Below are 115,343 nucleotides of genomic sequence, written 5' to 3'. Positions count from 1 at the left end.
GATTGTTCAGCAGCGCTTCGACTGGCTATCACCGGATGAAACTCGTCCTTTGCCAGTACATATCCCGTCAATGCCATTGGATTTACGTCTGATTCTGGTTGGCGATCGTCTGGGATTGGGTGATTTCCATGATATGGAACCCGAGCTGGGCGAATTGGCTATTTATGGTGAGTTCGAAGTAGAGCTGCCGCTGGTCGATATTGATGGCATGACCTTGTGGTGCGGCTATATCAATACACTGTTGCAGCAAAAACAGCTCCCTGCGCTGTCTGCCGATGCCTGGCCGGTACTGTTCCGCCAAGCAGTGCGTTATAGCGGCGACCAAGGCAGTCTGCCACTGTGCCCACAATGGCTGACCCGCGTGCTTGCGGAAGCTGCGCTTTATGCCGAAGAAGACACCATCACAGCTAACGCGCTGGAAGTGGCGCTCAATGCCCGAGATTGGCGCAATAGCTACCTGGCTGAACGGATGCAGGATGAGATAGAACTGGGGCAAATTCTGGTTGAGACCGAAGGGCAAGTTGTCGGTCAGATTAATGGTCTGTCAGTCTTGGAATATCCCGGCCACCCTTATGCCTTTGGTGAACCCGCTCGTATCAGTTGCGTCGTCCACTTAGGTGATGGCGAATTTGTTGACGTTGAACGTAAAGCAGAGCTGGGCGGTAATATTCATGCTAAAGGCATGATGATTATGCAAGCTTTCTTGATTTCAGAATTGGAGCTTGATCAGCCGCTGCCTTTCTCCGCCTCCATTGTTTTTGAGCAATCCTATGGTGAGGTTGATGGCGACAGCGCATCACTGGCAGAACTTTGTGCATTGATCAGTGCCCTGTCACAGCAGCCAATCAATCAGCAAATTGCCGTGACAGGTTCAGTTGACCAATTTGGTAATGTTCAGCCTATTGGTGGCGTCAATGAAAAGATCGAAGGCTTCTTCGAAGCTTGCCAACGTCGTGGGTTGACGGGCCATCAAGGGGTGATTTTACCCGCCACCAATGTCCGCCATTTGTGCTTGAATCAAGCAGTCATTGAAGCGGTGCAAAATGGTCAATTCCATTTATGGGCGGTGGATAGTGCTGCTGAAGCATTGCCATTATTAACCGGTGTGGTTTATGCCGATGAGCAGCAACCAAGCTTGTTAGGTATAATTCAAGAACGAATCTCACAAGTAAATCCGCAGGACAGGCATCGTTGGCCATGGCCACTACGCTGGCTGAACTGGTTCAACCAGGGCTGATCGGACTTGCTCAGCGTACAGCTGTACGCTATTCTGCGCACTTCATTAAAATAAGGCTTACTGAGAACATGGTAGATAAACGCGAATCCTATACAAAAGAAGACCTTGAAGCATCTGGCCGTGGCGAACTGTTTGGCGCGGGTGGGCCACCATTGCCAGCAGGCAATATGTTAATGATGGACCGTGTCGTCAAAATGACGGAAGACGGCGGCCTCTATAACAAGGGTTATGTGGAAGCGGAACTGGATATTAATCCGGATCTATGGTTCTTCGGTTGCCACTTCATTGGTGACCCAGTAATGCCTGGCTGTCTGGGCCTTGATGCCATGTGGCAGTTGGTTGGTTTCTATCTTGGCTGGTTAGGTGGCGAAGGCAAAGGCCGCGCGCTGGGTGTCGGTGAAGTTAAATTCACTGGCCAAGTACTGCCTGACGCCAAGAAAGTGACATACCGTATTAATTTTAAACGCGTTATCATGCGTAAATTGATCATGGGTGTTGCGGATGGCGAAGTGTTAGTGGATGGCAAAGTGATTTATACCGCCACCGACCTGAAAGTTGGCCTGTTTAAAGACACTGCTGCTTTCTAATATCTTTATCCGTGACCTGATGCAGGGGCCGTTAAATCCCCTGCATTGTTATCAGTATGCCAATGGCATTTTTTTTAACTTTAGTGACTACAATAAATGTAGCCACCAATTAATATCAGCCAGTAATCAGCTATATTCACAGGAACACACGAGGAGCAGTATGCAAAGAACTCGCCTGCAAGATATGCCCTGCCCGGTAGCTCGCTCCCTTGAGCGAGTGGGTGAGTGGTGGAGCATACTGATCCTGCGTGATGCTTTTCAGGGGTTAACGAGATTCGATGAATTTCAGCAAAGTTTGCAGCTTTCCCCCACTATCCTGACCCGACGTTTAAAGTATCTGGTAGAAAGCGGCATCCTTGAAAAGCGGCTTTATCACTCCCGTCCTGCTCGCTATGAGTATCTATTGACCGAGCGTGGCACTGATTTCTTTCCGGTTATTGCCGCCCTATTTCAATGGGGTAATCAACATTTTGCACCCGATGGCCCCGCAGTGATACTCACCGATCGCCGTACTGGCACACCGCTGGAACCCATCTTACTGGACAATGCCACTCGACAGCCTATCCGTGCACAAGATGTCACCCTCACGGCAGGCTCTGTCAGGAGCGATATAATTAATAAACGGCTGGCACTGATGCATGACAAACAATCAGTCGATGCCAGACACCCACAACATTCAATTGAGTCTAGAAAGGAAAAATGATGAATACGCGCCGTGTCGTAATTACCGGGATGGGGGTGGTTTCCCCATTAGGCTGTGGTATCGAAACTGTCTGGCAACGTCTGTTGGCGGGACAATCGGGTATCCGTGTTCTGCCAGAGGAGATTGTCGGCGATCTAGCGGCAAAAATTGGTGGGCAAGTTCCAACTCTTGCAGCAGACCCTGAGGCAGGCTTTGATCCGGACAAAGCCGTTGCGCCTAAAGATCAAAAGAAAATGGACCGCTTTATTGAATTTGCGATGGCCGCAGCAGATGAGGCTATTGCCCATGCGGGCTGGCAAGCCGATGATTTAGATAAACAAGAGCGAACCGCCACGGTTATCGGCTCCGGCATTGGCGGCTTCCCGTCCATTGCACATGCGGTGCGCACCACAGATAGCCGTGGACCAAAGCGCCTGTCTCCTTTCACCGTCCCTTCATTCTTGGTAAATCTGGCCGCGGGCCACGTCTCTATCAAGCATCATTTTAAAGGGCCAATTGGTGCCCCGGTCACTGCCTGTGCGGCTGGTGTTCAAGCTATCGGTGATGCGGTACGCATGATCCGCAACGATGAAGCAGATATTGCCCTATGTGGGGGAGCTGAAGCGGCAATTGATAAAGTCAGCCTGGCCGGTTTTGCGGCCGCTCGCGCATTATCGACCGGTTCTAATGATGCGCCAGAGAAAGCCTCTCGCCCATTCGATAGCGCCCGTGATGGTTTTGTGATGGGTGAAGGTGCTGGCTTGCTGATTGTCGAAGAGTTAGAGCATGCTCTGGCCCGTGGCGCGCAACCATTGGCTGAAATTGTCGGTTATGGCACCAGCGCCGATGCTTATCATATGACCTCAGGCGCGGAAGATGGCGACGGCGCATATCGTGCAATGAAAATTGCATTACGTCAGGCGGGAATTAAACCCGAGCAAGTTCAGCATCTGAATGCACATGCAACCTCAACACCGGTGGGTGATCTGGGTGAGATCAATGCAATTAAGCACTTGTTTGGCGAGGGTGATACGTTAGCCATTACATCAACAAAATCAGCAACAGGCCATTTACTCGGCGCTGCTGGCGGACTGGAAACCATTTTCACTGTGCTGGCATTACGGGATCAAATTGTTCCCGCAACATTGAACTTGGAAAATCTGGATCCTGCGGCCACCGGGCTTAATGTGATTGCTGGCAAAGCTCAAGCTCATGAAATGACATATGCCCTGTCAAATGGCTTTGGTTTCGGTGGAGTCAACGCGAGTATCTTACTGAAACGCTGGTAGGCGGGGCCGCAGCTAGGCGGTAAACGATTAAATCCCGATGAGTTGACTCCTGTCAATGATTCGGGTTTATGAGAGCACCCAACAACGCTGCGGCAGTCAGTACGAAGAGATAACTCAAAGTAATTGGTGTTGCAGCTAGGCGGTAAACGATTAAATCCCGATGAGTTGACTTCTGTCAATGATTCGGGTTTATGAGAGCAGCCAACAACGCTGCGGCAACAAGTACGAAGAGTTTTTCAAAAACCTCCGCGATATGCGCATAAAGCGGAGGTGTTCCTTTAGTCTGACAGAGAGCCGCTTAGGCGGTCACAGCCCTGTCCTCCATGGCTTGTCGCCAACCTCCTAACCAATGTGATCTGGCGTCTAAAGCTTGGTAAGGGCAAATTTCCCTTGAACGCCCTGAAATACCTGCTTGGTACCCACGTGACAACGCCCTTTCCAGGCGATCTCTTTTCTGTCTCTTCATGCCTCGTTTCCCTCATCTTTCGGTCTGGTGGAAAGAAAACAGTGACTACTTTATGTGCGGTCACAGTTAAGTGATAGACCTTAGGAAACAGAAAAGCAATGCGCAAAATTCACGCCAATGTCACATTTGTGAGCTATGCACGCTGATTAGCCTAAGTGATTGATTTGGAGTATTGCAGGGTAACTTATTGATATTTATTGATAACCCTCTTTCACGATAAATTCATTATTACCAATGAAAGAGGGTTAGACTGATTTAGAACAAAATATTATTTAACTCGCTGCAACTGCGCTGCAATCGTCTTAGCTTCTTGCTGCCAACCCTCTGCCAAGGTACGAATAAGAGCATCATAGCCATCTTCACTCTGTTTAAGCTCGAGATCGAATGGTTGCTTAATAAGCTGGTCCTGATGTTTCAGTATCCAAACACCACGGATGATGGCACGACCATCATAGCGGCCATGGAACCCGGTTACAGTCACATTGAGAACGTCCTGATCGCTATCGAGTGGCTGTGAGGAAACCAGCCAACCCGGCAGCGCATTACTCAGATTCGTCACCAAAGTTTGCTGCAATTGCTGGTCCAGTGGGCTGGCCCAAAGGTTGTTACTGGCAATCACATACTGCACATCATTGGTCTGATACACCACGCCAGCCGCAGCCAGATAATCAGCGACACCAACATGCTCAATCCACAGCTGCCGCGATGTCACGTTGCTACTGGCCGTTGCAGGCGCGCTGAGTGCTGGTAGCTGATAATACGTCTTGTTGGGTTCGCTACTGCAAGCGCTGAGTAACAGCGCGGCGATTACTGCCATCCATTTTATCATTTTTTGGCCTTCTTAGGCTGAGGGTCCTGACTTCCTGCCGCTTCAAATACCAGCGCGTTACTCTTCTCATTCAGCGTACGCAATACCGGTTGTAATTCACGCAACACTTGATCTAACCGCTGCATATCACCCACCATTTTATTGTATGCCGGAGATCCTGGCTGGAAGCCTTTCATGCTGCGATTAAGCTCATTCAAGGTTTTTTGCAGATCTTTTGGCAGGTTCTGCATGGCCGGGCTAGAGGTAATCGCGGTCAGTGACTCCAGCGTTTTCTGAGTTTCATGCATAGTTTTCTGGCTTTCAGCCAGTGTCTTGGTGGCTTCATTAATCATTGGCTCTAGCGGCAAATTATTAATCTTATCCAGCGTTTGCGTCAGTTTCTGCTGAATTTGCGCTAAACCACCGCTGACTGTTGGCAGTAGCGGATAACCCACCACTTCCAGCGGCCCTTTCCACGGTTTTGCATCTGGATAGAAATCCAAATCGACAAACAGTGCACCGGTCAACAGGTTTCCTGATTTCAGTGATGCTCGCAAACCGCGCTCTTTGGCTTGTTTCAGTGTTTGTTCAAAGTTCGCATCCGGGCCTAAATCATTACGGAAACGACCTGGCTCAATACGAATAAGCACTGGGATACGGAAGTCATTATCAACACGCTGTCTCATCCCCTTGGCGAAGAACGGTACTTCACCAACAGTCCCCACACGGATCCCACGAAACTCTACCGGTGCACCCTTCTGCAAGCCGCGAACAGAATCAGAGAAGAACAGCAAGAAATCTTGATGTTCCGTGTACAGGGAATTTTGAATGCTACTGCGGTCATCAAACAGTTTGAATTCGGGCTTCTGTTGCGTGATTGGCTGACCCAGATCCAAACCATCGGGTACATCGAAACTCACGCCACCACTGAACAACGTCGCCAGCGAGGCCATTTCCACCCGCATCCCTTGTGAGGAGAGATCAACCGCCACACCACTGTCTTTCCAGAAGCGGACATTGGTCGTCACCAGACTGTCATAAGGCGCGCCAATAAAGAGTTGATAACGCATCAGGCGTAATTTGGCGTCGAAAGTACTGGTCTCCACTGAACCCACGCGGTAACCACGGAACAGGACCGGATCTCCGGCATTCAACTGCCCTGCCTGTTCGCTGTCGAGTATAATGCGCAAGCCTTTGGCATCCGGTGCCGCCAGCGGCGGGGAGTCGAGCAGGGTGAATTTATCTAATGCCTTACCTTTGCCGCCGGGTTGCAGTTCAATATAAGCACCAGAAAGCAGTGTCCCTAAACCGGAAACACCTTCGCGACCTATCTGGGGTTTAACCACCCAGAAAACCGTGTCGCTATGCAGTAAATTCTTCATGCCGGAACTCAAGCGCGCTTGCACAATAACGTGGTTGAGATCTTCACTCAGAGTGACCTGCTCAACGATGCCAACATCCACGCTACGGCTTTTTATTTTTGTTTTACCGGCTTCAATGCCTTCAGCATTCAAAGTGGTCATAACCACTTCCGGCCCCTGATGGCTAAAATGATAAAACAGTATCCATGCGCCAATCAGCACGGTGACAATAGGGATGATCCACACCGGGGACCACCGCTTGATTTTTTCAATTTCCGCCACACCCTGGCTGGGATTATTGTCCGTCACCTTGCGGCTCCTTCTTGGGTTGTTTCACTTATCCGATCCCAGGTTAACCGGGGATCAAAGGTTAATGCAGCAAACATTGTCAGGATCACCACCATCGCAAACAGCAGCGCACCAATTGCTGGATAGATGCTCATAAGTTGCCCAATGCGGACTAATGATGAAAGCACTGCAATAACAAAGACATCAATCATTGACCAGCGGCCAACGAATTCCACTATTTCGTAAATAAAATGCATCCGTTCGGTATCCGTATTACCCTTGCCTTTTGCATCCCAACATAACCAACCGATCGCCAACATCTTCAGTGATGGCACCATAATACTGGCAATAAAAATCACTAATGCCACTGGGTAGGAACCTTCACTCCACAAGAAAATCACCCCAGACATAATGGTCGAACCCATCTGGCTACCCAAGCTTTCGGTAATCATAATCGGCATCAGATTGGCTGGGATATATAACAGTATTGAGGTGATGAGTAATGCCATGGTCCACTGCAAACTATTGCGACGACGAACATAGCCATGAGTATGGCAACGTGGGCATTGCTCTTGAGATTGCGGCAAAATTGCCGTGCAGCACGAACAGGAGCGCAGACCTTGACGCAACCCCGTGCGGCCCGCAACGAGTGGGTAAGGTAGCGCTGGGGCGGGAGCAATATCTTGCCACATCCAGTGGCGGTCAACACACTGGAAAGCGCGCACCTGCAACAAGCAGAATAAACAGTAAGGAATAAAACTGCTGCCAATGCCAATCTCGCCATAGGCCATCAGTTTGACAAAACTGACCAGCACACCGGCGAGAAAGATCTCAACCATGCACCAGGTTTTAAATTGGAATAATATTTTGGCGATGAATGCTTTCCAGCGCGTTGGCATACGCACCCGCAGGCAAAGCAGAATGATGGCCACCATACAGAAGGCCGGAATCAACTGCACCAGCACCATAAATAAGGTTGCCATGCTGACATAGTCATCAGCCACCATCACTTGTGGTATTTGGATCAGTGTTATTTCGCTGGTGATCCCCGCCACTCGCATGTTAACGAAGGGGAACATATTCGCCAGCAATAACATAAACAGTGCGCTGAGCGCATAACCGACTGGGCGCTTACGTGGTTCATCCCACCGCGCGGTCAGGGTTGTTTTACAACGCGGACATACCGCTTTGGTGCCATAAGGCAGAGAGGGTAAGACCACTGACATATCACACTGCCGGCACAGGATCACATTCCCTGTCTGCCCGGCGTGCTCAGGCTGAATTACAGAACACAATATCTCATTCCTCAATACCCTTTATCTTTCCAAGCACAGGTGTGTTGGCCGCATTCGCTAGCCCAAATCACTGGCATCAGTCAGTGAGTCGATATTCTTTCGCTTGCCGCCATCCTGTACTTGGAAATCTATTGGGTATTACTAATGTCGCTGAGTGCCGTTTTGTCAGGAGGCTTAATATAACAATAGACATAATATCGTATACCACCTCATCTGACAGAACGGCTATTGCATATTTTTAGCCGTTTTTCTGAGCTTCCAGCTCTTCCCAACGACTAAATGCCACTTCTAATGCCTGTTCAGCATCGGCCAAAGCTTTCAATACCTGCTGCGTCTCTTCATGTGGACGGGAGAAGAAATCAGCATGACCGACCTGAGCCTGTAACTCACTGATTTCATTTTCCAGCTTTTCCAACTGCTGCGGCAATTGGTCCAGCTCACGTTGCAGGTTATAGCTCAGCTTACCAGGGCGTTTCGCCGCGGGTGCCGCGCTTTTTACTGGCGCTGCAACTTTGGTTTCTTCCACTTTAGCCGCAACCTGACGAATAGGTTTTGCCTCAGCACGTTGTTGGTGAGCATCATAATACCCGCCAACAAAGCTGCTGATTTGCCCATTGCCTTCAAAGATCCAGCATTCTGTCACTGAGTTATCAACGAATTGGCGGTCATGGCTCACCAGTAACACGGTGCCCTGATAGCTATCTACCATTTCTTCCAACAGTTCCAGCGTTTCAACATCCAGATCGTTGGTCGGTTCATCGAGAATCAGTAAGTTACTTGGCTTAAGGAATAATTTAGCCAATAACAGGCGGTTACGTTCACCACCAGACAAGGCTTTTACTGGCGTCATTGCGCGTTTCGGGTGGAACAAGAAATCTTGCAGATAGCCCAGAACATGGCGTGAACGGCCATTGACCATCACTTCCTGCTTACCTTCCGCCAGGTTATCCATAACCGTGCGTTCTGGATCAAGTTCTGCACGATGCTGGTCAAAATAAGCCACTTCCAGCTTAGTACCGCAATGCACTTTGCCGCTGTCCGCTTTAAGCTGACCGAGCATCAGTTTCAGCAAGGTGGTTTTACCGCAACCGTTCGGGCCCACCAGCGCAATTTTATCGCCACGCTGGACTTGGGCGGTGAAATCTTTCACCAGCACTTTGCCATCAACCTGATAATTCACATTTTCCAGATCAAAGACAATTTTGCCCGAGCGTACAGTCTCTTCCACTTGCATCTTGGCGGTGCCCATCACTTCACGGCGCTGTGAGCGCTCCATCCGCAAGGCTTTTAGGGCGCGAACACGGCCCTCATTACGCGTGCGTCGTGCTTTGATGCCTTGGCGAATCCACACTTCTTCTTGCGCTAACTTGCGGTCAAACTCAGCATTTTGTAACTCTTCAACCCGCAATGCTTCTTCTTTGCTGGCAAGATACAGTTCGTAGTTACCCGGCCATGACACCAACTTACCGCGGTCCAGATCGACAATGCGAGTGGCCATTGCGCGGATAAAGGAGCGGTCATGGGAGATAAAGACAATGCTGCCCTGGAACTCTTTCAGGAAGCCTTCCAGCCAATTAATGGTTTCAATATCCAAATGGTTGGTCGGTTCATCCAGCAACAGCACTTTTGGTGAGCTTACCAGTGCGCGACCTAATGCCGCTTTCCGCAACCAACCACCAGACAGCGACGAAAGTTCGGCATCTGCCGATAAGCCCAATTGGACCAACACTTCCTGGATACGACTGTCTAATTGCCATAAGCCCTGATGGTCTAAAATTTCCTGCAATGCTGCCAGACGATTAAGGTTTTTCTCGCTCGGATCAAGTTCAACCTGATGCAACGTCGCGTGGTAAGCCTTCAGATGCTCTGCCTGTTCTTGTACGCCTTCAGCAACAAAATCAAACACCGTCCCGGCCACATTGCGTGGTGGATCTTGTTGCAGACGCGCGACAATCAAATCCTGTTCATAAGTGATGCGGCCATCATCCAAAGGAACTTCTTTGCTTAAGATTTTCAGCAGGGTGGATTTACCCGCACCATTACGGCCCACCAGACAAACACGCTCGTTTGCCTCAATATGTAATTCCGTATTATCTAATAAAGGTGCATCGCTGAACGACAGCCAAGCACCGGACATGCTAATTAACGACATAGTTTTTACTTTTCCTCGCTGGCGTGGGTGACCAGCCAACAGTTGTGGATCTGACGATTACGGGCAAAGTCTTCAGATTGCGTCTGCGCTGTGATTTCTTTCGCTTCCAGCCCCAACGCTGCTATACCGGCCAAATCCATCTGGAAACCACGCTTATTGTTAGAGAACATGATTGTCCCCTTACGGCGCAGTAACCGTTTAAGTTCTTTCATCAGCACTAAGTGGTCGCGCTGAACATCAAAGGTGGTCTCCATACGCTTGGAGTTGGAGAAGGTCGGTGGATCAATGAAGATCACATCGAATTGCTCATCGGTGTTACTGAGCCAAGAGAGGCAATCAGCTTGAATCAAGCGGTGCTGCTGACCTGTAAGGCCATTTGCTCGCAGGTTCTTCTCAGCCCATTCTAAATAAGTACGCGACATATCGACCGTGGTCGTACTACGCGCGCCACCCAGCCCTGCATGAACACTGGCAGTACCGGTATAGGCGAACAGGTTAAGGAAATCTTTACCCTGACTCATTTTACCCAGCATCTGACGGGCGATGCGGTGGTCAAGGAATAAGCCAGTATCGAGGTAATCAGTCAGGTTAACCCACAGCTTGGCGTTATATTCGCTCACCAGCAGGAACTCGCCCTTCTGTGCCAATTTTTCGTATTGATTTTTACCTTTCTGCCGTTCGCGTGTTTTCAACACCAGCTGATTTGACGGCAAATCCAGCACCGCCAAAGTGGCATTAATCACATCAAACAGGCGCTGACGCGCTTTTTGTGCATCAATGGTTTTCGGCGGCGCATATTCCTGCACCACAACTTTGCTACCGTAACGATCGACCGCCACGTTGTAATCTGGCAAGTCGGCATCATACAAGCGATAGCATTCAATACCCTGCTGCTTAGCCCACTTATCCAGTTTTTTCACATTCTTACGCAGACGGTTGGCATAATCCTCTGCCACTTGCACGCCGGCAGCACCCTGTGGATTCGCCGCCAACTGGTAGTTTTTCTGCACACAATCCAACGGGCCATTTTTGGCTTTGAATTCGCGCTCTGCACGTAACTGCAAGCAGCTCAGCAATTCAGGTGACGCGCTGAACAGTGACAAACGCCAGCCGCCGAAGGCACTTTTCATGATGCGGCCCAGCATATTGTGCAGGGCAATCAGCGCCGGTTCACTTTCCAGCCGCTCACCATAAGGCGGGTTACTGATAACCGTACCTACCGGCCCTTCGGGCAGTGGATTCACCAGCTTGCTGACATCATTGGCATTAAAGGTAATCAATTCTGATACCCCGGCACGGCGGGCGTTGGCCCGAGCCATCTCAATGACACGCCGGTCAATATCTGAGCCAAAGAAACGAGACGTTGTTTCTTGCAAGCCACGGCGAGCACGCACTTGTGCTTCGCTGGTTAACTCGCGCCACAGCTCTTCGTTGAATGCGCTCCAGGCAGTAAAGCCCCAATGTGCCCGATGCAAACCCGGTGCGCGATCAGAGGCCATCATGGCGGCTTCAATCAACAACGTACCGGAGCCGCACATTGGATCGACCATTGGCGTACCCAACTGCCAGCCTGAGCGCTGAATAATAGCCGCCGCCAAGTTTTCTTTTAATGGCGCCTGTCCGGTCAAGTCGCGATAACCGCGCTGATGCAGGCCTTCACCGCTAAGATCTAACGCCACACTGGCCATATCTCGTTGCAGGAACACATTGACCCGAATATCCGGTTGCTGCTTGGCCACCGTCGGGCGCTGATCCAGCTTGCGAGTAAAGCTATCGACAATGGCGTCTTTTACTTTTAATGCACCATACTGACTATTGCGGATCTCCTCATTCACGCCGCTAAAATGCACGGCAAATGTCTTGTCCACACCAAAGATTGACGGCCAGTCAATTGCCTGTACCCCAAGGTACAAGTCTAAGTCACTGTAAACTTTGAATTCGTTGAGCGGTAGCAAAATGCGCGAAGCCAAGCGGCTCCACAACAGGCTTTGGTACATGAGTCGATCGTCGCCCTGAAAATGTACCCCACCCTGCACTATTTTACAGTCGTGAGCGCCCAGCGCTTCGAGTTCGCTTTTTAACAGTTCTTCCAGTCCACGCGCCGTGCTGGCAAACAGAGAGTTCATATCGCACTATCACCAAAAAGAAAATTGTTGCGCATTATAGCTAATCCCAGCAGCTTGTCATAAAGTTGCTCCCTCTAATTTAATACTCGCACGGAGGCAATGGTGATTACCCTCTCCCGACTTTACGTTCATCCGGTGAAATCCATGCGCGGCTTGCAGCTTTCTCATGCTCAAGTTAGCAGCAGCGGACTGGCCTTTGACCGCGTATTTATGATTACCGAACCGGATGGCACTTTTATTACTGCGCGCCAATATCCGAAGATGGTCATGTTTACCCCGGCATTAATGCCAGACGGTCTGTACCTTACTGCCCCCGATGGCGAGAGCGCCAGTATCCGCTTTAATGATTTTTTAGCCAATGGGGAACCCACTGAAGTTTGGGGCAACCATTTTACCGCGTTAATTGCCCCACCCGCTATCAACAACTGGCTCAGTGACTATTTTCAGCGTGAAGTGCAATTGCGCTGGCTCGGAGCAGAATTAACCCGCCGGGTAAAACCGATGCCGGAAATTCCACTCTCCTTTGCTGATGGCTTCCCTTATTTACTCATTAATGAAGCATCATTTAAAGAATTACAGCAGCGCTGCCCCGGCAGTATTAAGCTGGAACAGTTCCGCCCCAATTTAGTGGTGACGGGGGCCAATGCCTTTGCTGAAGACAGTTGGCAGGTTATCCGAGTGGGGGATATTACCTTTGATTTGGTCAAACCATGCAGCCGCTGTGTATTAACCACAGTCAGCGTTGAACGTGGACGTAAACATCCTACAGGTGAACCTTTACAGACACTACAGACATTCCGAACCGCTGAAAATGGTGATATCGACTTTGGCCAAAATATGGTGGCCAGAAATAGCGGGATTATTCGGGTTGGGGATGAAGTCGAAATTCTGTCAACCAAACCGCCACGCCCCTATAGCGCTGGTGCCGTGGTTGAAAGCTTAGCCGCGCCGCAAGATCAATCCAAAACGCTGTCTATTGAATATAATGGCATCCGCTTTAATGGTAATAATCAGCAGGTATTATTAGAGCAATTGGAGCAACAAAATATTCGTATACCTTACTCTTGTCGGGCAGGGATATGTGGCAGTTGTCGAATTACATTAATCAATGGCGATGTCGCACCTTTAAAACAGAGTGCTATCGGTAATGACGGGACGATTCTTTGTTGCAGTTGTATCCCTAAAGGGGATATTACTCTCAGCGGTAAATAAGAGAATCCCGACTAACTTACGTCAGTAAGGTAGCCACCACAGCTGTAGCTTGAAAGATAATGGATATTACATCGCCCGGTCGTAGGCTGGCGCGGTGTACGTCTGTTCAATCACCAGCGGTAACAAACGATCATTCATTATCTTTATTGCGTCACCCAATACTAACTGACGCCCTGCTAATACCACCTGAGATTGTGCCAATAAACATAAGCTGGCAGAGTCGCCTGATTCAACCACCAATAAACTAATATCTTCACCGCTATCCAATACTTTTACTGTCGCCAGTTCAGCATTCTGTGGCAACCAAGCTTTTGGCTGTTGCGCAAAATACCAGCTTTTAGGCATTAAAGGTTTTAGAAAACGAAATGCAACCAAAGCATTTAATATCAATTCTGAACGTTGCTCATGGCCCATTTTAATTTGGCGGCACTGATCTTCAAATTCAAAATAAAGCGCGGCATCATCAACACAAAATGCGGAATCAGCAAAAGCATCAGGGGTTAACATTTTTGACGGGAAACGCGAGCGAAATATCATACCATTAGCTAAATCCAACATGAGTCGATCATGTTCGGTATCAAAATACCAACGCCATTTATCGTCTGGTTTAATCCGCATATTTTATCCTTCCCACTATTGCCGCCAACATCATTGACTCAATGAGCAAGATTTTCACCCGCCAAATGAGACTAAATTCAAATAAGGTTTTTGATGTATATTTAATCTATAGGAACAAAATATAGACGAGCTGGGGGAATAAATAAACCCCCAGGCAAGTAAAGAAGATAAATAATTAGATATGAGTAACGATATTCTTAATCAAACCTGGTCCACGGAAGATAAATCCGGAATAAATTTGAATCAATGAAGCACCCGCGGCCATTTTTTCACGAGCAGCGGTTACTGAGTCAATTCCACCCACACCGATAATAGGCAGACGCCCTTGTAGCTCTTGCGATAAACGACGAATCACTTCAGTACTGCGTAATTGTAATGGTCGGCCACTTAAACCACCGGCTTGTTCGCAATAATTTAATCCCTGAATGAGGGAACGATCTAAAGTTGTATTAGTGGCAATAACACCATCTATATTATGGCGAACCAAACTGTCAGCTATTTGGATCAATTCCTCTTCAGTAAGATCTGGCGCGATCTTTACTGCCACAGGAACATACTTATGGTGGCGCTGGTGTAATTCAGTTTGTTTATTTTTAATTGCAGCTAACAGATCGTCTAATGCTTCGCCATACTGTAAAGTTCGTAATCCCGGTGTATTTGGTGAAGAGATATTAATCGCAATATATCCAGCGTAAGGATAAATTTTATCCATACAAATCAAGTAATCGTCTTTACCTTGTTCTACGGGAGTATCTTTATTCTTGCCGATATTAATACCGAGAATACCGCCAAAATGTGATTTCTTAACGTTTTCAATTAAGTTATCAACGCCGTGATTATTAAATCCCATGCGGTTGATCAAACCTTCGGCTTCAACGATCCTAAAGAGTCTGGGTTTATCATTACCTGACTGCGGCCGTGGTGTCACAGTCCCTACTTCGATAAAACCAAACCCCATTGCCCCCAGAGCATCAATACACTCACCGTCTTTATCCAGACCCGCAGCCAAGCCGAGTGGATTTTTGAATGACAATCCCATACAACTTACCGGTTTAGTTGGCACCGACTGACGTACCAAAAACTCAAGCGGTGTGCCGGTAATTCGTTTTAGCTGGCGGAAAGTAAACTCATGGGCACGTTCTGGATCAAGCTGAAAGAGTGCTTTTTTGACGAGAGGATAGTACATGTAATCTCCTGAGCGAGCGATGACAAGCCGTTGATGCGGGAATGGTAAATTCATCTTTCAGGAAAGTAAACGTTTGCGAAGTAAAGCCATGGAAAGAATAGTGGTATTGCAGAGTGGGTCAGTCATGAATAGAGGGCACAACTGCCCTCTATTCATTATGCAAAAACAGCTTATGCCGCTAATGCCTTGGTGATTTTCTCGTACAGGTCACCTGATAAGTTTTCCAGCATTTTCAACTGTTCCAATGCCTGACGCATCAGAGCTTGACGCCCTGAATCATAGCGTTTCAAACGAATCAGTGGCTCAATCAAACGAGCAGCAACCTGTGGGTTACGGGTATTCAAGTCACTGAGGATTTCCACCAGGAATTGATAACCGCTGCCATCAGTGGCATGGAAGGCCGCTGGGTTGCCGGAAGCAAAACTACCAATCAATGAGCGAGTACGGTTTGGATTACTCAAACTAAACGCCGGATGCTTAAGCAACCCGCGAACTTGCGCCAAAACATCCACCGCCGGGCTGGTTGCTTGCAGAGCAAACCATTTATCCATCACCAGACCGTCATGGTTCCAGCGCACATCAAAGGCGGCCAGTAACTCGTCCCGGCATGGCAGTTGTGCCGCCACTGATGCGGCTAATGCGGCCAGCGAGTCAGTCATATTATCGGCTTGATGATATTGCGAAGAGACCAGTTTATTAGCAAACTCGGCATCACCAAACGCCAGATAATTCAAGCAGGTATTACGCAAGGCACGCTTGGCTATATCACTGTGCTCAATACGATAGACTGGAGTGATATTCGCCACATAGACAGCCAACAGTTCATCGGACAACTCTTGGGCCAGGCAACGGGTAATCGCCTCATGCACCGCACTGATCGCCTGCGGATCAATAGTGGTAAACAGCTCAGCAATTTCATTTTCTGATGGCAATGTCAGAATCTGTGCAGCTAAAGCAGGATCAAGATTTTCATCAAGCAATATTGCACGGAAAGCATCGGCCACGTGATTAGGTAAACTCAACGGCTGTTTCTGCTGGTATTTAGCAACATTAAGCTTGATATACGTTGCCAACAAGCTCTGTGCTGCATCCCAACGAGAGAATTCATTGCGCGCATGCTGCATCAGGAAAGTCAGTTGCTGGTCACTGTAGGTGTAATCCAGTTTAACCGGTGCGGAGAACTCACGCAGCAGAGAGGGGATCGGCGTATGTTCAACATTATCAAAGGTAAAAGTCTGTTCCGCTTCTGTCACATTCAGGACGTGATGAACTGGCAAGCCATTTCTCTGTAACGGAATAACATTGCCTTTGCTGTCATATAACTCAATATCCAATGGGATATGTAATGGCAGTTTTTCCGGCTGGTCGGGGGTTGGTAATGTTTTCTGACTCACATGCAGATGATATTGCTGTTTTTCCGCATCATAATCATCACGTACCGTCAGGATTGGCGTACCCGATTGGCTATACCAGCGGCGGAATAAAGATAAATCGACATTTGATGCATCTTCCATGGCCTGGACAAAATCATCACAGGTTGCGGCGCTGCCATCGTGGCGCTCAAAATAGAGTTGCATACCCGCCTGGAATTGCTGTTCACCCAGTAATGTATGCATCATGCGGATAACTTCTGAACCTTTCTCGTACACCGTCAAGGTATAGAAGTTGTTCATCTCGATAACTTTATCGGGCCGAATAGCATGAGCCATTGGGCTGGCATCTTCTGCAAACTGTGCCGCGCGCATGACACGCACATTTTCAATGCGATTAACCGAACGCGACCCTAAATCAGAGCTGAATTCCTGATCACGGAATACTGTTAGCCCCTCTTTCAAACTTAACTGGAACCAATCGCGACACGTCACGCGGTTACCAGTCCAGTTATGGAAATATTCATGGCCAATAACCGCTTCAATATTCAGATAGTCTTTATCTGTCGCTGTTTCTGCTTTTGCCAGAACATATTTTGAGTTAAATACATTCAACCCTTTATTTTCCATGGCGCCCATATTGAAGAAATCAACCGCAACAATCATATAAATGTCTAGGTCATATTCCAGACCAAAACGGGTCTCATCCCATTTCATGGAATTCTTCAACGAGGTCATCGCCCAATCAGCACGATCCAAATTGCCACGGTCAACAAACAACTCCAGCGCAACTTCTCGACCAGAACGAGTAATGAATTTATCGCGTAAAACATCAAAATCACCGGCGACCAAAGCAAATAGGTAGCAAGGTTTTGGGAATGGGTCTTCCCATTTAACCCAATGGCGACCATCGTCTAAAGTGCCTTTCCCCACCGGATTACCGTTGGAGAGTAAATAAGGATAAAGCGTTTTATCGGCAACAATCCGCGTAGTAAAACGCGCCAGCACATCAGGGCGGTCTAAATAATAGGTAATATGACGAAAACCTTCGGCTTCACACTGGGTACACAATGCTTCGCCGGAAAGATATAACCCTTCAAGCGCACTGTTGGTTGCAGGATGAATATCATTAACAATTGTCAGTGTGAAATTCGCCGGCAGTTGTTCGATGACCAGCACGTTATCCTGTAGCTGATAATGTGGCCAGGCTTGCCCATCAACACTGAGACTCATTAATGTGAGATCTTCACCATTTAAAATCAGCGGTGCGCCATCTGTTCCCTGACGTTTTACTTTACTGACCGCCGTTACCGTCGTTTTTTGTGCATCTAGCGCGAAGTCCAGACTGATATCGGTGATAGTGTAATCCGGCGATTTATAATCGTGACGGTATTTAGCTTGCGGCTGTTGTGTCATAGAAACCCTTTTGACGTCATCAGTGAATATGATTACCAGGTCTGCAATTATGGTTGTTGGGGCTCAAAAACATTAGATTAAAAACAATAATGTTTGAGTGAAAACCAATAATTTTGGGTTAAAAACAAGGCTGCCAGTGGCTTTGACCCCAGACTCAGATAGCTTTTCAATGTATCACAATTGCAAAAAAATCCCAGTTGAGAACCTATGCTATTGCGGCAAATTCTGTATCGAACAAAAAGCAGCCTGCACATTAATAAAATTAAACCCAGATAAGCAGATACTCACTTAATCACCACCACAACCCCACGTCTTTGTCTGGCCTAAAAATAGCCAGCAAATCTATAAAAGAACACCAAGCCAGCTAGCCCTCCTTTAGTTACCTCTTATTAAAATTTTGCCTCGTTTTGACTAAAATTAAATAATTGTTAAGAAATGCAAATATGATGACCGGGAAATGTGCAAGATGCATTTCCCCATCGTAGACATAAAAACTTACGCTTTGTCGATATTCTACTCAAGTTAATAACCCTATATTTTTTAAGATAATATTCCTCTCTGAACATCTAAATACCTAAAAAGTTAGCTTTTATCTCATGACACATTTAAGAAAAGAGCGACTTCGCTGATAATGGCACGTTTAATCCTAGACCTCTGATTAGCATTTATGGTGTGATGAGGCTTCAATAACAGGATAATACCGGTATACTCCTGCAACTTTTAGATTATGCCGACTGTGGAAAATGCTCCTACGAGGATGCTGTATAGCGCCATGACCCAAGACGCCTCACCGATTTTGACTTCATTGCTTGATACGGATGCTTATAAGCTCCATATGCAACAAGCAGTGTTCCATCGTTATCGCCATATTACCGTTGCTGCGGAGTTTCGCTGCCGTGGTGATGAGCTGTTGGGCGAATATGCTGACGAAATCCGCCATCAAATAACATTGATGAGCCAATTGGCATTGACCGATGATGAGTTTATCTATCTTTCAAGTTTACCCTTCTTTCAGGATGACTATCTGAATTGGCTGCGGGATTTTCGTTTTAATCCCGAGCAAGTCAGCGTATTAAATAAGGAAGGGAAATTAGATATTCGCATTACCGGGCTGTGGTGTGAAACGATTCTATGGGAAGTGCCATTACTGGCAGTAATCAGTGAAATCGTACATCACCGTCGTTCTGTACATGTCACCGCCGCTCAAGCCGTCAAGCAATTGCGTAGTAAACTTCAGCAATTTAAAGCGCTGAGTGCTGATATCGATATTACTCACTTCAAATTAATGGACTTTGGTACACGCCGTCGTTTCTCACGCGAGATACAACATGCCATTGTTAGCAGCTTAAAAGACGAGTTCCCCTATCTGGTCGGCACCAGTAATTATGATTTAGCGCGCGAGTTATCTTTAACGCCGGTTGGCACTCAGGCCCATGAATGGTTCCAGGCTCACCAGCAGATAAGCCCGGTTCTGGCCAACAGCCAACGCGTGGCGCTGCAAGTTTGGCTAGATGAATATCCCGATCAACTTGGGGTCGCATTAACCGACTGCATTACCATGGATGCTTTCCTGCGCGATTTTGACGAGACATTCGCTAAGCGCTATCAGGGATTGCGCCATGACTCGGGTGATCCGGTCGAATGGGGTGAAAAAGCTATCGCTCATTATGAAAAACTGGGTATTGACCCTATGAGCAAGACGCTGGTGTTCTCTGATAATTTAGACTTGGAAAAAGCGCTGTCGCTATATCGCCATTTCTATCAGCGGATTAAATTGGTGTTTGGTATTGGTACCCGCCTAACCTGCGATATTCCCGGTGTCAAACCACTTAATATTGTTATTAAGCTGGTCGAATGTAACGATAAACCCGTCGCTAAGCTTTCTGATAGCCCTGGTAAAACTATTTGCCACGACCCGGCTTTTGTTGATGAATTACGTGAAGCATTCGCTCTGCCGCTGGTTAAGAAAGCCAGTTAGCATATTGCTCATGGGTTTATAAATAGCTGGGCTCATTCTGCCCGGCTATTCATATCACCGACACCTTTTGTCTCCTCATCATTGCCTCTATTAAACTCTATCCCGATTTATGCCGTCTTTATTTAAGCTAACCCTAGAAATGTTGCACCGATTTGGTGATTTCTACTTGTGTCCTGCACTGCCACAAGTAACATAGCAATATCCCCATTTTGTTGGGTTATTAACTATTTCTATAAAACTATTTATTAAAGAGAGAAATCTATGAGCGTAGTGCCTGTAGTCGACGTACTGCAAGGCCGTGCTGCGGTTGACAGTGAAGTCACCGTACGCGGTTGGGTGCGTACCCGGAGAGATTCTAAAGCGGGTATCTCCTTCGTTGCCGTTTATGACGGTTCCTGCTTTGACCCGTTACAGGCCGTCGCGAATAATACTTTGCCGAATTATCAGGATGAAGTGCTGCATCTGACTACCGGCTGTTCTGTAGAAGTCACCGGAACGGTAGTTGCATCACCGGGTGAAGGCCAAAGTTTTGAAATTCAGGCCACGGCTATTAAAGTCGTCGGTTGGGTCGATGATCCCGATACCTACCCAATGGCAGCAAAACGTCACAGCATCGAGTATCTCCGTGAGGTCGCGCACTTGCGTCCACGGACTAACTTAATCGGCGCGGTTGCTCGCGTTCGCCATACCTTGGCGCAAGCTATTCACCGTTTCTTCGATGAGAATGGCTATTTCTGGGTTTCTACCCCACTAATCACCGCCTCAGATACCGAAGGTGCTGGCGAAATGTTCCGTGTATCCACATTGGATCTGGAAAATTTGCCACGCACAGATACCGGTGCTGTCGATTTCAGCGAAGACTTTTTCGGTAAAGAAGCTTTCCTGACAGTATCCGGTCAGTTGAATGGTGAAACCTACGCTTGTGCGTTATCCAAAGTTTACACTTTCGGCCCAACTTTCCGGGCAGAGAACTCCAATACCAGCCGTCATTTGGCTGAATTCTGGATGGTAGAGCCTGAAGTGGCTTTTGCTTCCTTAGATGATGTCGCCGGTTTGGCTGAGAAAATGTTGAAATACGTTTTCCAGGCAGTACTGAACGAACGTGCTGATGACATGAAATTCTTTGCCGAGCGCGTAGATAAAGATGCTGTAGATCGCTTACAGCGTTTTGTGACTTCTGACTTTGCTCAGGTTGACTATACCGACGCCATTGAAATCTTGCTGGCATCGGGCCAGAAATTTGAAAATGATGTGTCTTGGGGTATTGATTTGTCTTCTGAGCATGAGCGCTATTTAGCTGAGAAACACTTTAAAGCGCCGCTAGTGGTTAAAAACTACCCGAAAGATATCAAAGCTTTCTATATGCGGATGAATGAAGATGGTAAAACCGTAGCCGCGATGGATGTCCTTGCCCCGGGTATCGGCGAAATCATCGGTGGCTCACAGCGTGAAGAACGTTTAGATGTGCTGGATGCACGTCTGGCAGAAATGGGCCTCAATAAAGAAGATTATTGGTGGTATCGTGACCTTCGTCGCTATGGCACAGTGCCACATTCAGGTTTTGGCCTTGGATTTGAGCGTTTAATCTCCTATGTAACAGGAGTTCAAAACGTTCGCGATGTTATTCCATTCCCTCGCACACCGAGAAATGCCAGCTTCTAAGTTTATCATTTAGAAAAAATTTGTATTTTTGTATAAAAAAAAGCCAGCTCAGCTGGCTTTTGTCATTTTTTAAAGTTCGATCTAAGTCACAAAGTTCCCTGATATTTACATTTAGTAACACATAGTTTCCCAATGAAACATATTCAGGTAATTGGTAGCATTTTCGGTGTGGATTATAGGGCCGGTGAATGGAACACTGCGTTCAGACACAGACGACACCAAACTCTCAACAATAGTTCCAAAAAAATTATTGGCGGCAGTGGCAGGTGTCCGAATAAAACCAATGAGGGTAATAATAATGATGAAGCGCAATATTCTTGCAGTAGTAATCCCAGCATTGTTAGTAGCTGGCGCAGCTAATGCAGCAGAAATCTACAACAAAGACGGCAACAAACTTGACCTGTACGGTAAAGTTGACGCGCGTCACCAGTTCTCTGACAACGCTGGCCAAGACGGCGACGAATCTTATGTTCGTTTTGGCTTCAAAGGTGAAACCCAAATTACCGACCAACTGACCGGTTACGGCCAGTGGGAATACAACGTTCAGGCTAACCACGCTGAATCTCAAGGCGACAAAGGCAACAAAACCCGTCTGGGCTTTGCTGGTCTGAAATTTGCTGAGTTCGGTTCATTCGACTACGGCCGTAACTACGGCGTAATCTATGACGTCAACGCATGGACTGACATGCTGCCAGTGTTCGGTGGTGATTCAATCTCCAACTCTGACAACTACATGACTGGTCGTTCTACTGGCCTGGCTACTTACCGTAACACCAACTTCTTCGGTCTGGTTGACGGTCTGAACTTTGCTCTGCAATACCAAGGCAAAAACCAGAATGACCGCGCTGGTTCTATTGACCCAGTAACTGGTGTTTACACTGGTGCTAACCTGAAAGACCAGAATGGCGACGGCTTCGGTATCTCTTCAACTTATGATATCGGTTACGGCGTGAACTTCGGTGCTGGTTTCTCTACTGCAAACCGTACTAACGAACAGAAAGCATTCAGCACCGCTGAAGGCGAAAAAGCTCAGGCATGGAACGTTGGTGCTAAATACGACGCAAACAACGTATACCTGGCTGTAATGTACGCAGAAACTCAAAACCTGACTCCATACGGCGACTCTAGCAACACCATCGCTAACAAGACTCGTGATATTGAAATCACTGCACAGTACCAATTCGACTTCGGTCTGCGTCCATCTTTAGGCTACGTTCAGTCTAAAGGGAAAGATCTTAACACGAATGGCGATAACCAAGACCTGTTGAAATATGTTTCTGTTGGTTCTTACTACTACTTCAACAAAAACATGTCTACCTATGTTGATTACAAAATCAACTTGCTGGACGAAAACGACTTTACCCGTGCTAACGGTCTGAACACAGACGACGTTGTTGGTGTTGGCTTGGTTTACCAGTTCTAAGTTAAACTTAATCACGCAATTTATCTGCTGACGTAAGTTGAAAAAAAGACAGGGCCTCGGCTCTGTCTTTTTGTTTTCCCCTTAGTCAATCTAGGGATATTACGCTGCTGATTGACCTATTCTGCCGATTTTTCACCCTGAATCCCCCCGCCTCACAACATTCATTTCTTTTTCTCGCAAACGGTTGGCAAAGACCGCAACTGGCGCTACCCTGATGGTTCTGTTTGCTTAACGCTAAGCCATGGAAGCCTCTGACATGTTTGAAAAAATCACTGCTGCACCTGCGGACCCAATTCTGGGCCTGACCGATATTTTCCGCGCGGATGACCGCCCTAATAAAATCAACCTGGGGATCGGTGTCTACAAAGACGAAACCGGGAAGACGCCGGTGCTGACCAGCGTAAAAAAAGCTGAGCAGTATTTGCTGGAAAATGAAGTTACCAAAAACTATCTGGGCATTGATGGCCTGCCCGTTTTCGCCAGTTGTACTCAGGAACTGCTGTTCGGTACCAATAGCGCGATCATTACTGATAAGCGCGCGCGTACTGCTCAAACGCCTGGTGGTACTGGTGGATTACGTATCGCCGCTGACTTTATTGCCCACCAAACCAGCGCCAAACGTGTCTGGGTCAGCAATCCAAGCTGGCCAAACCATAAAAACATCTTCGCTGCTGCTGGATTAGAAGTTGTTGAATATGCCTATTATGACGCTGCAAACCATGCGCTGGACTTCGATGGCCTATTAAGTAGCCTGTCAGAAGCCCAAGCGGGCGATGTCGTGCTATTCCATGGCTGCTGCCATAACCCAACAGGTATCGATCCAACAGAAGCCCAGTGGAGCCAATTAGCTGAGCTGTCTGTAGCCAAAGGTTGGCTGCCGCTGTTTGACTTCGCTTATCAAGGTTTTGCCAAAGGTTTGGAAGAAGATGCCCAAGGTTTGCGTATTTTTGCCGCGAAGCATCAAGAACTGATTGTTTGTAGTTCTTACTCCAAAAACTTCGGCCTGTATAATGAGCGCGTTGGTGCTTGTACTGTTGTTGCCGCAAGCAGTGAAATAGCCGATATTGCTTTCAGTCAGGTTAAAGCTGTTATCCGTGCCAACTACTCTAACCCTCCTGCTCATGGTGCTTCTGTGGTTGCGACCATACTCAGCACCCCTGCGCTACGCGCAATTTGGGAACAAGAACTGACTGACATGCGCCAACGCATTCATCGTATGCGTCAGTTGTTTGTGAATACCTTGCAGGAAAAAGGCGCTCAGCAAGATTTTAGCTTTATCATTAACCAGAACGGCATGTTCTCGTTCAGCGGTCTGACTAAAGAACAAGTTCTGCGTCTGCGCAATGAGTTTGCTGTTTACGCCGTAAACTCTGGCCGTGTTAACGTTGCCGGCATGACACCAGACAATATGGCACCACTGTGTGAAGCCATCGTTGCCGTGCTCTGATTAAGTGGTAATGACTCACGGTAAAAGGGTGCCTTGGCACCCTTTTGTTTTATACATAAAGCTAAAAGAGTCTTAATGGAACATATATTTGGCAAACTCGTTCATTGGCATTGGTCGCCCGTACATATAGCCCTGTAGATAATCAACCTTGTGTGCTTGTAAATAACGCATTTGGGTATCATTCTCGACGCCTTCGGCTATAGTTTGCAGCCCCAGTCGTGTCGCCAGATCGATAACATTCCCCACAATGTGGCTCGACAATGCATCTGAACCAATCATGCCGACAAAACTTTGGTCAATTTTAATAAAGTCGACTTTAAACTTCTGCAAATAAGTCAAACTTGAATGCCCCGTACCAAAGTCATCGATAGCAATAAATACCCCCAGAGCATGAAGCTCTGCAAATAACCTATCTGTAGTCTCATCGGCGACAATCAACTTTCGCTCGGTTAGCTCTAGCGTAATATTGATCTTATTGCCGCCAAAGGCCTCAATAAAACTACGGCAGTCATCTACCAGACTCAAATCACGGCAATGATTGGCGCTAATATTAAAACCAAAGTGGAAACCTTCAGGCAATTGATTGACATAAGGTGCAAATTTTTCACTCACTTGTCTCATAATAGAGCGCGTCATCGGCACGATAAGTTCACTGTCTTCAGCCAACGGAATAAATTGATTAGGTTGAATTAGACCATGCCCAGGATGCTGCCAGCGCATTAATACTTCGCAGCCAACCCAGCATTGATCCTTACCGGATACAATGGGCTGCATATAAGGAATAAATTCATTATTTTCTAATGCATGTTTTAATACTAAGGTTGGTGATGCCGCCCTACCCGATAACCAAAAAACCAGTGTGGCAGACCCGACACTCATTAGGATGAAGAAAATTAAGCTGCCTCGCGAATATTGCCAGGCATAATCTAAATATTGCTGATGGGAAAGAGTGGTACTTAATGAATACGCATATTTCTCAGATGCCAAATATAAAGGCTCGTCTCCATTTGGCGGGCGACCTGAATGGACTATTCCTGCCGCATCCATCCATGTATTCCCCACTCTCAGTTGCAGCTCAACATTGCTGCTCAAGAGATTCAGAATACTGCGTAAGTAGTAGCCATCGACGGCAACCAAAATACTGTAATCACCGCGTTCCAGCCGGTAAACCATCAGAGCGCGATCCGGTGTTACATCATTGCCCGGCATTAATTCTAATTGCCCATTAACAAACACGTCTAAATCAAAAGGGGTCGCGAGTGGGCCATATATTGATGAACAATAGATCGTGGAGTCTTTTGCTAAACTGACTGAGCGAACATCCGGGATCATTACCACTTGATCCCGCAGATTCTGTACAACTTGCACACAAGGTTTCCCTAATCCGGTTTCTACCTGAATAGCAGCATGCTGCAAGTTATTAAATATTTGATCAAAGCGAGCTCTGGCTTGCAATAACTTAGCCTCAGCATCCTGATGCATATTGGCCTTGGTTTGTGCATAAATCACTACTGCACCTAACAACAGAAATAGTAATAAAACCATGCAAGCAAAGCCGAGCCGGGACAGTAACTTATTCAGTCTGAAACGACGAAATGGCATAGTAGATTCCATTGAAAGGTGTTCGTCATTTTACGAACTCAAAATGGCAACAAAGAACGATGCCGGATTAATACCAGTGAGATCTTTTTTGTTTTGCTGCGCCTTATCAATATCGTAAAAAACATGCTGACTTAATAGCCATCACCATTATGTCTATAATACCAATAAATAGCTGATTATTTGTTCACAAAAGACTTTAATCACTCATATTAAATATAACGTAAAAAAGGCACCGTCAGGTGCCTTCATTGTGATCAATACTTGAATTATGCATAGAGTTTATGACAGTAAACTTGATGCATCACCAGATTGCAGGTTCTTCTCGTATAAATGGATTAGTCTGCCGCTCATGACCTAGCGTCGACATAGGGCCATGGCCTGGAATAAACGTCATATCGTCACCCAAGGGTAATAATTTGGTTCGGATAGAATTAATTAATTGCTGATGATCGCCGCGTGGAAAATCGCTACGCCCAACACCACCATTAAAAATAACGTCACCCACGAGCGCCAAACGATCCTGTTGCTCAATAAAAACAATGTGCCCCGGAGTATGACCTGGGCAATGTAAGACGGATAACTCCACTTCGCCAACAGTGACTTTGTCACCCTCTTCTAACCAGCGAGTCGGTGTAAAAGCCTCACATTCGCTGAGCCCAAACATTTTACTCTGGGCCGGCAATCCTTCTAACCAAAAAGCGTCTTCTTTTTCTGGGCCATAAATAGGCACCTGAAAATGTGCAGCTAATTCTGCGGCAGCACCTACATGGTCAAGGTGACCGTGAGTCAGTAAAATCTGGCTCACTTTAACGCCTTGACGTGCCACTTCAGCCATAATTTTGGCGGCTTCACCACCTGGGTCCACTAGTGCGGCCTGCCCTGTCGCTTCACACCAGATTAGTGTGCAGTTTTGGCTAAAAGCCGTCACCGGAATAATTTGATATTTCATAAAGCTCCAACCCCAATGCCAACTCAGTAGCTGCGAAGCATTGGCAAAAAATGCGTGTTACCAGGTTCGTGCTGGCCCAGTATCAATATGCACAAAATTACTGCGAGGGTAATATCCTACACCACCTGCGCGCATTTTTAATGCCGCTTTGCGGATATTACTCAATTGAATGCCTTCTATATGGAAATCCATCGCCCGCCCTTGGGTATGGAAGCTATGTTTAGCCACACCCCGGCTACGTTCACGCAGTTCATTATTGGTATCAAGTGAGCGATAACCTGAAATAAGCTGTACCGGTTTAGTGGTACCGAGAAGGCCTTGCAGACGGTAAAGTTGGTCAAAGAGGCGTGGATCGATAGTTTTAACTTTATTGGCCCGATAATCGCGAAATAGATGATTTAAGCGGGAAAGTTCGTCTTTGTTATAGCTTCGACCATCAAAGAATTCGGCTTTTATCGACTCACCTGTATTCAAATTATTCAGGGTCAAGATACGTGGGCGAGGAGTAGAAAGGGTAGCGAATGCTTGCCCCGGAAGCAGCGATATACCCAACGCTGCCCCGCCTAACGTTAGCCATTTACGGCGATAATTATCAATTTTATCCATGATCTCTGTTAATACCCGGCAAGAATGTCAAAAGTAAGCACTATAAAATGTGCCGTCCCGAACCATAACCGCCTACGGAAAACCAGTCAACCCGCATTCGGTACGCATTCACTGTGCGTTTAGATTTAGGGGCTGGGCACCCATAAATGAGTGCCCACAAGACAACCCGATATTGAGACCATTAGTTATTGAGTTTTACTGCATTTATTGCAGCAAAAGTTCAGCCTGTTGGGAGATTTGTGAACCTGATCTCACCGTCATATCATAATTGTAAATATCTGTTCTAAACTGTGGTTTGCCATCGTCGGCAACCCATGCCGTCAGGTAATACAGTTGTACCGGGATACGTTGGCGAATGTTGACGTAAGTGGTATTTCCCTGCTTTAAGGTCGAGGACACTCGCGCATCATTCCAACCCGCATCCTGCAACAGCATATTGGCTAAATCAGAGGCTTTATTCACTCGAACACAACCTGAACTGAGTGCCCGGATATCTTTCTGGAACAAGCCATGGTTCGGCGTATCATGCAAATAAATAGCATCCGAGCTTGGCATATTAAACTTGAAGCGCCCCAAGGAATTACTGGCGCCAGGTTCCTGACGTAGGCGATAGGGGAAATTATTCGGCGAAATCATGTTCCAGTTGATCATCGAAGGATCGACGACTTCAGCATCGTTACTCCAGCCGGACAATACGGTATAGCCGTGGCGCTGGAAATAGCTGGAATCATAACGCGCTTTCGGCACGATATCCTGACGTATCAGGGATGTCGGCACGTTCCATGGCGGGTTCACCACCACATTATTCAACGCGCTGCTCATGAGTGGTGTTTTGCGGCTTGGACGGCCAACAATCACTCTCGATGAGAGCACCTCGGTACCATTCTTATAATAATTCAGCGAATAGTTCGGTATATTAACCATAATGCCGTTATCTACCCGGCCCGGCAAAATACGTAATCGCTGAATATTCAATGCTAATAATGTTGCCCGCATCTGTGGCGAAACATTCAGCCATTCGCGAGTCCGAACCCCGATAACCCCATCATCACTCAGCCCGTGCCACTGTTGAAAACGTTTGACGGCCTCCATCAGCTCTGGAGTGTAAACATTATCAGTCACTGCGGCAGTCGCCGTCAGTGGTGCTGATGATGGCGCAACCCCCCCTTCAGTAACCGGGACATCCGCGACCGGTGCCGCCGATGGGCTTACCACCAAGCTGTGGGCCTGGGCACGGCTTTTCTCTTCATCAACCGAGAGGTCATCATTAACAACCGCGGCTGCCGGGTTATCCACGGGGATAACTTCGGTATCTTTCGCGGGAACCGCAGCCACCGGATGCAGCATGCCGGTTCTGTCGAGAATCTCCCGCAGGGCGGGAATATCGTCACTGAGTTGGCCTGGGCGTAAACTCGGGCCATTGGCCATTTGCGGCCATGGACGGCGGTCAGCCAACAGTTGTTTCAGCGCCTGATGCATTTTTTCATATTGCGGATGCTGAGGAGCCAGTGAGGCCAGATAAGGCGCAGTGGTCCCTTCGTGTACGGCCTGCTGCCAGCGATTTAAAATCGTGGCCGGCGGCATGGCCATCTTGTACGGCACATTACTATAGAGCCAGACACTGCCATTCGCGCCAACACCTGAGATAAAGTGCAAATACCCCAACATGGCATCAGACAAAATAACATCGCGGGCCATGCCAGTAATTTCAGGATCACTCAGCCATTTCACCCACTGCATAAATTGTGGTTGAATACCGGAGAGTGCCACTTCAGCCAATTGCTGCTGAAAATGCTGAACAGCCGTTCTATCCTGCCACATGGGCTGCATTTGATTAGCGGCATAAAGCAGCGCTAACTCCGAAGCATAGAATGGCGTGACGTTTTTCGGTAACGTCGCCAATAACTGAGAGCGGCTTTGTGCGACCGTCATACTTTTTGACGACGTGGAAAGTGCTGAAGATGAATCTACAGGCATGACTGGCGCGGTGGCTGATGCTGTAAATACCGGCATCAGGCTACAAATTAAAGCGCAGTATAACGCGAATACGCGTTGCGGATTTTTTCTCTCTACCGACATTCTATGCCCCCGGTATGCTTGTCTAAATACGTCATAGTCTGTCGTTACCTTTCTTCCCTGAAGTCGCAGCATGCTAGCGGCTTTCTCACCCGAATGACTGACGGGAACCCGCTCAGCATTGTTTGTTCATCAACTGCAATACCACTATCTTTGGGTATTAACATTATTATACAAACAGAAATCCTACTGGGCGGCCAATATTAAAAATTTAGCCATTTACGTTACGCTAACAGATTTTCTCTGGTTATAAAATATAACCCTCAGCTGTAGCAAAAAATAAAAATGGCCGCTAGGCGGCCATTAAATGGAATTAATTATTATTCACCTTTTTGCTGAACGATAATTAACCGGGTTGCTGCTGTTCAACAGGTTTTGAGGGCAGTGTTGGAATTTCATTCGCAAAACCGCGCAAACCAACCACATGTACATGTTCATGATTTTGGAAGACTTTTCGTACCAGTTTATAGGTTGTCCCTTTTTCTGGACTAATATTTTCTGGTGCAGCAATAATTAACTGCATTTCTAGTCGCTCGCACAGTTCGAATAATGTCGCGATGGATTTTGCATCCAGACGCGCGGCCTCATCCAAGAACAGTAAACGGCATGGCGAAATATCTTTGCCACGTAAACGACGAGATTCTTCTTCCCAACTCTGAACAACCATCACCAGAATAGACATCCCGGTACCGATAGCCTCACCGGTTGATAATGCCCCACTCTCTGCCCGTAACCAACCATCCGCACCGCGGTAAACCTCAACTTCCAGTTCCAGATAGTTACGATAATCCAGTAACTCTTCACCAATGGTTTGCGGCAAACGCTGCCCCATATCCATTTGTGGGTTCAGGCGCTGATAGAGTTTTGCCAGTGCTTCAGAGAAGGTCAGGCGATTACTGTTGAACAGGTCCTGATGCTGCTCTTGCTGCTCAGATAGCACATCAAGCAAGGTTGCATGGGCTTCACGCACATTCACATTCAGCCGCACACTCTTCACCTGACCGAATGACACCGCTTGCAGACCCTGATTCAGCATCCGAATACGATTCTGTTCGCGCTGAATGGTTTTGCGGATGATATTCGACACGCTTTTTGAACTGATCGCCAGTTTCTGTTCACGGGCCGTCAGTTCTTCGGTCAGACGGCCCAGCTCAATCTCCATTTGTTCAATGGCTTCCACTGGGTCATCAGTACGGATAATATCCTGACGAATACGTTCACGCAGATGCTGGTACACCGCAATATAGAACTGAATTTTGCGTTCAGGTCGCTTTGGATCTTCTGATAACCGCAGCACATCACGCAGATGTTCATTATCGGCTACCGCCAAACGCAGCGCCCCGAGCGCCTTATCCGACATTGAACGCAGTTCGTCGCCATCCATATAGGCCAGTTCCCGACGATGTAAGCGGCGCTCAACACCATTATCCTTCACCATGCGCATCACTGCACACCAGCCCGCTTTAGCATTAACCACTTGCTCGCGAATCTGATGATAATCCCGCTCCAGCTTGCGCAGTTTCTTCTGCAAGCTGTCCATTTCGGCTTCGCAGAAAGTCAGCTGCTTTTCTAACTGATTACGGCGTGAGCGATTGGCACTCAATGCGGCATGCAGTTCATCACGGCGAGTACGGGCGCGGGCTTCAGCATCAGGATCTGCCTGAACACCAATATCCACCAGCTCCTGACTCAACTCTTTGAGCATGTCACGTTTGGCATCATAAGAACTTTTTAATGATGCCAGCACCTGATTGTATTGCGTAAATTGGGCCTGATACTGACGCAGCTGTTCGCGGGCGCGGGTACGCTCGGCTTCGGCCTGCTCTAAGCGCTGGCGCAACTTATCGTTGAGGTCTGAATTTTCAGTCAGCATGCCTGCTGAGTCGGTATAGCTAAAGTGTGCACGGCGCTGCACCACTTCAGTCAATGCGAAAGCTTGCTGCTTCGCCTGACGCTGGCTGTTTTGTGCCAGTAGGTAGTTTTCTTGCAGCTGTTCGTGCTGTTGTGGATCACTTTGCAGCACCGCTAACAGCGGCTCGAGTTTGGTCAGTGAAGCGCCGTGTTTTTGTATATGACGTGCGGCTTCCTGTGCTTCTGCCAGCTCCTCAGTTATCTCTTCTACCCGGTCAGTCAACGTATCATCAAGTAACAATGAAACCAGCGGAATCAGGCGATTAAGGGCTGAAATACCCTCTTTGGCCTGTTCAAATTGCTGACGCTGTTGCTGATTTTGATCTTCATGTGCACTCAGGGCGCGCTCAATTTCACCACGGCGAGTATTCAGCAGGCGAATTTCAGCTTCGGGATCAGAATCAAATGCCACAGCCAGATGAGAGCCGATAAAGCGGCTGAATGCTTGATGCAGGCGCTGCGTTTTTTGCACATCAAAAGACAACGTCGCATAGCGTTCTGCCAAGCTATCGCGCTCTTGATACAGTGATTCCAGCCGGTTTTCACGGGCGGCACGGCCAAACAGTGGCACTTCCGGGTAGCGAGAATAACGCCATTGGCGATCGGCAATTTTCACCACTACCGCTTTTTCATGCTCTTCGACGGCAAATACGCTGTCATCAAATGACTGCGGGTCCCCCTCGATGAGATAGAGATCTTCCGGACAATCTTCCAGCCCCTGCAATTGGTCACGCACCAATGACAAGTCTGGCACCACGATACCGTGGCGCGATGGGCCATATAATGCAGAGAAATATGGCGCATCGTCGATGGTTACATCGTCATAAATCTCGGATAACAGCACGCCGCCAAAACGTTCAGCCAGCGCAATCATCCGCGCATCTTCAGCACCACTAGGCTGGCTCAGCCGCTCGATTTGGGCATCAATGGCGCGTTTAGTCGCTGCCACTTCATCGCGCTCGACCGTGGTTTCGCGCTCACGCTCCAGCAACTGCTGCATGTGCTCAGTAACCTGACGGCTATCTTCCAGTGCTTCGCCACTTTGCTCACTGAGTTGGCTCAGTGCATCTTGTGCCGCCAGCCAAACCGGAGCTCGCGCAGTCAGTTGCTGAATTTTCTGCTTCAGTTGCTCCAGTTCCTGACGCATTTCCATGCGCCGCTCCCCGGCATCACTGACACTGAGAGACAGCTCTTCAACCTGCGATTCCAGCTCGCGCTGCAACTCTTCCAGCTCTTCCGGCTGATACTCCTGCCCCTGACGTTTGCAGAACTCCTGTAATAAACGCTCGGCATCTTGCTGGGCACGCAAGCGCTGTTCCAATTCGGACAAACGCATGCGCAAGGGCTGAACGCGCTCAGCCAAATGTTGCTGAGACGGCCAGTCACGTAATAATTCACGCGCGGTCTGCCAAGCTTCACTGCGGCTGACTTGACCGGCAATCGCCACCACCAGCTGATAAGCTTGCTCAAATTGGCTGTGCGCCGCATCGGCAACACTCAGTTTTTGTTCAAGCTGCAATAAAGACTCGGTGGCTTCTTGCTCTTTGGCCTGGAAAGTTTCCAGCCACTCGTCAGCATTATCAGCTGTTAATTCTGGTAACTGGCACAAGGCACGCGCACGTTCCAGAGCCTGTAATGCTTGTTGATATTGAATAGCTCGCGTCTGCTGCACATCCAGCGCTTGCTGATAATCGGCCAACTGACTTTTCAGTTCGTCCACTTCCAGCTCTGCGGCTTCAGCTCGCGCTTCATTATCAGCTTGCTGCTCGCTTGACTCGGCAACAACTTCGTTTTGCTCTTCCAGCCGGTAAGTCAGCTCTTCCAGATCACTCTGATAGCGCTCGATTTTTTCCTGCTGACGCATGGCTGTCTGCACCAAACTCAGATGGTCGCTGGCCGCTTGGTAGTCAGTCTCGAGATCAGATTCTGCCCCACTTTGCTCTGCCAATTCGCGCGACATTTCAACATGCCGATACTGCTCGGTCACCAGTTGCTTGCGGCTCGCCAGCAAATCGCGGCGCAATACTAACGCGCCATCAAGGTGAATACGCCGCTCATTGGCATGGCGCATATAGTCAGCAGCAACATATGAAGTCGCTTCTGAGATCAGATGCTTAAATAGGTCGCGGTCAGACTGAGTAACGCGAATCGCCTCCAAAGTCATGCGGTTTTCACGCAACGCCGACTCCATATCCTGGAAGGCTTTTCGTACCCCGCTGTTTTCTGGCAATAAATAGTCGCGCAGGGAACGGGTAATGGCGCTGGAGATACCACCGTACAGAGAGGCTTCAATCAAACGATAGAATTTGCTGCGGTCGGCCGAAGAGCGCAAACGCTTCGGAATCACTCCCAAATCGAACATCAAGGCGTGGTAATCAGTGATGGAGTTAAATTGTTTAAACTGCACCCCCTCCATTGCTTCGACGCGCTCTTTCAACTCTTGCAATGACAACACCCGCGCCTGACGTTCACCGACCACTTCAGTGAGAATTTCGGTCGGTTGAATGGCGGTTGGCAATCCTTGGATAGTAAAAGGCTTGATATCCACTTTGCGGTCACGCCCGGCAACTTGTTGCAGACGGACCCCAACCACCACTCGCTGATGGCGAGAGTTGACCACATCTAAGGTGGAATAACACACCCCGGCGCGCAATTTACCGTGCAAACCTTTATCACGGGAACCACTGGTCGCCCCAGCTTCGGTGGTGTTACGAAAATGCAGCAGCGTCAGGTCGGGGATCAGTGCGGTAACGAAAGCCGCCATGGTGGTGGATTTCCCTGAACCATTGCCACCGGATAATGTGGTGACCAGCTCATCAAGATCGAATGTCCGGGCAAAGAAACCATTCCAGTTAACCAAGGTCAGTGAGCGAAACTTACCGCGTTCAATCATTCCTGTTCATCCTCTGCACTGTCCGTTGCATTACCCATGGTGATATCGGTTTCTTCGCTTTCATCATGGAGTGACAGACTATTCTCTACCGCCATGGCTTCACCATCACGGATCATGCGTAACTGGGCTTCGCGTGGATCATCGCCACTACGCACATCGGCACCAAAGCGGAACACCGCCTCAGTGATACGGAATTTGCTACTGTCATTGCCCATAAAGTAGATCATTCCCAAGCGACGTAGCCGGTTGAGTGACGTTCGTACTTTTTCCTGCAATTTCTGTTTATCTAAATCTGAACCGGTCGAGCGCTGATTAACGAATTTCAGCAATTTGCTCTCATCGGCCAGACTCAGCAGCTCTTCATACAGCTCATGCTGCGCAAAAATGCCTTCATGGGCCAAGCGCTCTGGGCTGAGATAGAGATAACAGAGAATTTTGCCAACCATCATATCCAGCTCAGATAACACTGAACGCGGGATAAGGGTGGTAGAACGCGGGCGTAAATAGAAGAAACCTTCCGGTGCACGGATTAATTCCACGTTATAACGGGTATAAAACTCTTCTAAATATTCCTGAAAATCCATCAGGAAGGCATGATTATCCAGCTCATCAATACCGATATGACGGCCAGCGCGCAGCTGGCTATCGAGTGCCGGAAACAGTGAGTTGGCCAATGCCTGAGCCAGTTTAACCGGCATTACTACTTCAATATTTGTTGATGACATGTGCCTGCACCTTGGCTCCGTAATCATTGATTGCCAACCATTCAGCTGGTAACCCTGAGAAATCGGCTTCGGCCACACCAAGGCGAACTGCCTGGTCGACCAGGATACGAGCCACGTCGAAATGACGAGCACGCGGATATTGCGCGAGGTAATCGCGCATCACTTCCCCCAGATTAAGTGGCAGTTTCTGCTGCTGATAAACCAGCAATGCCTGCTCAATCATGGCAGCTAGCTGCTCACGGATCTCATTAAACTCTTCAAATTCCAGATCCGGTGGCAGCTCCCCGGTAACCTCTTCACTACGCAATGCCAACTCTTCATCGCGCATATCCAGCAAGCGATCGGCGTTGGCGTAGGTAAGAGCCCAAGGGCTATCAAAATAATTTTGCACTGATTGGCGCAAACGCTGGGCGAATACCCGGTTTTTATCCATATCAATCGCAGTACGGATAAACTTGTGTACATGGCGGTCATAACCAATCCACAGGTCAATGGCCTGCTGACCCCAACTGATAATGCGGTCAAGTTTGCTTTGCAGATCAAAGACCAGCTTATCAACCAGCTCCAGACCAGCATTGCCGATGGTGGCTTCCTGAATTCGCAATAAATTCGCCTGAAGCTTATCACCCGCCGCTTCCAGCGTATCTTGTAATTCTCGCAGTGTACCGGAGGTTTCTGACAGCAACATTTCGCAGCTGGCAATGGCGGCACGCCAGTCTTGATTCAGCAATGCGGCGATGTCTTCCTTCACGCTATGCTGCTGTTCATCCATCAAGCGCTGCGTCATATCAATACTGTCAAAGATTTCAGCTACTGAATATTTGAGCGGGGCAAACACATTTCGGTGCCAGTGGAATTCATCACCGTCCTCTTCTGCCGCTTCGGCTGCACGTTGCAGCTCTTGCGCCACAATCGACAACTGCATCGACAAGCGCAGAGTCGAGAACTCGCGCTGGCGGATATAATAATCTGTAATACCAATACCCAATGGAGTCAGGCGGTAAATAGCATTACCGTCGGCCATTTCACTGGTAAAGCGGTTCAGTAAACGCTGGCGCACCATGTCATTGATGGCATTATTAGCGCGCACTGCCACGGTTTCGGTGGTCTGTTCAAAACCTTTACTGACGTGACGAAATGCATCAACCAACTCCCCTTCGCTCATTTCGCCGTCCAGCCGCTCACCGTTTAAGGTAGCAATAGCCATAAGAAAGGCCAGACGCTCCGTTGGCAGAGTAATCGAAAAATCATTTTTTCGCGCCCAGGCGACCAGTTCGGGTACTGTCTGGGAAAATTCACTCATAATGGGTCCTTCAGATTCGGCTTAAACGCCATGACATGCACGTAGCGCCCCAAGCTGATAAAGGGCTCCTGCCGGCAATAGCGCTGTTCCAACGCCAATAATTCAGCAAACTCATCGACTTGTTGCTGTTTATTTTTCATGTAATCGTGAAACACCCGCACTCCCGTCTTACCGCTAATGGTTAATCCCATTTGCTCAAGCCAACCATATACCGTCGGTGGGTCTAAAGGATATTGCGGTGACAGCGAGCGCTGTCGGCGCCTTTTGACACCCGGTATTGCCAACTGAAAGTTACCCAATACCGCATTACGCATCACCAACCCATTGGCATTGAAAAACATCAATGAAAGCGCGCCACCGGGTTTTAGCGCATTAAAAAGTATTTGCAGAACTTGTTGAGGCTCTGCAATCCATTCTAAAACCGCATGGAACAATATCAGATCAACTGGCTGTTCTAAATGTTGGGTGATGTCCTGCGCCGCACTTTGTACAAATTGCATGTTGTGGCTCACACCTTTTTCTTCAGCCGCAACTTTAGCACGCTGGATCATCTCAGCAGACAGGTCACATAATAGAACCTGATGACCTAATGCTGCCAGTTGGCAAGCCATGTGCCCTTCACCACCACCAGCATCTAAAATCCGTAGCGGGCGTTGCGGTAGCTGCGCTAATAGCCCGGTGATATCTTGCCAAACCACCGCCTGACGAATCATGCCTTTCGTCGTGCCGTAGATATTGCGGGAAAACTTCTCGGCAATATCATCGAAATTGCGATCCTGCATAGATAACTGTTCCACCATCATCAATATAACTATTGATTTACCCGCCTTGGTAGAGACGTACAAATCAATGGCTACAGCAAAAAGAATGACTACCAACCTGCTATTTTGGCACAGCCTGACTTAGAATAAATCTTCTTGACCCATAATCATCACCAAATGCCGATTTTTCAGCCAAAAGGTGCCTGTTTTTATGCTTTTCACCCTAAAAAAGTTTGTCGGTGGCTTATTAATGCCACTGCCTTTGGTGCTAATCCTTATGGGACTGGCACTCATCTTATTGTGGTTTACTCGCTGGCAGAAAAGTGGCAAAACGCTTTTTGCATTAAGTTGGCTGATATTATTGCTTATTAGCCTGCAACCTGTCGCGGATCGCCTGCTATTACCGCTGGAAAAACAGTACGCGACTTATCAGGGAAACGACCCGGTAGATTACATTGTTGTCCTTGGCGGCGGCTACACGTTTAATCCGAATTGGGCGCCAAGTGCGAATTTATTCGCAAATAGTTTGCCGCGCGTTACCGAAGGTATCCGGCTATATCGTGCTCATCCCAATGCAAAAATGGTGTTTACTGGCGGCGCTGGCCCCAACAGTCAAAGCAGCGCAAGAACCGCTGCACAGGTTGCTGAAAGTTTAGGTGTCCCCGCCGAGAATATTATTGCGTTAGAGCAGCCCAAAGATACGGTGGAAGAAGCCGCCGCAGTGGCGGGTTTGGTCGGTGATAAGCCGTTTTTGTTGGTGACTTCCGCCAGCCATTTGCCACGGGCGATGAAATTCTTTGCCGCCAAAGGGTTGCATCCCATCCCGGCGCCGGCCAATCAGTTAGCTATTACCACCCCACTGCATAGCTGGGAGCGCAGCATTCCGGCCGCCGTATATCTTGGCCATTCCGAGCGGGCCTGGTATGAAACATTGGGGCTAATCTGGCAGAAATTAACTGAAAATAACCCGCCAGAAAATTGAAAGAGATAATGGGATATTTAATCTAACCAAGGTAAAAGTTGCCGGGCTGCATTATCAAATAAGGCACGGTCTAAATTGCCGGTATGAATAAAGCGAGATACCAATTCCCACAGGGTATAGAGCCAACGACGGGCAACAAAGGATTCAGAAACCGGTGCTTTATTGAGATAACGATAAAATAGTTGGCTCGGCATTCCCTCTTCACTGAGTCGGAATAAATCATACTCGCGTGGCGCCCATAATATCGGGCCGGGATTCAGCATCGCTAATAACTGATCGCTGCGCGCATCTTTCAGCATACTGCGTAAGGTGAGATTGCCGTGCACCAGCACTGAACTGTCGTCAAAACCGGCGAAAAGTGCACTTAAGGAGGCCCGAGCACGATAAAGTACCGCGCGGTCTTCCAAGGTCATGACCGGTGAATTCATATTAGATAGTGTGGCCCACAATACTTCGACGCGTTGCTGATACCAACTGAACCAATTATTTTCCTGTGTGCTATCAACGTTACCCACACAACCATGGCTATCAATGCGGTGCCAGGCTAATACACCTTCAACTATCTGATCCATCAGAGCATCCCAGCGTTCGCCGGTGCGGGTTGGTGCTTCCACTGAAACCCCACGTAAACGCTCCATCAGCAGAATTTCTTTATACGGGGATTGGTGGGTCATGACTAAGCCATACACTGTCGGCAGGCGGATATCGCCCTCACGCGACAACATTGACAGTTTATATGCCTCTTGCTGCGCAATCCCCTGACAAACATAACTTTTCGCCAACAATGGGATGGCCTGCCCCTGCTGATTATACATTGCATACAGATGGGCATAGGGCTGCTCGCTGATACGTTCAAGGCGGGTAATAGACTCCCCAAGCACGACACTCAACTCAGCTTTCAGCTGTTCCATAAGGCTCTTCCGATTATCTGACTATAGGGATTCTTCATAATGAGATGGTGGGCTGGATATTTCCAGAACCCAGATCAAATAACATCCATAATAAAAATCAAACCATCGGCTATAAAATAGCAACGGCAGGATCTAATGAGCCTGCCGTTGGAGTTCTAACGATGATTATTGCATTACTGATTGAGCATAATCGCCCGAACTCGGTCCAAATCTTCTTGAGTATCCACCCCAACCGCCGGCACAGCTTTTGCCACGGCAACATGGATTTTCTCGCCGTACCACAGCACGCGAAGTTGCTCTAATAATTCGATTTGTTCCAGTTTGCTGGGTGCCCAATTAACATAGCGGCGAATAAAACCGGCGCGATAAGCATAGATACCAATATGACGTAAGAAACAGTCACCAATGGTGTCTTTGGATTGAGCAAAACGCTCTCTCTCCCATGGGATTGCCGCACGGGAAAAATAGAGCGCATAACCCTGAGCATCCATAACAACTTTCACCGCGTTTGGATTAAACGCTTCTTCGCTGCTTGCAATCGGTACAGCTAGTGTTGCCATACCCGCGCTAGAGGCGGCCAAATTATCAGCAACCTGGCGAATAATCACCGGCGGTATCAGTGGCTCATCGCCCTGTACATTGACGATAATGTCATCATCAGCAAAATTATAACGCTCGATAACTTCAGCTAAGCGCTCGGTACCAGACTGATGATCAGCTCGAGTCAGGCACACCTCGCCCCCTGCTGCTTCAACAGCTTTCACCACTTCTGGATGGTCTGTTGCCACAATCACCCGAGAGGCACCTGACGCCAGCGCTTGCTCCATCACATGAACAACCATAGGTTTGCCAGCAATATCAGCCAGTGGCTTACCGGGTAGACGGGTTGATGCATAGCGGGCGGGAATTATAGCAATGAAACTCATGCGTGCTTCTCATCAATTGACAGTGGGCGGGCTTCGTTCTCCAACAATACCGGAATGCCGTCACGCACCGGGTAAGCCAGATTGTCAGCTTTACATACCAGCTCAAGGTTTTCTTTATTGAAGTACAACTTGCCGTTGCAGACCGGGCAGGCAACGATTTCGAGTAAACGGTGGTCCATACATCCTCCAGAATGGAGTTTAGCCAGCAGGAAAGTGGTCGAGGATATCATATCCACAGTTGCAGGTTAACTGCGCCGATGCCGTCATTGATATCCACGGTTAATAACAAGCAGTTATGTTAAGCAGCATTAATATAAGTAAATACTCTCGGCAATTGAGGGGGTAAATGTTGGTTTTGTTATTGATATGTTGAATATCGAGGAGTATTATTTTGTGACTGACATCACACAATTATGTGCATCGAGTAAGAAATGAAAGTATTCCATAAAATTATTGCGCTGTTTGCTAACTTCAGCAACTAAGCCGCAAAAATACAAATAGCAGCACCTGCAAAATAGCCCGGCGATGAAGTTAATATCGAACAGAGGTAACAACGACTCAAAATAATTGGCGCTACGGCGTCCAGTCAGAAGAGTAAAAAAAACGGCTACCCTTGGGTAGCCGTTTTCTTAGAAAGCGATCACATCAGCGGCTGACGGCCCGTGAATACTACGATATGTAGAGAATTCAACGTCCTGCCCTTCACTCAGTGATTTATTTTTGGTGTTGGCAATGGCTGTCTTGCTGACATACACATCCAAACTACCATCATGTGGAGAAATGAAACCGTAACCTTCGGACTGGTTGAACCATTTCACGCGACCCATTTTTAACGTCATAATAAATTTCCTTTTACTGGGCATCCTAACAACTCATTTTTATTTATTGTTTAGATGCAGTTGCCCATCCTAAAGTTTTCTGATTAAACCTCTATGAGCTTGATTGTATGAAAAAACCCGCATAAATGCGGGTTTTAGAATTTTGCTATCCGGATAGATGATTAGCACATTGGCATCATCAATTTCCAAGATAATTCAAACATTATAATTCTGAATTACAGAGCAATAACGTTTGCGGCAGCCGGCCCGCGCGGGCTGTCTTGGATGGTGTACTCAACACGTTGGCCTTCAGCCAAAGTTTTGAACCCATCAGTTGCGATTGCGGAGAAGTGAACAAACACATCGTTACCGCCATCATGCTGTTCAATAAAACCAAAACCTTTAGCTTCGTTGAACCACTTAACCTGACCAGTTTTCTTAGACATAACTTTTACCTTTACTATCAAATACAAATACTAATAAATCTGCCATAAGGCACTCTACGCTATTGGCAATAGCGGGTCTGCATCAGAAACATTACATATGGGAGTTACTTATCGGAGATACTAGGAGGTTCGTCTTTGAAGCGGCATCAAAAAGATAACGTCTTGGGAGGAACTGCTTTGCTTTACTCTCGTACACTCTTACACATAAATAGGTCTGTATCACAGGCCGGCGGCTATTTACTCACAAAAAATATAATCATGCAATCATTTTATCTGGGAAAATACATCAAGCAGCAGCATCAATGAGATGTCACGCATAAAAAACCAATATTCTCCGCTGGTTACCCCCTAACTTAACGATATCAAACTAAAATAAAAATTGAGCATACAGTAACCACCCGGCAATTTGCGCTGCAATAGGCCAATAGGAGCCACCTGATGACGACCCAGCCATCCTTTGTTCAGCCCGATGAAATACGTGCCAGATTCTCCCGCGCTATGTCGGATATGTATCAGGCCGAAGTCCCGCTATACGGGGCCTTATTGCAATTGGTTGCCGAAATAAACACCCAGACCATGGAACAGCAACCAGAACTGACTCGTCATTTGCGCCAAACAGGGGAGATTGAGCGGTTAAATAGGGAGCGTCATGGCGCTATCCGGGTGGGAACGGCCGCCGAACTTGCTACCTTGCGCCGTTTATTTGCCGTCATGGGTATGGTTCCTGTTGGTTATTATGACCTGGCTCCAGCCGGAGTACCGGTTCACTCCACGGCATTTCGCGCCGTGCATGAAGCCTCATTGCAGGTCAGTCCTTTCCGGGTTTTCACTTCACTATTACGTCTAGAGCTGATTGAACAACCTGAGCTGAGACAGCAAGCTGCTGATATTCTTGCGAAAAGAGATATTTTCACCCCACGTGCCATTGAGTTAATTGCAAAGTATGAAACTGCGGGTGGGCTAACGGATAATGAAGCGACTGATTTTATTACTCAGGCCTTGGAAACATTCCGCTGGCATAGCCAAGCCACTGTCAGTGCCGAGGTTTACCAGCAACTTCATGATCAGCATCGCTTAATTGCTGATGTAGTTGCTTTCAAAGGGCCCCATATTAATCACCTGACCCCACGAACGTTAAATATAGATGCCGTGCAAACAGCGATGCCAGAGCACCATATTACCCCTAAGGCGGTGATCGAAGGGCCGCCGCCACGCCACTGCCCGATACTGTTGCGACAAACCAGCTTTAAGGCATTGGAAGAAAAAGTCGCCTTTATATCCACTGATGGCCAGAGAGTTCAAGGGCATCACACTGCCCGCTTCGGCGAGATAGAACAGCGCGGTGCTGCACTGACCGCCAAAGGCCGCTCCCTTTATGACCGCTTGTTACAGGCAGCTCAAGATCAATTACAGGTGCCTGCGAATGAGAAAAATGCTGAGCAATACAAAACTCTTCTTTGTGAGCAATTCAGCCAATTCCCTGATGATTACCCGACAATGCGCGCAGAGAAACTCGCCTTTTTCCGTTATTTCCCTACCGAGAAAGGCCTCCATATTTCTGCTGCATCAATCCAAGATCTGACTTTAGAACAACTAATTAGCGCCGCTATCATCCAATATGAACCTTTGGTTTATGAGGATTTTTTACCTGTCAGTGCCGCAGGGATTTTCCAATCAAATTTAGGGGATAAAGGCCAGAGTCATTTTACCGGACACTCCAGTAAACAGGATTTTCAGCGCGATTTAGGGGTTGAGGTCATTGATGAACTGCAATTGTATGAAGAAACACAGCAGCGTTCGTTGGCTGCATGTGCCGCAGCCTTACAATTGGTGACACTGAGTTTATAAATTGGATGATACCGAATGGCGAGGGAGTGCCTGAATTTTCAGCAGTAATTGTTCAGCCTGATCAGGCGGTAACTGTGCATCGACTGGCAGATACCACCAGTTAGGCTGAGCAAAAGCCCGGCATTTGACGGCATCTTTTTCGGTCATGAGTAATATCTGTGGCCCCGAAGTCAGTGGGCTAAGTTGAGCCAATGAATAATCCTGATGGTCTGCAAAAGCATATTCATTTTTAGGCTCAATACCTAATGAACTCAGTGTGGCAAAAAAACGGGGCGGATGACCGATTCCCGCCATAGCGACGACATGGTGCAATTGCTGTGCGGGTAGGCGTTCACCTGTTACCAAATTAATCGCGTCGCATGCCACCAACTGCATGGGGATTTCACCCACAGCTGCCAGACCGCCATTAGTTATCACTGCATCGACAGAGCGAAGTCGCCCTGCCCGCTCCCGCATTGGACCAGCAGGAAGCCACCAGCCATTACCGAAACGCCGCACACCATCAATCACCACCAGCTCAAAATCGCGCTGCAATGCATAATGTTGTAAACCGTCATCTGTGATGATGAAATCCAGCTCGTGATATTTCAGTAAGGCTTTTACAGCCTCAGAACGTTTAGGAGAAACGGCCACTGGCGCACCAGTGCGCTGAAAAATCAGCACCGGCTCATCACCTGCCTGAGCCGTTGTGATCTCATTGGAGAGTAGCAACGGATAGGCATCCGACTTACCGCCATAACCACGGGACACCACACCAACACGGTAACCCCGCAGTTGTAGGTGTTCCACCAGCCAGATAACCACTGGCGTCTTACCATTACCGCCAGCGGTAAGATTACCAACAATAATAACCGGCACTGGGGAGCGCCAAGCTGAACGCAGCCCCAGAGTATAGCTGGTACGAATAAGCCAGGTGATTGCACCATAGAGCCAAGATAGCGGTAGCAGTAATAAATACAGCCACGACTTCCCAGACCAAATACGCTCAATCATTGGCCAAACTGCATACGGTTAAGTTGGGCATAAGCACCCTTTTTCGCCAGCAATTCTGCATGTACACCGCGTTCGACAATGCGCCCATCTTCAATCACCAAGATCTCATCCGCTTTTTCAATGGTGGACAAGCGATGCGCAATAACCAGTGAAGTGCGGTTTTTCTGTAACTCATCCAATGCAGATTGGATCGCCCGCTCAGATTCGGTATCCAATGCCGAGGTCGCTTCATCCAGAATCAATATTGGGCAATCTCGCAATAGCGCTCGCGCAATGGCAATACGTTGACGTTGACCACCAGAAAGCATCACGCCGTTTTCACCAATCACGGTGTCCAGGCCATTTTCCATTTTATTGATAAAGTCCATGGCATAAGCCATGCGGGCAGCTTCTTCAATTTCAGCGCGGCTGTATTGCTCATCACGGGCATAAGCGATGTTATTAGCAACAGTATCATTGAACAGATGTACGTTTTGCGATACCAGCGCAACCTGATTACGTAGGGAGCCCAACCGATAGTCACGTAAGTCATGACCATCCATCAGGATGCTGCCTTCACTCACATCGTAGAAACGGGTAAGTAAATTAGCGATAGTTGACTTACCTGAACCTGAACGCCCTACCAATGCCACGGTTTTACCCGCTTCAATGTGCATATTAATGTCATTCAGTGCTGGGGTGTCTTTGCCCGGGTAGTAGAAAGTCACATGGCGGAATTCTATTTCACCTTTCGCGCGTTCAACTTCCAGTTTGCCATCGTCCTTTTCCTGTTCCATATCCAGAATAGTGAATAGCGTCTGGCAAGCCGCCATACCGCGCTGGAATTGGGCATTCACATTGGTGAGTGACTTCAATGGGCGCATCAGTGCAATCATGGCGGAGAACACCACCGTAATCGTACCGGCGGTCAGGGTTTCCATCACACTTGGGAAGCTTGCTGCATAGAGCACAAACGCCAAGGCAAAAGAGGCAATCAACTGAATAATTGGGTCGGAAATAGAAGAGGCAGAAACCAGCTTCATCCCCTGCTGACGCATGCGGTTACTGACCGTCTCAAAACGCTCGGTTTCAACTTTCTGGCCGCCAAAGATCAACACCTCTTTGTGCCCTTTAAGCATTTGTTCTGCACTGGTGGTCACTTCCCCCATAGTGCTTTGCATATTTTTACTAATATTACGAAAACGCTTTGAGACCAAACGGATAGAAACCGAAACAATCGGTGCGATGACGATTAAAATCAGCGACAACTGCCAGCTGTAGTAAAACATCATAATGAACAAGCCGATAATCGAAGCCCCTTCCCGCACTACAGTAACCAATGCGCCAGAAGAAGATGCCGCGACTTGCTCGGAGTCATAGGTTATACGGGATAACAGAGTACCCGTTGATTGCTGATCAAAAAATGAAACCGGCATTCCCATCATATGGCTGAATAAGCGGCGACGGATATGCATCACCACTTTGCCTGAGACCCAGGAGATGCAATAGCTTGAAACAAAGCCAGTGACACCACGGACAACCATCAAACCGATTACCGCCAGAGGCATCCATTTTAAAATTGAGCTGTTCGCTTTACCAAAACCATCGTCTAACAATGGCTTTAGCAATGACAACATAAAGGTGTCACTGGCAGCATTAAGGATCAATGCTATCGCCGCCACCACAAGACCGGTCTTAAAAGGAGAGATCATTGGCCAGAGGCGACGGAACGTCTGCCAAGTGGATAGATCTTTATCATTCATCATGCAAATACCAGCACCAGAAGAAATAGCGGCCCATTCTACTCATTATGACCCCTAACGCCAAATTGCTGGTGGTACCAACGTGGCATTAATTGTTCCCGATAGCCATTAATTTGCCAACTATCGCTGTAAAAATACACACTTAGTTGTCCAGATACCGAGGTATCACGCCAAATAATGCTATTTTTTTGATAGCGCTGAATCACTTTTTTGGCAGGAAGATGCCATTGGTTATAGCGTGCAACAGAAGTCAGTGCCAACTCCGGCTTCACCGCCCGTAAGAAAGGCGCAGTTGAAGAGGTATTGCTCCCATGATGAGGAACCTGTATCAGTGTTGAGGCTAGCTTTGGACGAGAATATTTGACCAACTGCCGCTCCCCCTTCATTTCAAGGTCACCGGTCAGCAATAAGCGGTATTTGCCATCATCGATACGAATAACACACGAATCATCATTTTGAGCATTAACCACCTGTGCCTCAGGCCATAAAACCTCGAAATTCAAACCTTGCCACTGCCATTGCTCCCCTTGCTTACAGGGCAACACACTGACATCGCCCTCTAGAGGGAATGGCGCGCGAACCGTCGCCAGTGGAAAAGCAGCACGAAGTTCAGCTAATCCTCCAGTATGATCCAGATGATCATGACTAAGGATAATCTGCTCCACGGTAATGCCACGCCAGCGTAAATAAGGCAGGATAACCATTGAGGCCATGCTACCCGTTGCCCAGCGGTTACCTGTATCGAAGATAATGGCTTTTCGGTCGCGTTCAATTACCATCGCCAAACCATGACCGATATCCAACATATCAACACGCCAGCGGTATTCATCACGTCGTTGTGTGAGCAATATCAAATTAACGCAAAGAACTATGATTCCAATAGGGTAATTACGCCACCACTGGAAGCGCCAGACCAGCATGAGCAGCCAACCTCCGTATCCCAAAGCAATGGATGTCGTACCGACATATAGCCAACCAGTGCTCAAATAGTGAAGGGGCGAAAGCACTGCCGCTAGCGACATATCAGCCAATGACCAAAACACTGCGGCAATAGTAGGAAGTAGCGTAAAAATCAGCGCCAATAGAACACTTGGAACAGTCATGAAGGAAACAACAGGGACCGCCCATAAATTGGCTGGTATCGAAAATAAACTGATGCCATGGAATAGACCTATTTGCAATGGCATCAACAGCAGCATCATACCCAATTGCAAATGAAACCAACGGATTGGCCCTCCATACCTACTCGTTTTAAAACGCGATGAAAGTGGCATCCAGTAGAACCAACATATTAGGCTGAAGACTGCCAGACAAGAGAGCCAGAAACTGTCTGAAAGTACTGCGAGTGGGTCGCTGAGTAAAATTAGCGCCAATGCCCATAACCACACTTGCCAGGCACTACATGACACGCCAGCTAGTCGAAGCAATGACCATAGCGTTAATGCTATGGCAGCCCTGACCGCAGGTGGATTGGCCCCAGCCAACCAAACATAAATCATTGCCACCAGCCAGCCTATCAACAACGGAAACAGTGGCCGAATCCCGCTAACAGGAAGGAAAAGCTGCACACACCGGGCCAGAGCGCCGCCAAACAGTGCCGCCATTGCAATGTGCAAACCTGAAATTGCCATCAGATGTGCCGTGCCGGTGTCACGTAGAAGAGCCCAGAGCTGAGAGTCTAGTTGACGTCTTTCACCAAAAGCCAGCGCCAGCAATATTCCTCGTTGACTGTAGGGTTCAAGTTGCTGCTCAACAGCCCGGATAACCTGCTGGCGAGTATTACAGCGGGCATCAAGTACTTGAGCGTGAATGACTCGCCCTTGCAGCGGACGGTGATTGGCTATTGCCCAACGTTGGCTATCAAAACCCCCTTCATTGAGTAAACTGTGGACACCTCGCATCTTTAGGCGAAGTTTCCACTGCTGCCCCGCACAGTAGCTAAGATCCTTTTGCCACTTTAGCGCAACGCTAATCGGCGGGAAAACTCTCTGACCATTAACCTGTTGAATACCAAGCAGGACTTTGTTGTCATCCTTCCAGGCCAAATGTGAGCTATTGATTGTACCAACGACTTGCTGCTCCCCTTGAGTCAAAAGCTCAATCTGCATCAATGCTTTATCTCCATGCCAAACACCCCATGCAAAGCTAATCAGGGCCAATGTAAGACATTGGCAATAAGCATTACCACTCATCCATAACAAACCACCCAACACCAGAAATGCGCTTATGGCTGCCGCTCCAGGAAGCTGCGGCAGAAAAACCAGGGGCAGAAGGCCGGCAACAATAGCTATTGCGGCATGATCAATTGATAAAGTGATATTAATCCATCCATTCTATGACGCTCAGATAAGCTTATTGCCATCCGAACCTCTCTGGGTAAGACACGGATTCTCTATGGGAGTGGGCAATACAACCAGCATGAATAGTGAGTGTTCAGAGCAGGTTCGCGAACAGTTTTGCCTTGTTGCAAAAACAATCTTAGAAATGCGGGATGTATCTTAAATAAATGGGGTTTTACTCATGAAGGGAGAGCGTTTTGATGTAGCTAGATTTGATCTGGGTAGGTAGTCGAGGCGAAGAACAAAATAAAAACGGTGCCATTATAGGCACCGTTTCGTATTAGCGTTACACCTGAGTAATCTGAAGCATGCGCCTCAAGTACTTTAGGTATATATAATAACGCGGAAAGTTGTAAACAACTTAACCGTAGATATTAGCGCGATCGCGCAATTCTTTACCTGGCTTAAAGTGTGGAACGTACTTACCGTCCAACTCAACTTTAGTGCCAGTCTTCGGATTGCGGCCAACACGCGGAGCACGGTAGTGAAGCGAAAAACTGCCAAATCCGCGGATCTCAATGCGCTCACCTTCAGCTAGTGTTCCAGCCATATGTTCAAGCATTTCTTTCACTGCATCCTCAACGACCTTCGCCGGTACGTGAGATTGCTGGCCAGCAAGTCTTTCAATAAGTTCAGACTTGGTCATATTACCTCCAAGCTTTGCAGCTAAACTACCGTATAGGGGCAGAAAGACCGCCCCCCGTTATTACTCGCCTTTTGCAGCTTTGAACGCTTCTGCCATTGCGCTAGAGAAGTTGCCTTCTTCTGGCTTGTTGTTAACTGTAGCAATAGCATCTTTCTCATCAGCTTCGTCTTTAGCACGAACAGACAGGCTGATTACGCGGTTTTTGCGGTCAACGCCAGTATATTTGGCTTCAACTTCATCACCGACGTTCAGAACCAGCGTCGCATCTTCAACGCGGTCGCGAGTTGCTTCGGAAGCACGCAGATAACCTTCTACGCCGCCTGCCAATTCAACTGTAGCACCTTTAGCGTCAACTGCAGTTACTTTACCAGTAACAATAGCACCTTTCTTGTTAACAGACAGGTAGTTATTGAACGGGTCTTCTGCCAGTTGTTTCACGCCCAAGGAGATACGCTCACGTTCTGCGTCAACTTGCAGAACCACAGCTGCGATTTCGTCGCCTTTCTTGTATTCACGAACTGCTTCTTCGCCTGCAACGTTCCAGGAGATGTCAGACAGGTGAACCAGGCCGTCGATGCCGCCGTCCAAGCCGATGAAGATACCGAAGTCAGTGATAGACTTGATTTTACCTTCAACGCGGTCGTTTTTGTTGTGGGTTTCTGCAAACAGCTGCCATGGGTTAGATTTGCACTGTTTCAGGCCCAGAGAAATACGACGACGTTCTTCATCGATGTCCAGAACCATAACTTCCACTACGTCGCCAACGTTAACAACTTTAGACGGGTGAATGTTTTTGTTGGTCCAATCCATTTCTGAAACGTGTACCAGACCTTCAACACCTTCTTCGATTTCTACGAAGCAGCCGTAATCAGTCAGGTTGGTTACACGACCAGTCAGCTTAGTGCTTTCTGGGTAACGTTTAGCGATAGCAACCCATGGATCTTCGCCCAGCTGTTTCAAGCCAAGGGATACACGAGTACGTTCGCGGTCGAATTTCAGAACTTTAACAGTGATTTCGTCGCCCACATTGACGATTTCGCTTGGGTGTTTAACACGTTTCCAAGCCATGTCAGTAATGTGCAGCAAGCCATCAACGCCACCCAGATCAACGAATGCACCGTAGTCAGTCAGGTTCTTAACGATACCCTTAACTTCCATGCCTTCTTGCAGGTTTTCCAGCAATTGATCACGCTCAGCGCTGTTCTCGGATTCGATAACTGCACGACGAGAAACAACGACGTTGTTGCGTTTCTGATCCAGCTTGATGACTTTGAACTCAAGCTCTTTGCCTTCCAGATGCAGAGTATCGCGAACTGGACGCACATCAACCAGTGAACCAGGTAAGAACGCACGGATGCCGTTCAGTTCGACTGTAAAGCCGCCCTTCACTTTGCCGTTGATCACACCAGTAACGGTTGCAGCTTCTTCGTAAGCCTTTTCCAGCATCAGCCATGCTTCGTGACGCTTAGCTTTCTCACGGGACAGCAGAGTTTCACCGAAGCCGTCTTCAACAGCGTCCAGAGCAACGTCAACTTCGTCACCAACTTGAATTTCCAGTTCGCCTTGCGCGTTCTTGAACTGTTCTGCTGGAATTGCTGACTCAGATTTCAGACCGGCGTCAACCAGTACGATATCTTTATCGATAGAAACAACAACACCACGGACGATAGAGCCCGGACGTGTTTCAATTGTTTTCAGGGATTCTTCAAAGAGTTGAGCAAAAGATTCTGTCATGTTAATAATCTTCAGGATTCTTAAGTTTAACGTCCATCTAGCATCCCGCCGGATGGGGTTGTTTCACATGCCTCGCCACACATCCTTGCAGCAAGGTTAAAGTGCTCATCAAAAATAATTTTAATTAAAAAATAAATCGTTGAGAGCTCAGAACTGACCGCATTGTCGTTATTTTTTTAACGGCAACGCTAGAATTCGTTGGGCATAAGCCAGCGCCTGTTCGATCACCTGCTCGATGGACATACTGGTTGAATCCAGTACCAACGCATCTGCGGCAGGGACTAAAGGTGCAATAGCCCGATTACGATCGCGGTCATCCCGCTCCTGTATCTCGGACAAAAGACGTTCAAAGTTAACATTAAACCCCTTTTCCTGCAACTGTAGCATGCGCCTGTGTGCACGTTCTTGCGAACTTGCATCCAGAAATATTTTCACTGGCGCATCAGGGAAGACTACAGTGCCCATATCGCGACCATCAGCAATCAGGCCTGGTGCTTCACGAAATGCCCTTTGTCGGCGTAACAATGCTTCACGCACTCGGGGGAAAGCCGCAGCCTGAGATGCCGTGTTGCCCACAGTTTCAGTGCGAATCTCATTGCTGACATCCTCACCTTCTAAAATCACTTTTAACTGCCCATTCTGTGAGACAAAACGAACATCGAGATGCGCGGCAAGTGGAACTAATGCCTCTTCGGTGCTGATATCAACCTGATGATGCAGTGCTGCCAAAGCTAAAACACGGTAAATCGCACCAGAATCCAGCAAATTCCAGCCCAGCGATTCAGCCAGTGCTTTACAAAGCGTACCTTTACCTGCACCACTCGGTCCATCAACGGTTATCACCGGGGCTGACGCCGTCATTTATCTCTCCTTTCGGTAGGCAAAACCTCTTGTCTACCCGATAGGGCAAACACAGGAGCAGTATTATACGCTGCATCGGTATGAACTGTTACCCTGCCGTGGTTTAGTTGCTGAAAATAAAACCATAGGCTGTGGCTGAAGTGTAGAAGATATGGGCAAGATAAGCCGATAATTATTTATTTCTAATCTATCTATCACCAAGATTTCACCGACGATAGCCAATCATAACTCGCTCAGAAATCGCCTTTATGTCATAAAAAATGGGTACCCATTGGCACCCATTTACGCAGTTAAATTATGTCAATCTACCCTTGAAATTATTGGCTCAAGCGGGCCAGTTGTTCAAAGTAATCAGGGAAAGTCTTGGCGGTGCATTTAGGGTCCAGAATAGTGACCGGCGTATCGGACAGTGCCACCAGAGAGAAGCACATTGCCATGCGGTGGTCATTGTAAGTCCCTATTTCTGCGGCGATTAACTGTGCCGGAGGTACCACCCGAATATAATCCTGCCCCTCTTCCACTTCGGCTCCGACTTTTCTCAGTTCCGTCGCCATTGCAGATAAACGGTCAGTTTCTTTAACTCGCCAGTTATAAATATTACGAATCACCGTCGGGCCATCGGCAAATAATGCCGTCGTGGCAATGGTCATTGCCGCATCTGGGATGTGGTTCATATCCATATCGATACCATGCAATTCACCACGGCTGCATTCGATATAGTCATCACCCCAACTCACTTTCGCGCCCATTTTTTCCAACACATCGGCAAACTTAGTATCACCTTGCACGCTTTTCTTGCCGATACCCGTCACACGCACGGTGCCGCCTTTAATCGCCGCAGCCGCCAGGAAATAGGATGCCGATGACGCGTCGCCTTCAACCAGATACGTTCCCGGTGTGCGATAAGTCTGCCCACCTTTGATATGGAATATTTGGTAGTTTTCATGCACCACATCAACGCCGAAAGCCTTCATCAGATGCAAGGTAATATCGATATAAGGCTTGGAAACCAGCTCACCTTGAATCTGAATATCAGTATCTTGTTCAGCTAAAGGGGCCGTCATCAGTAATGCCGTCAGGAATTGGCTGGAAACACTGCCATCAACCGTTAGCTTACCGCCGCGGAAACCGCCACGTAAGCGCAATGGCGGGTAGTTTTCTTGCTCCAGATAATCAATCTGTGCACCGCCCTGGCGTAATGCATCCACTAAATGACCAATTGGCCGCTCTTTCATACGCGGTTCACCGGTCAGTACGATATCGCTATTCCCCAGACACAGTGCCGCCGCCAATGGGCGCATTGCTGTGCCGGCATTGCCTAAAAACAGCTCCAACGGCTGCTCGGCAACCAATTTGCCGCCAAGGCCATCAACGTCACAGCGGGTACGATCAGCAGAAAGACGGAACTTTACCCCCAATGCCTGAAGCGCATTGAGCATATGACGGATGTCATCACTGTCTAACAAATTGTTGAGCTGGGTAGTCCCCTCAGCCAGCGCTGCCAGAAGAAGTGCACGGTTAGAAACACTTTTAGAACCAGGTAAATTAACGGTGCCATTAATCAGGGCAATGGGTTGTAAAGTCAGGGATTCCAGCATGGGAAAAGCACTCTCCAGTCTTAATGAACCACAGCCCCGCACGGGGCTGTGGCTATCAATTAATAAATCACTAATGAATAAGTTACTAATGAATAATTACGATGCAAATAATGGCGATAAATGAATCTGTGCAGGTTTATACCCGCACAGCGAAATCAACCATGGCGGCGTTCAAAATCAGCCATAAAATCGGTTAATGCTTTAACGCCTTCAATTGGCATAGCGTTATAGATTGAAGCCCGCATTCCCCCAGCGACCCGATGGCCTTTCAAGGCTTGCAACCCTTGAGCTTCAGCTTCACTCAAGAACAGCTTGTCCAGCGAAGGATCTTTCATTTGGAACGGCACATTCATCCGAGAACGATTCGCGGTAGCAATCTGATTGCGGTAAAAACCAGTGCGGTCAATAGCGCTATACAGTAACTCAGCTTTGGCCTGATTACGTTTTGCCATTTCGCCCAAACCGCCCTGCTCTTTCAGCCATTTAAATACCAAGCCAGAGAGATACCAAGCGAAAGTTGGCGGAGTATTGAACATCGAATCGTTCTCTGCCAGAACTTTATAATCAAGGATCGACGGCAGTTCTTGGCGGGCTTTGCCGAGCAAATCGTCACGCACGATAACCACTGTCAGACCCGCTGGGCCGATATTCTTTTGGGCACCGGCATAAATGACACCATAGCGGCTGACATCAATCGGGCGAGAAAGGATAGATGAGGAGTAGTCCGCGACAACCACTTTGTTACCAAAATCAGGCTCTTCATCGATAGCAAGCCCATCAATGGTTTCGTTCGGGCAGTAATGCACATAGGCGGCATTATCACTCAATTTCCATTGTTTCATGGGCTGAATGCCAGTGACGCCATTCTCGTGAGTCGTCACATCAATGACATTCGGAGTGCAATATTTCTGTGCTTCTTTGACCGCACTGTGCGCCCAATAGCCGCCATCAATATAATCCGCACTGTTACTGTCACCGAGTAAATTCAGTGGAACCGCAGCAAACTGTGCGCGTGCACCGCCGTGACAAAATAACACTTTATAATTGGCTGGGATCTGCATCAGATCGCGCAGATCTTTTTCAGCCTCTTCAGCTACCTGCATAAATTCTTTACTGCGGTGGCTGATTTCCATGACCGACGTACCCAGACCATGCCAGTTACGTAATTCCTGTTCCGCACGACGTAAAACTTCAACCGGTAGCATTGCTGGACCAGCACTAAAATTATAAACCTGTGTCATTTCCCCTCACCACACTCTACTGAGATTGCCATCGTTATAACCCATCACTCGGTTTTATCATCCGAGTCCGCCTGCTGCAACGGTTATTCACTGGCAAGGAGCAAACTCTCAACCTCGGCTACAGCAGGCTGTGCGTTAACTGGCTATTAATTTGAAATTATTCACCAAAAGTGGCCCCATACTATCGCTACGGCACGATAGATAACTCATTTTGCTCGTTGATGGTGCAAGGCCTCAACCCAGTGGTGATGACCGCAGCGTTGGCAGGTAGCCCGTGAATCTGCTGATAGCCTAATAATGAGGCTACATTGGCTACAGGCATATTCACCCTTTTTCTCGATGAGACTCAATGGCTTGATGCAACATTTTGGCAGGACAGGCAGCCCAGGCTTAACCTGTTCATTAGTGAAGAAAAAGACGCTAATAGCCCCATTGACCTCTAAAATTGCCAGCCTTACCTGACCAAGGTGCTCCACACCTTGCTGACGCAACTCCATAAAGAACTCGTCATGGGTAATATTTTCCTGCTGCATAGTTTTCCAAACAAAGACACCGTCGCTGATAATAATCAGCGGCTTACCTTCCATCCATTGCTGTATTTTTTCGCTGCGCGACATCAGAAAAGTAGACAGACGGTACAAAATCATAATGCTGATAAATACCGTGACGACAGGCAGCATAGGGACATCTTCATAAAAGGTGACGTCACCCGCGGCAGAACCGAGTGTCAGAATGATCACCACTTCAAATAGCGACATCTGCCGCACACCTCGGCGACCACTCAGTTTGAGAAATAAAAAGACTAAAACAAAGGTAAATAAGCAGCGAATACCCACCTCTGCTAAAAATTCAATAGGAAACTTATCCAGAGCCATCCGGTTGAAATCAAAGGTTTTCATTTATTATTTTCCCGCAGTCTAAAAAAAAACACAAATCCTTGCCTGATACCCATTAAAGGTAGCTGGCAGAAGGTATTAGCGTTTTTATTTCAGATTACAGGTAATAAAAAGACGGAGGCCGCAACCTCCGTTAAAGATTGGCTAAATCAATAGGTGTGGAAAAGTTTTTGAATTTCTTGCGGTTTTTGCGTTTGTGTCAGTGCCAATTGCAACAATACCCGCGCTTTTTGTGGATTAAGTGCGCCGGAAGCAACAAAGCCATACTTGGTATCGTCAACTTCAGCATCTTCCGTAGTAGAGCCTGTGGGCACGCGAGATGAACGCACCACGGCAACACCGTTATGTGCCGCAGTTGCCAAGGTATCGAACACCGTATGATAAAGATTGCCATTGCCAACACCGGCACTAACAATTCCCTGATAACCGTCGCTAATCAAAGCCTTGGCGGGTAAATCAGAGGCATTGGCATAGTTATAGATAATGCCAACTTTCGGTAAGGTATTCAGCTTGCTGATATCGAAAGCAGGCTGTCTTGGTGCGGGCTGATGCAGATAATTAACTTTACCATCATAGATATAGCCCAATGGGCCAGTGTTCGGTGACTGGAAGGTTTGCACCGAGGTGGTATTGGTTTTCATAACATCACGGCCAGTCATTACCTGGTCATTCATGGCAACCAACACACCGCGTTTAGCTGAATTGGCATCACTGGCAACCACTACCGCATTATAGAGATTCAGTGGGCCATCAGCACCCAAGGCGGTTGCCGGGCGCATCGCCCCAACCATCACCACGGGCTTATCACAATTGACAGTTAAATCGAGGAAATACGCCGTCTCTTCCAAGGTATCGGTACCGTGGGTAATCACGAAGCCGTCGGTTTTAGCGCAATCGGCATTAATTTTCTTCGCCAATTTCAGCCAAACCTCGTCATTCATATCTTGAGAGCCGATATTTACCACTTGCTCACCTTGAATATTGGCGAGTTTTTTCATTTCTGGCACCGCATTAACCAGGGCATCGACCCCAATTTTGCCCGCGGTATAGTTAGATTTGGTGGCTGAATCACCGCCACCAGCGATAGTTCCCCCGGTTGCCAACAAGGTTATATTGGGTAGAGCAAAGGCCGAACCGCTGATCCCTGCTAAGATTCCGGCTAAGACAGTTAGCTTTATAGACTTCATATTATGACTCCATTATTTATAAGCTAGTGAATTATCCGGAATATCCATACCAAAACTGTGACATTTGCTGTGCTTTAGGAATACGTGGAGCTATTAGCTAAAACCCCGTATGATTGCGCGTTTTTAGTACCGCCAAAAAGTGAAGACAATGACTCAAACCTTTATTCCCGGCAAAGACGCCGCGCTGGAAGACTCCATCTCCCGCTTTCAGCAAAAACTGAGCGACCTCGGTTTTAATATTGAAGAAGCCTCCTGGCTGAACCCAGTTCCTCACGTTTGGTCGGTACATATCCGCGATCGTGACTGCCCGCTGTGCTTTACCAATGGCAAAGGTGCCAGCAAGAAAGCAGCACTGGCTTCGGCCTTGGGTGAATATTTCGAGCGCTTATCCACCAACTATTTCTTTGCCGATTTCTATCTGGGTAAAGGTATTGCCGAGGGCGATTTCGTTCATTATCCGAACGAGAAATGGTTCCCAATTCCTGAGGATGACCTGTTGCCAGAGGGGATTTTGGATCAGCGTCTGTTGGCGTTTTACGATCCAGAGCAAGAGTTACTGGCCAGTGATCTGGTGGATTTACAGTCAGGTAATGCCAAGCGGGGTATCTGCTCATTGCCTTTCACCCGCCAGTCAGATTTAGAAACTGTCTATATCCCAATGAATATTATTGGCAATTTGTATGTTTCTAATGGCATGTCTGCGGGGAACACCGCTAACGAAGCCCGCGTGCAAGCATTGTCAGAAGTGTTTGAACGTTCGGTGAAAAATCGCATTATTGCCGAGTCCATCAGCTTGCCAGAAATCCCGGTTGAAGTGCTCAATCGCTACCCGGGGGTGGTGGAGGCTATTGCCAAGCTGGAAGAAGAAGGTTTCCCAATTCTCTCTTACGATGCTTCTTTAGGCGGCGCTTATCCGGTTATTTGTGTGGTGCTGTTTAACCCATCAAATGGCACCTGTTTTGCTTCGTTCGGTGCGCATCCAGACTTTGGTGTGGCCCTTGAACGTACGGTGACTGAGTTATTGCAGGGCCGCAGCCTGAAAGATCTGGATGTGTTTACTGCACCGACTTTTGATGACGAAGAAGTGGCTGAGCATACCAATCTGGAAACGCACTTTATCGATTCAAGCGGTCTGATCAGTTGGGACATGTTTAAAGAAGATGCCGACTATCCGTTTGTCGACTGGAGCTTTAAAGGCACCACAGAAGAAGAGTTCGCAACCTTGATGGCTATCTTCAAGCAAGAAGATGCTGAAGTGTATATCGCTGATTATGAACACTTAGGGGTTTATGCTTGCCGTATTCTGGTGCCAGGAATGTCAGATATCTATCCTGCCGAAGACCTGCTGATGGCCAACAACACCATGGGTGTGCATCTCCGTGACACCATTCTGGCGCTACCAGACACTGAGTGGCAACCAGAACAGTATCTGGAACTCATTCAGAAGTTGGATGACGACGGTCTGGATGATTTTGCCCGTGTGCGCGAGCTGCTCGGTATCGCCTCCGGTAAAGATAACGGCTGGTATACCCTGCGTGTCGGTGAACTGAAATCCATGCTGGCATTAGCCGGTGGTGATCTGGAGCAAGCGCTGATCTGGGTGGAATGGACACAAGATTTCAACTCTTCGGTCTTCACCGCAAAACAGGCAAATTATTACCGTTGCCTGCAAACCTTGCTGCTGCTGACCCAAGAGCCAGATCGCGAACCAATGCAATATCACAGTGCCTTTGTGAAAATGTATGGTCAGGAAGCGGTAGATGCGGCATCTGCAGCATTAGCCGGTGAAGAGCGCTTTAATGGCCTGTTCAGTGTGGATGAAGATTTGAAAGCTCTGCCAGCGCATCAGGCGCTGCTCGGTGCCTACGCCAAGTTACAAGCGGCTAAACGCCGTTATTGGACTAAAGGCGCATAAGCTCCATCAGGTAAAGCGGCAAATGTCGCTTTACCTCTTTTTATGTTTTAGTTTTTACGCCTTGATTCTGCCCTTCTATTTATTACTGCAATTATTCCTGACGAAAATAAATACAAATCACCAGAGACAATAATTGTTTTTGTCATAAAAAAACGTTATTTTCTGACGCCACTTCGGGTAAAAAACAGCACCTTTAAACAAACATTATTTGTTCACCAGATAAAATAGACAAAGAGGTGAATAAATAGTTAATTTTTAATGACGGTAAATAATAAAAATAGCTACAAACACTCTTTTTACTTAACGTTCTCAACGGCTTTAAAACAGGTCGCTCAAAATTTTTTGTAAATCTTAAAATATTTTTTCATATTAAAAATCAAATAGTTAACCTCATTAAGCACACATTTTGTGGTGTTTTAGAGCCAACTAAACTCGCGCAATATGATCCACATCAATTTTCACGCTATACTGCTTTGCTAGTATCTCGTTGTGCTTTATTAACCCTTAAGAGAGAGTTAGTGTGAAAGCTGACAACCCCTTCGATGCATTATTACCTGCGGCAATGGCTAAAGTAGCCGAAGATGCCGGTGTCTATAAAGCCACCAAGCATCCGCTAAAAACCTTTTATTTAGCGATTACTGCTGGTGTGTTTATTTCAATTGCGTTTGTTTTTTATATTACAGCGACTACCGGAACTGCAGGCGTGCCTTTCGGCTTTGCCAAGTTAGTAGGTGGTATTTGTTTCTCCCTGGGGCTAATGTTAGTGGTGGTATGTGGCGGTGACCTTTTCACTTCTACCGTGCTCACAACTGTCGCCAAAGCCAGTGGCCGTATTACTTGGCGTCAACTGGGTTGTAACTGGGTTAATGTCTATGTTGGGAACCTGGTCGGTGCGCTATTCTTTGTGTGCCTTATTTGGTTCGCAGGCCAATATACTGTGGCAAATGGTCAATGGGGTTTGAATGTTTTACAAACCGCTGACCACAAATTGCACCATACTTTTATTGAAGCAGTATGTTTGGGTATTTTGGCTAACTTAATGGTCTGCCTGGCGGTTTGGATGAGTTACTCCGGCCGTACCATAATGGACAAGATGTTCGCGATGATTTTACCGGTGGGAATGTTTGTTGCCAGCGGCTTTGAGCATAGCATCGCAAATATGTTTATGATCCCTATGGGTATTGTGATTAAAAACTTCGCTTCGCCTGAGTTTTGGCAATCCATAGGAGCAGCACCTGAGCAATTTGCTCACTTAACCGTAAGTAACTTTATTATTGATAACCTGATCCCAGTCACTATCGGTAACATCATTGGTGGCGGATTATTGGTAGGTTTGACTTACTGGGTAATTTATCTGCGCGGTGACCAGCAGCACTAAGTGTGGCCGCACACGGTTTTCGAAGAAATTCACATTAAAAGGTAGATGCATTATGACCGAACTTAATGAAAAATTGGCCAAAGCATGGCAAGGTTTTACCAAAGGTGATTGGCAGAACGAAGTAAACGTTCGTGACTTCATCCAGAAAAACTACACTCCTTATGAAGGCGATGAGTCCTTCCTTGCCGGCTCTACCGAAGCGACCGACAAGCTGTGGGCGCAAGTTATGGAAGGTATCAAACTGGAAAACCGCACCCATGCGCCAGTTGATTTCGATACCGACGTAGCAGCGACCATCACCTCCCATGATGCTGGCTACATCAACAAAGATCTGGAAACCATCGTTGGTTTGCAGACTGAAAAACCATTGAAACGTGCCCTGATCCCATTCGGCGGCATCAAAATGGTAGAAGGCTCTTGCAAAGTTTACGGCCGTGAACTTGACCCGCAACTGAAAAAAGTCTTCACCGACTACCGTAAAACACACAACCAAGGTGTGTTCGACGTTTATACCAAAGATATCCTGAACTGCCGTAAATCTGGGGTACTGACTGGTTTGCCAGATGCTTATGGCCGTGGCCGTATCATCGGTGACTATCGTCGCGTAGCCGTTTACGGTATCGACTACCTGATGAAAGACAAACTGGCTCAGTTCAACTCTCTGCAGGATGATCTGGAAAACGGTAAAGACCTGGAAATGACTATCCAGCTGCGCGAAGAAATTGCTGAACAGCATCGTGCTCTGGGTCAGATCAAAGAAATGGCAGCCAAATATGGTTGTGATATCTCCGGTCCTGCGACTAATGCGCGTGAAGCTGTACAGTGGACTTACTTCGGCTATCTGGCTGCGGTTAAATCCCAGAACGGCGCTGCAATGTCCTTCGGTCGTGTTTCTACCTTCCTTGACGTTTACATCGAACGTGACATGAAAGAAGGTAAACTGACTGAAATCGAAGCTCAGGAACTGATTGACCATTTGGTTATGAAACTGCGTATGGTTCGCTTCCTGCGTACTCCTGAATACGATGAGCTGTTCTCTGGTGACCCAATCTGGGCAACTGAGTCCCTGGCCGGTATGGGCGTTGATGGTCGTACTCTGGTCACTAAAACCAGCTTCCGCTTCCTGAACACCCTGTACACCATGGGGCCGTCTCCAGAGCCGAACATGACTATTCTGTGGTCAGAAAAACTGCCACTGAACTTCAAAAAATATGCAGCTAAAGTGTCTATCGATACTTCATCTGTACAGTATGAAAACGATGATCTGATGCGCCCTGACTTCAACAACGATGACTATGCCATCGCTTGTTGTGTTAGCCCGATGATTGTTGGTAAACAAATGCAGTTCTTCGGTGCCCGTGCCAACTTGGCGAAAACCATGTTGTATGCAATCAACGGCGGCGTTGACGAAAAACTGAAAATTCAGGTTGGCCCGAAAGAAGCGCCAATGATGGATGACGTGCTGGACTATGACAAAGTCATGGAACGCATGGACCACTTTATGGATTGGCTGGCTAAACAATACGTTACTGCGCTGAACATCATTCACTACATGCATGACAAGTACAGCTATGAAGCTGCGCTGATGGCACTGCATGACCGTGATGTTTATCGCACTATGGCGTGTGGTATCGCTGGTCTGTCTGTGGCAGCTGACTCACTGTCTGCTATCAAATATGCCAAAGTAAGCACCATCCGTGATGCTGATGGCCTGGCTGTTGACTTCAACATCGAAGGCGAATACCCACAATTTGGTAACAACGACTCACGCGTCGATGATATCGCTTGTGACCTGGTTGAGCGCTTCATGAAGAAAATTCAGAAGCTGCGTACTTACCGTGGTGCAGTAGCAACTCAGTCTGTACTGACCATTACCTCTAACGTGGTTTATGGTAAGAAAACCGGTAACACTCCAGATGGTCGCCGTGCTGGTGCTCCATTCGGTCCAGGTGCTAACCCAATGCACGGCCGTGACCAGAAAGGTGCTGTTGCCTCTCTGACCTCCGTTGCTAAACTGCCGTTTGCTTATGCGAAAGATGGTATTTCTTATACCTTCTCTATCGTGCCAAACGCGCTGGGTAAAGACGATGAAGTTCGTAAAGCTAACCTGGCAGGTCTGATGGATGGTTACTTCCATCACGAGTCGTCCATCGAAGGTGGTCAGCACCTGAACGTGAACGTAATGAACCGTGAAATGCTGTTAGACGCGATGGAAAACCCGGAAAAATATCCGCAGTTGACTATCCGTGTGTCAGGTTACGCTGTTCGTTTCAACTCACTGACTAAAGAACAACAGCAGGATGTGATTACTCGTACCTTTACACAGTCGATATAATTCCCTGCCGCAGTAAAATGGCATAAACTTAAAGGCTCCACTTTAGTGGGGCCTTTATTCATCCAGCATTGGAGAAATCCTGCTATGTCAGTACTTGGTGACTTTTAAATAAGGTTAACAAGTTGAAATTAAAGGATTAATTTCTGGTCTCGTCCACATATTGACCACATCGACAAAACTAGCTCCGCCTGCGGGGCTTTTTATTACCCGCAGAATCATCACAGAATCGATACACTCCTTTTTTCTCTAGCGCGCTGGCTAGCTGTTTCCCCTCCCCCTTTAACGATCCATGCGAGATCTTTTCACGCATGTTATTGCAAAAACCTTTTTGGCTCAAACTCACCCGCAAGCCTTGCGGCGCATGGCTTCACCGCATTTTAAACTCTGATGAAAATACCCTCGCAGTTTTTATTTGATCGTCGCGGAATCCAAAAGAGATCCTTTTAAAACATGAGGTTAACCAAAAGGTTAGCAAGCTGATAGCCGCGACATTTTGCAAACTGTTGCAAATGTTGGCGACCAGTGCAAAACCATTCGAACAGCAACAGCCCAGCGGCGGCGCGCTCTGGCAGCTTTGTTTGCCCCTCAAAACTTTTGCAAAATTTTTAAGATCCAAATCGTGCAGGCGGGTGCGGTGTAGCGCCGATTTCGTCCCGCGAGTGCTTCCGTATGTAGACTGTAGATTCACCCACGTGCGCAGGTGGCGAGATCGAATTGTTGGTGTTGTGGTGGCTTGTTTTATGGCTTAAATCGTTTGTAAGGCATTACAGGGGGTTTGATGATTGCTGAAGCACAGACGTTTCTGTCTGTGCTCGATGTCAGCTAGGCAATAAAGGGGCTGTACTTAGTGGTAAGGGCTTGTGTGCGGTTGGCTGTGGCGGTGAAATCGCCGGCATTCAGTGGGCCACCGGTGTTGGTATGGGTATGACTGGCGGTCTGGTTTGCCAGGGTTTGGATCACATCCAGCGTATCGGTTAACAATGTCAGTACATTGATATCATCGGTACCTAGGCGCACCGATGGCGCGATAAGTTCCTGGGCTGCGGCCACACTGCGCCGAATGCCGGCGATTTTCTCAGTCAGCGCGCCGCCGATATCTGTTGTTTGGTTCTGGCCAACGGTGATATTTTGATTCTGGCCAACATCGTCATTTTTGTCTTTGCCGACCTTGGTCACCATATTGGCTGATGTACCTATTGAATAGTCACCCTCGGCAAGCTGTACCACTTGCCCAGCCATCAGGGTTTTAGTTCCCAGTACCGTGGTGCTGTCATTGGCTTTTACCGTGGTGTTGCGGGTCGTGGTGGTACGGCTTTCCTCGTCACTGGTCACACTGCGCCGGCTGCTGGTTTCCTCAATCGCCTGGTCAGTATCGCGCTGCCAACTGCCGTCAACCGTCACGCGCTGACTGACGCCGGCGCGCTGCTGTTGTAACTGTTCGCCCGGTTTCACTGCGGGCAGTGATAATCCCTCAGACAGTATTTGCCTAATCATCGGCTTATCTGGCCGGCCATCAGCAAAACCAATTTCTACCAATGTCCCCTCTGGCGGGAACTGGAACATGCCGCCCTCACTGCCGGCCATCGGTATGGGAAGCGGTACCGCGTTATATTCCTGCGCGCCAGCGGCGGCGTTGCCGTTCTCGTCCAGCAATTGAACATTGACGGCATAACGTGGCCGGAATGGGTCGGACGGGTCGCCCAGCTCGGCGGCATCGGTCGGACTCATCACCCGCGCACGACGAGGCAAATGTAACCCTGCCCCCAATTCTGGATAAAGTTTTTCAATCTGGCGCTGTTCCGGGGATTTCTGCGCCGGCTGGCCCTGACTGTTTAACGGCGTCCAGCTCAATGTCATGGTGTCGTCGCTCACATCTACCTTGGTGATACGCCGGTCATTCACAATCACACCCGGACGGATCGCCGGAATAAGTGGCAAGGTAAGACTGTTGCCACCGCCGCCGCCCTGGGCGAATTCCTGCGGAATATCAACCGGCGTTTGTGCAAAACGAGAATCGGCATAACTGCCGACATAGACGGTGCCGTCAGACAGTTGGTACCAGACATAATCCGGGATGCTGAACGCGCGCCCCAAATTGAGCATCAATTGGTTACCGCTACCATTGTGCTGGAAATGGGGGATCGGGGTATCGGTATAAGCGGCATTTTCCGGTAATACAAAACGCATGTTGGTTGCTTTGCCGACCGCGTCGGTAACATCGCGTAATGTGGGGTGTTGCAGTGAGCACGGCCACGAACGCTCGAACACGCCAACCAGCTCCCGCACAAGTAGTCGTTGCGCGCCATTTTCAGCCGGCGCGCTACGTTCAACAAATCCGGTTAGCCAACGGTAAATCGAGGTGTTATAGCCCAAATCCAACCGCACTAATTTACCGGTACACTCCTGGTCAGTTAATGCAGTGATGAAACCCAGACCGCACCCATTGAGTGAGAGCGAAAGGTTTAAGTTATTGGCGGGGATTTCATCATCGCCAATGCGTAATGTCACAACGGATTTCATGCGCTCCCCCCGGCTGGGCCGATAGCGTTATCGACCTTTTGCAGCACACTTTCAAACCATGATCGGCTTTCTGCTGTCTCGCCGTCTGACGCGCTCGCAGTACCGCCCGCCGTTTGAATGGTGGCATTTTTACCACCCTTGCTGGCTTGTTGGGCTTTACGTTCGGCCACGCTGGAATATTCAGCCAGAGTAAAATTAACCAGCCAGGCCATTTTATCGGTTTGCTCTGCGGCATCCACACCGCTGGTAAAGGTGGCTTCCCGAAATTTGACCGCCTGAGCTAATGAGTGGGCGACACGATAGCGCTTTTTACTGCCGTCACTGTTCTTGGCTTCGGCCAGGCTATAAATTCGCGTCAACATGGCGGGATTGGTGTAATTAATTAACCCAGATACGCGTAACTCTTTACCCTTGGTGCCTTGTTCTGATTTGCTGGTACTGCTGGCCTGTCCGCTCTGGTCTTTGTCTTGTATCTGCATGGTGAGCGTCACCAGAATGTTTTTTAATAAGATAGCTTCTCCATCAAGGGCCAGCGTGACGACATCACTCATGATTGACCACCATTGCGCGCAGTGGGGCTAAATCGTCGCCCACAAACATTATTGCCAGGCTGAATATGGCCTGGTTGTCGGGAATGTCTTTTTTCATCTCAGCGATTGCCGTTTGCGTGTTGCTCTCCACTGACAATGACCAAACCGGCACACTGGACGCCTGCAATTGTGCCAGGCTGTTTTTTGCCTCGGCCAGTAGCGCGGCGCGCTGTTGGCTAAATGCGGTCAAGGCTGAACCGATAGCCGCGCTACTGCTGCCGGCTGCGGTATCACTGATCGCTTTTTGCAGGGCTTGCGCCCCGGATGCCTGGCGCGCGGTAGTAACAGATAGCGGCGCGGCGGCGGGTAGGCCACCAGGGCGCGCGGGGATTTGCATTTTACTGGCCTCCAGACTTAACGCGGCTTTGGCTCGTCGCTGAACCTGGGTTAATGCCGGGATGGGGAACACGTCGCTGGCGGCAGTCAGCAACGTAATAAATTCACCCAGGGTATTGGCCGTGATAAGCAATATCAGCACATCCTGATTATTGTCAGTGCCGGCCAACCGGCTGGCGAGTGCATTAATGGCATTGGCCGGACTCAAAAACGAGCCTGACTTCTCCGTCTGGCCCACACCAAACGCCCAGGGGTGAGCGGCTACGGTGGAACACGTGACCGGGGCCAGATTGGGCGGGATGCGCAGTAATGATTTACGCCATGTCATGCGGGTAATTCCGGCCAGGCCTGATTAACATCAAGGCGCAGTAAGGCAATGCGGTACTGTTTCAGCGCCGCCAATCGGGTAAGCTCTGACTCGGTAGCACTGCCGCTTTCAGCGATATCCTTCAAAGTCGCCAGCTCAACAGAGATTTCACTCATCAGCTCTTTGCGGCGCTCGTCTGCAGCGGCGGTAATTTCCGCTGTTGAGGGAATGCGCATCACCACTTCACCATTGAGATACTCATAAGCAGCCCATTCTAGCGAAAAATTATCTGGCAGTGATTCAACCTCAACAACAGACAACCCGGTAGGAGCGATAGCGTAAACATGCTCAGACACACTACAAACAAACCCCTGCGAGTTATAGGCAACTTTTATCGTATCTTCACGAAAGGTCTTTTGCAGTTCATACCAGTCACGGCCCTCTTCATCAATGTGATAAATCACTATGCCACGTAACTCCGGGTCGTATTCCTGCGTTGCAATGGTGAAGTTTTTATAATGCTGTAATGTTTTCATTAGCCGATATCCCCGCCCATTTGCACCCATGCCCCGCTAACGCGTTGCATAAATATTGGTCGCTCTACAGCGCTACCTGTCCCGAATGAATAAACCAGAAATGTTCCCGCCGATGATTCTGTCTGACCGATAACCCGGCGTGCACCACGAGCCAAAGCAACAACGCCATAACTGTTTGCCTGATTGCTAATCCCCCCAAGGTAATTGGATAGATAGCCGCCCCATATTGGGCCATAAACATTGCCATCTGCGGGTAACCATGCGGAGCCGTTGCCGGCGGCAATATTTCCAGATGCCGTAATAGTGGAGCCGTTTATTGTTCCGACTGTTTTTAACGTACCGGGCAGGCTAATGGCGGTATTGGTAGACTGGATAGCATTGACAATGCGGGTGTCGTTACCTGCGGCTACGGTTCCAGCCGTTGTTCCTACATTCAATTTAGCCGCATTACCTAAGCCAAGATTAGTAAACAGTTGGGCAACCGCTGTCGGCCCTAACGCGACAATCTCAGACAATAAATTATGAATCTGCAAATATTGGTCATGAGGATTTTCATTCTGAACATGGTCACCCATAGCAATGACTGCCGCGTTCACCGCTTTTTTTACCGCTTTAGGCGTCGCCGCGAGTGTTTCGCTGTCGTTATCAATATCACTGTTTAGCTGAACAAAACCTTTAGCTGTTAACGTGCCATCGGGGTGATTGCGCGATTTTTCGTGTAGAGCCAATGCGTCACCAACTTCCTGTTCGATCAATGTGCCTTTGGGACGCAAATCGGTAATATTGCCGGCGGCGTCGATACTGGCGACCGCAAACACATAGTGCATAAAGCCGGATTGGCTGTAATTATCAAGCGTTGGCGCGACGGTGATTTTTATCACAGCCTCCCACTGGCTGGTAATGTTGCCCTGCAAGCTGACATCAGCCCAAACTTTGGTCGCCGCTGCGGGTACTGCAATATTGCGATTAGCGGGCAATTCGGCGCGAATACCACCGATGTAACCCGTGCCTTTGGTCACAAAGAATTGTGAACCGGCTTTAGCCACCAGGTAGCCCGTACCAAAAAATGCGCCGGGGCCGTAATTATCCACATTGATTAACCGCTGCATTTCATCAATGCCGGTCAGTCGGGCAGTAAAATCTATTTGCCAAGTCTCTGCCGGGGTGGTGATGCCGGTTTCAGTGGCTGCGCCGTTGTACTCCATCAAAAAAGAACGGGTCAGGACGTTACCTTGTTGGCCGGTCACGTTGGCGACTTTACGCTGGGTTGGCGCATGGACAATCATCGCTACCGTGCCGCTGGCCTTATTAACCAGCCCGATCCAGTTAAAATCAAAATCACCGATTTCTGTCCCTAATGTGACGGAATACACCACCGCATTTTCATTGACTACACCAATTTTATTGACGCTCTGACGGTGAACAATTTGCGCTACTGGCGGCAATGTTTCGGCACGGTCAATAGGTACCGAATGATCGAGGTCTGGCACATAGGCCAGAACAAACTCATCCAACACCACCAGATTACCGGTGGCGGCCTCCTGGGCTTTCCATTGCTCAAAAGCAAAAGTAATCGCAGTTTGTGACATTAGTTTTTCTCCATCAGCGATGCACCAAAGGCGGTGGCTGTCACTACATTTGATACGGTGCTGGCGCTGTAACAGATATATTCACATCCCACATGGCCGGCGCGGATAACCGGCGATCGCCAGGTGTTTTTCTCTGCGTCGCGCGCGCAGTCTGAAATCTTCAAATTTTATATTGTCGAAATTGCTCAACAGGCTTTTGGTATTACGCTGACCGGTAACCCGATCAAACTGAGCAACGGGGCAGTATTGCGTTTTCTGTCTACCAATGCCAACACGTCCCAGGGCTTCAACGGCCATTTGTACGGTGACGAAATATTCTGGATACCTAAGTTCGGGCGTTTCCATGAAACCGCGTCAGCGATGGCGACACAAAACAAATGGCGCACCACTTACTTTTCAACGCCGAGCGCGAAAACACATCAGGCTTACCCCATCTGGACGGGTGACGCCTGGCGAGAAGATGACGCCAGCCGGAAAAAGGCCAAGTTCCCGAAAGAAAGTGAAATGCGCAAAGCTGGCATCCTTTGCCCTGATGGTCAATGGCGCTACATCATCACGATGGAAGATGCGATCAAAGGTGGATTAAGCGCCCTGGTCAATATTGAGCGGCTGCGTAACAAGTACAACGCGACTGCGTTTGCGATGCTGTATATGTGCCAGTTTGTGGACAGTAAAGACGCCGTTTTTAAATTTTCCGAGTTGGAAAAGTGCGCCGTGGATGCCGGCATGTGGCAAGACCACGACATTAAAGCCGCCCGCCCCTTTGGCAACCGTGAAGTGTGGTGCGGTTTTGACCCGTCTCGTTCCGGTGATAACTCCACCTTTGTGATTGTCGCACCGCCCATGTATGACGGCGAGCGCTTCCGCGTCCTGGCGGTGTTCTACTGGCAAGGGCTGAATTTCACCTGGCAAGCTGAACAGATAAAGCAACTGATGCGCCGCTATAACGTCACCTATATCGGTATTGACGTGACTGGCATTGGTCGCGGCGTTTATGACCTGGTCACCAAATTCGCGCCCAGGGAGGCCACCCCGATTTTATACAGTGTGGAAAGTAAAACCCGCCTGGTGCTGAAAATGGTTGATACGGTCGAGCGCCACCGCATCGAATGGAGCAAGGACGCCACCGACGAGAACAGCCAGGAACGGGCCGAGATTGCCGCCAGCTTTATGGCGATTAGACGCACGACAACCGGCAGCGGTAACGCGCTTACTTTTGTGGCTGAACGGTCAGACGCGACCGGCCACGCCGACGTATTTTTTGCCATTTCTCACGCTGTGATTAATGAACCCCTCGACTATGAATATGATCGCCCGTCTACCTGGGCCTTTGGAAAAGCAGCATGACAACTAAAAAGAAACGCGGACGCCAGTACAGCAGCAAGCCCCAAAAAGCCAAGAAAACCGAGGATTTCACCCCTGGGCGTAGCAGCGTGATTTCATTTGGGGAGCCTGAACCGATATTAACCACCGGTACTGATTACAGTGAAATATGGTACGACAACGATTTCGACCATTGGCGACTGCCGATAGACCGTCTCGCCCTCGCACAATTACCCAATCTTAACGGCCAACATGGCGGCGTTCTCTATGCCAGGCGTAACATGCTCGTTAGTGATTATCTGGGCGGTGGGCTAACGACCGACAATATTGAGGCGGCGGGTTTTAATTATTACCTGTTTGGTGATGTAGCTATTTTAAAAGTGCGTAATTTTTGGGGGGAAGTTATCGACCTGGTGCCATTGCCCTCACTCTATACGCGCCGGCGCAAGTCAGGTGAATTTGTTGTTTTACAAAAGGATGAACCGCTCGTTTATTCCCCGGACGATATTATATTTTTGTCGCAGTACGATCCCCAGCAACAAATTTATGGCTTGCCGGATTATATCGGCGGCATTCATTCGGTTTTGCTTAATTCCGAGGCTACAATATTTCGCCGCCGCTATTACCATAATGGCGCACATATGGGTTTTATTCTGTATGCCAATGACCCCAGCATCAGCACAGAAGTCGAGCAGGAAATAAAGGAAAAGATAGAACAGAGTAAAGGGGTGGGTAACTTCCGAAATATGTTTATCAGTATTCCCAAAGGTGACCCGGAGGGGATTAAATTAATATCTATTGGTGAAGTGAGCGCCAAAGATGAATTTTCTAATGTTAAAAGCATCACCGCCCAGGACATTCTTACCGCGCACCGCTTCCCGGCTGGCCTCGCGGGGATTATCCCGCCCAATGGGGCCGTAATGGGTGACCCGGACAAGGCCCGATCCACTTACCGAAAAGATGAAGTGTTACCGGTACAAAATAAATTTATGCGCGCCGTGAATACCGACCTCGAAATACCCGCCCATTTACACCTGCGATTTAAAGAAGATAAAGACACGGATAACACTGAAAGGGGCGAAAAGTGAGCAGAATTAAGCTAAAATCACGGAAGTTAACAGAATTAGCTTTCGGAGTGGTTAATATGCGAATGTTCAAGATTAAATGCACGGAATGCCGCGCACCCGCAATTATCCGCAAAACAGAATGGAAAGATGTCAAAATAGCCGACCTGTATTGTGCTTGTTCCAATGTAGAGTGCGGCCATACCTTTGTATTTAACGCGGTGTTCTCGCACTCACTCAGCCCCAGCGGGTTAACGGGGAGTAAATTGGTTATGGCTTTGCTTGACATGTTGAAGCCGGATGAAAGGCAAATAGCGCTAGATTTGTTGCAAGGTCAGCCAGGATAAGAGAAACCCGCCGAACGGCGGGTTTTGTTTAATTGTATGATTCAGCGCGGAACACCCCCTCCTCGCTCAAAATTCGTACTCATCCATATGGGCTTTTTTCTGTATTTCATTGTCGAGGTTATCGTACAATTTTTTCCCAAGAGACATTGCATGATCCAGCAATTGTTCTAAATCTTGCTCAGTAATCACTACTGGGTTGCCGTCTTTATCCTTACCGCCACGATGTACTAAATGGTTGCGCTTTAGCGTTGCATTTTGAATCGCCTCTATCGGCCAGTCTCTTTGGACTTTAATGTCAAACGTAGCCTTGTAACGCTTCACAACTAGGTCTGTGTTATGCCAGCTTGCACTAATCAAATGCTCCTTAATAGCTTTGATTAGCTCCTCCCTTATTTTTTCAATAGGCTCACCTTTGAACGGTAAAGCTATAATCTCTTTGCTTACTTTGAACTCCGTCTTACCGTTTTCTATAAAATCGGCGATATAGGACTCATCTTTCTCTATAGAGTTAATGAATAACTCAACATAAATCGTTTCCAAGGCTGTAATGACGTTGGTGTACAAGAGACTAAGCAGATGATCTTTTCGCTCATCTTTAGATTCGCTTTTTGCCAGTGACTTTATTCCTTCAATATTCTTAACGAACTTAACAAAAGGTTCTTCGGAAGAAGTTACTGCATCGTACAAGTCTTCATCGTACCAATCATCAATGTTATTGGAATTGCCTGACCAGTCGTAACAGTGCTCTTGCAACTCGCCTACTAACTCATTGATATAATCGGACTTTACGTAGTTATCAAACATCGCTTGCAACTCTTCGCTTGCGTCATATGGGCCGCCATAAATGTAAGCATACCCGCCTTCTCGGGATTCATAAGGGCAAGCATTCGCGGGGTCTTCGAAGTTCTCAAAAAACCAATTACGCATTACTTCGAGCTGGTTTTCTTTGCTTATGTACTGCAAAGATTGGAGCGGGACTTTTTTCCCATTGATATTAAAAACCACTTTCACGTTGCAACTTCTCCTTGAAAAATATGGGATACTTTGACCTGATTTCCATAAATTATCATAGCACTATGTTAGCGTATCCGCTTCTGGTACAAAGCCATCAGCAACAACCACATCAGACTGCCAAGAGCGAAAAGCAAGCATTTTACTGTTTACTTAATACGATAACGAAAGGGTATTATTGATGCATAAAAATGTCATAAACTCAAAAGTATGTGACCTTAAAAAGTAGTAGACTTACAGGAGTTGCAGGGAGTATTAAAAAATAAAATTTAATTTAAAATTTTAGGGGTAGTAATAAGTTATGGAACAGATTAATTATCACACTGAAATTTTTAACGAAATTATTAAAGGTTATGTAATAATTGAAAATGAAAGCTATTTTTCGGAGCTAACTTTAAATGATAAAGGGATTCACATCCGCTTGGTTGATTTTAAAGGTAAAATCAATATTAATGCTTTGGATAACACCTCTTTTAATTCATTAGTTTTCAAAGGAGGCCTAAGCCACTACCTCCTGTTCGGCCTAAATTTAAATAATATTTCATGCATGCATACAGAGTCAGATGAAAGTTTTAGTGATTATTCATTTACTGCTCAAGGATTTTTATATTCAGAACAAATATTATGCGAAAATAATTTATTTACTAACCTTAGCATCCATGGGGAAGGTATTAAAAAATGGTCGGGCTGCACTCGTAAACTAAATAATATAATAGCACATGGGCTTAGCAATAGATTACCCAGCCAAGATGAATGTGTCGAATTTGAAAAAACTATCGCTGGACTTGGAAGTCTTGGTCTCTATTATTCATACAGATACGGCGGTTTAAATGGCCTACACACTGTAGGAATGGAGGTAGACCCGCACATAAAAATTACTTTCGAGAAGCCTGTTAGTTTTGATGTTTTAATTGAAAGATATATTGATTTATATATGTTACTAAGGTTTTTAATTGGTGATGAAATTAATATTTCAAACATTAAAACACAAAGTCCCAATGATTATTGGAATGATTATACACAATTATATCTTGCTGAAAAAAAAGGATCTAATAAACTCATTCTAAATGGTATGACTTTACCCTACTCTAGCCCTTATCGCGATGATTCAGAGGAAAGCTTCCCTGAGTTAATTTGGGAGGACTACTTCAACCATAATAATTATGAAATTAAAGAGTTAATTAAAAAATACGTGACATATTCCATGATTCACAATGATGAAGAAAAGTTCTTAGGGTATTATAGAATACTTGAAAAAATTACATTAATAAACTCTAGTTATGCTAATGAAGATAAATTATCAGTTTTACTTATAAGGTCAAAGAGGTTGTTATCGAATCAATTCCCAGGAGTTTCTCTTCAGAGGTTTTTAAGAGCAATAAAAAGTGCAAACAGAAAAAAGCACAATACCGAAAGCTGCATCCAGCATTTCATACGCAGCCTACCAGAATCAATGATAGAAAAATTCAAACTTAAAGATATAAATATTAGAGAAATATGCGAATCTAGAAATAAGATTATACATCAGCCTTTGTTCATAGAAACCTCCGAGAAAATTTCCATATATTTACAGAGTACTGAAATCCTTCTGAAAGTCGCATTACTGATAAAGCTAAATGTTCCTTCATCTAAAATCGAGCAATATATCAATTATTATCGATAAATAGAGAATCAAATGATTTTTCTATGTTATTTTTTTTGCACCAAGACAACTGTCAGGTTGGGATTATGTCTGTGCTCGATAAGCCTCAAATAATTTAATCAGCTTCACTTCCCCTTGTTCCCAGCGTTCCTGGTCAAGTCGGACGGTCATTGTGTTTGGTAATGACAGATTGCTCCCCCTGGCTAAGACGTTGATTTGCCATTTTTCCAATACCCAGCCGCTACGCTGCATGGCCTGGTCGATTTTTTGGCACATTTCAGGCGAAATTATTCGCTCACTGACTGGCGGTGATCGGGGTTCTTTGGGTTTATCGTCACCGCCATACCTCGGCGGCGGCAATTTCCGCAATCGCTCACGCATTTCTCGCCGTTGGGTGAACGTTATTTTGGAAAAATCACTTAAATCAGGCGGTGGTGTTGTGCGTTTTTTACGCTGCTTTGGGGCTTCGTCGTCGGGGTGGGGACAGTTATTGCCACGAGTCCGAGGGGCGATAACGCCGCCCCCAACTGCAAAATCAAAATCAAGGTCAACGTCTACGGCCACAGGAGTGGCCTTGGTTTGGCTGTCATCGCTGGCAGTCTTGCGTACCATCTTCCAGTTATCGCTATGAATACAAACGCGTGAGCGGTCGCCCAGGCTTGGTGACCAGATGCCATAAATTTTGGTGCCGTGTTCGCCGTAATCGTTAGGCGTTTCAGACTCAATATAAGCGGTGCGGATAAGGTGATTTTTGCGAGGTTCCAGCACGCCGCCTTGTTTTAGGATGTACGTCGCCATACAGCCGGCATCCGCTGCGGCCAGCACATCATCCATGTCTTTATTAGCCAGCACTTTTTTCCATAACCAGACCTTACCTAAACCGGTTTCGTCCTTGGTTGCGGCGGCGGCTTCCATCTTTAGGGCTTTGGCTTCTGCCTTGCGCCGGAGCTGGCCGGCTAACATCCGTAATTCGCGGTATACCTGGCGGGAGGGAATGCCAAAAAAACGGAATTGCTGGACACCGTGAAGAGAGGCCCAGGCAACGGCCCTTTCGGTATCGTCGCCCAACGGTTGCCCGGTTTCTTTACTGACTATCGGCTTACCGGTTTCTTTATCCAACTTTCCTTTAATGTTGCTGCCGCGCACGTTCTTACCCAGGTATTTGGTTAAATAACTGGTGATGGTGCCTTTGCTTTTGAGTACCGGCTTAACATCAAAACGAGGTTTAATATTTCGCCCTAACTCTTGTCTATCTTCACGGACAGCAAAATCCCGCATCACCTGAGTGATCGCGGCGCGGTCTTGTTTTTCCATGATGCACATCAAATGCCAGTGAACGGTGCCATCATGATGGGGTTCGGCAATGCGGACGCCATACCAGCGCAAACCTAACCGGTTGAGTTTTTTTCTGATGCCTGCAAAAAGGTTAACCAGATAATTGCTGCTTTCCCTGACAGTTTTTGTGCTCCATTTTAGGTTAGGTCTGCCGTCTTTAAGCGTGGCGTGATACCTGGATGGACAGGTTATTGTGTAAAACATCGCCTTATCGCCGCGCATTTCTGCCAGATTTTCTAACCCCTTACAGGTCGTCATCATTTCGATATAGCGTAAATGTGGGTTGCTGGCGCTGGCGTTTACGACTTCCTCCATATCCATAACAAAGCCACTATCATTGACCAGGTCGTGAGCACGGATAAACTCGGCAGAACGTCGCCACTGTTCACGCTGATAAACCAGCGCTTCATGGCTGATGTAAGGGGATGTTTTCTTATGTACCAGCATGACAGCGCGCAATTGTTCCTCTCGCCACTGACAACGTAGCCGCCATAACCGGCCTTTCCACCAAGTAGCACAGCGCAAACGGGCTAGCGCACCGGGGATCAGGTCGTAAGGTATTTCCCCCCTGCGGCGTAACTTATCGTTAAGAGCGTCCCAATTCGGGGGGGTAATTGACAGTTTTCTGGCTTCGTTAGCGACGGCGTGATAAATCCGCAATATCTGGCGTGGTGTGGCATTTTCAGCCGGGAGTTTCACCATTTGGCTATCGAGTAACATATCCATATGCGCGGCGGTCATGGTGGCAAGGGTGGTGACTTCCCTTTTATTGAGTTCAGCCAAATGCAATAGACCGTCCAGACCTTCGCGACTCGCAATATGTCGCATTGCGGCAGTTTGTTGCTTCTCTCTCATCGCGTCCAGGCGTGACAATATTTTCTCAACAATTTTGTTTAAGAAATCATTAGCCCGCTCGTCGCTACGCTCCCGGCGTAGGTAATCAATGCGTCGCTGTATAGGTTGGCGAATAAATTTTGGCTGGCCGTTGAGATTAGCCTGGGTTCTTAAGCTGTGATTATGGTGTTCGGCTTCTCTGGCTAAGGCCAGCCAGGCAAGGGTTATTTCACGCTTAGCTTCTTCATCTTCGAAATTATCAAGTCGCCACTGATGCCGAGCCCTGGCCTTACGCTCCTCGTCAGTCAGCTCGGCTTTCTTGTTCTCAATATCCGCATGATAGGCCGCTATCATTTGCGCTAACGGGGTGAGTTGTACCGGCGCAATATTTTGACGCGGATTTATGCCGGTGTTGGGTTTATTCCAAGAGTAAACCCCGGCAAACGTTTCATCGTTTCCGGGGTAAGGTTGTGGCGGGGTGGGCTGAATTCTGCCGCGTGTGTTGGTCATTGTTGGAATAAACCGCCAGGCGTAGGCGATTGCCGTATCCGGTAATAAACAATCGCGTATACCGTGCCTTTCGGTATTTCCATTTTTTCGGCGATAACCCTAGGCGTTAATCCCTCGGCATAAAGCGCGCGACATAGCTCAACATCATGATCGCTGTGCTTCGAATTGCGGTTACGTTCGCCGATAGTTGAGGGGTTAACCTCTTCGGAAAATGCTTTTACCCGGACGGCGGTCAAGGTGCGGCCCAGGTGATCGGCAATATCTTGATATCGGGTTGTTGTTACCGCTTCACGCAGATAAGCCACCTCATCCGGTGACCAGGGTTGGCCGTGTCGATGTGGGGTAGTCATAATTTTTTCGACTCTCGGTGGGTGATTGCCCCAATAACCATGAGAAGCACTGCGATAATAACGAGCCATAATGCTAAGCCGCCCCAAAATGGCGCAGTTACCCACCACCATGACCAGGTGATATATCCCATTAACTTTAAGGTGATGAAAATAAGCCCAAGGGCTATTAAGGGTGTTATTGTCCAAGACTTGTTTTCTTTGCTCATTTTTAATTCCATTATTTAGATGTGAAAAAATCCCCGCCACAAAGTGGCAGGGTGAGAGGTGTTTATTTTTCGTCTGACGGTCGTTTGTATCTGTCGATATTCAGCAGTACACGCAAAGCCATTGCGCCCGTTTGTATGGCTTCTTCGCGAACGGCTTCTATATCGCCGTTGTTATAATGGTATTCAATAGCCGCTTTCATTAATTCCCCTGACTCCTCAGTGAGAATAGATACGGCGTGGAGTGCATCAGTCGGCCATTGGGGATGTATTACCGATGCGCGGACTGCTTCATCAATGATTTCAGTTAAAATAAATCGATACCGTCCACGAATGAGCAGTCCAGCACGTTGGTTAGTAAGCGCATTTAATACATCGGGAGCGGGGAAATAATTGTTGAAAATTCCCCGTCTTACGGCGGCAAAAATATCTTCTGTCGGTTCCGTTTTGGGTTGTGCCTTTTGGAATGCTTCCGCAGTGCGTAAGGCTTCCTTGCGGTCGGCTTCGGTTTTCTTGATTGCTGTGATTGCTCTATCTGTCTCCATATCGGGATCAATAATTCCAACAGAAGATACGCGATCCCCTGCGGTTGTGGCGCTCACTGCGTCAATTACGCTTTCCCAGCGGCGAACAAATCGCGATGGTTGCTCAGCTTTTAACTTCGCTATCTCACTCCGCAATTTAATGGCTTCATTATTAAGACGCTCAATTTCAATACCGGCATCAGTTAAATGCTGGATGGAATGCCGAGCGATGGCAGGAGCAATAAAAAGTACCTCAAGGGCTTTTAAATGCTCAGTGACACAAGTCAGCCCCTTAATTGCGTTAGTAGTATTGATATGAGTAGCCATTATTTAGCCTCTTTATTTTGGATGAGTGAATTAACAACGGGTTTCATTTCTGATATCCATACGGATAACTCTTTAAATACTTCCACCTTTGAAAGTCTGGGAATATTTAAATTAGTCAGTTTATTTTCTAGCCGCTCAAGCAGTAACAATCGTTCAGAACGGCGGGCATTATTAAAATGCTCGACCAGTTCTATGTCATTTATCTCTTTCGTTAATTTTATCGGTGCAACACTCATTGTTATTATCCCGCCTTTAGATAATGGGAAGCCCGACGCAACAAAGCGCCTGTTAATTTCAGGTGTTTAATTAATTACTTTTATTATCCGGCAATGGTTCACAATCTATATATGTGATTCTTTCCGGTAATAAGCTGGCTGATGCCCGCCATCTATTCAATGCATCAACAATTTGTCTCTGCTCGTCCGGTAGCAGCTCCTTAAACTCTAATTCATGCCTTGCCTTGATAATGCCAGCAAGGTAATAAATGGCACCTTTCATTTTTGGGTCTGTCTCGCCCATTTCATTAATCAGTGCCGGAATAACTCCCTGGTGTTTTTTGTTTGGGAGTAAATACCAAATCTCAGCGACATGCTGTAAACCGTGTTGTCGCTCTTTTAATGTCAGCGGTACCGCGCGGGCCTCTTCGGTGTTTGCCATACATCCTCCTACGCAAATATTCCCATAAGGCGCGCCCACCAACGGGGTTTACCCTTGGGCTTTGCCATAAAGGGAGTGCGACAACCTTTGATAAATTGCACTTCACTGGCTTTCGGCTGAAAGTCGCGACCGTCTGGTGTTTCAATCCAGCCGCACTGGTGGCGACGGTGGGTAACTTGTTGGCCGTTCCGTAGCATTGCAGCCAGTGACGGGCATTGATTAGCGGTCATAAAGTGATCTCCATCAAATGAATAGTTGCCGGGATACTGCATCGCGCCCGGCGCACGTTTTTTGTGGTACTGTTTTTTGCGCCGGTTACTACTGTGAGAAGGAACCCCGGCGCAAATACCAACCAACCACAAAAGGAGTTATATACATGGAAATTGAAGCAATTTTTCCAAGGGAGCTTGAATGCAAAGAAATGTCTGATGCTTCAGGAAATAAATATATTGGCGTAATCATGGGTAATCTCCATACACGTATCGGAACTTTAATGGGGCACGATACACCGCCATATGCTTTAACTCCGGAAATGGCTACTGACCTGATTCAGGATTTGATTGACGGCCTGAATAATATCGACGGTGGGAAACGCTCCCTTCTACTGTAAGAAATCCCATTTCAAAACCGAGTAGATTTTTAAAAAAAAAAGATGTTGTGAATTCAGCCTCAGGAATGAGGCTATTTTTTTTCAATTTAATTTGCGGCTGTAATTTCTGCATTTTCAACACCTCATTCCTTTAATAAAGAAAAAACCCTTTCGCAAATTGCTTTATTTGAGAGAGGGCTCTATCCCCTCATTTCATATAACCGATCAATGTATTCAGTTGCCTGCGCCTGGGCGTCGAACTTGCCGTAAGAATCATCACCTTGTCTAACGTGGTAACGGGTGATCGGATTTCTTTTATTACGTTTTAATTTGGTAATTGAAAAACTACGGTATGCGCTGGTGTGGTCACTGATAACAGTAAGTGCATAACGTGCGGCGATTGCTGGGGATGGGGAAATCATGCCGCCGCCTTAGCTTTATCTTTGCGCCCTCTTCCCGGCTTACTGGCACTAATACGATCTTTCCAGCCATGCCACGCTGACGGTGCATCTTCAACCAGTTGTTCTGCGTATTTATCCCACTCTGACCGACTAATCCACAGTTCGGCATGGCCGCCGGGCTTTGATGGGTCGGCCATGTAAAACGCGGGTAACTTGCCAGCTTTTGCCATAGCGACAACGGCAGCAACCGTCTTACCTACGTACAAAGCGAAACCCTCTTTTGAAAGAAGATTTGCGGGTTTCTCCGACAATCTGACGGATTTCTTGGTGGAACTATCTTCACTCTCTAACAAAGTTTCAGATCCAAGAGTTTTAGCGACATCTGACATTTGCTATTCTCCAATTTACTTATAGATCGCCAACTGGAACCATTTAGGCCTAGTTAGCGTTAAACACCACATAACATATACAACAAAATAGGAGATCTGCAAACAGATGTCAATTAGTCAATCTGAGAAACTAAAGCTCATTCGTGACTCTGAGCGTTTAAATACGAAGCAAGTAGCTGAATTAATAGGATTAAATTATTACTCCTATCATGGCTATGAATCAGGAAAAACAAAGATGCCAATGGAGGCAGGAATAAAATTGTTTAAGCACCCAAGATTTAGAAAATATCGAGATTGGTTTATGTTTGATGAAATCAATCCCGCTGCCGGACAAATAGCTCCGGCCCTCTCCCCTGATGGGCAAAACGGAATAATCTCTACCCACTCAGGGAAAGAGATTGGCTAAATATCTACTTAATTTATATTTTTGAAACATTGTTCCAAAATGATGATTTCATCGGAGGGCTATCTTATGTCGATTAAGAAGCTCGATGATGGTCGCTATGAAGTGGACGTAAGGCCGCAGGGTTCCGAGGGAAAGCGAATCCGGCGTAAATTTAATACCAAAGGTGAAGCGCAAATTTATGAGCGCCATATCCTGGTGAACTATCACGACAAAGAGTGGCTAGAGAAACCCGCAGACCGTAGAAAATTAACTGAGTTACTTGATCTGTGGTGGATATATCACGGTAAGAGCCATACACGCGGGGACGTTGAGAAAGGCCGGCTAATTGCCACGATGAAAAAATTAGCCGAAATGGGGGTTATCAGGGCCGACCAACTGACAAAAAAAACCATCACAGACTATCGGGTTCACTTGCTAAATACAGGGCTTAAGACATCGAGCATTAACCGTGAGTGTTCTGTCTTGATGGGGCTATTCACCAAGCTAATTAACGCGGGTGAATATCACTGTCAAAACCCATTTAGCGGGATTAAGAAGCTGAAAGAACCTGAATCAGAAATGGCGTTTCTATCATCCGATGAATTACCCAAACTGCTGGGGCTATTAGAGGATGATGATCGGAAAGTGGCTTTAGTTTGCCTGGCTACTGGCGCGCGGTGGGGTGAGGTTTCAGCTCTGAAAGGTGAACATGTATTTAATAACATGGTTACTTTTATGAAGACCAAGAACGGTAAGCGGCGGTCAGTCCCAATTTCTGAGGAACTATTCAAGCTGATAAAACTACGGAGTACGGGCTTACTATTTAAGTCAAACTATACTAAAACCCGTAGAATACTAAGGGAAATGAAACCTGACATCCCTGACGGTCAGGCATTGCACATATTGAGGCACACTTTCGCAACGCATTTTATGATGAATGGAGGTAATATTATTACACTACAACGAATTTTAGGACACTCCACAATACAACAAACGATGACGTATGCGCACTTTGCACCTGACTTCTTGCAAGATGCGGTAGCACTGAATCCCATAAAAGGAATGTCCATATAATGTCCACCATTCAGAACCAAATGGCACTAACTGGAACTTTATGAACAAGATAACAGATTGTATTACAACGGAAACCCCCGCCACAGAGGGGGCTACCAAACCAGTACTTGGTCGTATTCACTCATTCGAATCCTGTGGCACCGTTGACGGCCCAGGCATCCGATTTATCGTATTCTTCCAGGGCTGCTTGATGCGTTGCCTGTATTGCCATAACCGTGATACCTGGGATACCCACGGCGGTAAAGAAGTTACCGTTGAAGAATTAGTCAAAGAAGCCATCACCTATCGCCACTTTATGAATGCATCTGGCGGCGGCGTGACTGCCTCTGGTGGCGAAGCTATCTTGCAGGCCGAGTTTGTACGCGATTGGTTCCGCGCCTGTCATGAAGAAGGGATTCATACTTGCCTGGATACCAATGGCTTTGTGCGTCGTTATGATCCAGTGATTGATGAATTATTGGATGCCACAGATTTAGTAATGCTGGATTTAAAACAGATGGATGACAGCGTGCATCAGAATTTGGTCGGCGTATCCAATCACCGGACGCTAGAATTTGCTCGCTATCTGGCAAAACGTAACCAGAAAACCTGGGTTCGCTATGTGGTGGTACCGGGCTGGTCAGATGATGACAAATCAGCTCATATGTTGGGTGAGTTTACCCAGAACATGACCAATATAGAAAAAATCGAGTTGCTGCCTTACCACGAATTAGGTAAGCACAAATGGATTGCCATGGGCGAAGAATACAAGCTGGATGGCGTTAACCCACCATCCAAGGAAATTATGGATCGTGTAAAAGGCATTTTGGAAAGCTACGGTCACAAAGTTATCTACTAACTCAGTGACCGAGTAATCAATAGCGCCCCACTGATACTCAAACTGTGCCGCCCTGCCGGATTACTCCGCTGGCGGCATTTTTTTGTCCACTACACTGCAGCGTAAGGCGTGTGCTGCTGGTCAGGTTTGCGCAATAACATCATTAAATAGACTAAAGCCACGCCAGCAATCATCACGAACAATAGATTATCCGAATAATGCTGCATTAACAGTGAAGTCATCGTCGGCCCAGCCAAACTGCCGATGGTGTAACTCATCAATAAGGCCTGATTCATCGCCACCAACTCATCAGCACTGGCTTTCTCACACGCCCACGCCATGGCTACCGGATAGAGGGTAAAACCAGCACCCCCCAGAATAAACAGAGCCGGAGCCAAGGCATAGTTACCCAGAATAGCCACGCTACCAAGGATAACGACGAATACCTGAATGCGCAGCACCAGTAGCCGGCCATAGCGGTCTGCCATTTTACCTATCGGCCACTGCCCCACAATTCCCGAACTGACCAGCAGTGCCATCCACCACCCGACGCTCGCATCACTCATTCCTTGATGGGACAAATACAGCGGTAACAACCCATAGAGCGAACCTAATAACACACCTGAGATAATGCAGCCATTAATCCCCAGACGCGCGCTACGACGTTTCAGCATCGACCAAACGGCAATATGTGATGATTCACTATCACCTTGATGCGAGAAATGGGCAAATAGCAGTGGCAACATCGCCGTAATCACCAACGCACTGACCCAAGGGATAACGTTAAGTAATTGTGTGGAGACGATGCCCAAGAGGAGTTGCCCGGTGACGGTCCCGAGATAGTAAACCATCATGTAAGCCGCCAGCAGTTGTCCGCGATTGATTAATGTGCCACTGCGCAGTAATGCGCTCTCGACAATAACCCAAATCAGCGCGCAGGCCACTCCGGCAAAAAAGCGCCACCCCAGCCAGCTCCAAAAGTCGACCGACAGCATCAGCCCACAAGTCGCTAGCGCAAATAAAATACAGGAGTAATGGTAGCTACGATTAAAGCCAAGGCGCTGAATAAACCGCCCGGCAATTAATGTCCCGACAAGATTCCCAGTAAAATATGATGAGCTCACCATCCCCACTTGCCAGGTTGGCAGCTGTTGATGGGATAACCATAAGGGAACTAATGTATTTAAAACCGCGATAGAAATCGTAAACAGCAAAAGCCCACAGAGCAGAAGCAGCACTGGGCGAGAATATGCGGACATAATAAGACTGAAGCCATCGGGACAATGAAAGTGAGCGCATCATGCCACTGGCGATAAAAAAGTCAATTACCTCGCGGGAGCGGATAGCACAATATGTTGCTTAGCGGTATCTATAGCACTAAATCAAAACGCTGGCGGTCATTATAAAAAGAAAAAGCGCCCGCAGGCGCTTTTAGATTAATAACAAGTTTCAGGCAACTAATTCACCTGGTTTATTAACCGATAAATTCTAATCCACCCATATATGGGCGTAAGACTTCTGGCACTTGGATTCGGCCATCAGCCTGCTGGTAGTTTTCCAGCACTGCAACCAAGGTACGCCCAACAGCCAAACCAGAACCATTCAGGGTATGAACCAAACGGGTTTTTCTGTCAGTCTTGTTGCGGCAACGAGCTTGCATACGGCGCGCCTGGAAATCCCACATGTTAGAACATGAAGAAATTTCGCGGTAAGTGTTCTGCGCTGGCAGCCATACTTCCAAATCGTAAGTCTTGCTGGAACCAAAGCCCATATCACCAGTACACAGCAGCACTTTACGGTAAGGCAATTCCAGTAATTGCAGAACTTTCTCTGCATGACCGGTTAGCTCTTCCAGCGCCGCCATTGAATCTTCCGGGCGAGTTATCTGCACCATTTCAACTTTGTCGAACTGATGCATACGGATCAAGCCACGAGTATCACGACCATAAGAACCCGCTTCAGAACGGAAGCAAGGTGTATGAGCGGTCATTTTCAATGGCAAGGATTCTTCTTCCAGAATCTCGTCACGCACCAAGTTAGTCACCGGGACTTCGGCAGTTGGAATCAGCGCATAGTTGCTGCTGTCTGACTCTTCTTCCAGTGGCTTGGTGTGGAACAAATCACCACCAAACTTAGGCAATTGGCCGGTTCCGTACAATGTTGCATGGTTTACCAGATAAGGGACGTAAGTTTCCAGATAGCCGTGTTTCTCAGTGTGCAGATCCAGCATGAATTGCGCTAACGCGCGGTGCATACGGGCAATTTGCCCTTTCATCACCACAAAGCGCGCGCCAGTCAGTTTCACTGCTGCTGCGAAATCAAGGCCACCGGCCATTTCGCCCAGAGAAACATGGTCTCTTACTTCAAAGTCATACTTGCGAGGCTCACCCCAACGACTGACTTCAACGTTATCGTTTTCATCTCTGCCCACGGGAACAGAATCATCAGGCAAGTTAGGAATAGACAATGCCAGATCACGGATTTCGTTTTGCAACTTGTCCAGCTCGGCCTTAGCGGCATCCAGCTTTTCACCCAGCACATTCACTTCCAGACGCAATGGTTCGATATCTTCGCCACGCGCCTTGGCCGCGCCAATCATTTTCGATCGGGAGTTACGTTCTGCCTGCAGACTTTCTGTTTCAACCTGTAAAACTTTGCGGCGCTCTTCTTGTTGGCGCAACATTTCAACATCAAGTTTAAAACCTCTGCGAGCCAGTTTTTCGGCAACTGCGTCTAGCTCATTGCGCAGCATATTGGGATCGAGCATGCTAGTCCTGTGCTTGTAGTTATTGATAAATAGTTGTGAAAGGAGAAATTAACGACGTAAGTGGTGTAAACAGCCACTTACAAAGTATTTATAGCGCTAACCTTACCGCAACAGCAAGGCTAGCGGTAGCGTTTTATCGGGCTATTTTGATCCTGCTCAGCCAACCATGCCAGCTTTTCACCGATTTTCCCCTCCAGACCTCGGGATGACGGAGAATAGTAGCGAGTAGCAGCCATTTCTGGTGGAAAATAGTTCTCACCGGCGGCATAAGCATGTTGTTCATCATGAGCATAGCGGTACTCAGCCCCCAGCCCCATCTCTTTCATGAGTTTGGTCGGGGCATTACGCAGATGTTCCGGTACATCAAAATCTGGCTTCTCACGCGCGTCCTGCATTGCCGCTTTAAACGCGGTATAAACAGCATTACTTTTCGGTGCACAGGCCAAATAAACAATCGCCTGAGCAATCGCTCGCTCGCCTTCCGCCGGGCCAACACGGGTAAAACAGTCCCAAGCAGATATCGCCACTTGCATAGCACGCGGGTCGGCATTGCCGATATCTTCGGAGGCAACAGCCAATAAGCGCCGGGCGACATAGAGTGGATCGCCGCCCGCAGTGATAATGCGCGCATACCAATATAAAGCCGCATCAGGCGCAGAACCGCGGATAGACTTATGCACAGCCGAAATAAGATCGTAATAACGATCGCCTTTGTTATCAAAGCGGGCGCTGCGCTCACCAGAAACTTCTTTTAGTAAATCCGGGGTCAGTACTCGTACCCCATTGGCATCTATTTCCGCCATATCTGCCATCATTTCAAGGCTATTCAACGCGCGGCGGGCATCTCCACCCACTAATTCAGACATCATACGGCGAGTTTCATCGGGCAGCTTTATATTCTGCCCGCCATAACCACGGCTGCTGTCGGACATCGCCTGATCGATAACTTTTTCGATATCTGCAGCAGTTAATGCCTTCAGTAAATAAACTCGCGCTCTGGAGAGCAAAGCCGAATTCAGTTCAAACGATGGGTTTTCCGTGGTAGCACCAATAAAAGTGATAGTGCCATCTTCAATATGCGGTAAAAATGCATCTTGCTGACTTTTATTGAAGCGATGAACTTCATCGACAAACAAAATAGTTCGCCGGCCAGCATCGCGGTTTTGCCTTGCTCGCTCAATCGCTTCACGAATTTCTTTAATACCGGAGGTCACCGCGGAAATGCGCTCAACATCGGCCTGGCCATAGCGACCAATAATTTCTGCCAATGTCGTTTTGCCCGTTCCTGGCGGCCCCCAGAGGATCATCGAGTGTAATTGCCCGGCAACGATTGCCCGCGGTAACGGTTTACCCGGGGCCAGCAAATGTTGCTGACCAATATATTGTTCTAGCGTCAAAGGCCGCATACGCGCGGCCAATGGCTGAAACTCATTCTGGGAGAAATCGAGGGACATATTACTCACGCAAACCTCACTGCCGCTGGTCGTCCAGCGTCACACCTTTTGGTAGGGTAAATTTAAATTTGCTTGCATCGGCTGAGCTGTTTTGCTGACCTTTCAGCACATACGCGCTGCGCTGCCCATCTTGCTCAACTGCTGTAAAGCTTTTGATGGTGCCGGTTGGCGTCACCGTAATCGCAAATTGCTTCAGATTGCCGCTAGCACTTTTCGGCGTCAGCTCAAAATCGTCACCCTTCTGCTTCACATTGTACTGTTTCCAGTCATCTGGGTTATTGCGGGTGATCAGCATGAAAGGCGTATTGCCGGTAGCATTTTTCAGCCAAGTCGCCGTTGCCTGCTCAACAAATGGGTTATAGAACCATAAGGTTTCGCCATCAGAAATCAACACACTTTCATCCGGGGTCGTCATATGCCAGTTAAACAGATTTGGCCGTTTCACCCATAACTCACCTTCACCTTCTTGTACGGCTGCGCCATCTGAACTGGTAACTTTTTGCGAGAAGTTAGCATGGAAACTGTTCACTTTGCTCAGGCGACCTTGCAAGTCTGTACTGGCATCGGCCAGAACTGAACCCGAAATTAAACCTGACAACAGACAGCAAGCAATAAGCAGTTTTTTCATTACTCTAAATACCTTATAAGATTCATTGCACCCTAACCGGGCTGCCACAAAGGCGGATTCAGTAAGCGAATATATTGTCACTCTAAGCGCGATTTAAGTCCATGACCGGCAAACTGAATGCAGACTACAAACCTATTTTCGACCAACCCATGCACTTTAGCTGAAGCATTGCCTTTGCGTTAGCATATTAATCTGATAAATACCGGTTTTACGCTTCTTTGCATAAGGGCCGCAAAGCGGCCCCATTTATGTTAACGACGTCAAAGCAAGAAATTACTCGTGTGGCGGCGGAGCCAAAACTTCACGATTACCATTATGGCCCGGCGTACTCACAATCTGTTGAGCTTCCATCTGCTCAATGATACGCGCAGCGCGGTTATAACCGATACGGAATTGGCGCTGAACCCCGGAGATTGACGCACGACGTTTCTCCAGGACAAAGTTAACCGCTTGATCAAATAGCGGATCCAGCTCTTCGTCGCTATCCAATCCAAGACTGCCGCCCTCACCGTCGTCACTCCCACTGAGAATGCTCTCAATATATTGTGGACGACCACGAGCTTTCCAATCATTAACCACGGCGTGTACTTCTTGGTCACGGACAAAAGCACCATGCACACGTACTGGAATTGAAGAGTTAGGTGCCATATACAGCATGTCACCCATTCCCAGTAGTGATTCGGCACCCCCCTGATCAAGGATAGTTCGCGAGTCAATTTTACTGGAGACGGTAAACGCGATGCGGGTTGGAATATTTGCCTTAATCAAACCGGTAATCACATCTACTGACGGACGCTGAGTTGCAAGAACCAAATGAATACCGGCGGCACGCGCCTTCTGTGCCAAACGGGCAATCAGCTCTTCAACCTTCTTGCCTACCGTCATCATCAGATCAGCAAATTCATCCACCATGACCACGATATAAGGCAATTTCACCAACATTGGCGGTGAAATGTCCATGCTATCGGATGGTTTCCAGAATGGATCTGGAATTGGCCGCCCCATAGCTTCGGCTTGAGCAACTCGTTCGTTGTACCCGGCAAGGTTACGGACACCCAAAGCCGACATCAGTTTATAGCGCCGTTCCATTTCACCGACACACCAGCGCAATGCATTCGCCGCATCCTTCATATCTGTCACGACTTCAGTTAACAGATGAGGAATGCCTTCATACACGGACAATTCCAGCATTTTCGGGTCAATCATGATAAAGCGCACATCGTCTGGCGTGGCTTTATATAAGATGCTGAGGATCATCGCGTTCACCCCAACCGATTTACCCGAGCCAGTGGTACCCGCTACCAACAAGTGCGGCATTTTGGCCAGATCGGCCACCACCGGTTGCCCGGCAATATCTTTACCCAGCACGATAGCCAGTGGTGAAGGATTATCACGGAATTTGGCGCAATCCAGCACTTCGCGCAAATATACAGTCTGGCGGTGTTTGTTTGGCAGCTCCAGACCGACATAAGGTTTACCTGGAATCACTTCAACCACACGCACCGCAATGGCAGACAGAGAACGTGCCAAATCGCGCGAAAGATTGGAAATGCGTGAAGCTTTAACACCCGGAGCTAAATCTAGCTCAAAGCGCGTAATCACTGGCCCCGGAGAAATACCCACCACTTCAGCTTTTACCCGGTAATCCCCTAACCGCGCCTCGACCAAACGAGCAGTTTGCTCCAACGCGAACATATCGACCGGCTCTTCTTCCGCTGGCGGAGAAGAGAGCAGATCAAGAGTCGGTAATGGCGTTGTCGGTTTAATAAGCGGCTGGTCATTACGCATCAGGAACGGATGAATCAAACTGTCCATTGCTGGCGTTGGTTGTACCGGTGCAACCGGTTGAACTGGCGCTGCGGGCTGAACAGGTGTTGCTTGCCCTGAATAAGCTTGCTGTGGCGCAGATGGCTGATAGGCCGAGGCCTGTTCAGGATAATCTGGTGCCAGCGTACGGTGATCAACTACTGGCTGAGCAACCTCTTCAGTATACGGAGAAAGCGTAAACAACGGCTCACGCGGGCTCTCGTCGACGAGGTCTGCAACTGGCGAGAAGGTAAAAGCACTGCGCGTATTTACCGGCTGCATCTCTTCAGCACTCGTATTTTCAACAACATTAGTTGCGTGATTTTCAGTATGAACCTCACCATAACGATGCTGCTGTTGTGCTGCAAAGGCCTGCCGTAAAGCCGCCTCTTGCAAAGCCTGCTCGTCTTCAGGTTCAGGTGCCGAGAAAGCATTAATCCCTGTTTCTGATGCTTGCCCATACCGCTCTGATTGCTGTTCAGCAAAGGCTTTGCGCAAAATGGCCTGCTGCAATGCATCATCATCTTCCGATGCAGCCCTTGCATCAAACGGAGTCTCTGTTACTGACGGATTTTGGACACCCTCTTCATGCTGCTCGCGTTGCTCTTGTTCTGCCATACGCTGAGACGGCAATTTAATGCCATAGGATGCCAACTCACGCCGTGTTGGAATACGCACCGGGTTAGGCCGTGGCAACTCAGGGCCGATACCTTGTTTAATCTGAGAACTGCTATCGCTGGTCGCCGTAAATGCTGGCATAAACGTAGCAGCAGCTGCACTTGCCGCCACTATTCCAGAGGTAGATACCGGGCGATTTGTTGCTCCCATTGCGGCCAAACTATCACTATCAGTGCTCAGCCCAGGATTCATATAAGGAGTACTTTCCACCTGATCGCTATGACGTTGTGCCGCCGAGAAATCAAATGGCGAATGGCTTGCAGACGCTGCTGGCTTATCCCATGCCCCCAATTGAGGCTCTGGCCGCTCTGCGGGCGACGCAACGTAGGTCGGCGCAGGAGATATCGCTTCTGGTGGAATTTCAAAAGAATAGAGTGGCGGTGTTACCATCACACTATCAGTTACAGGGATAGTACCGTGACTATGACCAATAACCGGTTCAATCGAATCCTCTGAGGAGATAGCAGATAATGGAGACAAGCCGCTATCATCGGTCGCACGTAATGTACTTAATAATGGGTCGTCGCTATTATTGATTCCTGCCGATAGCCCATCAGTTCGCGAAGCATTATCATGATTCTGTAGAGGATTAACTGGCGCGTCAGTCACTGACGGCGCAGAGAACAACACATCATCATCATCATCGGCATGAGCAGAGTTTGCCGCTAAGGCGGTTGCGGCAACCACACTCGCTGTAACAGCTTTATTCGGCTCTTGCTCGGCGGCGTTCACATCATCAATCTGATAATCGTCATCTTCGTCGTCATAACGCTCTTCACGACGTGAGCGATTCGTCATGAATGTCAATGATCCTAAGACTACTCCACCAATTTTCTCTGCGATGACTAACCATGACCAGCCAGTAAAGAGCGTCAGACCAACAGCCCAGATGCAAAGCAACGTCAGGGTCGCACCCACACCATTAAACCATGGCAACATTGCATTACTGAATAGACTGCCAATCACCCCGCCAGAGGCAAAGTAATAGAGGTCGTCAATATTTAATGCCGCTAGCCCACATGACGTTAAAATCAGGGCTAATGTGCCAATCAGGCGTAACGAAAGCGCAAAGTAATCAACATGTTCACTGGCATCACGCTGGCGGAATGCCGCCCAGCACAACATCACCATAATGGCGGGAATGGCATAAGCCAGCACACCGAAAGTGAAGAACAGCGTATCGGCCATCCAGGCACCAACACTTCCACCAAGATTATGGATAGGCTCGTGCCATGAGGTTTGGGACCAACTCGGGTCCGAAGGATTGAAACTAAGCAGCGCTGCCATCAGGTAGGCTGCCAATATCGTTACTATAATCAAAACAGCCTCAAGCAAACGACGCCCACTGCTGAGTTTTTTCAGAGTAACTTCTTTATCTTCTGTATATTCCTGGCTCAAGAAAGGCTCTCCAGGTTCCTGTTAATTGGTATGAGTAACAACGCCGAGAACCCTCCCGGCGTTGAAACTGTATGAATAAACAGGAGTGTAACCAAATTACTCAGGTTTTGCACCTGCCTGTTTACCGCGTTTTAATCACTAGGCGGTTACTCTGCTTCACTTCTTCCATGACCACATAGGTACGGGTGTCGTTCACGCCCGGCAGGCGAAGCAAGGTCTCACCGAGTAAAGTACGGTAAGCTGACATATCAGGTACACGGGTTTTCAACAAATAGTCGAAATCGCCGGAAACCAGGTGACACTCTTGAATTTCCTCAAGATTTTTTACAGCGGCATTAAATTGCTCAAATACATCCGGAGCGCCACGATTCAGAGTAATCTCAACGATAACCAGCAATGATGCATCCAAATACTGTGGATTAAGCAGTGCGGTATAACCATGAATGAAGCCCTGACGCTCTAAGCGGCGAACCCGTTCCAGACATGGTGTTGGTGACAACCCTACTCGTTTTGAAAGCTCGACGTTAGAGATGCGCCCATCCTTTTGCAATTCATTCAGGATGTTACGATCTATACGATCAAGCTCTTTCCCCGGGCGTTTTTTATTATCTATCATCTTATAGTCTCTCTTAATTTCCTTGAGTCTGCGACAGGCTCCAATCGTTAATCGATTTAGAACCTGCTGCAAACAACGACCCGCAGCCTGTTTTATGCAAATATATCAATACGTTGTTATCTCACACCCTGTCTGTCCAACTGTATGCGAGGTACTCGATGATTATTAGCGTTAAGGAAGAGATAGCGCATCACGAACAACCGCAAAAATTCCCCCCTGCAGTTGTTCGAGAACATACTCCACATGCCATCCAGTATTAATCGAAAACATTCCAGGGTTTTCGCTTGGTATCACTGACACCAAATCTGAAATTATGGCGCGCAGATAATTTCTTCTTCCTATGATGTTTTCGCAAATGCACAGCCGATTGTCAAAGTAAAAGAAGTTAAATCAGTGGAACGTGCCAGAATTAAAATCTCAGCCCCCTGCGCTTACCTATTTTTTCACCGTTTATTTGCTATAAAATGGTGCAAATAGGCATATGAAAGATACGGGTGTTTTTTGATACAATCGGCTTGCAAGCCACATTTTTTATGGGGTTAAAGATTTTTAGCGCCATTTTGTTCATAACGTAAAAATCAATTTTGGTCTAATTTGCAATCCGCTTAAATTCTTTTACTGCCTAACTGTCGATTCTTAATACATTTAGTTTATTAAATAGGCATTACCTATCAAACAAATCGCTAACAACATTTTTGCCTGCTTTTTTTAATGATCGATTTTCCCTACAATCGCTAACATTGTCCGCCATTGTGGGAAAGAGGTATTCATGAGCACGGCTAAACATAGCAAATTAATTATTTTAGGTTCTGGCCCTGCGGGTTACACCGCGGCAGTTTATGCAGCACGCGCCAACCTGAAACCTGTATTGATTACCGGCATGGAAAAAGGCGGTCAGTTGACCACCACCACCGACGTAGAAAACTGGCCTGGCGACCCAGAGGGTCTGACTGGTCCTGCACTAATGGAACGGATGCATGCCCATGCAGAAAAATTCGATACAGAAATCGTGTTCGACCATATCAACAAAGTTGATTTACAAAATCGCCCATTCCGCCTGTTTGGTGATGGCGCGGAATACACCTGTGATGCGCTGATTATCGCAACTGGCGCGTCTGCCCGCTATTTAGGGATGGAATCCGAAGAAGCCTTCAAAGGCAAAGGGGTTTCAGCCTGCGCAACTTGTGATGGCTTTTTCTATCGCAACCAGAAAGTCGCTGTAGTTGGTGGGGGTAATACCGCCGTTGAAGAAGCGCTGTATCTGGCAAATATCGCCGCCGAAGTTCATCTAATTCACCGCCGTGATAGTTTCCGTTCAGAGAAAATCCTCATCAGCCGCCTGATGGAAAAAGTGAAAAACGGCAACATCGTTTTGCACACTGACCGCACATTGGATGAAGTACTCGGTGATGACATGGGTGTAACCGGCGTGCGTCTGAAATCAACCAAAGGCAACGAGACCGAAGAGTTAGCGGTAGCGGGTGTTTTCATTGCTATCGGCCATAGCCCTAACACCGCCATATTTGGCGACCAGTTAGCATTGGAAAATGGTTATATCAAAGTGCAGTCTGGTATTCAGGGTAATGCAACACAGACCTCGATTCCGGGTGTCTTCGCTGCGGGCGATGTGATGGACCATATCTATCGCCAAGCCATTACCTCAGCCGGCACAGGTTGTATGGCAGCACTGGATGCAGAGCGCTATTTGGATGGCTTAGTTAACGACAAATAACGCCATTGATAGTGGCATTGGACCTCGTACCAACGGGCAGCTGACACATAGGTGAGCTGCCCGTTTTTAATTTCTATTTTGCCCTTTATTTTTGTACCTCGTCATGTCAATGAAAAACAGCAAATTATTGATATCCACTAATGCGGCAACTATCACAAGCATTATGGTTTCACCTCATGGCATGACGAGGTAATATTGCCCCTCGCTGGTGTGCCACCTCCCATGGTGACAAACACTTTTTGATATTTTCCAGTACTCTGCGCAGACAAATTGCCCGATGAATAAAACACGACAGTATGAGTTGATTCGTTGGCTGAAAAAACAAAGCGCCCCCGCGCAACGTTGGCTCCGCCTGTCCATGTTACTTGGCCTCCTCAGTGGGTTATTAATTATCGCTCAGGCATGGTTATTGGCCACCTTGCTGCAATCGCTGATCATTGACAAAGTGCCCCGTGCGGCATTGCTCGCTGACTTTTGGTTGCTGGCAGGAACCTTTGCCTTACGTGCGGTGATCAGTTGGTTACGCGAGCGAGTGGGGTTTATTTGTGGCATGAAGGTGCGGCAGCAAATCCGCAAAATGGTGCTGGACCGACTAGAACAGCTGGGCCCTGCCTGGGTGAAAGGCAAACCTGCCGGAAGTTGGGCGACTATCATTCTGGAACAGATTGAAGATATGCAAGATTACTATTCTCGCTATCTGCCGCAGATGTATTTAGCGGTCTTTATTCCAGTCCTGATTCTCATTGCTGTTTTCCCCATTAACTGGGTAGCAGGTTTAATTTTATTTGTTACAGCCCCGCTGATCCCTCTGTTTATGGCTTTGGTCGGCATGGGTGCTGCTGATGCCAATCGGCGCAATTTTGTGGCACTGGCTCGCTTAAGTGGTAACTTCCTCGACCGCTTACGTGGCTTGGACACTTTGCGGTTATTTAACCGCGCCAAAGCAGAAACTGATCAAATTCGTGACTCTTCAGAAGATTTCCGCCGTCGCACCATGGAAGTGCTGCGGATGGCCTTCCTTTCTTCGGCGGTATTAGAGTTTTTCGCGGCGATATCCATTGCAGTGGTTGCGGTTTATTTTGGTTTTTCCTATTTGGGAGAGCTGAATTTTGGTAGTTACGGTTTAGGTGTAACACTGTTTGCAGGTTTTCTGGTGCTAATTTTGGCACCTGAATTCTTCCAACCTTTGCGGGATTTGGGCACTTTCTATCATGCCAAAGCGCAAGCCGTCGGTGCCGCAGAGTCGTTAGTGACGTTTTTGAGTAGTGAAAGTGAGGCTATCGGCCAAGGTGATAAAGTTCTTAGTGGCATTGATGCCATTACTTTGGAGGCTAACGAGCTAGAAATTCTGGCTCCCAGCGGTACCCGCTTGGCTGGGCCACTCACCTTCTCCCTACCTGCCGGAAAACGAGTTGCCATTGTAGGCCTGAGTGGTGCGGGTAAAAGCTCATTACTTAACTTGCTACTAGGCTTTTTGCCCTATCGCGGCTCGTTAAAAGTCAACGGCGTAGAATTGCGTGAATTAGACCCGCAAGCCTGGCGTGCTCAGTTAAGTTGGGTTGGCCAAAACCCACACTTGCCGGAACAAACGCTTGTCGCCAATATTTTGTTGGGGCAGCCTGACGCTGATGATAACCAACTGCAACTGGCTGTTGAACGCGCCTATATCAACGAGTTCCTCAACGACTTGCCACAAGGGCTAAATACCGAAGTCGGTGACCATTCAGCGCGGCTTTCTGTTGGGCAGGCTCAGCGAGTTGCTGTTGCCAGAGCACTACTGAATCCATGCCGTCTATTGCTACTGGATGAGCCCACCGCCAGCCTGGATGCCCATAGTGAGCAGTTGGTGATGAAGGCGCTAGAAGAAGCCTCCCGCCAGCAGACAACCCTGTTGGTCACCCATCAACTGGAAGATACCTTGGGATATGATCAAATTTGGGTAATGGATAACGGCCTTTTGATTCAACAAGGTGATTATTCAAGCTTAAGTCAATCCGCTGGCTCATTTGCCAATCTGCTGTCCCACCGCAGTGAGGAGCTTTAATTATGCGCGTACTTCTCCCTTTTCTGGCGCTGTATCGCCGTCATTGGTTCCTGATTTGTCTGGGTATTGTACTGGCAATTATTACGCTGCTGGCCAGTATTGGCTTGCTCACGTTATCCGGTTGGTTCTTGGCAGGCACGGCCATTGCTGGTCCCGCAGGCCTATATACGTTTAACTATCTGCTACCGGCGGCGGGTGTGCGAGGGGCTGCAATTACCCGGACCGCAGGCCGCTATGCTGAGCGAGTGGTCAGTCATGACGCAACATTCCGTGTACTGGCGCATCTGCGGGTATTTGCATTCCAAAAGATCCTGCCGCTGTCCCCTGCGGGTATTGCTCGTTTTCGTCAAAGTGAGCTGTTAAACCGCCTAGTTGCCGATGTCGACACACTGGATCATCTCTATCTTCGGGTCATATCGCCGTTGGTGGCGGCCATTGTCATTATTGCTGCGGTGACTTTTGGCCTGAGCTATCTGGATGTTAATTTAGCCCTAACGTTGGGGGCCATTCTGCTTGGGTTGTTATTACTCGTACCCTTGATTTTCTACCGTGCTGGTCAGCCTATTGGCCGTGATTTGACCGACTTACGCGGCCTTTACCGTTCACAATTGACTTCTTGGCTACAAGGCCAGGCTGAATTGCTGGTGTTCGGTGCATTACATCGCTTCCGCGTCTCTTTGGAGGGCATTGAACAGCGCTGGATGAGCCGCCAAAAACAGCAAGCCTCTTTGGCTGGGTTAGCGCAGGCCCTAATGATTCTGGCTTCCGGTCTGACTGTAACATTGATTTTATGGCTCGCCGCCGCAGGGATTGGTGGGGATAGTCAGCCTGGCGCATTACTGGCACTGTTTGTTTTCACCTCTTTAGCGGCATTTGAAGCCCTATTGCCAGTAGCCGGTGCTTTCCAACACTTGGGGCAAGTGATTGCCTCTGCAACCCGTGTCGGTCAGCTAATGGAACAAAAGCCTGAAGTGACATTCCCGACCAGTGGTCCAGTACCAACCTCACAGGTAGCGCTAGAAGTGACAGGGTTGAGTTTTACCTACCCGCAGCAACCCTTGCCTGTTTTGCAGAATATATCGCTGTCACTGGCCGCAGGAGAGCATATTGCGCTATTGGGTCGCACCGGCTGTGGTAAATCCACACTGTTGCAGTTATTAACCCGAGCCTGGGATGCCAATCAGGGCGTTATCACCCTCAATGGGAAATCATTAGCCAGCTATGATGAAGCCACATTGCGCCAAATGATGACAGTCGTCAGCCAGCGGGTGCATATTTTCAGCAGCACCTTGCGCGAGAACCTGCTACTAGCCTGCCCTGATGCATCAGATGCGCAGCTAAAAACTGTGCTGCAACAAGTGGGGTTAGCCAACTTGCTGGATAACAACGAAGGGCTAAATGCCTGGATGGGGGATGGCGGGCGGCCATTATCCGGTGGTGAGCAACGGCGTTTAGGTATTGCTCGTGCCCTACTGCATCCGGCCCCGCTTTTGCTGCTTGATGAACCTACCGAAGGTTTGGATGCTGAAACCGAACAACAAATTCTGGCGCTATTGCGCGAGCATTGTCAGCAAAAAAGCCTGATTATTGTCACTCATCGCTTATATGGGCTGGAATATATGGATCGAATCTGCGTAATGGATGGCGGGCAGATAGTCGAGCAAGGGGATCATCAAAGTTTGCTACAGAACAAAGGCCGTTATTACCAATTCCATCAACGGCATTAAGACAAATTCATCAACGGCATTAATGCAAAGGTGACCAGTGTGAGCGCCAATTGAATACAGGCAGATAATCAGCAAATTTGCAGCTAATATTAAGTAAAGCTGCTGAAACCAAAGCAGTATTATTTGTTATTGATGATTATACCCAGCGTGATAGTAGTTGCAGGTAGGTTGCTAGTGAACACTCCTGCAACATCGAACACGAAGGATATGGGCCTGTAAACGTCACCAAGGGGATTTATGCGCATCACACAGCTCTCATCTCAATCATTCGCGTTCCCCTCACCTGAGCTGGCTCTGCGCGAACCAAACGGGTTGCTGGCTCTCGGGGGGGATTTATCCGCACCTCGTTTACTGGCAGCTTACCAGCGAGGGATTTTCCCCTGGTTCAGTCCCGGAGAGATGATTTTATGGTGGTCTCCTGACCCTCGAGCCGTATTATTTCCAGAAGATTTGCATATCAGCCGGAGTATGCGGCGTTTTCTGCGTCGTTGCCCTTACCATTTTACCCTTAATCATGCTTTTGAAGATGTCGTCCGCGCCTGTGCCTCGCAACGTGATGAGGGAACCTGGATTGGTGACGATGTGCAACAAGCTTATTGCCAGCTACATGCTTTGGGTCATGCTCACTCGGTAGAAGTTTGGTTGGAAAATGAACTGGTTGGTGGTTTATATGGAATTGCAGTGGGCTCACTGTTTTGTGGTGAATCCATGTTTAGCCGGGCTGACAATGCTTCAAAAAGCGCATTAATGGTTTTTTGTCATCATTTTACCCATCATGGTGGAGAACTGATTGACTGTCAGGTCCTCAACGCTCACACTGCGTCGCTGGGTGCAATTGAGATCCCACGCAACTTTTTTTTGCAGCAGTTGAGTCAACTCCAGTTTAGTCCACTACCGGCTGAATGCTGGTTACCGCAATCGTTGAATTTTTCATCCGCGATGCAGTAAAGCTCAACCGTTGAAAAGAACCCCACATTAGGCTTTATCCCCTCTTACCGGCAGACTAATTTTGCTGAAATGGTGCGATGACCGCCAACACTTCTTTACATAATGTGGGTTTTTCGGCATTATCTTGCCGGTTAAAAACTAAGGTAGTTACACCTAGAGGATTCGATGGCCAAAGAAGACAATATTGAAATGCAGGGCACCGTTCTTGATACGCTGCCGAACACCATGTTCCGCGTTGAATTGGAAAACGGGCACGTGGTAACCGCTCATATCTCCGGTAAAATGCGTAAAAACTATATCCGCATCCTGACGGGTGACAAAGTCACTGTAGAGCTGACCCCGTACGACCTGAGCAAAGGCCGCATTGTCTTCCGTAGCCGTTAATCGGCTAAACTGTCGCAAGTCAACGACCTGCGAGCTCTGAGGATGTAGTCCCCCTCCGGCGCCCTTCCTATTATGGTAAGGGCGTTTTGCGTTTTCTTTTATTTGTCGGCTTAGTATTTGTCGATTGAGTGCAGTTGGCTCATCGCATAAATTATTTATCGAACAAACAAAAGTAAAATGTGCAAAAAAATAAAAAGGGCGATAGCTAAATTAGCTTATCGCCCTTTATTTTTCTTAACATCAAACTATCGCAGTATTAGCTGCTCACTGACTTAATGAACCGCACCTTCAGTTTTGCGTTTTTGCGCACTCTGAAACTCATAAGCCAGTTGTTGTTTTTCTTTATCCAGCCCAACAGTGACTGAGCCACCATCAACCAGAGAACCGAACAGCAGCTCGTTAGCTAGTGGTTTCTTCAGATTTTCCTGAATCACTCGCGCCATTGGTCGTGCGCCCATCGCCTTGTCATAGCCTTTATCAGACAGCCAATTACGTGCTTCTTCACTGACTTCCAGTGACACACCTTTAGCATCTAATTGCGCCTGCAATTCAACGATAAACTTATCGACCACTTGCTGGATAACGGCAGGTGACAAGTGGTTGAACCAAATGATGTTATCCAGCCGGTTACGGAACTCCGGTGTAAACACTTTTTTGATCTCTTCCAGCGCGTCAGTGCTGTTGTCCTGCTGTTTAAAGCCAATAGAAGTACGCTGAGTTTCCCGCACACCGGCATTGGTGGTCATCACCAGAATGACGTTACGGAAATCAGCTTTACGCCCATTGTTATCCGTCAGAGTCCCATTATCCATGACCTGCAATAACAGGTTAAACACATCCGGGTGGGCTTTCTCAATTTCATCCAGCAGCAGAACGGCATGCGGATGCTTGATAACCGCGTCGGTCAGCAGACCGCCTTGGTCGTAGCCAACATAGCCCGGAGGTGCACCAATCAGCCGGCTAACGGTGTGGCGCTCCATATATTCGGACATATCAAAGCGCAGCAGTTCGATATCCAGCGCTTTAGCCAATTGCACGGTCACTTCTGTCTTACCCACCCCTGTAGGGCCAGCAAACAGGAAGGAGCCAACCGGCTTATGCTCATGGCCCAAGCCCGCACGACTCATCTTGATGGCCTCAGACAGCGCCTCGATGGCCTTATCCTGGCCGAACACCAACATATTCAGGCGGTCGCTCAAGTTTTTCAGCACATCACGGTCACTGGCCGATACTGTTTTTTCCGGAATACGGGCAATACGCGCCACCACGGATTCAATATCCGACACATTGACGGTTTTTTTACGTTTGTTAACTGGCATCAAACGACTACGTGCGCCAGCTTCATCAATCACATCAATGGCTTTATCTGGCAGGTGACGGTCATTAATATACTTAACCGACAACTCCACTGCCGCACGTATCGCTTTCGCGGTATAACGTACGTCATGATGCGCTTCATATTTCGGCTTCAAGCCGTTGATAATCTGCACAGTTTCTTCTGGTGTTGGCTCAGTAATATCAATTTTCTGGAAGCGTCGTGCCAGAGCACGATCTTTTTCGAAGATATTGCTGAACTCCTGGTAAGTCGTGGAGCCAATAACCCGAATCTTGCCACTGGAAAGCAGTGGTTTGATTAAGTTAGCGGCATCGACCTGCCCACCAGACGCGGCCCCTGCCCCGATGATAGTGTGAATTTCATCGATAAACAGAATGCTGTCTTTGTCATTTTCCAACTGTTTCAGCAGCGCCTTGAAGCGTTTTTCAAAATCGCCACGATATTTGGTGCCAGCCAGCAGTGAACCTATATCCAATGAATATAATGTGCATTCTGACATCACTTCAGGGACATCGCCCTGCACGATCCGCCAAGCCAGACCTTCCGCGATAGCGGTTTTACCGACACCGGACTCCCCCACCAGCAGCGGGTTATTTTTACGACGACGGCACAATACCTGAATGGTTCGTTCCAGCTCTTTCTCGCGACCAATAAGCGGGTCAATGCCGCCAACGCGGGCCAGTTGATTCAGATTGGTGGTGAAGTTTTCCATACGGTCTTCCCCTCCTGCCTGCTCTTCATTCACCGGATTTTCTGCATTCGGTGCCTGACCCGGTTCGTCCTTACGGGCGCCGTGGGAAATAAAGTTCACTACATCCAGACGGCTGACATCATGCTTACGCAGCAGGTAGGCCGCCTGAGATTCTTGTTCACTGAAGATGGCGACCAACACGTTGGCACCAGAAACTTCATTGCGCCCTGATGATTGGACATGGAAGACCGCACGTTGTAACACGCGCTGGAAACTGAGCGTCGGCTGGGTGTCGCGCTCTTCTTCACTCGCAGGTAATGTTGGTGTGGTTTGTTCGATAAACGCTTCCAGTTCCTGGCGTAATGCCACCAGGTCAACCGTACACGCCTCCAGCGCTTCCCGCGCGGCTGGATTGCTTAGCAATGCCAGCAATAGGTGCTCCACGGTCATAAACTCGTGTCTGTGCTCACGCGCTCTGGCGAAAGCCATGTTGAGACTGAGTTCAAGTTCTTGATTGAGCATAGGCACCTCCCAATAATTGCCTTAATCAGGCTTTTTCCAGCGTACAAAGCAACGGATGCTCGTTCTCCCTGGCGTATTGATTTACATGTGCGACTTTGGTCTCTGCAACTTCGGCAGTAAAAACACCACAAATCGCCTTTCCTTGATAATGCACATTGAGCATCAGTTGTGTTGCACGTTCAATATCATAAGAAAAGAACTTTTGCAGAACGTCAATCACAAATTCCATCGGTGTGTAATCGTCGTTGTTAAGTATAACTTTATACATAGACGGCGGTTTGAGCGCCTCGATTTGTTTATCTTTGACTAAATGTTCAAAATTCAGCCAGTCGTTGTTCTTGCCCATTGCCTGCCCATCGTTTTACTGAACCACACAGGAGCAACATCTCACTCCGGTTATAAGACCATTTCATGCAGATATCTATTATTATTTTATCATCACTTATGTCATAACGCCGCTCGAGAAAAAAGTAAGGGTATTGACGTTAAGAACGATTAAATTGTACCCAAATAAATACAATAGCGTTAGCTACATCAAACTTTGAAGAACTGCCCGGCTCTGACAAAAGCCGTCCCCTTGACGTTAAGGCCATTTCCACTAGAGTGTATTTTCGTGAGCTGTTGGAGTTTTAACCAATTCGCGCTCACTTTAACCAGTGATTACCTCATCTCGAACTAAAATAGCCTTGCGAGGAACGTAGAAGTATGGAGACGGGTACTGTTAAATGGTTCAACAATGCCAAAGGTTTTGGCTTTATTTGCCCTGAGGGCGGCGGCGAAGATATCTTCGCTCACTATTCAACTATACAGATGGATGGCTACCGAACGTTAAAAGCGGGTCAGATGGTTAACTTTGATGTCCATCAGGGACCAAAGGGCAATCACGCCAGCCTAATTGTGCCACTCGGGTTAGATGTGGTATTGCAAGAAGCCGTACCGCAGGAACTGGCTGCATTGGCCTGACACCACGCACTTCTCTGCCTGCTTATCTCGGCATACCATCACCTAAAACATTCTGGTGCCAAAGGTATTTCCAAGGCGGGTTGTTGCAGCCCTACATCGGTGACCATTCAAAAACATCTGTTCAAAATGCCAGCCCAGTTGCGACTGGCATTTTTCTTTGTTGTCTTCCTATTATGCGGCCAAAGTCGTCAATATCAACCCTTGACTCAGTGCCAATTATTCACGCGCCAATGCATCAATAGGATTTAACCGGGCAGCACTGCGGGCCGGTAGATAGCCAAACACCACCCCTATCACCGTTGAGCACAGGAATGCGCTGAATAGTGCCATTGGTGGGAAAGCAATTTGCCAGTTAGGTAAAAACATTTCCACAATCAAACCAATAGCAAAGGATAGCGAAATACCGAGCGCGCCACCGACCAGACAAACCAGTATCGCCTCAATTAAAAATTGCTGCATAACATCACTGGAACGCGCACCCACGGCCATGCGGATGCCGATTTCTCGCGTACGTTCGGTCACCGACACCAGCATAATATTCATCACACCAATCCCACCGACCACCAGCGAAATTACCGCCATCAATGTCAGGAACAGTTGCATGGTTCGGGTGGTTTTCTCTGCCGTTTGCAGCAAGCTATCCATGTTGTAGGTGAATATGTCTTTCTTGCCATGACGCATGGTCAATAACCGGACCAACTGCTGTTCAGCCTCCTTACTGCTATAACCCTCTTTGATGCGGATAGTGATCGAGTCAAAATAGGAGCGCCCCATCAGGCGGCTCGCCATAGTGCTGTAAGGAACCCATACCCGCAGCGCTTTGCTGCTACCGAACATCGATTGTTTTTCCTCCACCACACCCACAACCGTTGCGGGCATGTTGCCAATCAATATCACCTGCCCAACAACCTCTTTGAGGTGAGGAAACAGGCGGCGCTGAGTATTGCGGTCAATAACCACCACTTGCGACTGGCGCTCAACCTGTTCGCTGGTGATAGGGGTTCCTTGTTCAAGTTTCATGCCATACACCCGAAAATATTGCTCACTCACCCCAGACACACTGGCGGCGACATCAATATTGCCATAACGCAGCCGCATACTGCCGGCGATTGTCGGGGATACCGCACTGACGTAAGACTGCGCTTTTAGCGCCGCCATATCGTCATAAACCAGTGCTTGCCGAGTGCTGGGGTCATCATCGCCAAAATCTTTGCCCGGATAAACATCAATGGTATTGGTGCCAATTGCTCGAATATCCGCCAGCACCAGCTGTTTAGCGGCGTCCCCGACCACCAATATCGAAACCACCGAAGCAATACCAATAATGATGCCCAACATGGTCAGCGCGGTACGCATTTTATTGGCCGACATCGCACGCCAGGCCATCAATAGTGCCTCACGGAAACGGCCGACTAACTGCTGCCATGATGGTGCCGGTGGCGTCAGACTAATAGCCGCTGAAGCCGCGGCAGTTGCCACTGTTTTTGAGCCAGAGTCAGCCATGATGCGGCCATCTTTGATCTCAATAATTCGCTCGGCCTGAGCCGCAACAGTCGGGTCATGGGTCACAATAATCACGGTGTGCCCCTGCTGTTGTAGCTGTTTCAAGATGGCCATCACTTCAACACTGGAATGGCTATCCAGTGCACCGGTCGGCTCATCAGCAAGAATCACCTGCCCGCCATTCATTAAAGCACGAGCAATACTGACGCGCTGTTGCTGCCCACCAGACAGTTGATTGGGCTGATAACTGACACGTTCACCCAGCCCTAGCCGGGTTAATAGCATGTTCGCTCGCTCACGGCGCTCATTTTTGCCGACCCCAGCATAGACCGCTGGGACTTCCACATTGTGGGCGGCGCTAAGATGAGGCAACAGGTGATAGCGCTGGAAAATAAAGCCAAAATGCTCACGGCGCAGTGCTGCCAGCGCATCGTTATCTAATACGGCAACATCTTGACCTGCGACACGGTAAACACCGGCACTCGGCTTATCCAGACAGCCAAGAATGTTCATCAGCGTGGATTTACCTGAGCCGGAAGCCCCAATAATGGCCACCAGTTCGCCAGCATTTATCGTGAGTGAGACATCCTGCAATACATCAACCGTTTCTTCGCCGGACTGATAGCTGCGACGGATGCCTTTTAATTCAAGCAATGCCGCCATTATGCTTCCTCCGCGCCGCCGCGGCTCACGATGACTTCCTCACCCACGTTTAACCCCGAAATCACCTGCGCATCAACGTTATTACGGATGCCAATCGTCACTTCGCGTTTCTCTTCTTTACCCTCTTTCAGTACCGCAACCTGGTAACGATTAATTCCCAATTCATCACCTAATGCCGATAATGGGATAACCATAGCCTGCGGAACATTCGCGAGCTGGATTGACACTTGCGCAGTCATTTGCAGCCGTAATAGCCGATCCGGGTTCGGCACTTCAAAACGCGCCGAATAGAAAATCGCGTCATTCACTTTTTCGGGCGTGGGTTGGATATCTTTTAACACTCCATCAAAGTGCTTGCCGGGATCACCCAACACGGTGAATGAAGCTTTCATGCCGGGTTTAAGGTGAATAACGTCGGCTTCTGAAACCTGCGCGTTAACCAGCATGGTGCTCATATCCGCCAACGTCAGAATATTCGGTGCTTGCTGCGCGGCGATCACGGTCTGGCCTTGCAAGGTGGTGATTTGCACCACATCGCCATCCATTGGAGCCGAAATCTTGGTGTAATCCAGATTGATGTTGGCCGTATCCAGGCTGGCTTTGGTCTTATTGATTTGCGCTTTAATGGTCTCAACTTGCGCTTTTTTCACGGCCAATGTGGTGCTGGCTTGATCCAGATCCTGGCGTGAAACGGCCTGCAATTTTGCCAGCTCCTGCTGGCGACGCAGGGTCACCTCAGCCAATTGTTGCTCAGCCTTTGCCTGCCCTAGTTGGGCATTCAGATCCTGTAATGTGGCTTCAACTTCTTTAATCTGGTTCTGAGCCTGTTGCGGGTCAATCATCGCCAGCAGTTGCCCTTGCTTAACTTGGTCGCCAATTTCCACATACAGTTTTTCCAACTGACCACTCACCTGAGCACCCACATCAACTTTGCGGACAGCATCGAGTTTGCCGGTTGCCAGCACATTTTGTTGCAGGTCACGATGGGCCACTTTCACGGTTTGAAATTGCACCGGTGCAGGTGCCATTAGGTGCCGAATAATGAAAAAGCCACCGATAACTAACACAGCAATTGCGGCAAACCATCGGCGCTGACTTCTACTTAACTGCATCAAAGCAATTACCTTCCTTAATTGTAAATGACCAACTCGTTGAAAATAACATCAGAAATTCTCATTTAACTAAACCAAATATCAATGCCTACCGGGCAACAGGCGGAATCTAAGATGTATTGAGACTCTGTTTAGTTCCCATTTGTTTCAATAGCGCCAGAAATACATTGATATAACGGATTTAATCATGCAAAACATAAAGAATACCGTATTAATCCCTAATAATATTAACCGCTGGGGGTTAATTGCATTGCTATTCAAAGGTCATCAAGCACTCGGTGGTTCATGGAAAGAATTACAGTTTCGGCTTAAATTTATTGCCCGGGCCTTAATCTGCCCAAAGCTGACCTTTAACTTACTCGGCGTGCTGGTGAAGCAGCCGCTACTCAACAGCATACTTCGCGCTCAACCTGATTTACCCTGTAAATTGCATCGCCCTTATCTGGCGAACACACTCAATAATCGCCAGAAACTGGGGGTATTACAGGACCATTTCAAGCTGATCAATCAATGTATGCCTGAATCATTACGCCGCAACTTTTTACATCATTCGCCTTATAAACTGACTGAGTTAATTGGCAAAAATGATGAAAAGTATTCTCTTTATTTGGGTAGTTTTCCAAAACTCAATAAAGAGGGCGAAATTACGCTGATGCTGGCTAATGAGCAACAACAAACACTGGCACTGCTGACTTTCAGCCTATTTTATTATCAAAACCAAAAAACCTTGTTTATTGGTGGATTACAAGGTGCAGATAATGAAACTCCGCACCACGAAATTCACACCAGCACCAAAGCCTGCCATGGGTTGTTTCCCAAACGTCTGGTTTTGGAGGCCACTTGCTGCCTGGCAGAACTGATGGGAATAACACATATTATTGCCGTAGGTAATGCCACCCATGTTTATCAAAACTGGCGCTATCGGGCGAAGAAAAAAGATAAATTACACGCAGATTATGACAACTTCTGGATATCGCTAGGCGGGGTACAGTGCGCAGAAGGCCATTTCCGTTTACCGGCCAAGATTGCACGTAAATCGATTGAAGATATTGCCAGTAAAAAACGTGCCGAATATCGCCGCCGTTATCAATTACTTGATCAACTCGAAAACGGCTTAGGCACGCATTTCACCTAAAGTTAATGATGTTAATACATTAATATATACCCAATAACTTTCGAGTTGCAGGTAGGCGGCAACTGAATGAATCCAAGGAGTTGAGACAACTCAATGACTTGGGTGAGTGATGGCAGCCAACAACCCTGCATCTTGAAAGATGACGGGTATACCTGATGTTAATCAGCTCGCCCACGCGCTAGCCATACCACACGAGAAAACATTTTTTTCAGTAATGGGGGGACAGATTCTACCCCCCAATCTCTGGCCTGGCTGGCAACCTCGATAGCTAAATCCGGTTTTGACGTGCGATGAATCGCTTTTTCAATCACCCGACGCGGCTGCATTTTAGCATTGGCAGGAATAGCCGATATCCGGTGATATACCTCGTCAAAACCTTCACGATACAAAAAGTGCTCCATATCTGGTGCCGGTAAAATGGTCAAACGATCGCGTTCATGATCACGCCCGTCATCCGCCATAGTACGCACTGTCGCCGCGTACTTCTTCCCTGCATCATCACCGTCGGTCAGAACATGCCACTGTATCCCCATCCGGTTTGCAAATTTCAGTAATGGGCGCAAGCCACTCTGAGCAAACTCAATCACTTTTACCCCTTCGGCTTCAAAGTGATAGCCGCATTGGCGCGCCAGTTCGTTGAGTAACCAGATTTCTGTTTCACCTTCGACTAACAACCAGCAGCGAGCGAAAAATGCCGAGGGCCGGTTGAAACGAATATGAAACGCGATGCGGCGACTGTCTTCAGAACTCATGCCGCGTGGCCCAATACGGTAAGTTGCAACTTTAGAAGACTCACGAACCAGTCGACAAATGCTCTCAATTGGCACTAATGAAACCAGCTCACCTGAGTTGGTGGTGGTAATGCGCTGCAGAGGAAGTTGGCTGAGCAGCCCCCAGGCAACAGACAGCATGATGGGATGCAAACGAGTTTCCGGGTCTTCTACCAACAGCAGTGGGCGAGCATGTGGGTCAAGACTCAATGGCCCTTTGGCTTGCAGCAATGTTGAAAACATTCCCAGAAGAATCAATCTCATGCTGCGGCTATTAGGCTCTGCAACCATGCGGTTAATGCTATCGAGAGCAAGCCATGCCTCACGCTCCGGTTGTGGGCGGTAATGGTGATTACGCAAGTTGGCTGATTGTGACCCTTGCTCGGCAAAGTAGTGCTCCAGCAGTTGGCGCATCGCCTCCAACCCTTGGCGTAGCTCGGAGTTAGTTAGCTTCTGCGGGTTACGCACCAGTTCACGGCTTAATTGATCCAATTGTTGATTCAGTGCCGCTTTATCGGGTTGGCGGTTATTTTCGGCGGTGCTACTGCGTAGCCGGCGTATAAAACGCGCATCCCGCAACCGTAATACCGGATGAATACGAATAACACCACGCGCCAGCTTTTCAATATCGTGCAATGCCAATGGCAACCCCTCTAAATCGAGGAAACTGCGCCAAGTACACACGGTATCATCGTCACCTAACTCACCTTCAATCCGATAATAAATACGATGTAAGCCATCGTCATTTTTTATCCATAACGGTGTTAATTGGCGATAACGGGGTGCGCGCCAGTGGCCAATGTCTTTTTCGCAAAACGTGAAGATAACTTGCAAGTGGCGTTCTTTAGCACTTTCATCCCCTGCCGGGTGATAAAAATCCTGCGAGGTAAAATGGTAAAGTTGCGGTTCGGGGGATAAAAGTAACGTGAGGGCATCTAATAAGCTGGATTTACCCCAAGCATTCTCACCAATAAGCACTGTATTATCATCAAGATTCAATGAAATACGATTAATACCGCGAAAACCGACAATATCGACACGTTCAAGATACATACTACGCCTCCGGTGCGAATGTATTCATATTGATACTATCAGATTACTGGCTTAATCCATTACCTGATTATCTGAAGCAAAAAAACCTTATAGCTCAAGTACCACGGTAGCCGGTGCTCTTTACTCTCTCCCTGATTTTAGATAGCTTATTGCGCCACAGCCCATTATTCATCTACTCATAATACCCAAAGTCATTGGCATTACAGCAAGGCGCAAACGAATGACAAATTGGTGGTAAACCGATTTGAATAGTATTGGCGCTACCCCCTCTGATGAGACTCATAATCCCAATGAGCTTAGATAGCGGGTAATTTCGTGCTGCTAACATCGCAGTAACGTCAATGAAAAAGGTATAGGACGGTATAACTCGTGTACTCAGGATTGCTGATCATTCTTTTGCCGTTAATTATTGGTTATCTGATCCCACTTAGCCGCAAATCATTAATTCAATTGATCAACCGCTTATTAAGCTGGATGGTCTACGTTATTTTATTCTTTATGGGCATCAGCCTGGCATTTCTGGAAAATCTCAGCGCTAACCTGCTGCTGATATTCCAATACACCGGCATCTTTTTTCTGTGTATTTTTTGCGCCAATTTGCTGGCACTATTTTTACTCGAACGCAAAACTCCGTGGAAAAATACGCATCGTCAGGAAGCACTGCCATCTCGCCTACATATGGCACTGGAATCATTAAAACTCTGTGGCGTGGTTATTGTCGGTTTTCTGCTGGGATTGACCCAATGGGAATGGCTGCAATTTGCGGCGAAAGGCAGTGAGCTAGCGCTGATTTTCTTGCTATTTTTAGTTGGTATTCAATTACGTAACAGTGGCATGACACTGCGCCAGATTGTGTTAAATCGCCGCGGCACTATAGTGGCATTTGTGGTGGCGATCAGTGCATTGGCAGGCGGCGCTATTGCCGCAATGTTGATTGGATTGCCCGTTAAAACCGGGCTGGCGATGGCTTCCGGTTTTGGTTGGTATTCACTATCAGGTATTTTATTGACCGATACATTCGGCCCAGTAATTGGGAGTGCCGCATTCTTTAATGATCTGGCCCGCGAATTGGTGGCGATCATGCTGATTCCCACACTGGTGCGCAGCAGCCGCTCCACGGCACTGGGCTTATGTGGGGCAACCTCAATGGACTTCACCTTACCGGTATTACAGCGCAGTGGCGGGTTGGAAATGGTTCCAGCGGCTATCGTGCATGGTTTCTTATTGAGCTTGCTGGCACCCATCTTGATTGCTTTCTTCTCTTCATAATCTTGCTATTGCGCAGTGAATCTCTCGGTTTACTGCGCAGTATCCCTGCCTAATATTGAATAAATTCTCATTCGCAGCAAAAGTTGCGCTAAATCAAAACAAGTTAAAGTTGCATTAAAAAAGCCTTTTTAAACCCTCGTAGCATCTCTATGCTTTTAAACACGCATTACAAATGCAACTTTAAAAGGAAAAATAATTATGTTCTGTGTGCAATGTGAACAAACCATCCGAACACCCGCGGGTAACGGCTGCTCTTACGCGCAGGGAATGTGCGGGAAAACCGCCGAAACTTCTGATTTACAAGACTTATTGGTTGCCGTATTACAAGGACTTTCGGCTTGGGCATTGACCGCCCGCGAACTTGGCATTGTTGATCATCAAATTGATAGCTTTGCACCCAGAGCCTTCTTCTCAACGCTAACCAATGTGAACTTCGATTCCGAGCGCATCGTCGGCTATGCCAAAGAGGCCATTCTGTTACGCCAATCACTGGCTATTCGCTGCCGCCTGATTGACAACACCATCACGGTTGATCACCCGCTAGCCGAGCTGCAACTGCTGTCAGACGATATCTCTGCCCTGCAACAGCAATCGCAACAATTCGCATTAAATAGTGACAAAGCTGAGGTCGGCGACGACATTCATGGTTTGCGTATGTTGTGTTTGTATGGCCTGAAGGGGGCGGCGGCCTATATGGAACACGCCCACGTATTAGGCCAGTTTGATGAGCAGATTTATGCCGAATATCATGCCTACATGGCGTGGTTGGGCACGCAACCACGTGATGTCGATACCTTGCTCAATAACGCCATGGGCATTGGCAAAATGAACTTCAATGTCATGGCTATTTTAGACCGTGGTGAAACCCAAGCTTACGGCGATCCACAGCCAACGTCGGTTAACGTGCGCCCGGTCGCCGGTAAAGCCATTCTGATTTCCGGCCATGATCTCAAAGATTTACAGATGCTGCTGGAACAGACTCAGGGCAGCGGCGTGAATATTTATACCCACGGCGAAATGCTGCCCGCCCACGGCTATCCGGAGTTAAAACGTTACCCACATCTAGTCGGCAACTATGGCAGTGGCTGGCAGAATCAGCAGACAGAATTTGCCAAATTCCCCGGCCCTATTTTGATGACATCCAACTGTATTATTGATCCAAATGTGGGCAATTACGGCGACCGCATCTGGACGCGCAGTATTGTTGGCTGGCCGGGGGTGAATCATCTGGATGGTGAGGATTTTGCGCCAGTTATTGAACAAGCACAGGGCATGGCCGGTTTCCCATACAATGAGCTGGAACAGCTGATTACCGTCGGTTTTGGTCGCCAGACCTTACTGAATGCCGCAGACACTGTTATTGATTTGGTTGCCAGCAAAAAACTGCGCCATGTTTTCCTGGTGGGGGGATGTGATGGTAGCCGCACAGAACGCAGCTATTTCACCGACTTTGCCCGCAGTGTGCCGCAAGATTGCATCATCATGACACTGGCCTGTGGCAAATATCGCTTCAATAAACTGGATTTTGGCACCCTGGAAGGTTTACCGCGCCTACTGGATGTCGGCCAATGCAATGATGCTTATTCAGCCATTATGCTGGCCGTTAAGTTGTCGGAAAAACTGGGCTGTACCGTCAATGATCTGCCACTCAGTCTGGTGCTGTCTTGGTTTGAACAAAAAGCCATTGTTATTCTGCTGACTTTACTGTCATTAGGTGTGAAAAATATTTATACCGGGCCGACTGCTCCGGGATTCCTGACTGACAACCTCATGGCCATTCTCTATGAGAAATTTGGTATGCGACCAATTACGACCGTAGAGCAAGATATGAACGCGATTTTGGGTAACTAAGCCGATAACAGCCAGCCCGGTTAAGGCACTTTTCGCCTCTGACCGGGCTTTTATTCATGGTCTTTTACTACTTTTTTGCTAATTATCTGATTCGTTGTGAGGCCCCGATGACCGATTTTATTCCCAGTGATTGCCCAACGCCCCTCTGTCCTAACCGCATGCAAGTCCACTCTATGGTGCAAGAAACCCCTGATGTCTGGAGCCTGCGTTTAATCAATCACGATTTTTACCCCTATTTACCGGGGCAATATGCTTTAGTCAGTATTCGTAACAGTGATGAAACCCTACGAGCTTATACGCTGTCCTCCACACCCGGGTTAAGCCCTTTTATCCAACTGACGGTACGCTGTCTGGCTGATGGCGAAGGTTCAAAGTGGCTGACTCAACAGGTCAGCGCGGGGGATTATCTGTGGTTATCTGATGCTCAAGGTGAGTTTACTTGTGCCCAGGCTGATGATGACCACTACCTGATGCTGGCGGCTGGCTGCGGTGTCACCCCAATAATGTCGATGTGCCGTGATGTGCTGGCCCGCCGCGCGCAAGCCGATATCCGCGTCATTTTTAATGTCCGCACCCCGGCAGATGTCATTTTTGCTGATGAGTGGCAAAAGCTATTGCAGCGCTACCCACAACAATTACAGCTCACACTGATGGCGGAGTCTGAAGCAACAGCCGGATTTATTGCTGGGCGAATTAATGCTCAAGTGATGCAGCAAGTAGCTCCGGACATTGCCCGCCGTCGGGTCATGACTTGTGGGCCAGCACCTTATATGGATTGGGTCGAGCAATATTGTCGCGAGCAGTCGGTGCCCATGGATCATTTCCAGAAAGAGCAATTCCGCACCACCGATGATGCTATTGATACCAGCAATGAACTTACGATGACCATAAGCCACCCACTGCGCCAAGTGAAAGTTCCGGTCGGTACTTCACTGTTATTTGCACTGGAGCAACACCAAGTTCCGGTGATGGCCGCTTGCCGTGCGGGAGTCTGTGGTTCATGTAAGACCCGCATTCTGCATGGTGAATACACCACCACCAGCACTATGACGCTGACACCAGAAGAAATTGCCCAAGGTTATGTGCTGGCATGCAGTTGTCAGCTACAAGGTGATACTCAACTGGCCTAAACCCACCTTTAGCCGCCCCATACTTGTGTAGAACTACCTTTAATGGGGCAATTATTGCCAAACACGCCATACTTTGACCTCATAGAATAATGACTCGCCATTAATCCTTGAGGGGACAACTATGAAGCAAACCGTGGCAACACTGGTCGCAAAAACGTTGGAACAAGCTGGTGTTAAGCGAATCTGGGGTGTAACCGGGGACTCACTCAACGGCCTGAGTGATAGCCTGCACCGTATGGGAACTATCGAATGGATGGGGACTCGCCATGAAGAGGTTGCCGCTTTCGCCGCTGGAGCCGAGGCGCAGCTAACCGGGCAGTTAGCGGTATGTGCGGGCTCCTGTGGCCCAGGAAACCTACATCTGATTAATGGTTTATTTGATTGTCATCGCAACCATGTTCCGGTGCTCGCCATCGCCGCGCATATTCCTTCCAGCGAAATTGGCAGCGGCTATTTCCAGGAAACCCACCCACAAGAACTGTTCCGTGAATGCAGCCACTACTGTGAATTGGTCTCCAATCCAGAGCAGTTGCCGCGCGTGCTGGAAATTGCCATGCGCAAAGCCATTCTTAACCGCGGTGTTTCAGTGATTGTGCTACCGGGTGATGTTGCGCTGCAAGCCGCACCTGAAGATGCCGCCATCGTGTGGCAAACCCCTAAACTGCCATTGGTTCAACCGCTGATGAGTGAGTTGAATATTTTGGCGCAGACCCTGAACCAGGCAAAAAATATCACACTGATGTGCGGCAGTGGCTGTGCCGATGCCCATGATGAAGTAGTGAAATTAGCTGAAATGCTTCAGGCTCCGGTGGTGCATGCCCTGCGCGGGAAAGAGCATATTGAATGGGATAATCCTTATAGCGTAGGTATGACCGGGCTGATCGGTTTCTCCTCCGGCTATCATGCGATGATCAACGCCGATACTTTGGTGCTATTGGGAACACAATTCCCCTACCGCGCCTTTTATCCAACCAATGCCAATATCATTCAAATTGATATCAATCCAGGCAGTATCGGTGCCCACTGCCCGGTCAATATGGCGCTGGTCGGTGACATCAAAACCACCCTTACAGCCCTGTTACCGCAGCTCGAAGCCAAAAGTGACAAGGCATTTTTGACTAAGGCGCTGGAACACTATCGTACCACCCGCAAAGATCTTGATGGGCTGGCAACCGCCAATGACAGCCAACCTATTCATCCACAGTATCTGGCGCAGCAAATTAGCCGCCATGCTACTGATGACGCCATCTTTACTTGCGATGTTGGCACGCCAACCGTCTGGGCCGCGCGCTATCTGGCAATGAACGGTAAGCGGCGGTTGTTAGGTTCGTTTAACCATGGCTCGATGGCGAATGCCATGCCGCAAGCTATTGGTGCGCAAGCCACTGATATGAATAGGCAAGTTGTCGCCTTATGCGGCGATGGCGGTTTCACCATGCTAATGGGGGATTTCCTCACGCTGGCGCAGCTAAAATTACCGGTGAAAATTGTGGTGTTTAATAACAGCGTGCTGGGCTTTGTCGCCATGGAGATGAAAGCTGGGGGTTATCTAACTGACGGCACCGACTTGCATAATCCAGACTTTGCCGCCATTGCCAATGCCGCGGGAATCAAAGGGATTCGAGTAGAAAAAGCCTCTGAGCTGGATGCTGCACTGGAGAGTGCTTTCGCGCATCCGGGGCCAGTATTGGTGGATGTTGTCACCGCCAAGCAAGAGCTTTCGATGCCACCGCAAATCAAGTTTGAGCAAGCCAAAGGATTCAGTTTGTATATGCTCAGGGCGATTATTAATGGCCGTGGTGATGAAGTCGTCGAATTGGCAAAAACTAACTGGTTACGTTAATAAGCAGCGTTTCAATCAATAAAAATCTTCCTCGTTTTCCCCGCCAATGATACCGGTGTTCCATCGGTGCCATTGGCACATAATTCTGGTGTTTTCTCCAGCCAGTTAACAGTTTTTACATCATATCCAGACAAAAATTATGCAGGCACATGAGGCTGTTTTATTTAAATCCTCATTCATAATGTGTGCCGTAAAATCATAACAAAATCGAATCTATATTGAGGATAAATCAAATGGCAAAAAGCACTATGTCAGATTTCTCACCCTCTGCTGAGTTAGTCTGCATACTCAGGGCAAAATCCTACAGTGAAAAAAGGGAGGGATACAAAACAGAGGATTATATCTCGCTATTAATTTCACACTCATTAACCTCTTTTTTTTCAATGACCCAAAAATCATTTTTGATGCCGGGTAATATTCTCTCACCACAAATACCTGCGGGCAGCTATGAATTTTTAATTAGCCGGACAAAGTATCTAGATGAGTTTTTCCAATTACGTGCTAGTGAGTTTGCCAATATTTTCATTCTTGGTGCCGGTTTTGACTCCAGAGCCATTAGGTTTCAGAATTTACTACAGCAAAGCCTGATTTATGAGTTAGACCATCCGGTAGCGCAAAAAAATAAAATAGCCAAACTACAAGAACTGAGCATCTCTACCCCGCGCAACTTGCGCTATATCCCTATCGATTTTAACCAAAACAATTTGGTTAAAATATTGCAGGAGTTGCCGAGAAAAAAAGGCGAAAAAAACCTATTTATATTGGAGGGGCTGATTATGTATTTGCTCCCTGACACAGTAGAGAATATTTTCTCCGCGATTGGCACTTATGCCTCCCCCGCCAGCGAAATCATTTTCGATTATGTTTATTCCGATGTCTTAACCGGGGAGAACACTTCATATGGTTCTATCGAGGTTTTTGAAGGGCTAAAAAATATTGGCGAGCATATGCTTTTTGGCATAGAAAAAGGTCGCCTGGATTCTTTTCTAAATCAACACCATATGAAACTGCTTGATGAGATGGATGCCAATATTCTTGAACAGCGCTTTTTTGCCAATTCACAAGGAAAGGTGCTGGGCAAACTGAATACCGCGCTGGCTATTGCCCATGCTATTAAATAAAAATCAAAATAAAATCAGCCAATAAGCTTCTTGCTCGGGCCTATTATGCTATTTAAAACAAATAACGCTGCAGTGGGCTTTTTTGTTTCAATATTCTCGCTATGATGAAACAACGCTTTTCTTTCCCAGCCGCGAGAAAATTATGTTTATCGATTTACGCAGTGACACAGTAACACAACCTAGCGCTGCGATGCGCAGTGCTATGGCCAATGCCGAAGTTGGCGATGATGTGTATGGCGATGACCCAACGGTAAATGCTCTAGAAGCTGAAGCCGCCCGGTTATCAGGTAAAGAAGCCGCGCTATTCTTACCAA

The 115,343-nt window shown here is 47.9% G+C and carries 90 protein-coding genes and 3 pseudogenes (2 of these 93 cut by a window edge); 35 read left to right on the top strand and 58 right to left on the bottom strand.

Features of this window, described 5'->3' with window-relative positions; translation table 11 throughout:
* From FTA96_RS16160 to fabF, 4 genes are all read left to right on the top strand, one after another.
* On the top strand, positions 1–1,237 hold the 3' portion of the coding sequence (locus FTA96_RS16160; RefSeq protein ID WP_186372883.1) for an AAA family ATPase. Its footprint begins 515 nt before the window's first position; only the last 1,237 of its 1,752 coding nucleotides appear in the window; the start codon falls outside the window, past its left edge; it ends in the stop codon at positions 1,235–1,237.
* A 68-nt stretch (positions 1,238–1,305) separates the two neighbouring features.
* Positions 1,306–1,824, top strand: a complete 519-nt coding sequence (fabA, locus tag FTA96_RS16155) for a bifunctional 3-hydroxydecanoyl-ACP dehydratase/trans-2-decenoyl-ACP isomerase (RefSeq protein ID WP_050106366.1) — start codon at positions 1,306–1,308, stop codon at positions 1,822–1,824.
* A gap of 160 nt (positions 1,825–1,984) precedes the next feature.
* On the top strand, positions 1,985–2,527 hold the full coding sequence (locus FTA96_RS16150) for a winged helix-turn-helix transcriptional regulator (RefSeq protein ID WP_050106335.1): 543 nt from the start codon (positions 1,985–1,987) through the stop codon (positions 2,525–2,527).
* Positions 2,527–3,795: a beta-ketoacyl-ACP synthase II gene (gene fabF / locus FTA96_RS16145; RefSeq protein ID WP_145574391.1), complete on the top strand. Its 1,269-nt coding sequence runs from the start codon at positions 2,527–2,529 to the stop codon at positions 3,793–3,795. Before FTA96_RS16150 ends, fabF begins: the two co-directional genes overlap by 1 nt.
* Before the next feature lie 298 nt (positions 3,796–4,093).
* Here the strand turns inward: fabF and rmf are convergent, their stop codons facing one another.
* The 6 genes and pseudogenes from rmf to rlmKL all read right to left on the bottom strand — a co-directional run bounded on the left by rmf (position 4,094) and on the right by rlmKL (position 12,291).
* A complete protein-coding gene (gene rmf / locus FTA96_RS16140) occupies positions 4,094–4,261 on the bottom strand; it encodes a ribosome modulation factor (protein WP_005170911.1) in 168 nt (55 codons plus the stop codon).
* Positions 4,262–4,529: 268 nt separating this feature from the next.
* Positions 4,530–5,090, bottom strand: coding sequence for a membrane integrity-associated transporter subunit PqiC (gene pqiC / locus FTA96_RS16135; protein ID WP_145574308.1), 561 nt, complete (start codon positions 5,088–5,090; stop codon positions 4,530–4,532).
* Positions 5,087–6,739 carry an intermembrane transport protein PqiB gene (gene pqiB, locus FTA96_RS16130; protein ID WP_050319328.1) on the bottom strand — a complete coding sequence of 551 codons (1,653 nt, stop codon included), beginning with the start codon at positions 6,737–6,739 and terminating at the stop codon, positions 5,087–5,089. Before pqiB ends, pqiC begins: the two co-directional genes overlap by 4 nt.
* Positions 6,726–8,013: pseudogene (pqiA, locus tag FTA96_RS16125) on the bottom strand (membrane integrity-associated transporter subunit PqiA). Before pqiA ends, pqiB begins: the two are co-directional and overlap by 14 nt.
* Positions 8,014–8,251: 238 nt before the next feature.
* Entirely contained in the window at positions 8,252–10,165 is a 1,914-nt protein-coding gene (locus FTA96_RS16120; RefSeq protein WP_050106331.1) for an ABC transporter ATP-binding protein, read from the bottom strand.
* Between the two features lie 5 nt (positions 10,166–10,170).
* Positions 10,171–12,291, bottom strand: a complete 2,121-nt coding sequence (rlmKL, locus tag FTA96_RS16115; RefSeq protein WP_050121013.1) for a bifunctional 23S rRNA (guanine(2069)-N(7))-methyltransferase RlmK/23S rRNA (guanine(2445)-N(2))-methyltransferase RlmL — start codon at positions 12,289–12,291, stop codon at positions 10,171–10,173.
* A 99-nt stretch (positions 12,292–12,390) separates the two neighbouring features.
* Between rlmKL and FTA96_RS16110 the strand changes: the two genes are divergently transcribed.
* A complete protein-coding gene (locus FTA96_RS16110) occupies positions 12,391–13,503 on the top strand; it encodes a YcbX family protein (RefSeq protein WP_074007847.1) in 1,113 nt (370 codons plus the stop codon).
* Positions 13,504–13,569: 66 nt separating this feature from the next.
* Here FTA96_RS16110 and FTA96_RS16105 read toward each other — a convergent pair whose 3' ends face one another.
* The 3 genes from FTA96_RS16105 to pepN form a co-directional block, all read right to left on the bottom strand.
* Positions 13,570–14,121, bottom strand: a complete 552-nt coding sequence (locus tag FTA96_RS16105) for a cell division protein ZapC (RefSeq protein ID WP_004709973.1) — start codon at positions 14,119–14,121, stop codon at positions 13,570–13,572.
* Between the two features lie 175 nt (positions 14,122–14,296).
* Complete coding sequence (pyrD, locus tag FTA96_RS16100; protein WP_050106328.1) at positions 14,297–15,307, bottom strand: quinone-dependent dihydroorotate dehydrogenase; 1,011 nt, start codon at positions 15,305–15,307, stop codon at positions 14,297–14,299.
* A gap of 170 nt (positions 15,308–15,477) precedes the next feature.
* On the bottom strand, positions 15,478–18,093 hold the full coding sequence (pepN, locus tag FTA96_RS16095) for an aminopeptidase N (protein ID WP_145505828.1): 2,616 nt from the start codon (positions 18,091–18,093) through the stop codon (positions 15,478–15,480).
* 772 nt (positions 18,094–18,865) lie between these two features.
* Between pepN and pncB the strand changes: the two genes are divergently transcribed.
* The 4 genes from pncB to FTA96_RS16075 all read left to right on the top strand — a co-directional run bounded on the left by pncB (position 18,866) and on the right by FTA96_RS16075 (position 24,603).
* Positions 18,866–20,071: a nicotinate phosphoribosyltransferase gene (pncB, locus tag FTA96_RS16090; RefSeq protein ID WP_050147314.1), complete on the top strand. Its 1,206-nt coding sequence runs from the start codon at positions 18,866–18,868 to the stop codon at positions 20,069–20,071.
* Between the two features lie 261 nt (positions 20,072–20,332).
* A complete protein-coding gene (asnS, locus tag FTA96_RS16085) occupies positions 20,333–21,733 on the top strand; it encodes an asparagine--tRNA ligase (protein ID WP_145574307.1) in 1,401 nt (466 codons plus the stop codon).
* A 301-nt stretch (positions 21,734–22,034) separates the two neighbouring features.
* Entirely contained in the window at positions 22,035–23,156 is a 1,122-nt protein-coding gene (gene ompF, locus FTA96_RS16080) for a porin OmpF (RefSeq protein WP_179210442.1), read from the top strand.
* Positions 23,157–23,412: 256 nt separating this feature from the next.
* A complete protein-coding gene (locus tag FTA96_RS16075; protein ID WP_050121007.1) occupies positions 23,413–24,603 on the top strand; it encodes an amino acid aminotransferase in 1,191 nt (396 codons plus the stop codon).
* 72 nt (positions 24,604–24,675) lie between these two features.
* Here FTA96_RS16075 and FTA96_RS16070 read toward each other — a convergent pair whose 3' ends face one another.
* The 8 genes from FTA96_RS16070 to cmoM all read right to left on the bottom strand — a co-directional run bounded on the left by FTA96_RS16070 (position 24,676) and on the right by cmoM (position 37,450).
* On the bottom strand, positions 24,676–26,205 hold the full coding sequence (locus tag FTA96_RS16070; protein ID WP_145574306.1) for an EAL domain-containing protein: 1,530 nt from the start codon (positions 26,203–26,205) through the stop codon (positions 24,676–24,678).
* A 301-nt stretch (positions 26,206–26,506) separates the two neighbouring features.
* Positions 26,507–27,154, bottom strand: a complete 648-nt coding sequence (locus tag FTA96_RS16065) for an MBL fold metallo-hydrolase (protein WP_145574304.1) — start codon at positions 27,152–27,154, stop codon at positions 26,507–26,509.
* Between the two features lie 57 nt (positions 27,155–27,211).
* Positions 27,212–27,760, bottom strand: a complete 549-nt coding sequence (locus tag FTA96_RS16060; RefSeq protein ID WP_050106321.1) for a YcbK family protein — start codon at positions 27,758–27,760, stop codon at positions 27,212–27,214.
* 204 nt (positions 27,761–27,964) lie between these two features.
* Positions 27,965–29,839 carry a L,D-transpeptidase gene (gene ldtD, locus FTA96_RS16055; RefSeq protein ID WP_087817161.1) on the bottom strand — a complete coding sequence of 625 codons (1,875 nt, stop codon included), beginning with the start codon at positions 29,837–29,839 and terminating at the stop codon, positions 27,965–27,967.
* Between the two features lie 343 nt (positions 29,840–30,182).
* Entirely contained in the window at positions 30,183–34,640 is a 4,458-nt protein-coding gene (gene mukB, locus FTA96_RS16050) for a chromosome partition protein MukB (RefSeq protein ID WP_050106319.1), read from the bottom strand.
* Positions 34,637–35,365, bottom strand: a complete 729-nt coding sequence (gene mukE / locus FTA96_RS16045) for a chromosome partition protein MukE (RefSeq protein ID WP_050147284.1) — start codon at positions 35,363–35,365, stop codon at positions 34,637–34,639. The genes mukB and mukE overlap by 4 nt, the downstream gene beginning before the upstream one ends.
* Positions 35,346–36,668 carry a chromosome partition protein MukF gene (gene mukF / locus FTA96_RS16040; RefSeq protein ID WP_050106317.1) on the bottom strand — a complete coding sequence of 441 codons (1,323 nt, stop codon included), beginning with the start codon at positions 36,666–36,668 and terminating at the stop codon, positions 35,346–35,348. Before mukF ends, mukE begins: the two co-directional genes overlap by 20 nt.
* Positions 36,665–37,450, bottom strand: a complete 786-nt coding sequence (gene cmoM, locus FTA96_RS16035; RefSeq protein WP_032911336.1) for a tRNA uridine 5-oxyacetic acid(34) methyltransferase CmoM — start codon at positions 37,448–37,450, stop codon at positions 36,665–36,667. The genes mukF and cmoM overlap by 4 nt, the downstream gene beginning before the upstream one ends.
* 190 nt (positions 37,451–37,640) lie before the next feature.
* Here cmoM and elyC point away from each other — a divergent pair, with 190 nt between their 5' ends.
* Positions 37,641–38,411, top strand: a complete 771-nt coding sequence (gene elyC / locus FTA96_RS16030; protein WP_050106316.1) for an envelope biogenesis factor ElyC — start codon at positions 37,641–37,643, stop codon at positions 38,409–38,411.
* A 17-nt stretch (positions 38,412–38,428) separates the two neighbouring features.
* Here elyC and FTA96_RS16025 read toward each other — a convergent pair whose 3' ends face one another.
* From FTA96_RS16025 to cspE, 5 genes are all read right to left on the bottom strand, one after another.
* Complete coding sequence (locus FTA96_RS16025; RefSeq protein WP_050106315.1) at positions 38,429–39,322, bottom strand: YcbJ family phosphotransferase; 894 nt, start codon at positions 39,320–39,322, stop codon at positions 38,429–38,431.
* Positions 39,323–39,495: 173 nt separating this feature from the next.
* On the bottom strand, positions 39,496–40,248 hold the full coding sequence (gene kdsB, locus FTA96_RS16020; protein WP_050106314.1) for a 3-deoxy-manno-octulosonate cytidylyltransferase: 753 nt from the start codon (positions 40,246–40,248) through the stop codon (positions 39,496–39,498).
* A complete protein-coding gene (locus FTA96_RS16015; protein WP_004700032.1) occupies positions 40,245–40,427 on the bottom strand; it encodes a Trm112 family protein in 183 nt (60 codons plus the stop codon). The genes kdsB and FTA96_RS16015 overlap by 4 nt, the downstream gene beginning before the upstream one ends.
* Before the next feature lie 450 nt (positions 40,428–40,877).
* Positions 40,878–41,087: a cold-shock protein gene (locus FTA96_RS16010; RefSeq protein WP_005159937.1), complete on the bottom strand. Its 210-nt coding sequence runs from the start codon at positions 41,085–41,087 to the stop codon at positions 40,878–40,880.
* Between the two features lie 215 nt (positions 41,088–41,302).
* Entirely contained in the window at positions 41,303–41,512 is a 210-nt protein-coding gene (gene cspE / locus FTA96_RS16005) for a transcription antiterminator/RNA stability regulator CspE (protein WP_050106313.1), read from the bottom strand.
* A 438-nt stretch (positions 41,513–41,950) separates the two neighbouring features.
* On the opposite strand from cspE, the gene hglS reads away from it, so the two are divergent.
* The gene (gene hglS / locus FTA96_RS16000; protein ID WP_145574301.1) at positions 41,951–43,360 is read left to right on the top strand and encodes a 2-oxoadipate dioxygenase/decarboxylase HglS; all 1,410 of its coding nucleotides are present in this window, start codon (positions 41,951–41,953) and stop codon (positions 43,358–43,360) included.
* Here the strand turns inward: hglS and lpxK are convergent.
* The 10 genes from lpxK to ansB form a co-directional block, all read right to left on the bottom strand.
* Entirely contained in the window at positions 43,355–44,353 is a 999-nt protein-coding gene (gene lpxK, locus FTA96_RS15995; RefSeq protein ID WP_145574300.1) for a tetraacyldisaccharide 4'-kinase, read from the bottom strand. The genes hglS and lpxK overlap by 6 nt on opposite strands.
* Complete coding sequence (msbA, locus tag FTA96_RS15990; RefSeq protein ID WP_050106310.1) at positions 44,350–46,098, bottom strand: lipid A ABC transporter ATP-binding protein/permease MsbA; 1,749 nt, start codon at positions 46,096–46,098, stop codon at positions 44,350–44,352. The genes lpxK and msbA overlap by 4 nt, the downstream gene beginning before the upstream one ends.
* Positions 46,099–46,133: 35 nt before the next feature.
* Positions 46,134–48,419 (bottom strand): ComEC family protein, encoded by a 2,286-nt coding sequence (locus tag FTA96_RS15985; protein WP_050151057.1) that lies wholly within the window; start codon positions 48,417–48,419, stop codon positions 46,134–46,136.
* Positions 48,420–48,795: 376 nt separating this feature from the next.
* The gene (gene ihfB / locus FTA96_RS15980; RefSeq protein ID WP_004710022.1) at positions 48,796–49,080 is read right to left on the bottom strand and encodes an integration host factor subunit beta; all 285 of its coding nucleotides are present in this window, start codon (positions 49,078–49,080) and stop codon (positions 48,796–48,798) included.
* Between the two features lie 60 nt (positions 49,081–49,140).
* Entirely contained in the window at positions 49,141–50,814 is a 1,674-nt protein-coding gene (gene rpsA / locus FTA96_RS15975) for a 30S ribosomal protein S1 (RefSeq protein ID WP_004391091.1), read from the bottom strand.
* Between the two features lie 168 nt (positions 50,815–50,982).
* Entirely contained in the window at positions 50,983–51,675 is a 693-nt protein-coding gene (cmk, locus tag FTA96_RS15970) for a (d)CMP kinase (RefSeq protein WP_050106308.1), read from the bottom strand.
* 317 nt (positions 51,676–51,992) lie between these two features.
* On the bottom strand, positions 51,993–53,273 hold the full coding sequence (aroA, locus tag FTA96_RS15965; protein ID WP_050133049.1) for a 3-phosphoshikimate 1-carboxyvinyltransferase: 1,281 nt from the start codon (positions 53,271–53,273) through the stop codon (positions 51,993–51,995).
* Between the two features lie 155 nt (positions 53,274–53,428).
* Positions 53,429–54,514 (bottom strand): 3-phosphoserine/phosphohydroxythreonine transaminase, encoded by a 1,086-nt coding sequence (serC, locus tag FTA96_RS15960; protein ID WP_050106306.1) that lies wholly within the window; start codon positions 54,512–54,514, stop codon positions 53,429–53,431.
* Positions 54,515–54,720: 206 nt separating this feature from the next.
* The gene (locus FTA96_RS15955; protein ID WP_050106305.1) at positions 54,721–55,413 is read right to left on the bottom strand and encodes a DUF421 domain-containing protein; all 693 of its coding nucleotides are present in this window, start codon (positions 55,411–55,413) and stop codon (positions 54,721–54,723) included.
* A 146-nt stretch (positions 55,414–55,559) separates the two neighbouring features.
* Entirely contained in the window at positions 55,560–56,597 is a 1,038-nt protein-coding gene (gene ansB / locus FTA96_RS15950; protein WP_050106304.1) for an L-asparaginase 2, read from the bottom strand.
* A 148-nt stretch (positions 56,598–56,745) separates the two neighbouring features.
* Between ansB and ycaO the strand changes: the two genes are divergently transcribed.
* The 3 genes from ycaO to pflB all read left to right on the top strand — a co-directional run bounded on the left by ycaO (position 56,746) and on the right by pflB (position 62,225).
* Positions 56,746–58,512, top strand: coding sequence for a 30S ribosomal protein S12 methylthiotransferase accessory factor YcaO (gene ycaO / locus FTA96_RS15945; protein WP_050106303.1), 1,767 nt, complete (start codon positions 56,746–56,748; stop codon positions 58,510–58,512).
* A 520-nt stretch (positions 58,513–59,032) separates the two neighbouring features.
* Positions 59,033–59,890, top strand: a complete 858-nt coding sequence (gene focA / locus FTA96_RS15940) for a formate transporter FocA (RefSeq protein WP_050106302.1) — start codon at positions 59,033–59,035, stop codon at positions 59,888–59,890.
* 52 nt (positions 59,891–59,942) lie between these two features.
* Complete coding sequence (pflB, locus tag FTA96_RS15935; protein ID WP_004710039.1) at positions 59,943–62,225, top strand: formate C-acetyltransferase; 2,283 nt, start codon at positions 59,943–59,945, stop codon at positions 62,223–62,225.
* Positions 62,226–63,047: 822 nt separating this feature from the next.
* Here pflB and FTA96_RS15930 read toward each other — a convergent pair.
* The 5 genes and pseudogenes from FTA96_RS15930 to FTA96_RS23875 all read right to left on the bottom strand — a co-directional run.
* Positions 63,048–64,745, bottom strand: a complete 1,698-nt coding sequence (locus FTA96_RS15930) for a hypothetical protein (protein ID WP_145574298.1) — start codon at positions 64,743–64,745, stop codon at positions 63,048–63,050.
* Positions 64,742–65,296, bottom strand: coding sequence for a baseplate complex protein (locus FTA96_RS15925; protein WP_145574297.1), 555 nt, complete (start codon positions 65,294–65,296; stop codon positions 64,742–64,744). Before FTA96_RS15925 ends, FTA96_RS15930 begins: the two co-directional genes overlap by 4 nt.
* Positions 65,289–65,999, bottom strand: a complete 711-nt coding sequence (locus FTA96_RS15920; RefSeq protein WP_145574296.1) for a hypothetical protein — start codon at positions 65,997–65,999, stop codon at positions 65,289–65,291. The genes FTA96_RS15925 and FTA96_RS15920 overlap by 8 nt, the downstream gene beginning before the upstream one ends.
* Positions 65,996–66,514, bottom strand: coding sequence for a tail fiber assembly protein (locus FTA96_RS15915; RefSeq protein ID WP_145574294.1), 519 nt, complete (start codon positions 66,512–66,514; stop codon positions 65,996–65,998). Before FTA96_RS15915 ends, FTA96_RS15920 begins: the two co-directional genes overlap by 4 nt.
* Positions 66,515–67,098: 584 nt before the next feature.
* A pseudogene (locus tag FTA96_RS23875) lies at positions 67,099–68,103 on the bottom strand (phage tail-collar fiber domain-containing protein); the annotation flags it as partial.
* 99 nt (positions 68,104–68,202) lie between these two features.
* On the opposite strand from FTA96_RS23875, the pseudogene FTA96_RS15905 reads away from it, so the two are divergent.
* From FTA96_RS15905 to FTA96_RS15895, 3 genes and pseudogenes are all read left to right on the top strand, one after another.
* Positions 68,203–69,450: pseudogene (locus tag FTA96_RS15905) on the top strand (terminase large subunit domain-containing protein); the annotation flags it as partial.
* Positions 69,447–70,514 (top strand): phage portal protein, encoded by a 1,068-nt coding sequence (locus tag FTA96_RS15900; RefSeq protein WP_145574290.1) that lies wholly within the window; start codon positions 69,447–69,449, stop codon positions 70,512–70,514. The pseudogene FTA96_RS15905 and the gene FTA96_RS15900, both read left to right, overlap by 4 nt.
* A gap of 56 nt (positions 70,515–70,570) precedes the next feature.
* Positions 70,571–70,837: an ogr/Delta-like zinc finger family protein gene (locus FTA96_RS15895; RefSeq protein ID WP_145574289.1), complete on the top strand. Its 267-nt coding sequence runs from the start codon at positions 70,571–70,573 to the stop codon at positions 70,835–70,837.
* Between the two features lie 66 nt (positions 70,838–70,903).
* Here FTA96_RS15895 and FTA96_RS15890 read toward each other — a convergent pair whose 3' ends face one another.
* Positions 70,904–71,848 carry a hypothetical protein gene (locus tag FTA96_RS15890; RefSeq protein ID WP_145574287.1) on the bottom strand — a complete coding sequence of 315 codons (945 nt, stop codon included), beginning with the start codon at positions 71,846–71,848 and terminating at the stop codon, positions 70,904–70,906.
* 301 nt (positions 71,849–72,149) lie between these two features.
* On the opposite strand from FTA96_RS15890, the gene FTA96_RS15885 reads away from it, so the two are divergent.
* The gene (locus FTA96_RS15885; RefSeq protein WP_145574285.1) at positions 72,150–73,511 is read left to right on the top strand and encodes an ApeA N-terminal domain 1-containing protein; all 1,362 of its coding nucleotides are present in this window, start codon (positions 72,150–72,152) and stop codon (positions 73,509–73,511) included.
* A 63-nt stretch (positions 73,512–73,574) separates the two neighbouring features.
* On the opposite strand, the gene FTA96_RS15880 is transcribed toward FTA96_RS15885, so the two are convergent.
* From FTA96_RS15880 to FTA96_RS15850, 7 genes are all read right to left on the bottom strand, one after another.
* Positions 73,575–76,169, bottom strand: coding sequence for a replication endonuclease (locus tag FTA96_RS15880; RefSeq protein WP_145574283.1), 2,595 nt, complete (start codon positions 76,167–76,169; stop codon positions 73,575–73,577).
* Positions 76,166–76,519, bottom strand: a complete 354-nt coding sequence (locus FTA96_RS15875) for a hypothetical protein (protein ID WP_145574282.1) — start codon at positions 76,517–76,519, stop codon at positions 76,166–76,168. The genes FTA96_RS15880 and FTA96_RS15875 overlap by 4 nt, the downstream gene beginning before the upstream one ends.
* On the bottom strand, positions 76,516–76,725 hold the full coding sequence (locus FTA96_RS15870) for a transmembrane Fragile-X-F protein (protein ID WP_145574280.1): 210 nt from the start codon (positions 76,723–76,725) through the stop codon (positions 76,516–76,518). The genes FTA96_RS15875 and FTA96_RS15870 overlap by 4 nt, the downstream gene beginning before the upstream one ends.
* Before the next feature lie 62 nt (positions 76,726–76,787).
* Positions 76,788–77,573: a hypothetical protein gene (locus FTA96_RS15865; RefSeq protein WP_145574278.1), complete on the bottom strand. Its 786-nt coding sequence runs from the start codon at positions 77,571–77,573 to the stop codon at positions 76,788–76,790.
* Positions 77,573–77,809, bottom strand: a complete 237-nt coding sequence (locus tag FTA96_RS15860) for a hypothetical protein (protein ID WP_186372882.1) — start codon at positions 77,807–77,809, stop codon at positions 77,573–77,575. The genes FTA96_RS15865 and FTA96_RS15860 overlap by 1 nt, the downstream gene beginning before the upstream one ends.
* Before the next feature lie 70 nt (positions 77,810–77,879).
* Entirely contained in the window at positions 77,880–78,230 is a 351-nt protein-coding gene (locus FTA96_RS15855; protein WP_145574275.1) for a DUF5347 family protein, read from the bottom strand.
* A gap of 8 nt (positions 78,231–78,238) precedes the next feature.
* Positions 78,239–78,460 carry a phage filamentation protein Fil family protein gene (locus FTA96_RS15850; protein ID WP_049616172.1) on the bottom strand — a complete coding sequence of 74 codons (222 nt, stop codon included), beginning with the start codon at positions 78,458–78,460 and terminating at the stop codon, positions 78,239–78,241.
* A 146-nt stretch (positions 78,461–78,606) separates the two neighbouring features.
* Between FTA96_RS15850 and FTA96_RS15845 the strand changes: the two genes are divergently transcribed.
* Entirely contained in the window at positions 78,607–78,840 is a 234-nt protein-coding gene (locus tag FTA96_RS15845; protein WP_145574273.1) for a hypothetical protein, read from the top strand.
* A 179-nt stretch (positions 78,841–79,019) separates the two neighbouring features.
* On the opposite strand, the gene FTA96_RS15840 is transcribed toward FTA96_RS15845, so the two are convergent.
* Together FTA96_RS15840 and FTA96_RS15835 are read right to left on the bottom strand one after the other, a co-directional pair.
* Positions 79,020–79,241 (bottom strand): hypothetical protein, encoded by a 222-nt coding sequence (locus FTA96_RS15840; protein WP_145574271.1) that lies wholly within the window; start codon positions 79,239–79,241, stop codon positions 79,020–79,022.
* Positions 79,238–79,609, bottom strand: a complete 372-nt coding sequence (locus tag FTA96_RS15835) for a Cox family DNA-binding protein (RefSeq protein ID WP_145574269.1) — start codon at positions 79,607–79,609, stop codon at positions 79,238–79,240. The genes FTA96_RS15840 and FTA96_RS15835 overlap by 4 nt, the downstream gene beginning before the upstream one ends.
* A 106-nt stretch (positions 79,610–79,715) precedes the next feature.
* Between FTA96_RS15835 and FTA96_RS15830 the strand changes: the two genes are divergently transcribed.
* The 3 genes from FTA96_RS15830 (at position 79,716) to pflA (ending at position 81,906) form a co-directional block, all read left to right on the top strand.
* A complete protein-coding gene (locus FTA96_RS15830; protein WP_145481852.1) occupies positions 79,716–80,015 on the top strand; it encodes a helix-turn-helix domain-containing protein in 300 nt (99 codons plus the stop codon).
* Between the two features lie 66 nt (positions 80,016–80,081).
* Positions 80,082–81,068 (top strand): phage integrase, encoded by a 987-nt coding sequence (locus FTA96_RS15825; RefSeq protein WP_145574267.1) that lies wholly within the window; start codon positions 80,082–80,084, stop codon positions 81,066–81,068.
* Between the two features lie 40 nt (positions 81,069–81,108).
* Positions 81,109–81,906, top strand: a complete 798-nt coding sequence (gene pflA / locus FTA96_RS15820; protein ID WP_145574265.1) for a pyruvate formate lyase 1-activating protein — start codon at positions 81,109–81,111, stop codon at positions 81,904–81,906.
* 89 nt (positions 81,907–81,995) lie between these two features.
* On the opposite strand, the gene FTA96_RS15815 is transcribed toward pflA, so the two are convergent.
* The 6 genes from FTA96_RS15815 to lrp all read right to left on the bottom strand — a co-directional run bounded on the left by FTA96_RS15815 (position 81,996) and on the right by lrp (position 91,232).
* Positions 81,996–83,144, bottom strand: a complete 1,149-nt coding sequence (locus FTA96_RS15815) for an MFS transporter (protein WP_145538804.1) — start codon at positions 83,142–83,144, stop codon at positions 81,996–81,998.
* Between the two features lie 215 nt (positions 83,145–83,359).
* Positions 83,360–84,652, bottom strand: a complete 1,293-nt coding sequence (gene serS, locus FTA96_RS15810) for a serine--tRNA ligase (RefSeq protein ID WP_050106300.1) — start codon at positions 84,650–84,652, stop codon at positions 83,360–83,362.
* Between the two features lie 119 nt (positions 84,653–84,771).
* Positions 84,772–86,115 carry a replication-associated recombination protein A gene (locus tag FTA96_RS15800; RefSeq protein ID WP_050106299.1) on the bottom strand — a complete coding sequence of 448 codons (1,344 nt, stop codon included), beginning with the start codon at positions 86,113–86,115 and terminating at the stop codon, positions 84,772–84,774.
* 7 nt (positions 86,116–86,122) lie between these two features.
* Entirely contained in the window at positions 86,123–86,734 is a 612-nt protein-coding gene (gene lolA / locus FTA96_RS15795) for an outer membrane lipoprotein chaperone LolA (RefSeq protein ID WP_050106298.1), read from the bottom strand.
* Between the two features lie 273 nt (positions 86,735–87,007).
* Positions 87,008–90,616 (bottom strand): DNA translocase FtsK 4TM domain-containing protein, encoded by a 3,609-nt coding sequence (locus FTA96_RS15790; RefSeq protein ID WP_145574263.1) that lies wholly within the window; start codon positions 90,614–90,616, stop codon positions 87,008–87,010.
* A gap of 121 nt (positions 90,617–90,737) precedes the next feature.
* Positions 90,738–91,232 carry a leucine-responsive transcriptional regulator Lrp gene (lrp, locus tag FTA96_RS15785; RefSeq protein ID WP_002211340.1) on the bottom strand — a complete coding sequence of 165 codons (495 nt, stop codon included), beginning with the start codon at positions 91,230–91,232 and terminating at the stop codon, positions 90,738–90,740.
* 769 nt (positions 91,233–92,001) lie between these two features.
* Here lrp and trxB point away from each other — a divergent pair.
* From trxB to infA, 5 genes are all read left to right on the top strand, one after another.
* Positions 92,002–92,964 carry a thioredoxin-disulfide reductase gene (trxB, locus tag FTA96_RS15780; protein ID WP_050106296.1) on the top strand — a complete coding sequence of 321 codons (963 nt, stop codon included), beginning with the start codon at positions 92,002–92,004 and terminating at the stop codon, positions 92,962–92,964.
* A 277-nt stretch (positions 92,965–93,241) separates the two neighbouring features.
* Positions 93,242–95,008, top strand: a complete 1,767-nt coding sequence (gene cydD / locus FTA96_RS15775) for a heme ABC transporter permease/ATP-binding protein CydD (protein ID WP_145574261.1) — start codon at positions 93,242–93,244, stop codon at positions 95,006–95,008.
* Positions 95,009–95,010: 2 nt separating this feature from the next.
* A complete protein-coding gene (gene cydC, locus FTA96_RS15770; protein ID WP_145538809.1) occupies positions 95,011–96,735 on the top strand; it encodes a heme ABC transporter ATP-binding protein/permease CydC in 1,725 nt (574 codons plus the stop codon).
* A 237-nt stretch (positions 96,736–96,972) separates the two neighbouring features.
* On the top strand, positions 96,973–97,683 hold the full coding sequence (gene aat, locus FTA96_RS15765) for a leucyl/phenylalanyl-tRNA--protein transferase (protein WP_050106293.1): 711 nt from the start codon (positions 96,973–96,975) through the stop codon (positions 97,681–97,683).
* A gap of 165 nt (positions 97,684–97,848) precedes the next feature.
* The gene (gene infA / locus FTA96_RS15760; RefSeq protein ID WP_002211347.1) at positions 97,849–98,067 is read left to right on the top strand and encodes a translation initiation factor IF-1; all 219 of its coding nucleotides are present in this window, start codon (positions 97,849–97,851) and stop codon (positions 98,065–98,067) included.
* Between the two features lie 272 nt (positions 98,068–98,339).
* On the opposite strand, the gene clpA is transcribed toward infA, so the two are convergent.
* Both clpA and clpS read right to left on the bottom strand, forming a co-directional pair.
* A complete protein-coding gene (clpA, locus tag FTA96_RS15755; RefSeq protein WP_004710698.1) occupies positions 98,340–100,616 on the bottom strand; it encodes an ATP-dependent Clp protease ATP-binding subunit ClpA in 2,277 nt (758 codons plus the stop codon).
* A gap of 25 nt (positions 100,617–100,641) precedes the next feature.
* Positions 100,642–100,962, bottom strand: coding sequence for an ATP-dependent Clp protease adapter ClpS (gene clpS, locus FTA96_RS15750; RefSeq protein ID WP_004389612.1), 321 nt, complete (start codon positions 100,960–100,962; stop codon positions 100,642–100,644).
* 359 nt (positions 100,963–101,321) lie between these two features.
* On the opposite strand from clpS, the gene cspD reads away from it, so the two are divergent.
* A complete protein-coding gene (cspD, locus tag FTA96_RS15745; RefSeq protein WP_050106292.1) occupies positions 101,322–101,579 on the top strand; it encodes a cold shock-like protein CspD in 258 nt (85 codons plus the stop codon).
* Between the two features lie 216 nt (positions 101,580–101,795).
* Here the strand turns inward: cspD and macB are convergent, their stop codons facing one another.
* Positions 101,796–103,745 carry a macrolide ABC transporter ATP-binding protein/permease MacB gene (macB, locus tag FTA96_RS15740; protein WP_145574260.1) on the bottom strand — a complete coding sequence of 650 codons (1,950 nt, stop codon included), beginning with the start codon at positions 103,743–103,745 and terminating at the stop codon, positions 101,796–101,798.
* Positions 103,745–104,857, bottom strand: a complete 1,113-nt coding sequence (gene macA / locus FTA96_RS15735) for a macrolide transporter subunit MacA (RefSeq protein ID WP_050120969.1) — start codon at positions 104,855–104,857, stop codon at positions 103,745–103,747. Before macA ends, macB begins: the two co-directional genes overlap by 1 nt.
* 187 nt (positions 104,858–105,044) lie before the next feature.
* Here macA and FTA96_RS15730 point away from each other — a divergent pair, with 187 nt between their 5' ends.
* Positions 105,045–105,992, top strand: coding sequence for a VirK/YbjX family protein (locus tag FTA96_RS15730; RefSeq protein ID WP_050106289.1), 948 nt, complete (start codon positions 105,045–105,047; stop codon positions 105,990–105,992).
* 158 nt (positions 105,993–106,150) lie between these two features.
* On the opposite strand, the gene FTA96_RS15725 is transcribed toward FTA96_RS15730, so the two are convergent.
* Positions 106,151–107,815, bottom strand: a complete 1,665-nt coding sequence (locus tag FTA96_RS15725) for an ATP-dependent endonuclease (RefSeq protein WP_050106288.1) — start codon at positions 107,813–107,815, stop codon at positions 106,151–106,153.
* 369 nt (positions 107,816–108,184) lie between these two features.
* Here FTA96_RS15725 and FTA96_RS15720 point away from each other — a divergent pair, with 369 nt between their 5' ends.
* The 6 genes from FTA96_RS15720 to ltaE form a co-directional block, all read left to right on the top strand.
* Entirely contained in the window at positions 108,185–109,084 is a 900-nt protein-coding gene (locus FTA96_RS15720; RefSeq protein WP_050106287.1) for a lysine exporter LysO family protein, read from the top strand.
* A gap of 198 nt (positions 109,085–109,282) precedes the next feature.
* The gene (hcp, locus tag FTA96_RS15715; protein ID WP_222424313.1) at positions 109,283–110,935 is read left to right on the top strand and encodes a hydroxylamine reductase; all 1,653 of its coding nucleotides are present in this window, start codon (positions 109,283–109,285) and stop codon (positions 110,933–110,935) included.
* A gap of 107 nt (positions 110,936–111,042) precedes the next feature.
* Entirely contained in the window at positions 111,043–112,065 is a 1,023-nt protein-coding gene (gene hcr, locus FTA96_RS15710) for an NADH oxidoreductase (protein ID WP_145507170.1), read from the top strand.
* A gap of 121 nt (positions 112,066–112,186) precedes the next feature.
* Positions 112,187–113,908 (top strand): ubiquinone-dependent pyruvate dehydrogenase, encoded by a 1,722-nt coding sequence (gene poxB / locus FTA96_RS15705; protein WP_050120966.1) that lies wholly within the window; start codon positions 112,187–112,189, stop codon positions 113,906–113,908.
* A 233-nt stretch (positions 113,909–114,141) separates the two neighbouring features.
* Complete coding sequence (locus FTA96_RS15700; protein WP_145574258.1) at positions 114,142–115,029, top strand: class I SAM-dependent methyltransferase; 888 nt, start codon at positions 114,142–114,144, stop codon at positions 115,027–115,029.
* Positions 115,030–115,171: 142 nt separating this feature from the next.
* A protein-coding gene (gene ltaE, locus FTA96_RS15695) for a low-specificity L-threonine aldolase (protein WP_050106282.1) crosses the window boundary here: on the top strand, positions 115,172–115,343 show its beginning. It continues 848 nt past the right edge of the window; only the first 172 of its 1,020 coding nucleotides appear in the window; its start codon is at positions 115,172–115,174; its stop codon lies off the right edge, out of view.

It is taken from the genome of Yersinia alsatica (genome assembly GCF_902170305.1).
GTDB lineage: Bacteria > Pseudomonadota > Gammaproteobacteria > Enterobacterales > Enterobacteriaceae > Yersinia > Yersinia alsatica.
The sequence above is the reverse complement of the archived record's forward strand: the minus strand, read 5'-3'. Positions and strand labels throughout refer to the sequence as shown.

Bases quoted from the DNA above. Each gene is read 5' to 3' on its own strand.
- pflB (WP_004710039.1), top strand. From the start codon at position 59,943: ATGACCGAACTTAATGAAAAATTGGCCAAAGCATGGCAAGGTTTTACC.
- rlmKL (WP_050121013.1), bottom strand. From the start codon at position 12,291: ATGAACTCTCTGTTTGCCAGCACGGCGCGTGGACTGGAAGAACTGTTA.
- FTA96_RS15815 (WP_145538804.1), bottom strand. From the start codon at position 83,144: ATGTCCGCATATTCTCGCCCAGTGCTGCTTCTGCTCTGTGGGCTTTTG.
- fabA (WP_050106366.1), top strand. From the start codon at position 1,306: ATGGTAGATAAACGCGAATCCTATACAAAAGAAGACCTTGAAGCATCT.
- FTA96_RS15840 (WP_145574271.1), bottom strand. From the start codon at position 79,241: ATGATTTCCCCATCCCCAGCAATCGCCGCACGTTATGCACTTACTGTT.
- serS (WP_050106300.1), bottom strand. From the start codon at position 84,652: ATGCTCGATCCCAATATGCTGCGCAATGAGCTAGACGCAGTTGCCGAA.
- FTA96_RS15920 (WP_145574296.1), bottom strand. From the start codon at position 65,999: ATGACATGGCGTAAATCATTACTGCGCATCCCGCCCAATCTGGCCCCG.
- clpS (WP_004389612.1), bottom strand. From the start codon at position 100,962: ATGGGCAAGAACAACGACTGGCTGAATTTTGAACATTTAGTCAAAGAT.
- lpxK (WP_145574300.1), bottom strand. From the start codon at position 44,353: ATGATTGAGCGTATTTGGTCTGGGAAGTCGTGGCTGTATTTATTACTG.
- pncB (WP_050147314.1), top strand. From the start codon at position 18,866: ATGACCCAAGACGCCTCACCGATTTTGACTTCATTGCTTGATACGGAT.
- msbA (WP_050106310.1), bottom strand. From the start codon at position 46,098: ATGATGAATGATAAAGATCTATCCACTTGGCAGACGTTCCGTCGCCTC.
- aroA (WP_050133049.1), bottom strand. From the start codon at position 53,273: ATGCTGGAATCCCTGACTTTACAACCCATTGCCCTGATTAATGGCACC.
- cydC (WP_145538809.1), top strand. From the start codon at position 95,011: ATGCGCGTACTTCTCCCTTTTCTGGCGCTGTATCGCCGTCATTGGTTC.
- macA (WP_050120969.1), bottom strand. From the start codon at position 104,857: ATGCAGTTAAGTAGAAGTCAGCGCCGATGGTTTGCCGCAATTGCTGTG.
- cspD (WP_050106292.1), top strand. From the start codon at position 101,322: ATGGAGACGGGTACTGTTAAATGGTTCAACAATGCCAAAGGTTTTGGC.
- FTA96_RS15825 (WP_145574267.1), top strand. From the start codon at position 80,082: ATGTCGATTAAGAAGCTCGATGATGGTCGCTATGAAGTGGACGTAAGG.
- FTA96_RS15885 (WP_145574285.1), top strand. From the start codon at position 72,150: ATGGAACAGATTAATTATCACACTGAAATTTTTAACGAAATTATTAAA.
- FTA96_RS15835 (WP_145574269.1), bottom strand. From the start codon at position 79,609: ATGTCAGATGTCGCTAAAACTCTTGGATCTGAAACTTTGTTAGAGAGT.
- FTA96_RS16060 (WP_050106321.1), bottom strand. From the start codon at position 27,760: ATGGATAAAATTGATAATTATCGCCGTAAATGGCTAACGTTAGGCGGG.
- aat (WP_050106293.1), top strand. From the start codon at position 96,973: ATGCGCATCACACAGCTCTCATCTCAATCATTCGCGTTCCCCTCACCT.
- FTA96_RS15875 (WP_145574282.1), bottom strand. From the start codon at position 76,519: ATGACTACCCCACATCGACACGGCCAACCCTGGTCACCGGATGAGGTG.
- hglS (WP_145574301.1), top strand. From the start codon at position 41,951: ATGACGACCCAGCCATCCTTTGTTCAGCCCGATGAAATACGTGCCAGA.
- hcp (WP_222424313.1), top strand. From the start codon at position 109,283: ATGTTCTGTGTGCAATGTGAACAAACCATCCGAACACCCGCGGGTAAC.
- trxB (WP_050106296.1), top strand. From the start codon at position 92,002: ATGAGCACGGCTAAACATAGCAAATTAATTATTTTAGGTTCTGGCCCT.
- FTA96_RS16025 (WP_050106315.1), bottom strand. From the start codon at position 39,322: ATGGAACAGCTGAAAGCTGAGTTGAGTGTCGTGCTTGGGGAGTCTATT.
- FTA96_RS15730 (WP_050106289.1), top strand. From the start codon at position 105,045: ATGCAAAACATAAAGAATACCGTATTAATCCCTAATAATATTAACCGC.
- rpsA (WP_004391091.1), bottom strand. From the start codon at position 50,814: ATGACAGAATCTTTTGCTCAACTCTTTGAAGAATCCCTGAAAACAATT.
- cspE (WP_050106313.1), bottom strand. From the start codon at position 41,512: ATGTCTAAGAAAACTGGTCAGGTTAAGTGGTTCAACGAAGCTAAAGGT.
- infA (WP_002211347.1), top strand. From the start codon at position 97,849: ATGGCCAAAGAAGACAATATTGAAATGCAGGGCACCGTTCTTGATACG.
- mukB (WP_050106319.1), bottom strand. From the start codon at position 34,640: ATGATTGAACGCGGTAAGTTTCGCTCACTGACCTTGGTTAACTGGAAT.
- FTA96_RS15870 (WP_145574280.1), bottom strand. From the start codon at position 76,725: ATGAGCAAAGAAAACAAGTCTTGGACAATAACACCCTTAATAGCCCTT.
- clpA (WP_004710698.1), bottom strand. From the start codon at position 100,616: ATGCTCAATCAAGAACTTGAACTCAGTCTCAACATGGCTTTCGCCAGA.
- cmk (WP_050106308.1), bottom strand. From the start codon at position 51,675: ATGACGGCGTCAGCCCCGGTGATAACCGTTGATGGACCGAGTGGTGCA.
- kdsB (WP_050106314.1), bottom strand. From the start codon at position 40,248: ATGAGTTTCATTGCTATAATTCCCGCCCGCTATGCATCAACCCGTCTA.
- serC (WP_050106306.1), bottom strand. From the start codon at position 54,514: ATGACACAGGTTTATAATTTTAGTGCTGGTCCAGCAATGCTACCGGTT.
- FTA96_RS15900 (WP_145574290.1), top strand. From the start codon at position 69,447: ATGACAACTAAAAAGAAACGCGGACGCCAGTACAGCAGCAAGCCCCAA.
- mukF (WP_050106317.1), bottom strand. From the start codon at position 36,668: ATGAGTGAATTTTCCCAGACAGTACCCGAACTGGTCGCCTGGGCGCGA.
- FTA96_RS16010 (WP_005159937.1), bottom strand. From the start codon at position 41,087: ATGACGTTAAAAATGGGTCGCGTGAAATGGTTCAACCAGTCCGAAGGT.
- elyC (WP_050106316.1), top strand. From the start codon at position 37,641: ATGCTTTTCACCCTAAAAAAGTTTGTCGGTGGCTTATTAATGCCACTG.
- FTA96_RS15850 (WP_049616172.1), bottom strand. From the start codon at position 78,460: ATGACCGCTAATCAATGCCCGTCACTGGCTGCAATGCTACGGAACGGC.
- ldtD (WP_087817161.1), bottom strand. From the start codon at position 29,839: ATGTCGGTAGAGAGAAAAAATCCGCAACGCGTATTCGCGTTATACTGC.
- FTA96_RS16150 (WP_050106335.1), top strand. From the start codon at position 1,985: ATGCAAAGAACTCGCCTGCAAGATATGCCCTGCCCGGTAGCTCGCTCC.
- FTA96_RS15845 (WP_145574273.1), top strand. From the start codon at position 78,607: ATGGAAATTGAAGCAATTTTTCCAAGGGAGCTTGAATGCAAAGAAATG.
- FTA96_RS15855 (WP_145574275.1), bottom strand. From the start codon at position 78,230: ATGGCAAACACCGAAGAGGCCCGCGCGGTACCGCTGACATTAAAAGAG.
- FTA96_RS16070 (WP_145574306.1), bottom strand. From the start codon at position 26,205: ATGCCATTTCGTCGTTTCAGACTGAATAAGTTACTGTCCCGGCTCGGC.
- cydD (WP_145574261.1), top strand. From the start codon at position 93,242: ATGAATAAAACACGACAGTATGAGTTGATTCGTTGGCTGAAAAAACAA.
- ycaO (WP_050106303.1), top strand. From the start codon at position 56,746: ATGACTCAAACCTTTATTCCCGGCAAAGACGCCGCGCTGGAAGACTCC.
- cmoM (WP_032911336.1), bottom strand. From the start codon at position 37,450: ATGCAGGATCGCAATTTCGATGATATTGCCGAGAAGTTTTCCCGCAAT.
- pepN (WP_145505828.1), bottom strand. From the start codon at position 18,093: ATGACACAACAGCCGCAAGCTAAATACCGTCACGATTATAAATCGCCG.
- FTA96_RS16120 (WP_050106331.1), bottom strand. From the start codon at position 10,165: ATGTCGTTAATTAGCATGTCCGGTGCTTGGCTGTCGTTCAGCGATGCA.
- FTA96_RS15725 (WP_050106288.1), bottom strand. From the start codon at position 107,815: ATGTATCTTGAACGTGTCGATATTGTCGGTTTTCGCGGTATTAATCGT.
- macB (WP_145574260.1), bottom strand. From the start codon at position 103,745: ATGGCGGCATTGCTTGAATTAAAAGGCATCCGTCGCAGCTATCAGTCC.
- lrp (WP_002211340.1), bottom strand. From the start codon at position 91,232: ATGATAGATAATAAAAAACGCCCGGGGAAAGAGCTTGATCGTATAGAT.
- FTA96_RS15895 (WP_145574289.1), top strand. From the start codon at position 70,571: ATGCGAATGTTCAAGATTAAATGCACGGAATGCCGCGCACCCGCAATT.
- rmf (WP_005170911.1), bottom strand. From the start codon at position 4,261: ATGAAGAGACAGAAAAGAGATCGCCTGGAAAGGGCGTTGTCACGTGGG.
- FTA96_RS15700 (WP_145574258.1), top strand. From the start codon at position 114,142: ATGGCAAAAAGCACTATGTCAGATTTCTCACCCTCTGCTGAGTTAGTC.
- FTA96_RS16110 (WP_074007847.1), top strand. From the start codon at position 12,391: ATGGTGATTACCCTCTCCCGACTTTACGTTCATCCGGTGAAATCCATG.
- FTA96_RS16065 (WP_145574304.1), bottom strand. From the start codon at position 27,154: ATGAAATATCAAATTATTCCGGTGACGGCTTTTAGCCAAAACTGCACA.
- FTA96_RS15865 (WP_145574278.1), bottom strand. From the start codon at position 77,573: ATGGCTACTCATATCAATACTACTAACGCAATTAAGGGGCTGACTTGT.
- FTA96_RS15830 (WP_145481852.1), top strand. From the start codon at position 79,716: ATGTCAATTAGTCAATCTGAGAAACTAAAGCTCATTCGTGACTCTGAG.
- ompF (WP_179210442.1), top strand. From the start codon at position 22,035: ATGAAGCGCAATATTCTTGCAGTAGTAATCCCAGCATTGTTAGTAGCT.
- lolA (WP_050106298.1), bottom strand. From the start codon at position 86,734: ATGAAAAAACTGCTTATTGCTTGCTGTCTGTTGTCAGGTTTAATTTCG.
- ansB (WP_050106304.1), bottom strand. From the start codon at position 56,597: ATGAAGTCTATAAAGCTAACTGTCTTAGCCGGAATCTTAGCAGGGATC.
- ihfB (WP_004710022.1), bottom strand. From the start codon at position 49,080: ATGACCAAGTCTGAACTTATTGAAAGACTTGCTGGCCAGCAATCTCAC.
- fabF (WP_145574391.1), top strand. From the start codon at position 2,527: ATGAATACGCGCCGTGTCGTAATTACCGGGATGGGGGTGGTTTCCCCA.
- pyrD (WP_050106328.1), bottom strand. From the start codon at position 15,307: ATGTACTATCCTCTCGTCAAAAAAGCACTCTTTCAGCTTGATCCAGAA.
- hcr (WP_145507170.1), top strand. From the start codon at position 111,043: ATGACCGATTTTATTCCCAGTGATTGCCCAACGCCCCTCTGTCCTAAC.
- mukE (WP_050147284.1), bottom strand. From the start codon at position 35,365: ATGTCATCAACAAATATTGAAGTAGTAATGCCGGTTAAACTGGCTCAG.
- FTA96_RS16015 (WP_004700032.1), bottom strand. From the start codon at position 40,427: ATGGACCACCGTTTACTCGAAATCGTTGCCTGCCCGGTCTGCAACGGC.
- FTA96_RS15930 (WP_145574298.1), bottom strand. From the start codon at position 64,745: ATGAAATCCGTTGTGACATTACGCATTGGCGATGATGAAATCCCCGCC.
- FTA96_RS15925 (WP_145574297.1), bottom strand. From the start codon at position 65,296: ATGAGTGATGTCGTCACGCTGGCCCTTGATGGAGAAGCTATCTTATTA.
- FTA96_RS16075 (WP_050121007.1), top strand. From the start codon at position 23,413: ATGTTTGAAAAAATCACTGCTGCACCTGCGGACCCAATTCTGGGCCTG.
- pflA (WP_145574265.1), top strand. From the start codon at position 81,109: ATGAACAAGATAACAGATTGTATTACAACGGAAACCCCCGCCACAGAG.
- asnS (WP_145574307.1), top strand. From the start codon at position 20,333: ATGAGCGTAGTGCCTGTAGTCGACGTACTGCAAGGCCGTGCTGCGGTT.
- FTA96_RS15915 (WP_145574294.1), bottom strand. From the start codon at position 66,514: ATGAAAACATTACAGCATTATAAAAACTTCACCATTGCAACGCAGGAA.
- pqiC (WP_145574308.1), bottom strand. From the start codon at position 5,090: ATGATAAAATGGATGGCAGTAATCGCCGCGCTGTTACTCAGCGCTTGC.
- poxB (WP_050120966.1), top strand. From the start codon at position 112,187: ATGAAGCAAACCGTGGCAACACTGGTCGCAAAAACGTTGGAACAAGCT.
- FTA96_RS15860 (WP_186372882.1), bottom strand. From the start codon at position 77,809: ATGAGTGTTGCACCGATAAAATTAACGAAAGAGATAAATGACATAGAA.
- FTA96_RS16105 (WP_004709973.1), bottom strand. From the start codon at position 14,121: ATGCGGATTAAACCAGACGATAAATGGCGTTGGTATTTTGATACCGAA.
- FTA96_RS15880 (WP_145574283.1), bottom strand. From the start codon at position 76,169: ATGACCAACACACGCGGCAGAATTCAGCCCACCCCGCCACAACCTTAC.
- FTA96_RS15955 (WP_050106305.1), bottom strand. From the start codon at position 55,413: ATGAAAACCTTTGATTTCAACCGGATGGCTCTGGATAAGTTTCCTATT.